Source organism: Cystobacter fuscus DSM 2262, from assembly GCF_000335475.2.
Taxonomy (GTDB): domain Bacteria; phylum Myxococcota; class Myxococcia; order Myxococcales; family Myxococcaceae; genus Cystobacter; species Cystobacter fuscus.
The window spans coordinates 115344-204353 of sequence record NZ_ANAH02000020.1; the positions used below are offsets into that span (position 1 = coordinate 115344).

General features: G+C 68.1%; 79 protein-coding genes, 4 tRNA genes and 2 pseudogenes (1 of these 85 cut by a window edge). 47 read left to right on the forward strand and 38 right to left on the reverse strand.

The genetic code is table 11. The annotated features are described in order from the left end of the window. Together D187_RS29885 and D187_RS29890 are read right to left on the reverse strand one after the other, a co-directional pair. Positions 1-1834, reverse strand: partial view of a type I polyketide synthase gene (locus D187_RS29885; protein WP_002624885.1) — the 5' portion only. It extends 4019 nt beyond the left edge of the window; only the first 1834 of its 5853 coding nucleotides appear in the window; its start codon is at positions 1832-1834; the stop codon falls past the left edge of the window. 61 nt (positions 1835-1895) lie between these two features. Next, positions 1896-2774, reverse strand: a complete 879-nt coding sequence (locus tag D187_RS29890; protein WP_002624884.1) for a TauD/TfdA dioxygenase family protein — start codon at positions 2772-2774, stop codon at positions 1896-1898. Between the two features lie 617 nt (positions 2775-3391). Between D187_RS29890 and D187_RS29895 the strand changes: the two genes are divergently transcribed. From D187_RS29895 to D187_RS29905, 3 genes are all read left to right on the forward strand, one after another. Next, positions 3392-3769: a VOC family protein gene (locus D187_RS29895; protein WP_043432046.1), complete on the forward strand. Its 378-nt coding sequence runs from the start codon at positions 3392-3394 to the stop codon at positions 3767-3769. A 294-nt stretch (positions 3770-4063) separates the two neighbouring features. Next, positions 4064-4137, forward strand: a tRNA-His gene (locus D187_RS29900). Between the two features lie 20 nt (positions 4138-4157). Next, positions 4158-4231, forward strand: a tRNA-Arg gene (locus D187_RS29905). A 57-nt stretch (positions 4232-4288) separates the two neighbouring features. Here the strand turns inward: D187_RS29905 and bet are convergent. Continuing rightward, the gene (bet, locus tag D187_RS29910) at positions 4289-5377 is read right to left on the reverse strand and encodes a phage recombination protein Bet (RefSeq protein WP_002624880.1); all 1089 of its coding nucleotides are present in this window, start codon (positions 5375-5377) and stop codon (positions 4289-4291) included. 290 nt (positions 5378-5667) lie between these two features. Here bet and D187_RS29915 point away from each other — a divergent pair. The 15 genes from D187_RS29915 to D187_RS29985 all read left to right on the forward strand — a co-directional run bounded on the left by D187_RS29915 (position 5668) and on the right by D187_RS29985 (position 20887). Beyond that, positions 5668-5740 (forward strand) — tRNA-Lys (locus D187_RS29915). 116 nt (positions 5741-5856) lie between these two features. Continuing rightward, a tRNA-Leu gene (locus tag D187_RS29920) sits at positions 5857-5938 on the forward strand. Positions 5939-6054: 116 nt separating this feature from the next. Beyond that, complete coding sequence (tig, locus tag D187_RS29925) at positions 6055-7335, forward strand: trigger factor (RefSeq protein WP_002624877.1); 1281 nt, start codon at positions 6055-6057, stop codon at positions 7333-7335. A gap of 38 nt (positions 7336-7373) precedes the next feature. Further along, positions 7374-7991 carry an ATP-dependent Clp endopeptidase proteolytic subunit ClpP gene (gene clpP / locus D187_RS29930; protein ID WP_002624875.1) on the forward strand — a complete coding sequence of 206 codons (618 nt, stop codon included), beginning with the start codon at positions 7374-7376 and terminating at the stop codon, positions 7989-7991. 208 nt (positions 7992-8199) lie between these two features. Next, positions 8200-9486, forward strand: a complete 1287-nt coding sequence (gene clpX / locus D187_RS29935) for an ATP-dependent Clp protease ATP-binding subunit ClpX (protein WP_002624871.1) — start codon at positions 8200-8202, stop codon at positions 9484-9486. A 108-nt stretch (positions 9487-9594) separates the two neighbouring features. Next, positions 9595-11637 (forward strand): prolyl oligopeptidase family serine peptidase, encoded by a 2043-nt coding sequence (locus D187_RS29940; RefSeq protein WP_002624869.1) that lies wholly within the window; start codon positions 9595-9597, stop codon positions 11635-11637. Between the two features lie 233 nt (positions 11638-11870). After that, positions 11871-14297, forward strand: a complete 2427-nt coding sequence (gene lon / locus D187_RS29945; protein WP_002624866.1) for an endopeptidase La — start codon at positions 11871-11873, stop codon at positions 14295-14297. Positions 14298-14405: 108 nt separating this feature from the next. Continuing rightward, positions 14406-16103, forward strand: a complete 1698-nt coding sequence (locus D187_RS29950) for a peptide ABC transporter substrate-binding protein (RefSeq protein WP_002624865.1) — start codon at positions 14406-14408, stop codon at positions 16101-16103. Beyond that, positions 16103-16987 (forward strand): ABC transporter permease subunit, encoded by an 885-nt coding sequence (locus D187_RS29955; protein WP_002624864.1) that lies wholly within the window; start codon positions 16103-16105, stop codon positions 16985-16987. The genes D187_RS29950 and D187_RS29955 overlap by 1 nt, the downstream gene beginning before the upstream one ends. Next, a complete protein-coding gene (locus D187_RS29960; protein WP_002624863.1) occupies positions 16984-17793 on the forward strand; it encodes an ABC transporter permease in 810 nt (269 codons plus the stop codon). Before D187_RS29955 ends, D187_RS29960 begins: the two co-directional genes overlap by 4 nt. Before the next feature lie 107 nt (positions 17794-17900). Beyond that, positions 17901-18350, forward strand: a complete 450-nt coding sequence (locus D187_RS29965; protein ID WP_002624862.1) for a response regulator — start codon at positions 17901-17903, stop codon at positions 18348-18350. Positions 18351-18426: 76 nt separating this feature from the next. Then, positions 18427-18972, forward strand: a complete 546-nt coding sequence (locus D187_RS29970; protein ID WP_002624861.1) for a YqgE/AlgH family protein — start codon at positions 18427-18429, stop codon at positions 18970-18972. Beyond that, the gene (locus D187_RS29975; protein WP_002624860.1) at positions 18972-19229 is read left to right on the forward strand and encodes a BolA family protein; all 258 of its coding nucleotides are present in this window, start codon (positions 18972-18974) and stop codon (positions 19227-19229) included. Before D187_RS29970 ends, D187_RS29975 begins: the two co-directional genes overlap by 1 nt. Positions 19230-19244: 15 nt before the next feature. Next, the gene (grxD, locus tag D187_RS29980; RefSeq protein ID WP_002624859.1) at positions 19245-19565 is read left to right on the forward strand and encodes a Grx4 family monothiol glutaredoxin; all 321 of its coding nucleotides are present in this window, start codon (positions 19245-19247) and stop codon (positions 19563-19565) included. Between the two features lie 74 nt (positions 19566-19639). Then, complete coding sequence (locus tag D187_RS29985) at positions 19640-20887, forward strand: DUF2914 domain-containing protein (RefSeq protein ID WP_002624858.1); 1248 nt, start codon at positions 19640-19642, stop codon at positions 20885-20887. Between the two features lie 3 nt (positions 20888-20890). Here the strand turns inward: D187_RS29985 and D187_RS29990 are convergent, their stop codons facing one another. The 4 genes from D187_RS29990 to D187_RS30005 all read right to left on the reverse strand — a co-directional run bounded on the left by D187_RS29990 (position 20891) and on the right by D187_RS30005 (position 22806). Beyond that, positions 20891-21640: a 16S rRNA (uracil(1498)-N(3))-methyltransferase gene (locus D187_RS29990; RefSeq protein ID WP_002624855.1), complete on the reverse strand. Its 750-nt coding sequence runs from the start codon at positions 21638-21640 to the stop codon at positions 20891-20893. Between the two features lie 62 nt (positions 21641-21702). Then, positions 21703-22011: a hypothetical protein gene (locus tag D187_RS29995; protein WP_002624853.1), complete on the reverse strand. Its 309-nt coding sequence runs from the start codon at positions 22009-22011 to the stop codon at positions 21703-21705. After that, a complete protein-coding gene (locus D187_RS30000; protein ID WP_002624851.1) occupies positions 22008-22370 on the reverse strand; it encodes a peptidoglycan recognition protein family protein in 363 nt (120 codons plus the stop codon). Before D187_RS30000 ends, D187_RS29995 begins: the two co-directional genes overlap by 4 nt. Positions 22371-22380: 10 nt before the next feature. Then, positions 22381-22806 (reverse strand): hypothetical protein, encoded by a 426-nt coding sequence (locus D187_RS30005; RefSeq protein WP_043432051.1) that lies wholly within the window; start codon positions 22804-22806, stop codon positions 22381-22383. Between the two features lie 168 nt (positions 22807-22974). Here D187_RS30005 and D187_RS30010 point away from each other — a divergent pair, with 168 nt between their 5' ends. Next, positions 22975-24183: a tRNA-uridine aminocarboxypropyltransferase gene (locus D187_RS30010; protein ID WP_043432053.1), complete on the forward strand. Its 1209-nt coding sequence runs from the start codon at positions 22975-22977 to the stop codon at positions 24181-24183. Position 24184: 1 nt separating this feature from the next. Here D187_RS30010 and D187_RS30015 read toward each other — a convergent pair whose 3' ends face one another. From D187_RS30015 to D187_RS30025, 3 genes are all read right to left on the reverse strand, one after another. Then, positions 24185-25261: a cytochrome-c peroxidase gene (locus D187_RS30015; RefSeq protein ID WP_002624845.1), complete on the reverse strand. Its 1077-nt coding sequence runs from the start codon at positions 25259-25261 to the stop codon at positions 24185-24187. Positions 25262-25406: 145 nt separating this feature from the next. Further along, on the reverse strand, positions 25407-25751 hold the full coding sequence (locus D187_RS50560) for a TRL-like family protein (RefSeq protein WP_002624843.1): 345 nt from the start codon (positions 25749-25751) through the stop codon (positions 25407-25409). 78 nt (positions 25752-25829) lie between these two features. Further along, positions 25830-26930, reverse strand: a complete 1101-nt coding sequence (locus tag D187_RS30025; RefSeq protein WP_002624841.1) for an acyltransferase family protein — start codon at positions 26928-26930, stop codon at positions 25830-25832. A gap of 95 nt (positions 26931-27025) precedes the next feature. Here D187_RS30025 and D187_RS50565 point away from each other — a divergent pair, with 95 nt between their 5' ends. The 5 genes from D187_RS50565 to D187_RS30050 all read left to right on the forward strand — a co-directional run bounded on the left by D187_RS50565 (position 27026) and on the right by D187_RS30050 (position 30481). Further along, positions 27026-27607 carry a YfiM family lipoprotein gene (locus tag D187_RS50565; protein WP_051256613.1) on the forward strand — a complete coding sequence of 194 codons (582 nt, stop codon included), beginning with the start codon at positions 27026-27028 and terminating at the stop codon, positions 27605-27607. Further along, on the forward strand, positions 27608-28732 hold the full coding sequence (locus D187_RS30035) for a cytochrome-c peroxidase (RefSeq protein ID WP_002624838.1): 1125 nt from the start codon (positions 27608-27610) through the stop codon (positions 28730-28732). 42 nt (positions 28733-28774) lie between these two features. Next, entirely contained in the window at positions 28775-29182 is a 408-nt protein-coding gene (locus D187_RS30040) for a hypothetical protein (RefSeq protein WP_002624837.1), read from the forward strand. 176 nt (positions 29183-29358) lie between these two features. Beyond that, positions 29359-29982, forward strand: coding sequence for a TIGR02265 family protein (locus D187_RS30045; RefSeq protein WP_155893682.1), 624 nt, complete (start codon positions 29359-29361; stop codon positions 29980-29982). A 19-nt stretch (positions 29983-30001) separates the two neighbouring features. Next, entirely contained in the window at positions 30002-30481 is a 480-nt protein-coding gene (locus D187_RS30050) for a hypothetical protein (RefSeq protein ID WP_002624835.1), read from the forward strand. Here the strand turns inward: D187_RS30050 and D187_RS30055 are convergent. Genes D187_RS30055 through rdgC form a run of 3 tightly spaced genes read right to left on the reverse strand, consistent with a single transcriptional unit; the run spans position 30449 to position 32746 of the window. Beyond that, the gene (locus D187_RS30055) at positions 30449-31405 is read right to left on the reverse strand and encodes a hypothetical protein (RefSeq protein ID WP_002624834.1); all 957 of its coding nucleotides are present in this window, start codon (positions 31403-31405) and stop codon (positions 30449-30451) included. The genes D187_RS30050 and D187_RS30055 overlap by 33 nt on opposite strands. A 20-nt stretch (positions 31406-31425) precedes the next feature. Next, the gene (locus tag D187_RS30060) at positions 31426-32100 is read right to left on the reverse strand and encodes a hypothetical protein (RefSeq protein WP_002624833.1); all 675 of its coding nucleotides are present in this window, start codon (positions 32098-32100) and stop codon (positions 31426-31428) included. Further along, the gene (gene rdgC, locus D187_RS30065) at positions 32087-32746 is read right to left on the reverse strand and encodes a recombination-associated protein RdgC (protein ID WP_002624832.1); all 660 of its coding nucleotides are present in this window, start codon (positions 32744-32746) and stop codon (positions 32087-32089) included. Before rdgC ends, D187_RS30060 begins: the two co-directional genes overlap by 14 nt. Before the next feature lie 101 nt (positions 32747-32847). On the opposite strand from rdgC, the gene D187_RS30070 reads away from it, so the two are divergent. Beyond that, on the forward strand, positions 32848-33315 hold the full coding sequence (locus D187_RS30070) for an MAPEG family protein (protein WP_002624831.1): 468 nt from the start codon (positions 32848-32850) through the stop codon (positions 33313-33315). A gap of 31 nt (positions 33316-33346) precedes the next feature. Beyond that, on the forward strand, positions 33347-34438 hold the full coding sequence (locus D187_RS30075) for a hypothetical protein (RefSeq protein WP_002624830.1): 1092 nt from the start codon (positions 33347-33349) through the stop codon (positions 34436-34438). Positions 34439-34441: 3 nt separating this feature from the next. Here D187_RS30075 and D187_RS30080 read toward each other — a convergent pair whose 3' ends face one another. Both D187_RS30080 and D187_RS30085 read right to left on the reverse strand, forming a co-directional pair. Further along, entirely contained in the window at positions 34442-35341 is a 900-nt protein-coding gene (locus tag D187_RS30080) for an ATP adenylyltransferase family protein (RefSeq protein WP_002624829.1), read from the reverse strand. A 67-nt stretch (positions 35342-35408) separates the two neighbouring features. Next, the gene (locus D187_RS30085; protein ID WP_002624828.1) at positions 35409-36395 is read right to left on the reverse strand and encodes a hypothetical protein; all 987 of its coding nucleotides are present in this window, start codon (positions 36393-36395) and stop codon (positions 35409-35411) included. Between the two features lie 419 nt (positions 36396-36814). Between D187_RS30085 and D187_RS30095 the strand changes: the two genes are divergently transcribed. After that, positions 36815-40123 (forward strand): PAS domain-containing protein, encoded by a 3309-nt coding sequence (locus tag D187_RS30095; protein ID WP_051256615.1) that lies wholly within the window; start codon positions 36815-36817, stop codon positions 40121-40123. A 3-nt stretch (positions 40124-40126) separates the two neighbouring features. Here the strand turns inward: D187_RS30095 and D187_RS56825 are convergent, their stop codons facing one another. Further along, complete coding sequence (locus tag D187_RS56825) at positions 40127-40264, reverse strand: hypothetical protein (RefSeq protein ID WP_169433431.1); 138 nt, start codon at positions 40262-40264, stop codon at positions 40127-40129. A gap of 161 nt (positions 40265-40425) precedes the next feature. On the opposite strand from D187_RS56825, the gene D187_RS30100 reads away from it, so the two are divergent. Continuing rightward, positions 40426-41529: an NADH:flavin oxidoreductase gene (locus D187_RS30100; protein ID WP_002624824.1), complete on the forward strand. Its 1104-nt coding sequence runs from the start codon at positions 40426-40428 to the stop codon at positions 41527-41529. A gap of 58 nt (positions 41530-41587) precedes the next feature. Here the strand turns inward: D187_RS30100 and D187_RS50570 are convergent, their stop codons facing one another. Further along, positions 41588-43312, reverse strand: coding sequence for a DUF5011 domain-containing protein (locus D187_RS50570; protein ID WP_051256616.1), 1725 nt, complete (start codon positions 43310-43312; stop codon positions 41588-41590). A 520-nt stretch (positions 43313-43832) separates the two neighbouring features. Here D187_RS50570 and D187_RS30110 point away from each other — a divergent pair. Further along, positions 43833-46028: a M4 family metallopeptidase gene (locus tag D187_RS30110; RefSeq protein ID WP_002624822.1), complete on the forward strand. Its 2196-nt coding sequence runs from the start codon at positions 43833-43835 to the stop codon at positions 46026-46028. 60 nt (positions 46029-46088) lie between these two features. On the opposite strand, the gene D187_RS30115 is transcribed toward D187_RS30110, so the two are convergent. Further along, a complete protein-coding gene (locus D187_RS30115; RefSeq protein ID WP_043432058.1) occupies positions 46089-47264 on the reverse strand; it encodes an MFS transporter in 1176 nt (391 codons plus the stop codon). A gap of 224 nt (positions 47265-47488) precedes the next feature. Further along, complete coding sequence (locus tag D187_RS30120; RefSeq protein ID WP_002624820.1) at positions 47489-48697, reverse strand: vWA domain-containing protein; 1209 nt, start codon at positions 48695-48697, stop codon at positions 47489-47491. Positions 48698-49070: 373 nt separating this feature from the next. On the opposite strand from D187_RS30120, the gene D187_RS30125 reads away from it, so the two are divergent. The 5 genes from D187_RS30125 (at position 49071) to D187_RS30145 (ending at position 53710) form a co-directional block, all read left to right on the forward strand. Then, positions 49071-50336: an NAD(P)/FAD-dependent oxidoreductase gene (locus D187_RS30125; protein ID WP_169433432.1), complete on the forward strand. Its 1266-nt coding sequence runs from the start codon at positions 49071-49073 to the stop codon at positions 50334-50336. Between the two features lie 14 nt (positions 50337-50350). After that, on the forward strand, positions 50351-51706 hold the full coding sequence (locus D187_RS30130) for a sigma-54 interaction domain-containing protein (protein ID WP_002624818.1): 1356 nt from the start codon (positions 50351-50353) through the stop codon (positions 51704-51706). Positions 51707-51805: 99 nt separating this feature from the next. Further along, the gene (locus D187_RS30135; RefSeq protein ID WP_002624817.1) at positions 51806-52492 is read left to right on the forward strand and encodes an MBL fold metallo-hydrolase; all 687 of its coding nucleotides are present in this window, start codon (positions 51806-51808) and stop codon (positions 52490-52492) included. A 13-nt stretch (positions 52493-52505) separates the two neighbouring features. Continuing rightward, a complete protein-coding gene (locus D187_RS30140) occupies positions 52506-52847 on the forward strand; it encodes a rhodanese-like domain-containing protein (protein ID WP_002624816.1) in 342 nt (113 codons plus the stop codon). Continuing rightward, the gene (locus D187_RS30145; RefSeq protein WP_002624815.1) at positions 52844-53710 is read left to right on the forward strand and encodes a sulfite exporter TauE/SafE family protein; all 867 of its coding nucleotides are present in this window, start codon (positions 52844-52846) and stop codon (positions 53708-53710) included. Before D187_RS30140 ends, D187_RS30145 begins: the two co-directional genes overlap by 4 nt. Positions 53711-53718: 8 nt before the next feature. Here the strand turns inward: D187_RS30145 and D187_RS30150 are convergent, their stop codons facing one another. Then, positions 53719-54336, reverse strand: coding sequence for a hypothetical protein (locus D187_RS30150; RefSeq protein ID WP_002624814.1), 618 nt, complete (start codon positions 54334-54336; stop codon positions 53719-53721). A 7-nt stretch (positions 54337-54343) separates the two neighbouring features. Beyond that, a complete protein-coding gene (gene sitA5, locus D187_RS50575; protein ID WP_002624813.1) occupies positions 54344-55528 on the reverse strand; it encodes a SitA5 family polymorphic toxin in 1185 nt (394 codons plus the stop codon). Positions 55529-56459: 931 nt separating this feature from the next. On the opposite strand from sitA5, the gene D187_RS30160 reads away from it, so the two are divergent. The 5 genes from D187_RS30160 to D187_RS57210 all read left to right on the forward strand — a co-directional run bounded on the left by D187_RS30160 (position 56460) and on the right by D187_RS57210 (position 62627). Then, positions 56460-57272: an alpha/beta fold hydrolase gene (locus D187_RS30160; RefSeq protein ID WP_043432112.1), complete on the forward strand. Its 813-nt coding sequence runs from the start codon at positions 56460-56462 to the stop codon at positions 57270-57272. Beyond that, a complete protein-coding gene (locus D187_RS57205; RefSeq protein ID WP_002624811.1) occupies positions 57269-59143 on the forward strand; it encodes an adenylate/guanylate cyclase domain-containing protein in 1875 nt (624 codons plus the stop codon). Before D187_RS30160 ends, D187_RS57205 begins: the two co-directional genes overlap by 4 nt. 15 nt (positions 59144-59158) lie before the next feature. Continuing rightward, positions 59159-59710, forward strand: coding sequence for a protein-tyrosine phosphatase family protein (locus tag D187_RS30175; RefSeq protein ID WP_020918377.1), 552 nt, complete (start codon positions 59159-59161; stop codon positions 59708-59710). A 22-nt stretch (positions 59711-59732) separates the two neighbouring features. Next, positions 59733-61499, forward strand: coding sequence for a hypothetical protein (locus D187_RS30180; protein WP_002624809.1), 1767 nt, complete (start codon positions 59733-59735; stop codon positions 61497-61499). Positions 61500-62486: 987 nt separating this feature from the next. Next, on the forward strand, positions 62487-62627 hold the full coding sequence (locus D187_RS57210) for a hypothetical protein (RefSeq protein ID WP_211241585.1): 141 nt from the start codon (positions 62487-62489) through the stop codon (positions 62625-62627). Positions 62628-63015: 388 nt separating this feature from the next. On the opposite strand, the gene D187_RS52780 is transcribed toward D187_RS57210, so the two are convergent. From D187_RS52780 to D187_RS30195, 3 genes are all read right to left on the reverse strand, one after another. After that, positions 63016-63936, reverse strand: a complete 921-nt coding sequence (locus D187_RS52780) for a DarT ssDNA thymidine ADP-ribosyltransferase family protein (RefSeq protein ID WP_076606252.1) — start codon at positions 63934-63936, stop codon at positions 63016-63018. Between the two features lie 21 nt (positions 63937-63957). Continuing rightward, positions 63958-65064: a macro domain-containing protein gene (locus D187_RS52785; protein WP_076606253.1), complete on the reverse strand. Its 1107-nt coding sequence runs from the start codon at positions 65062-65064 to the stop codon at positions 63958-63960. Between the two features lie 189 nt (positions 65065-65253). Then, positions 65254-65544: a hypothetical protein gene (locus tag D187_RS30195; RefSeq protein WP_002624807.1), complete on the reverse strand. Its 291-nt coding sequence runs from the start codon at positions 65542-65544 to the stop codon at positions 65254-65256. A gap of 170 nt (positions 65545-65714) precedes the next feature. On the opposite strand from D187_RS30195, the pseudogene D187_RS30200 reads away from it, so the two are divergent. The 3 genes and pseudogenes from D187_RS30200 to D187_RS30210 all read left to right on the forward strand — a co-directional run bounded on the left by D187_RS30200 (position 65715) and on the right by D187_RS30210 (position 68604). Then, positions 65715-66053, forward strand: a pseudogene (locus D187_RS30200) (DUF5953 family protein). A 204-nt stretch (positions 66054-66257) separates the two neighbouring features. Further along, positions 66258-66662 carry a DUF5335 family protein gene (locus D187_RS30205; protein ID WP_002624806.1) on the forward strand — a complete coding sequence of 135 codons (405 nt, stop codon included), beginning with the start codon at positions 66258-66260 and terminating at the stop codon, positions 66660-66662. A 121-nt stretch (positions 66663-66783) separates the two neighbouring features. Then, positions 66784-68604, forward strand: a complete 1821-nt coding sequence (locus D187_RS30210; protein ID WP_081713919.1) for a penicillin-binding transpeptidase domain-containing protein — start codon at positions 66784-66786, stop codon at positions 68602-68604. A 7-nt stretch (positions 68605-68611) separates the two neighbouring features. On the opposite strand, the gene D187_RS30215 is transcribed toward D187_RS30210, so the two are convergent. From D187_RS30215 to D187_RS30225, 3 genes are read right to left on the reverse strand one after another with little or no spacing between them, the layout of a single operon-like run. After that, on the reverse strand, positions 68612-68944 hold the full coding sequence (locus tag D187_RS30215) for a MazG nucleotide pyrophosphohydrolase domain-containing protein (RefSeq protein ID WP_002624804.1): 333 nt from the start codon (positions 68942-68944) through the stop codon (positions 68612-68614). A gap of 33 nt (positions 68945-68977) precedes the next feature. Further along, the gene (locus D187_RS30220) at positions 68978-69772 is read right to left on the reverse strand and encodes an ABC transporter ATP-binding protein (RefSeq protein WP_002624803.1); all 795 of its coding nucleotides are present in this window, start codon (positions 69770-69772) and stop codon (positions 68978-68980) included. A gap of 45 nt (positions 69773-69817) precedes the next feature. Then, entirely contained in the window at positions 69818-72505 is a 2688-nt protein-coding gene (locus tag D187_RS30225) for an MGH1-like glycoside hydrolase domain-containing protein (RefSeq protein WP_002624802.1), read from the reverse strand. Positions 72506-72542: 37 nt separating this feature from the next. On the opposite strand from D187_RS30225, the gene D187_RS30230 reads away from it, so the two are divergent. Next, the gene (locus tag D187_RS30230) at positions 72543-73160 is read left to right on the forward strand and encodes a hypothetical protein (protein ID WP_002624801.1); all 618 of its coding nucleotides are present in this window, start codon (positions 72543-72545) and stop codon (positions 73158-73160) included. Between the two features lie 5 nt (positions 73161-73165). Here the strand turns inward: D187_RS30230 and D187_RS30235 are convergent, their stop codons facing one another. Further along, positions 73166-73789, reverse strand: coding sequence for a hypothetical protein (locus tag D187_RS30235; protein WP_051256618.1), 624 nt, complete (start codon positions 73787-73789; stop codon positions 73166-73168). A 65-nt stretch (positions 73790-73854) separates the two neighbouring features. Between D187_RS30235 and D187_RS30240 the strand changes: the two genes are divergently transcribed. Next, the gene (locus D187_RS30240) at positions 73855-74559 is read left to right on the forward strand and encodes a hypothetical protein (RefSeq protein WP_002624799.1); all 705 of its coding nucleotides are present in this window, start codon (positions 73855-73857) and stop codon (positions 74557-74559) included. A 26-nt stretch (positions 74560-74585) separates the two neighbouring features. On the opposite strand, the gene D187_RS30245 is transcribed toward D187_RS30240, so the two are convergent. The 5 genes from D187_RS30245 to D187_RS30265 are packed head-to-tail and all read right to left on the reverse strand — an operon-like array spanning position 74586 to position 79203. Continuing rightward, the gene (locus D187_RS30245; protein WP_002624798.1) at positions 74586-74771 is read right to left on the reverse strand and encodes a hypothetical protein; all 186 of its coding nucleotides are present in this window, start codon (positions 74769-74771) and stop codon (positions 74586-74588) included. Next, a complete protein-coding gene (locus D187_RS30250; protein WP_002624797.1) occupies positions 74768-75625 on the reverse strand; it encodes a hypothetical protein in 858 nt (285 codons plus the stop codon). Before D187_RS30250 ends, D187_RS30245 begins: the two co-directional genes overlap by 4 nt. Before the next feature lie 50 nt (positions 75626-75675). Continuing rightward, positions 75676-76851 carry a TadE family protein gene (locus D187_RS30255; RefSeq protein WP_002624796.1) on the reverse strand — a complete coding sequence of 392 codons (1176 nt, stop codon included), beginning with the start codon at positions 76849-76851 and terminating at the stop codon, positions 75676-75678. A 14-nt stretch (positions 76852-76865) separates the two neighbouring features. After that, on the reverse strand, positions 76866-78362 hold the full coding sequence (locus D187_RS30260) for a TadE/TadG family type IV pilus assembly protein (RefSeq protein WP_002624795.1): 1497 nt from the start codon (positions 78360-78362) through the stop codon (positions 76866-76868). A gap of 13 nt (positions 78363-78375) precedes the next feature. Beyond that, positions 78376-79203, reverse strand: a complete 828-nt coding sequence (locus tag D187_RS30265) for a TadE family protein (RefSeq protein ID WP_002624794.1) — start codon at positions 79201-79203, stop codon at positions 78376-78378. Positions 79204-79357: 154 nt separating this feature from the next. Here D187_RS30265 and D187_RS30270 point away from each other — a divergent pair, with 154 nt between their 5' ends. Next, entirely contained in the window at positions 79358-80911 is a 1554-nt protein-coding gene (locus D187_RS30270) for an SDR family NAD(P)-dependent oxidoreductase (RefSeq protein WP_002624793.1), read from the forward strand. A 6-nt stretch (positions 80912-80917) separates the two neighbouring features. On the opposite strand, the gene D187_RS30275 is transcribed toward D187_RS30270, so the two are convergent. After that, entirely contained in the window at positions 80918-81835 is a 918-nt protein-coding gene (locus D187_RS30275; protein WP_002624792.1) for a glycosyl hydrolase, read from the reverse strand. Positions 81836-81998: 163 nt separating this feature from the next. Here D187_RS30275 and D187_RS30280 point away from each other — a divergent pair, with 163 nt between their 5' ends. After that, positions 81999-85046 (forward strand): DEAD/DEAH box helicase, encoded by a 3048-nt coding sequence (locus tag D187_RS30280; RefSeq protein ID WP_002624791.1) that lies wholly within the window; start codon positions 81999-82001, stop codon positions 85044-85046. A 26-nt stretch (positions 85047-85072) separates the two neighbouring features. Here the strand turns inward: D187_RS30280 and D187_RS30285 are convergent, their stop codons facing one another. From D187_RS30285 to D187_RS54210, 3 genes and pseudogenes are all read right to left on the reverse strand, one after another. Beyond that, positions 85073-85891 (reverse strand): hypothetical protein, encoded by an 819-nt coding sequence (locus tag D187_RS30285; RefSeq protein WP_002624790.1) that lies wholly within the window; start codon positions 85889-85891, stop codon positions 85073-85075. 55 nt (positions 85892-85946) lie between these two features. Next, positions 85947-86072, reverse strand: coding sequence for a hypothetical protein (locus D187_RS58890; RefSeq protein WP_002624789.1), 126 nt, complete (start codon positions 86070-86072; stop codon positions 85947-85949). A gap of 149 nt (positions 86073-86221) precedes the next feature. Beyond that, a pseudogene (locus D187_RS54210) lies at positions 86222-87042 on the reverse strand (IS3 family transposase); the annotation flags it as partial. A 219-nt stretch (positions 87043-87261) separates the two neighbouring features. Between D187_RS54210 and D187_RS52790 the strand changes: the two are divergent. After that, a complete protein-coding gene (locus D187_RS52790; RefSeq protein WP_076606254.1) occupies positions 87262-88302 on the forward strand; it encodes an AlbA family DNA-binding domain-containing protein in 1041 nt (346 codons plus the stop codon). A gap of 386 nt (positions 88303-88688) precedes the next feature. Here D187_RS52790 and D187_RS55575 read toward each other — a convergent pair whose 3' ends face one another. Next, a complete protein-coding gene (locus D187_RS55575; protein ID WP_155893686.1) occupies positions 88689-88955 on the reverse strand; it encodes a hypothetical protein in 267 nt (88 codons plus the stop codon). Between the last annotated feature and the right edge of the window lie 55 nt (positions 88956-89010).

Consider the following 89010-nt stretch of genomic DNA (forward strand, 5'->3'; position numbering starts at 1 on the left):
CGTATTCGATGACGAACAGCGCGGGCTGTGCGTTCTCCGTCTGTTTCAGCCGTTCGGCGCTGGGCCCGCGCTGTTGCTCGGAGGGATAGAGGAGTTCGCGCAGCTCGAGGCCATGGCGGGTGCGCAGGTGCTCGAAGCAGATGTCCGCATGGTGTCGGAACGTCGGCTCCGATTCGTAGAGGCCGCGTGCCATGTGGACATACTGGGTGCCCTGGCCGCTGAACAGGAACACGACGCCCCGTTCATCCTGTTCCGTGTGCCGGGTGAAGACACGCGCGGCCGGACGCGTGGTCAACGCGGCCACGGCATCATCGAGGCCATCGCTCACGAGGACTCGGCGATGCGCGAAGGCCTTGCGGCCTGTCTGGAGGGTAAAGGCCACGTCCGCCAGCTCCAGCTCCCGGTGCTGCTCGAGGTGGTGGGCCAGGTTCGTCGTCGCCTTCTCCAGTGCGTCGGGTGACCTCGCGGAGAGCACGAGCAGCTTCGCCGTCGCCGTGGTTCCCGTGCCCGGCCTGGGGGGGCTTTCCTCCAGGAGCACATGGGCGTTGGTGCCTCCGAGGCCGAAGGCGCTGACGCCGGCTCGCCGGGGCGTCTCATGGGCCTTCCACTCCGAGAGGGAGGTGTTGACGTAGAAGGGCGTGTTGGCGAAGTCTATCTGGGGGTTGGGGTTCTCGAAGTGCAGGCTCGGTGGGAGCTGCCGGTGCTGGAGCGCGAGAACGGTCTTGATGAGACCCGCGATGCCCGCGGCGGCATCCAGATGCCCGATGTTGGTCTTCACGGAGCCGAGAGCGCAGAAGGACTTCTCCCCGGTGCTCGCACGAAACGCCTGGGTCAGCGCGGCGACCTCGATGGGGTCTCCCAGGGTGGTGCCCGTCCCATGGGCTTCGACATAGGTGATGCTGCGGGCCTCGATGTCGGCCGTCGCGTGGGCCTCGAGGATGGCGCGGGCCTGGCCCTCGATGCTCGGAGCCGTGTACCCGGCCTTGAGTGCGCCGTCGTTGTTGACGGCCGCTCCCCGGATGACCGCGTAGATGCGGTCCCGGTCCGCGAGGGCATCCTCCAGCCGTTTCAGGATGACGACCCCCGCGCCGCTTCCGATGACGGTGCCCTGGGCTCGGGCATCGAACGCGCGGCAGTGCCCATCGGGGGAGAAGATGCTACCGGTCTGATGGAGGTAGCCGCCCTGCGGGACGGAGATCGACACGCCGCCGGCCAGCGCCATGTCGCACTGGTAGCTCAGCAGTGCATGGTAGCCCATGACCGTCGCGACCAACGACGTCGAGCAACCTGTTTGAATCGTGAGGCTGGGTCCCTTGAGGTTCAGCTTGTAGGAGACGCGCGTCGCCAGGTTGTCCTTGTCGTTGCCCAGGAGCGTCTGGTGCCCGACTCCGGGTTCCAGGAGCTTCGGGTGGGTCGCCAGGTTGAACAGCAGGTAGCTCGTCCATCCCGCGCCCGCGTAGACACCGATCGTGCCCGGATAGGTCTCCGGGTTGTAGCCCGCGTGCTCCAGCGCCGTCCAAGCCGTTTCCAGGAAGACCCGATGTTGGGGATCCGTGACTTCGGCTTCCCGGGGGCTGAGTCCGAAGAACGCCGCGTCGAAGAGGTCCGCGTCCTCGAGGACTCCCTTCGCCTTCACGTAGCTGGGGTTGTCCAGCAGGGCGGGCTCGATGCCCAGGGCCCTCAACTCCTCGTCCGTGAGGACGGAGATCGTTTCAGTCCCCTCGCGGAGGGCCTGCCAGAACGAGTCGATGTCGCCGCACCCCGGAAAACGACCCGCCATCCCCACGATGGCGACTCCGGACAGGTTCTTGTCGGATTCTTCAGATGAAGCCATGGCGTGAGCTCCTTCAACGACGCTGTCGGTGATACGCAGGGGGAGGTCGCGACGCCGGCTCTCAGAAATTGAGGAAGCTCAAGCTCGAGAAGATCTTCCGCCGGGGATCCGTATAGGCATTCCTGCCGTGCAGGTACCTGGAGTTGTCGATGAACGCCAGGTCGCCCGGATGCCAGGAGATGGATTCGGTGAGATCCTCCATGGCTTCTTGGATTCGCGAGACAACGGGCTCCGGAATCTGTGAGCCATCATCGAACGACATCAACTCGCCCAGGGTATTCTTGCGCTCGGAGAGCAGACTGTTCGCGAAGGCCTCCTGGTCGCCATACCGCGTCCGCACCACGGCCGGGCAGACATACTCGAGGTAGATGGATTCGTCGTCGCTGACGTAATACGAGACCCCTGGGACGCCGTCCAACGTGCGCTGGACATCGGAGAGGGTGGCCTGGGCGGTGCCCATGAACCGTTGCCATTTCTCGGCGGTATAGCGCTGAAAGAAACGAAGCTTCTTCTGGCGGAAGAGCTGCTTCAGATCCGGGCTGAGTTTCTCCCAGAGACGGACTCCGTCCCACGCGAGGGTTTCACCTCCCTCGGCGGCTGGGACACTGCAGCAGAACCAGAGCGCATCGGGCCGGAAGGGGGAGTTGGCCTGCTCGGCGTGCGGCTCCACATAGCCCATTCCCTCCGTCACCATCTGCACGAAACCGTTGCTTCCTTCCACGACGGGGCGCAACCGGTCTCGATTGAATCGCGAGCTGAACCGTCCCGCGAATTCCTTCATGACCTGTGGGCTTGTTGCGAATCCGCGAAAGATGACAAGACCCGCGGATTTGAAGAGTTCGATGACGTCTTCATATGGAAGTTTGAAGATGTCCTTGTGACCGTCGCTGTAGACGATCCTGGCGCAGCTGGTTCCGAATTGCTCGCTCTTGAGCGTCACGAGAGCCTCCAGATGGGGGATGGGAATTCAAAAGAGTCTTGCCTCGGCGGAGGCGGAGAACTGGTCCTCACCGGGGAGGCAGAAGTGCTGGTTGGAAGAAAAATCAATCCCTGTCCACTGATGGACTGAGCTTGGCTTACGGAGAGTAGTGGCTCCGCTCGTGATGGCAAGGGGGCCCCGGTGTCATCGAGACAGCCGGGGCGTGACGGTTGTGTGCCGAGGGACCGAGGGGCCGAGGGAGAAAAAAACGGAGGTTCTTCTTCTCCTTTCAATCTCCCCACCACTTTTCAGTCTCCCCCCAAGGGCAAAGGGCTGCTTCATTTGCACAGGCATCATGCCTTCCTGTCCGGGCGTATCCCGGCTCACCGCGTCGATCATCCAATCAGACGTCGCGGGAGCCGATTGTGATGGGGAGCGCTGTTCGCGCGTCTCGCTCCACGGTCCGCAGGTTGCAGTCCGGGCTGCGCAACGGCGTCACAGGGCGAAGTGTCTCATTCCGCGGATGTGGACCGGGCGATGGGTCGCAGGGGTTGTATGCGTGCCTGCTGGAGGCCGCGTGGGCATGACAAGTGTTTTGACTTGGCGCGCGAGCGAGGGGTAGGGTCCGCGCCCCGCCTATGATTGATCATATCTCGTTGGGAACTACCGACCTCGCGCGAGCGCGTGCGTTCTATGATGCGGTTCTTCTTCCTCTCGGCTGCGTGCGCCTCTGGTCGGGTGACCACGGCATCGAGTACGGGAGGGAAGGAGGAGTCGGCGTGTTCGCCATCTTCGAGGTGGGCGCTCAGGCGAGGGCTCCTGGCGCGGGGTGGCACCTCGCCCTCACGGCCTCCAGCAGGCAGGCGGTCGATACCTTTCATGCCGTGGCGCTTCGCATGGGGGCAGCCGACGAGGGGGCGCCGGGACTGCGCCCACATTACGGGGCGGGGTACTACGCGGCGTTCATCCGGGATCCGGATGGGCACAAGCTCGAGGTGGTCTGCCACGAGTCATGAGCCGCGGTCCTGAAGGGGCGCTCCGGAGTGGCGGAGGATGACGGACACACCGCTCCTGGTTGTTGGGGCCGTGGGCCGACCGGCTCCAGGGGGCGGGTCGTCAGGGGGCGGATGGGATCGCCGACGGAGGTTCGCCATCCGGCTCCCGGAAGGAGGGCCTGACGGCGTGGCTGGCGCCCTCGTTCCCACTCCGGGCGACCAGGGCCGAGCAGGCCCGCGCGACAAAGGGCTTGTGTCCGGCCGTTTTCCACGGTAGGGAAGCCCCGCGTTTCAGCACGGTTTTCGCCCGTGACGGCGGCCATAGCTCAACTGGTTAGAGCGCAGGACTGTGACTCCTGAGGTTACCGGTTCGATCCCGGTTGGCCGCCCACCTGAAACCCTCTTTCCCGCGCCTATAGCTCAACTGGATAGAGCATCGGCCTTCGAAGCCGAGGGTTGGGGGTTCAAGTCCCTCTGGGCGCACAGCAGCACCCCCTCGTCGAGGGTGCCGCCGCCGCCGGGGACTCCTTCACTTCCACTTCAGGCCTTGGCGTCGTTCGCCGCCGGAACGCGGCAGCGCAGCTCCGCCTCGATCTCCAGCGCCGCGAGGTTCTCGCGCATCGCCCGGGCCCACTTCGCCTTGGGCTGCTCCATCAGCTTCTCGTGCGCCAGATCGATGGTCTCGGCGAGCTCCTCGTCGCTGAGCTCCGAGGCCATCTTCCCCTTGTTGTTGCCGAACGCCACCACCACCGACGCGCTCTTGAGCTTCGCGGGCGGGGCCTCGTTCGTGCTCGCCTGCTCGGCGGCCGGGGCCGGGCGGGCCTTCACGGGCTCCGGCGTGGGCTCGGGCTCACGCGTGGGCTCCTTCTCCTTGGCCAGCTCCACCACCGGCGCGGGCGCTGGCTCCTTCTCCTCGCGCACCTCGCGCGCGGAGGAGGGGAAGGACGCCTTGACCGGACCGGGCCGCGTGCCGAGCACCTCGTAGTTGGCCGGTGCCGCCGGGGCGGTGGGCTCGCTCGGGGCGTCGAACTCCTCGGCCGGCATCTCCTCGCGCACGTACAGGCCGCCGAAGGCCTCGGGGTACGCCTTGCGCAGCGCCGCCACGCGCGCGCACTTCTCGATCATCGTCGTGGGAATCTTCGACCACAGGGGCGTCTGCTGCACGTAGCCCGCGAAGTCCAGCCACACCACCACGGGCAGCTTCGCGTCGCGCACCACGCGCGCCCAGGCGCCTACCAGGCTGCCCTTGCGCTTGGCCGGGTTGAAGCGGTGCACCACCTCGCCCTTGCCCTGATCCACGATGATCTCATCCTCGGCGTACACCGCGCTCGCCTGGATGCCGCGGAAGTCCGGGAAGCGCTCGGCGCGCGCCAGCATCCCCGCCTCGGAGGGCTGGAACTCGTGCCGGGCCACCCAGTTGGGCCGCTCCCGGTTCCCCACGTTCTGTCGCCGGGCCACGCAGAAGGCCTCCTTGAGCAACGGGTCCAACCCGGAGCGCTTGCACTGTTCAATGAAGAGGGCGAACTCGTCGTCCCCGATGCCTCGGGGGCAGATGGTCCGCCGGATGAGCTCCACGCGCTCGGGGTTCCACTGTCCGGCCGTCGTATCCACCTTGTTGTGCGCTTCCATTTCCGCTTCTTCTCCGCCTTCGAAAAGGGCGGACGACCACCGTCCGCCCGCGCTCGGGACTGATTCAACCCTGTAGCAAGGTCATTCTATCCGTCCGGCTGAACGGATGTTCAGACCCCCTCCGAGGGCGGCCGGAGGGCGGACAGGGGAGCGCGGGAGGCTCGGGCGGGCGTGCAGGGGAGGCGAAAACGGGTGCGAAAAAAGAGTTTGACGTGGGCGGCGTGGAAACGTACAAGCCGTCCCCGTCAACGCGCGGTGACGAACCGCTCGGCGACGCAAGCAGGAAGGTCGGGAGCGTAGCTCAATTGGTAGAGCAATGGACTCTTAATCCATAGGTTGTGGGTTCGATTCCCTCCGCTCTCAACGACACGACGGGGCTCCCTCAGAGATGAGGGAGCCCCGTTTCTTTTTCCCGCTCCCTGGATGGCCGGTGCCGGGCTCCGGGCTGTTGGCCGGAGCGGGGGCAGGGCAGCGCACCCGGGCGGGTGGCGGAACTGGTAGACGCGCCAGACTTAGGATCTGGTATCGCAAGGTGTGAGGGTTCGAGTCCCTCCTCGCCCACTCTGGCCCTTTCGCGTTGACCGGGCCTGTCCTATCTCCTAAACGCGGACCCCCACATCTCTTCACCCATCCGACACGTCGGCGCCCTCCGGGAGCCGGCGCGAGCGAGGCATCACATGAAGGTCCAGGTCGAGGAGCTCTCTCCCATCGAGAAGAAGCTCTCCATCGAGGTCGACACCGCCCGCGTGGCCGAGGAACTCACCCGCGCGTACTCCGCCCTGGGCAAGCAGGTGAAGTTGCCCGGCTTCCGGCAGGGCAAGGTGCCCCGGCGCATCCTCGAGCAGCGCTTCCGGGAGCGGGTGGAGGACGACGTCATCCAGCGCGTGGTGCAGAGCGCCTGGCTGGAGGCCGTGCGGGACCACAAGGTGGAGGCGGTGGCTCCTCCCCAGGTGACGAACAACTCGGGCCTGAAGACCAACGCCCCTTTCACCTTCGAGGCCCGTGTCGAGGTCAAGCCCCAGGTGGAGGCCAAGGACTACCAGGGCCTGCCGCTCACGCGCGTGGACTCCCAGGTGACGGACGCCGAGGTGGACGAGCGCCTGGAGCAGCTGCGCCAGAACATGGCGCGGCTCGATGCGGTCGAGGGCCGGGACGTCGCGCAGGCGGGCGACTTCGCCACCGTCGACTACGAGGCGCTCGTGGACGGCAAGGAGTTCCCCGGCAGCAAGGCCGAGGGCGTGACCGTGGAGCTGGCGCCCGGTGAGCTGGTGGAGTCCAACGTGGCGGCGCTCGAGGGCGCCAAGGTGGGTGAGACCCGGGAGCTGGACTACACCTTCCCGGCCGACTACCGCGTCGAGGACGTGAAGGGCAAGACGGCCCACTTCAAGTTCCACGTGAAGGGGCTCAAGAAGAAGATCGTCCCCGAGCTCAACGACGACTTCGCCAAGGAGGCCGGTGAGACGCAGTCGCTCGCGGAGCTGCGCGCGAAGATCCGCTCCGACCTGGAGCTCAACAAGAAGAACCGGGTGCTGGGCGAGGAGCGCGCGGCCCTCATCAAGGCGCTCGTCGAGCGCAACGCGTTCGAGGTGCCCAAGTCCATGGTGGAGCGCACCATCGATCAGATGCTCGAGCAGCGGCTGCGCGCCATGGCGCGCATGGGCATGGATCCGCGCCGGCTCAACCTGGACTTCGCCCGGCTGCGCGAGGAGCTGCGCGAGGAGGCCCTCCAGGAGGTGCGCGGGGCGCTGCTCTTCGAGTCCATCGCGCTCAAGGAGAACCTCAAGACGACCGACGAGGACGTGGAGAAGAAGATCGCCGAGCTGGCCAAGGAGGCCAACCAGTCCATCGACGTCGTCCGCAAGTACTTCAAGGGGCCCGAGGAGCGGCAGGGGTTGAGCCTGCGACTCCGCGAAGAAAAGACGATTGAATTCCTCAAGGGCCAGGCGAAGTATTCCTAGGCGTCTTTTCGTTCCACGCTCTCCTTCCCGAGGTTGCCATGCCCTTCATGCCCGTTCCCTATGTCATCGAGCAGACCCACCGCGGAGAGCGCTCGTACGACATCTACAGCCGGCTCCTGAAGGACCGGATCGTCATGCTGGGGACGGAGATCGACGATGACGTCGCCAACGTCATCGTCTCCCAGCTCTTGTTCCTCGAGTCCGAGGACCCGGACAAGGACATCAACCTCTACATCAACTCGCCCGGCGGGTCGGTGACGGCGGGTCTCGCCATCTACGACACGATGCAGTACGTGAAGCCCAACGTGTCCACCATCTGCGTGGGCCAGGCGGCCTCCATGGGCGCCGTGCTCCTGCTCGCCGGGGCGAAGGGCAAGCGCTACGCCCTGCCCAGCTCGCGCATCATGATCCACCAGCCCCTGGGCGGGGTGCGCGGCCAGGCCACGGACATCGAGATCCAGGCCAAGGAAATCCTCCGGATGCGCGCCAAGCTCAACGAGCTCATCGTCAAGCACACGGGGCAGCCCATCGAGCGTGTCGAAAAGGACACGGATCGCGACTACTTCATGGGCGCCGCCGAGGCCAAGGCCTACGGCATCCTCGACGAGGTGCAGAACCCTCGGAAGATCCCCCTGCCCACGGGCGAGCGCAAGTAGGACTCCTTCCAGGCAGTCACGAGCCGGAGCCGCGGGAATGACGTACCGCGTCTCCGGCTTTTGTTTCCGGCGCCAGCGGTTCGAGGGCGTTAAGTATCCCACAGGTGCGTGGACGCCCCCCCGGGGGACTGACTAGATTGGTCGTGGGCAGGGGGAGCGGGCTGGTCGGTGAGAGCGCACCTCCAGGCGGTTTGCAGCGAGGGCTTACATGGCGGGCAAGAACGTGGAGAAGCGAGACAACCAATCCCTCTGCTGTTCGTTCTGCGGCAAGTCGCAGAAAGAGGTGAAGAAGCTCATCGCCGGGCCGACGGTCTACATCTGCGACGAGTGCATCGGCCTGTGCAACGACATCATCGCGGAGGAGATCGACCGCGAGGAGACCAAGGACACGAAGCTGCGCATCCCGCGGCCCAGTGAGATCAAGGCCATCCTCGACGAGTACGTGGTGGGTCAGGAGCGGGCGAAGAAGGCGCTCTCCGTGGCGGTGCACAACCACTACAAGCGCATCGAGTCCAAGGTCGCCATGGACGACGTGGAGCTGCAGAAGAGCAACATCCTCCTGCTCGGCCCCACCGGTAGCGGCAAGACGCTGCTCGCCCAGACGCTCGCGCGCATCCTCAACGTGCCCTTCACCATCGCCGACGCCACGTGCCTCACCGAGGCCGGCTACGTGGGCGAGGACGTCGAGAACATCATCGTCAACCTGCTGCAGGCGGCCGACCACGACATCGAGCGCGCCCAGCGCGGCATCGTCTACATCGACGAGATCGACAAGATCGCGCGCAAGTCGGAGAACCCCTCCATCACCCGCGACGTGTCGGGCGAGGGCGTGCAGCAGGCGCTCTTGAAGATCATCGAGGGCACCATCGCCAACGTGCCGCCCAAGGGGGGCCGCAAGCACCCGCAGCAGGAGTTCCTGCAGGTGGACACGACGAACATCCTCTTCATCTGCGGCGGCGCCTTCGGCGGCCTGGAGCAGGTGATCGAGCGGCGCCTGGGCGGGCGCAGCCTCGGCTTCGGCGCGGACATCCAGTCCAAGCGCCAGCGCAACCTCACCGAGCTGCTCAAGCACGTGGAGCCGGAGGATCTGCTCAAGTTCGGCATGATTCCGGAGTTCATCGGCCGCCTGCCCATCGTCACGGCGCTCGAGGAGCTGGATGAGCCGGCGCTCGTCAACATCCTCAGCCAGCCGAAGAACGCGCTGACCAAGCAGTACAAGAAGCTCTTCGATCTGGACGGCATCTCGCTGAAGTTCACGGACGGGGCGCTCAAGGCCATCTCCTCCGAGGCCATCCGCCGCAAGGCGGGCGCCCGCGGCCTGCGCTCCATCCTGGAGACGGCCATGCTGGACGTCATGTACGAGCTGCCCTCGCGCAAGACGGCCCGCGAGGTCGTCATCTCCGAGGAGGTCATCCTCAAGAAGAGCGAGCCGGTAGTGCTCCACTCCCAGGACAACAAGGAGAAGGAGTCCGAGCCGAAGAAGGAAAGCGCCTGACGGAGTCCTCGTGACTCCCCGAACGCCCCCGCCCCTCCCACGCGCTCGCGTGGGAGAGCCGGGGGCGTTGTCTTGCCCGCGCCGTCACTGGAAGGAGACTCGCCCGGAATGAACTACCCGCCCACGAGGACCGAGGCGGTGGTGGACACCCTGCACGGCGTGCCGGTGCCCGACCCCTACCGCTGGTTGGAGGACGAGCGCTCCCCGGAGGTCCAGGCGTGGATGCGCGCCCAGGATGCCTTCACCCGCGAGCACCTCGCCCGGGCGCCCGGCCGCGACGCCCTGCGCCGGCGCTTCACCGAGCTCTTCTACGTGGAGTCCGTGTCCGCGCCCGCCGTGCGCGGCGAGCGCTACTTCTATGTCCGCACCCACAAGGACAAGGAGAAGGCCGTCCTCTACTGGCGCGAGGGCGAGAAGGGCGAGGAGCGGGTGTTGCTGGATCCCAACACCTGGAGCGCGGACGGCACGGTGTCGCTCGGCCTGTGGTCGCCCTCGTGGGATGGGCGCAAGCTGGCCTTCACCCGCAAGCCCAACGCCGCGGACGAAGCCATCCTCCATGTGCTGGACGTGGACTCGGGCACGTGGAGCGAGGTGGACGTCATCCCCGGGGCCAAGTACGCCTCGCCGAGCTGGACGCCGGACAACGCGTCCTTCTACTACGAGTGGCTGCCCACGGACCCCTCCATCCCCGTGGCCGAGCGGCCCGGCTACACCGAGCTGCGCCTGCACCGCCTGGGCACTCCTCCGGACGCGGACCCCGTGGTGCACCCGCGCACCGGCGACCCCAAGACGTTCCTCAGTGGCCACGTCAGCCGGGATGGCCAGTACCTCTTCGTCTACGTCACCCGCGGCTGGAGCGAGAACGACATCTGGTGGAAGCGGGTGGGGGAGAAGGACTTCCGCCTGCTCGTGAAGGGCGAGGGGGCGAAGTACTCGCTCGACGTCTGGCGTGACACCTTCTACGTCCTCACCGACGAGGGCGCGCCGCGCCAGCGCGTCTTCCGGGTGGAACCGGAGCGGCCCGGGCGCGCGGACTGGAGGGAGCTCGTCCCGGAGGACTCCGTGGCCTCGCTCCAGGGCCTCCACATCGTCGGGGGGCACCTGGCGCTGGAGTACCTCCAGGAGGCCACCACTCGGGTGCGCCTGCTGACGCTTACGGGCGAGCCCGTGCGCGACGTGGCCCTGCCGGGCGTGGGCGCCGCCAGCAACCTCTATGGCCTGGAGGACCGGGACGAGGCGTGGTTCGTCTTCAGCTCCTTCGTCACGCCCCCCCAGGTCTACAAGACGTCCGTGTCCACCGGACGCGTGGAGACCTGGGCCCGGGTGGACCTGCCCCTCGAGCCCGAGCGCTACACCGTCGAGCAGGCCTTCTGCCGCTCAAAGGACGGCACGCGGGTGCCCGTGTTCCTCGTGCACCGCCGGGATCTGAAGCGCGATGGCGACCGGCCCGTGCTGCTCACCGGCTATGGCGGCTTCAACATCAGCCTCTTGCCGTCCTTCCGCGCCAGCATCTTCCCGTGGCTCGACGCGGGCGGGGTGTACGCGGTGGCCAACCTGCGCGGGGGAGGGGAGTACGGCACCGCCTGGCATGAGGCCGGCCGCCTGCACCGCAAGCAGAACGTCTTCGATGACTTCCACGCGGTGGCCGAGTTCCTCGTCCGCGAGCGCTATACCCGCCCGGGCCGCCTGGCCATCTCCGGGGGCAGCAACGGAGGCCTGCTGGTGGGGGCCGCCATGACCCAGCGCCCGGAGCTGTACGGCGCGGTGGTGTGCCAGGTGCCCCTGCTGGACATGGTGCGCTACCACTTGTTCGGCAGTGGCAAGACGTGGATCCCCGAGTATGGCACCGCCGACAACCCCTCGGATTTCCAGGTGATTCACGCCTACTCGCCCTACCACCACGTGCGGTCGGGCACGGCGTACCCCTCCCTCCTGATGATGGCCGCGGATCACGATGACCGGGTGGATCCCCTGCATGCCAGGAAGTTCGTGGCCGCCGTGCAGGGGGCCGGCTCCCCGGCGCCCGCCTTGCTGCGCATCGAGGCCAACGCGGGCCATGGCGGCTCGGATCAGGTGGCCAAGGCCATCGAGTCCAGCGTGGATCTCTATGCCTTTCTCTCCAGCGCCCTGGGCGTTACATGGGCTCCTTAATCATTCGACGAAAAAAGGCCCTGGGGCCGCCAAACCAGCGACCGGACACCCGGGGCTGGCCCGGTGTTCCCTTGCTCGTAGGACAACGTTCCCCATCTTTCACCCAGGGAACGGCCGCTAGAATCGGCGTGTTATAGAAGCCGGCTTCACCCCGCCTGGACTCTGGGTGTCTGCGCGGGAAACTTTTACAGGGGCTTGCTGCCCAGGGTGGCAAGCAGGCAGGTGGCGAATACATGTTCTTCGGACGAGACGACAAGAAGGATGCCCAGAAGCGCGGCAGCACGATTCCGCTCCTCCCGCTGCGGGACATCATCGTCTTCCCGCACATGGTGGTGCCGCTGTTCGTCGGCCGCGAGAAGTCCATCGCGGCGCTGAAGGACGCGATGGCCCACAAGGGGCCCGATGACAAGGCCGTCATCCTGCTCGCCGCCCAGAAGAAGGCGAAGACGAACGACCCCACCGCTGAGGACATCTTCCACTTCGGCACCATTGGCCACGTCATCCAGCTGCTGCCCCTGCCCGATGGCACCGTGAAGGTGCTCGTGGAGGGCGTGCGCCGCGCCAAGGTCAAGCGCTTCCAGCCCAACGACGCCTTCTTCATGGTCGAGGTCGAGGACGTCGAGGAGGTCAGCGAGAAGTCCGTGGAGCTCGAGGCGCTCGTGCGCAGCGTGCACTCGGTCTTCGAGGCCTTCGTCAAGCTCAACAAGCGCATCCCGCCCGAGATGCTCATGCAGGTGGCGAGCATCGATGACCCGGCGCGCCTGGCCGACACCATCGTCGCCCACCTGTCGCTCAAGCTGAACGACAAGCAGGCGCTGCTCGAGACCGAGAGCCCCGCCAAGCGGCTCGAGAAGCTCTACGAGCTGATGCAGGGCGAGATCGAGATCCTCCAGGTCGAGAAGAAGATCCGCACGCGCGTCAAGAAGCAGATGGAGAAGACCCAGAAGGAGTACTACCTGAATGAGCAGATGCAGGCCATTCAGAAGGAGCTGGGCGAGCGCGACGAGTTCAAGAACGAGATCCAGGAGATCGAGGAGAAGCTCAAGAACAAGCGCATGAGCAAGGAGGCCACGCTCAAGGTCAAGAAGGAGCTCAAGAAGCTCCGGATGATGAGCCCGATGAGCGCCGAGGCCACTGTCGTGCGCAACTACATCGACTGGATCATCAGCCTGCCCTGGTACGAGGAGACCCAGGACCGTCTGGACGTCGTCGAGGCCGAGCGCGTGCTCAACGAGGACCACTACGGCCTCAAGCGCCCCAAGGAGCGCATCCTCGAGTACCTGGCCGTGCAGCAGCTGGTGAAGAAGCTCAAGGGCCCCGTGCTCTGCTTCGTGGGGCCTCCGGGCGTCGGCAAGACGTCGCTCGCGCGCTCCATCGCCCGCGCCACCGGCCGCAAGTTCGTGCGCCTGTCGCTCGGCGGCGTGCGCGACGAGGCGGAGATCCGCGGCCACCGGCGCACGTACATCGGCGCCATGCCCGGCAAGCTCATCCAGTCGCTCAAGAAGGCGGGCAGCAACAACCCCGTCTTCCTGCTCGATGAGATCGACAAGATGTCCACCGACTTCCGTGGCGACCCGAGCGCGGCGCTGCTGGAGGTGCTGGACCCCGAGCAGAACCACAACTTCAACGACCACTACCTGGACCTCGACTACGACCTGTCCAAGGTGATGTTCATCTGCACCGCGAACACGATGCACAACATCCCCGGTCCCCTCCAGGACCGCATGGAGGTCATCCGCATCGCCGGCTACACCGAGCCGGAGAAGCTCAACATCGCGCGGCGCTACCTCTTGCCCAAGGAGCAGGAGGCCAACGGTGTCGCGGACCTGAAGATCGAGTTCAAGGCCGAGGCCCTGCGCACCATCATCCACCGCTACACGCGCGAGTCCGGCGTGCGCTCGCTCGAGCGTGAGGTGGGTGGCGTGTACCGGAAGATCGCCCGGGACGTGCTCAAGAACGGCAAGCGCGACATCACCGTCGATCGCAAGCTGGTGATGAAGTACCTGGGCACCCCGCGCTTCCGCTACGGCATGGCCGAGCGCGAGGATCAGGTGGGCATCGTCACGGGCCTGGCCTGGACGGAGCTGGGCGGAGAGATCCTCACCACCGAGGCCACGGTGATGCCCGGCAAGGGCAAGCTCATCATCACCGGCAAGCTCGGCGAGGTGATGCAGGAGTCGGCCCAGGCCGCCATGTCCTACGTGCGCACGCGGGCGGACAAGTTCGGCATCGATCGCAAGATGTTCGAGAACTACGACATCCACGTGCACCTGCCCGAGGGCGCCATCCCCAAGGACGGCCCGTCCGCCGGTGTCACCATGTGCACCGCGCTCGTGTCCGCGCTCACCAAGGTCCAGGTGCGCCGCGACGTGGCCATGACGGGTGAAATCACCCTGCGCGGCCGTGTGCTGCCCATTGGCGGCCTCAAGGAGAAGACGCTCGCCGCGCACCGCGCCGGCATCAAGACCGTCCTCATCCCCAAGGCGAACAAGAAGGACCTCAAGGACATCCCCAAGAAGATCCGCGCCCAGCTGAGAATCGTCCCGGTGGAGTTCGTGGACGACGTGCTGCGCGAGGCCCTCGTCCTGGAGAAGCCCGAGGAGTTCGGCCGCAAGACCGAGACGCCCAAGGTCACCGTGGAGCCCTCGGCGGCGGTGTAAGGGCCCTGGCCTGAAGATTGAGTAGTCCCCACCGGGCTCCAGGACTCGTCTCCTGGGGCCCGTGGTCTTTTCCACACCCGTCCAGCGACGCGGTACAACCCTGGCTCCGTGGCTCCCCTCGCGCGCTCCCCTTCTTCCGCCCTGCTGCTCGCGCTGCTGCTCGTGGCCGCGGGCTGCGGCCGCTGTGGCTTCCAGCCCGAGCCGGGCGTCAAGGTGGTCGTCCCCGCGATGCCCACCACCCTCGACTGGAGCTACTCGGACCCCATCAACTGGGCCAACTACCCCGTCATGCTCGCCACCCAGCGCGGCCTCACCACGCTCGCGCCGGACCACTCCGTGCGGCCCGGGCTCGCCGCGCGCTGGGAGCGCTCCGTCAACGACTCGGGCCAGGAGGTCTACACCTTCCACCTGCGCGAGGACGTGCGCTGGTCCGATGGCACTACGCCCCTCACCGCCCAGGACTTCGTCTTGGGCTGGCACCGCGCCCTCCAGGGCCGCGAGCGCGGAGAGATGGCGGACCTCGCCGGTGCCGAGGAGGTGCTCGCCCTCCAGGAGCGGCGGGCCCCGGCCGAGCAGGTCCAGGCCGCGCTCGCGCGCACCGGCGTCGAGGCGATGGACGTGCACACCCTGCGCGTCACCCTGAGCCGGCCCCGGGGCTACTTCCTCTCGCGTCTGGCCAACGTCTACCTCTTCTTCCCCGTGCCCTCGGCGGTGCTCGCGGGCCGGAGCGAGGAGGGCATCCGGGACTACTTCGATCGACCCCGGGACGGACACCCGCTCGCGCTCGGCCCCTACCGCGTCGAGACGTGGGACCGTGCCGGCGAGCGCGTGCGGCTCGTGCACAACCCGCACTCGGCCTTCCCTCCACCGCTCGGCCCCGGGGAGCAGGTCGTCCCCGTGCTCACCCTGCTCAAGTCCGAGGTGGGCCCGGCCCTCTACGAGCGGGAGCGGGTGGACTTCGTCTTCGTCGACAGCGCCCTCGCGCTCCAGGGCAAGCCTCCGGCGGATCTCCAGCGCGAGCCGCTGCTCTCCACCTACTTCCTCGCCTTCAACACCGAGCGCGCGCCGCTGGACAGGCCCGAGGTGCGGCGAGCGATCTCCCAGGCGATCGACCGCGAGGCGCTCATGAAAGGCCTGTTGCCGCGGGCTCGGCCCGGAAATGAGCTGCTGCCGCCGGAGCTGCCCGGTGCCGCCACGCCCGAGGAGGCGGCGCGGCTGCCCGACTTCGCACCCGAGCGGGCCCGGGAGGTGCTGGCCGGGGTGCCCGGACTCGAGCGGCCCCTGCGGCTCGTCTACCGGGCGGGGGATTCCTTCGTGCCCGAGACGGCCATCGCCGAGCGCCTGGTCGCCCAGCTGGCCCGGGTGGGCATCCAGGTGACGCTGGATGCGCGCTCGGACTACTCCGCCGAGGTGGCCCGCCGCACGCCCGCGGGCCCGCGGGCCTATGATCTCTACCTGCGCCGTCTGGGCGCGGACTACGCGCACCCCAACACCTTCTTCACCCTCTTCGAGCGCAATGGTCTGCACCAGACGGGCTGGGAGACGCAGCGCGGAGGCGAGCCCATGGCCCGCTTCGAGTCGCTGCTGGATCAAGCCGACGCCGAGGCCGACATCGCCCGGGCGCGCGTCCTGTACTCCCAGGCCCAGACGCTCCTGCTCGACGAGATGGCGGTGATCGCGCCGCTCTACCATCCGGACCGCTACTTCCGGGTCCGCTCCTTCCTGCACGGCGTGGACGTGGACCCCTTCAACTTCCTGTCCCTGCGCGACCTGCGCCGGGCCGGGCCCTCCACGGAGGCGCGCTGATGTCTCCCGTGTTCGTCCGCCTGGGCCGGCAACTGGTGCTCGTTCCCGTGGTGGCGCTCGCGTCCTACTTCCTCATGGCCGCGCTGCCGCTCACCAGCGAGGACGAGTCCAAGCGGCAGGTGCCGCCCGAGGTGCTCGCCTCCTACCGCCGGGACCTGGGCCTGGGCGAGCCGCTCGGCTTCCTGCGGCCGTGGCAGAAGCTCGTGCGCGGCGAGCGCCTGGGGACGAGCGCCCAGGGCGTCACCGGGGATGAGCTGGCGTGGAAGCTGTCGGGCAGCGTGGGCGTGGGGCTGGTGGCGCTCGTGCTCGCGCTCGGGTGGGCCCTGGCGTACGCGCTGCTCCGGGCGAGGTGGCGCCGGGGCCGGCTCGCCGTGCTCTCCGACGTGCTGCCCGCCATCGCCTTCGGCACGCCTGTCTTCATCCCCGCGCTGCTGCTCGCCCCCGAGGTGGTGGAGCGCGGCCACCTGCTACCCGAGCTCTGTGCCGCGCTCGTCATCTCCGTGTGGCCGGGCGTCTTCCTGGGCACCCTGGTGGCGGACGCGCTCGACACGGAAATGGCGCGCGACTACGTGCGCACCGCGCTCGGCAAGGGCCTGTCCCCCCGCGCCGTGCTCTGGCGCCACGTGCTGCCCAACGTGCTGCCCGCCCTGTTGGACGCCGTGGGCCCCGTGGCCACCGCGCTGCTCGCCGGCTCCTTCGCCGCCGAGCGCGTCTTCGGCCTGCCCTACTTCGGCCAGCTCTACGTCCTCGCCGTGCTGCAGAAGCAGGTGGCCGTCGTGGTCGTGTCCACCACCGTGTTCGCCTCGCTGCTCGTCGTCGTCGGCCTGGCGGTGGAAGTCGTGCGCTTGCTCGTGGACCCGCGCGCCCGGGAGGCCTCCTCATGAGCCGCGTCCCCCCGAGGGCCTGGGTCGGGCTCGTGCTGCTCGTGGGCCTGGGGCTCGCGAGCTGGCTGGCCGGCCGGATGTTTCCCGAGGCCCTGTCCCACACCTGCCCCCTGGGCATGGACCCCTCCCACCCCGACCGGAGCGTGTGCGAGCTGGCGTTCGGGGGCTTGTGGGTCTCCCTGGTGGTGGGGCTGACGGCCGGGGCGGTGTCCACGGCGGTGGGGCTCGGGGTGGCGATGGGCGCCCGGGCGGCCGGGGGCTGGCTGGAGCATCAGATCCTGCGCGGGGTGGATGCCTTCTTCGCCCTGCCGGACGTGCTGGTGGTGATGGTGCTGCAACTGGCCGGTCAATCCCTCCTGGATGCCGGGCAGGCGGGCGGGCTCGGCCCCTTCGGCTTGATGGTGATGTCGCTGGCACTGGTGGGGTGGGCGGGGCCGGCGCGCATGTTCCGCAACCGGCTCGCCACCCTGGAGGCCCAGGAATTCGTCGCCGCCTCCCGGGCACTCGGCGCGGGAAGGGGGCACCTGCTGCGCGTCCACCTCTGGCCGGCCCTGCGCCCCTTCGTGCTCGCCGTCTTCCTCAGCCGCCTGCCCACGGCGATCCTCACCGAATCCACCATCAGCTTCTTCGGCATCGCCCGGATGGAGCCCATGTCGCTCGGCCGCTACCTCGGCACGAGCTATGCCGCGCTCATCTACGAAGGAGGCGCACGCGTGGTGTTACCCGCTTGGATACTCCTGGTGCTGGTGGTGCTTGGCGCCTCTCTTGCTTCCCAGGGACTTGGGTCGGGAACGCGCCGCGTCTAGCCCCGGGGGGGGAGGCGGTTCCAAAGGGCAGTGCCTAATGTGGAATCCCAGGCCCGGATGCATCCGTTGCCTATCAACTGAACTCTTTCACTTCAGCGAAGGTTGCCATGTCCACCGTCAACGAGGAGCTTCCCATCGCCACGGGTCACGCCCGGACCCGGGATGACGACAACCTCAAGCTGGAACAGGTCAAGGGCTCGGTCCTGATCGTCGAGGACGATCCGGCGCACCGCGAGCTGCTGGTGGAGCTGGTGAGCCAGTGGGGTTACGAGGCCCTTCCCGTGGGGAGCGCCGAGGAGGCCGAGTTCGCCGTGCGCAACAAGCGCATGGACGCGGCCATCGTGGACGTCTTCCTGCCCGGCCGCAGCGGCACCAACCTCATGGCCCGGCTCCGGGAGAAGTTCCCCCAGTCGGTGCTCATCGGGGTGAGCGCCATGAGCGACGCGTCCATGGCCCGCAAGTGCAAGGGCCTGGGGGCGGATCTGTTCATCGGCAAGCCCCTCAACCCGGAGAAGCTCGCCCAGGCGCTCCAGTCCCAGCACAAGAGCTGGCACTAGGCCCGCGCGGGCCCGGGCATTGGTCTCGGGGACGAATGGGTTGCGCCGAGAGGGGGAAGGGCGGAAACTTCCCTCTGTGCAGACACTCGTTCCTGGCCTCCTCGTGGCGATGCCACAACTGACGGACTCGAACTTCCGGCGCTCGGTGGTCCTCATGCTCGAGCATGGGGAGGCGGGCTCCATGGGCCTGGTCATCAACCGGGGTGCCTCCCTGACGTTGGGGGACCTGGCCAAGAACCAGTCCCTGGCGATCGCCCCCGAGCGCTCCCGGCAGCCCGTCTTCATGGGCGGCCCGGTGGAGAACCATCGCGGCTTCGTCCTGCACAACAACGAGCAGGTGACGGAGAAGCACGAGGTGGTGCCCGGGCTCTACCTGAGCCTCACCCTGGACACGCTCGGCCCCCTGCTCAAGGACCCGTCGGCCCACCTGCGCTTCTGCCTGGGGTATGCCAACTGGGGTCCCCACCAGTTGGAGAGCGAGCTGGCCTCGGGTGCCTGGCTCTTCGCCGAGGCGTCCGCTCGTCCGGTGCTCGAAGGCGACCCGGGTCTGCTATGGGACAGCACCCTGAAGAGCATGGGGGTGGATCCCGCCATGCTGCTCAAGGGGAAGGGACTGAACTGATGCTTGATCCGAATTTCATCCGCGAGCGGATTCTCGGCGCGCTGCCCGGCTCGGAGGTGGACGTGAACGACACCACCGGCACGGGAGACCACTTCGAGGCGCGCGTGGTGAGCCCGTCCTTCGCCGGCAAGTCCATGGTGGAGCAGCACCAGCTGGTGTACGCGCCGCTGCAGCAGTGGTTGAAGTCCGGCGAGCTGCACGCGCTGGCGCTCAAGACCTATTCGCCCGAGCAGTGGAAGAAGCTCGGGTCCCGATAACCAGGAGTGAGAGAGATGACCCCCGAGCTCAAGGCCCGTTTCGACGCTGAAGTGAAGAACCACAAGATCGTGCTGTTCATGAAGGGCAACGCGCTCTTCCCCCAGTGCGGCTTCTCCGCGCGCGCGCTGCAGATTTTGCAGCAGCACGGCGAGGTGCACACGGTGGACGTGCTGGCCGACCCCGCGGTGCGCCAGGGCATCAAGGACTACTCCAACTGGCCCACCATTCCGCAGGTGTTCATCCACGGGAAGTTCGTGGGCGGCTCGGACATCCTCATGGAGCTGGAGGAGCGTGGCGAGCTGGCGGACCTGGTGGCGGGCAAGAGCCCGGCCTGAGTCTCCCCGAGGCCCTCTCGTGCTGACGCGAGAGGGCCCGAGCACCCCCGCGACGCGCGGGTTCTGGACCCGACGTGGCCTCGACCGCCCCCCGACTGAGTGAAGAGAACGCCGAGGCGCTCGAGCCGGAAGGCTCCGGGCCCTCGCCCGTGGGACCCCTGGGGCTCGTCTCCTCGCCGGAAGCGCGCGAGACGCGCTCGTGGAAGGATCGGCTCCGGGCCTTCCGGGCGCGCCATGCGAAGGCGGAGCTGGCGCTCTTGTTCTTCGCGAGCTTCGCGTACGACATCCTCACGCTGCCGCGCATCGACAACCGCTTCACGCTCACCAAGCAGGGGCTGTTCCTCGCCGTGCTGGGGTGGCTGTTGTGGCTGGAGCTGCGCTGGCGCGAGGGGGCCGCGCCCCCGAAGGGGCTGTCCCGGGTGTGGCGCTTTCGCGAGGACGCGCTGCACTTGCTGCTCGGCGGCCTGCTGAGTCCCTACACGCTCTTCTATTTCAAGAGCGCCTCCGGGCTGACGTCGTTCCTGTTCCTCGCGAGCGTCTTCGGGGTGCTGGTGGCCAACGAGCTGCCGCGCTTCCGGGCGCGGGGGCCGGTGGTGCGCGTGGGGCTCTACGCGTTCTGCCTCACCTCGTACTTCGCGTACCTGCTGCCGGTGGTGCGCGGCTACTACAGCGGGATGTTGTTCCTGTGGGCCGCGGGCCTGTCCGCCGCGGTGATGGGCGTGCTGGCGGTGGTGGTCCATGGCCGCGGGAGCGAGGGCCGGCACCCGTGGTGGCACATCCTCGTGCCGGGGTGGGGCGTGCAGGCGGTGCTGCTCGGCCTGTACGCGCTCAAGGCGATTCCTCCGGTGCCCCTGTCCCTGCTCGAGAGCGGCATCTACCACGACGTGCAGGTGGTGAAGGGGCCTCGGGGCCGCGACTACCGGCTGTTGCACGAGGGCGGTGGGTGGAGGCCCTGGGAGCGAGGGGATCAGCACTTCCGGGCGCGCCCGGGCGATCGCGTCTACTTCTTCGCCAGCATCTTCGCGCCCACGAGCTTCAAGCCCCAGTACCCGGGGGACAAGGGCACGCGGCTGCTGTTGCGCTGGGAGTACGACGATCCGAAGAAGGGCTGGACGGAGTTCCACACCTACGGGGGCCTGTACCTGGGGAAGGGTGGGCGGGATGGGGGCTTCCGCACGTTCGCGTACCTGACGGCGCCCCGGCCCGGCGACTGGCGCGTCTCGCTGGAGACCGAGGATGGGCGGGAGGTGGGCCGGCTGTCCTTCACCGTCACGCCCGATACCTCCACGCAGGAGCGCGAGTTCAAGGTGACGGCGGGCTGAGGCTCAGGCCGGGTGGGGCGCCTCCGCCCTCAACAGGGCGAGCTGCCCCAGGAGCACGGGGACGGCGGTCTCCACCCGGAGGATGCGCGGCCCGAGCGAGAAGGGGCGGAAGCCGTGTTGCGCGAGGAGCTCGGCCTCGAAGGGCACCCAGCCGCCATCGGGTCCCACGGCGAGCACCACGCGCGGCGCGGCCTGGACGCCCACCCGGGAGAGGGGCTCGGGAGCGGGCGGGTGGGGCAGGAGGCGGAGCGCCTCGGTGCCGAAGAGGGTGTCGAGTTCGTCCTCGACGAAGGGGCGGAAGCGCTCGCGCACGAGCACCTCGGGCAGCCGGGTGTCTCGGGCCTGCTCGAGTCCCTGGAGGAGCAGCTCCGCGACGAAGTCCCCGGCGAGCACCTTGGAGTCGAAGTAGCTCTTCTCCACGCGGGCGGCGTTGACGAGCACGACGCGGTCCACGCCGAGCTGGGCCACGGCGGGCAGCACGCGCTTGAGGGCCTTGGGGCGGGGAATGGCGAGCACCAGGTCCACGCCCGCTCGGGGAGGGGGCGGCTCGGTGAGGGAGACGCGCAGGCGGAGCAGGCCGGGGGTGTTTTCCAGCACCTCGCCGGTGCCCACGAGCCCTCCGAGTCTGCCCACCCGGAGCGTCTCGCCGGGCTCGGCGCGGAGGACCTCGCGGGCGTGCTGGGCGCGGCGGCCCGTCATCTGGACGGTGCCGTCGGGGAGGAAATCCGAGTCGTGGAGGAGGAGCAGGTTCACGGTTCCTTGTCCTAAGCGGAAACCGCCCGCACGGGGCGGAGTTTCCGCAGGGACTCGGGGCTTCAGCGAGCGCCGCGTCGCCGGGTGGCCACCAGCACCCCGCCCGTGAGCACCGCCAGCCCGAGCCATCCTCCCGAGACGATGAAGCGGTATGCGCCACCGCCGGGAAAGTCGTTCTCGTCCGAGACGAGGATGACATCTCCCCCGAGGTCGTCGTCGCTTTGGAATTGCCGACGGTTGTCCAGTCCAGGCTGCGCGCGCAGCGCGACCCCGCAGGTGGGATCGTCGGCGAAGAAATACTCGTACGTGAAGAGCTTGAGCAGCACGGCCAGCAGGCTCACGACCACGAGTCCCAGGCTCAAGGCCTTCACGGTCCACCCAGCTTCAGCGCGCTGCGGAAGGCCTTCAGATGCTTGTACATGACCTCACCGGGACACTCCGTGGTCTTCTTGTAATCGCGGTGCCCACCCAAGAGCCGGAGGGTGGGGAACTCGGTCTTCAAGGTGAGGATGAGCTTCGAGGCGGCATCGAGCTGGGTCTTCGAGAGATCATCATCGTCGAAGTCCCACCAGTTATGGTCGAAGTCTCCCATCATCAGGATGCCCACCTTGGACGTGTTGGCCCCCTCGACGTGGGAGCCTTTGTACCTCAGGTCGCGCCCTTCGTAGATGGTTCCCTTGGGATGGACGAGGTAGTGGTACCCGACGTCATCCCAACCTCTGTCCTCCATGTGCTTCGTTTCAATCTGCTTTGGGATCCGTCCCCCCTCCGTTTCCGGAGTGATGGATGACGACCGTCGTGTAGTCCCAGTCCCGGTCCATGGTGCCGTAGTTGGGGGACCGGGCTCCCCATTTCCCGCGCCGGACGATGGAGTGCTTCGCGGCGATGCGATCGATCACCTGAAGTCGTGGATCCTGACCCGGAACGGAGGCAGGGCGCACCGCACCCACCACGGTGTTCCCTCGGACCCGCGGCGAGGCGGTGGACCCCCCGCCCGCCTTGGCGGAGATGGCTTTCGGCTGACTCGCGACCTGTCCCTGGGGTTGAACCTTCTGGCTCGACTGTCTGCATGCCACGCAGGTGAGTGGCGCACCATGCTCGCATCGAAGCGAGATCTTGCAGGTGATGCACTGGTTGGACGGCATGCCGTGGATGCAGAGGTTCATCACAAGGCGCCCCCTTCTCGCTTGCCCAGGTTTGTTCACGGAGTCCGGCGACCGGGGCTTGGCGGAATCTACCATGCCGGGAAGGGAGCCAGGCACTTCCCTGGACGGTGCTGGCACGAGCCGAGAGGGGCTCTTGCCGCCTGCCCCGGGGGCCGATAAAGCGCGGGGGTGCGTTCTCTCTGTCTGCGGTGCCTTCGTCCCCAGGCCACGTGCTACTGCGCGCGCGTGCCCCGGGTGGACTCGCGCACCCACGTCGTCTTCCTCCAGCACCCCCGCGAGCGGCGGGTGGCCATCGGCACCGCCCGCATGGCGCACCTGTCCCTGCCCAACTCCGAGTTGCACGTGGGCGTGGACTTCACCGGCCACGCCCGCCTCGCCGAACTCGCCGCCCGTCCCGAGCGCGTCGCCGTCCTCTTCCCCGGCGAGGAAGCCATGTCCCTCGAGGAGGCGAGGGCGAACCCCCCCGAGACGCTCATCGTGGTGGATGGCACCTGGCCGCTCGCGCGCAAGCTGGTGAAGACCAACCCGCTGCTCGCGGGTCTGCCGCGCATCGGCTTCGTCCCGCGCCGCCCGAGCAACTACCGCATCCGCGCCGAGCCGGCCGACCACTGTGTCTCCACCATCGAGGCCGTGGTGGAGGTGCTGGGCCTGCTCGAGGGCGGCCAGGAGCGCTTCGACACGCTGCTCGGCGCCTTCGACTTCATGGTGGACACGCAGCTCGAGCGCCAGTCGACGCGCGAGGGCCCGGGGCGCAAGCGTCTCTACAAGGCTCCCTGGCGGCCGCCCCTGGAGCTGCGCTCGATCGCCGAGGACTTCGAGCACCTGGTGCTCCTCTACGCCGAGGCCAACGCGCACCCCCAGGAGGAGAACCTCCCCTCGGAGCTCGCGCACCTCGTGGCGGTGCGGCCCTCCACCGGCGAGCGTCTGGAGGCGGTGCTCGCGCCGCGCCAGCCGCTCGCGCGCAGCACGTCCCTGCACGTGGAGCTGTCCGAGGCGGAGCTGCTCGCGGGCGAGTCCGTGGAGTCGGGCCTCGCGCGCTTCCAGGCCTTCCTGCGCCCGGGGGACAAGCTCGCGGTGTGGACGATGTTCGCGTTGGATCTGCTGCGGCGCGACGGCTTCCCCGTGCCCGAGGCGGTCAACGTGCGGCTCGCGAGCGCGCGGGCGCTCAAGCAGAAGACGGGCGGGGTGGAACAGGCGGCGGAGCTGCTGGGGGGGCCTCGGCTCGAGCCCTGGGCTCGGGGGCGCGCCGGCCGGCGCATCGCGGCCCTGGAGGCGGTGGTCCGTGCCCTGGCGGAGCGGGGCCGGGCCACCGAGCCCCCCGCCCGGCGGTCCATGGCCCAGGGCCACGTCCCTCCGGAACGGGGTGGGGGCCACTAGCTCACGTGGGGTCCGGCCGCGGCGTCTTGGGGCCGCTGGCGGGCAGCGACGGCTTGGCGATGTAGCTGGCGGGCAGCTCGCCGGTGAGCGCGTCGAGGAAGACGACGATGTTCCGGGTCTCGGTCTCGGAGAGCTGCTTGCCGAGCTGGTGCTGGGCCATGAGCTTCACGGCCGTCTGCAACTCGGAGATGGAGCCGTCGTGGAAGTAGGGCGCCGTGCGCGACACGTTGCGCAGGGTGGGCACGCGGAAGACCATGCGGTCCGTCTCGCGCTTCGTCACGTCGTAGCGGCCCTGATCCTTGGTGGGGTAGGGCACGATGACGCCGAGCTTCACCAGCGAGCCGCCCAGGGCGGGGCCGTAGTGGCACTGCTGGCAGCCCTGATCCATGAACGTCTTGAGGCCGGCCTTCTCCGCGTGGGTGAGCGCCTGCTCGTCCCCGGCGAGGTACTTGTCGAAGCGCGAGGGCGTGACGAGCTGCCGCTCGAAGGCGCCAATGGCCTTGGCCAGGTTGTCGTACGTCACCGGATCGGCCTGTCCGGGGAAGGTCTTCTGGAAGGCGGTGACGTAGCCGGGAATGGACTTGAGCGTCTCGACGACGTGCTCGGCGCTGGGCATCGCCATTTCCACGGGGTTGAGGATGGGGCCCTTGGCCTGATCCTCCAGGGTGGCGGCGCGGCCGTCCCAGAACTGGGTGAGGTGGGCACCGGAGTTGTACACCGTGGGCGAGTTGCGTCCGCCCAGCTGGCCCTTGTGGCCGGTGGAGAAGGACTTGCCGTCCACGCCGAAGCGGTTCAGGTCGTGGCAGCTGTTGCAGGAGAGCTGCTGGTTCTTCGACAGGCGGGTGTCGAAGTACAGCATCCGGCCCAGCTCCACCTTCTCCGCGGTGATGGGGTTCTTCGCGTCCTCGAACCGGCCGGGCAGCGCCTTGAACGCGGTGAGCTGCGCGCGGTTGATGATGACGTTCTGGGCGGCGGAGGTCAGCGCCTCCACGGTGGGCTGCGCCGGCTGCGCGAAGGCGGAGGCCCCGGCGGTGGCGGTGACGACGAGGAGAGGACGAACGAGGGTCTTGAAGGTCATGGAGTCTGCTCTCACTGAGCTTCGCGGCCGGGAACTCCTGTCGGAGCGAGGTGGGGGACGCCGGAAGCGAGCGTGAAACTAGCAGTCTCCTGGGCGGCGAGGGAACCCATGGGGGGGCTCGCACTCCAGCCAGCCGGGCAGGCGGCTAGTCGCCGAACACCGTCACGCAGTACTTCGCGTAGAGGCCGAGGATGTTCTCGAACTTGTGGTCCACGTGGGTGATGCGGGTGATGTTGGCCTTGCGGGCCGCGTCCGAGGCGGTGGCGTCTCCGGTGGTGACGATGCCCAGGATGGACGTCACACAGCCCTCGGCGCTCTTGCTGCCCAGCCGCGTCTGCTCGTTGATGAACTCGCGCGCCGACGTGGACGCGTAGAGCGACGTGGTCCCGATGACGGGGCGGCCCACGAACGCCACGCCCGCGCAGCCCGGCAGCATCGTGGCTCCCAGGCTCAGCAGGGCCAGGGCGGACAGCTTGTTCATCAGGTGCATGGGTCCTCGCTCGGTTCAGAGGCGACCGCGGTCGCTGCATCTAACCCGTGCGTGACGCGGAGGCAAATTCCAGGTGCCTCAGGAACGTGCCCCGCCCTCGACGGGCAGGGGACGCGCGCGCCACGCCGAGGAATCCGGGGTTTTGCGACCGGAGCGGCCCAGGCGTTGGCCCAACCACGCAATTCCGTAACACACCGCGAGCAGGGTGACGCCCACGAGCAACGCGGCCGGCAGACCCAGCGTGGGGCCCACGCGGCCGGCGAGTCCCGCCGTGCCTGCCCAGCCGTACACCACGGGCAGGTGCAGCACGTAGAGCCACAGGGAGGCGCGGCCCAGCGGCGCCAGGGGCCGGGTGAGCAACTGGGGCAGCAGGTTGATGGCGCCGAGCACCAGCAGGCCCTCGCCCACGCGGAAGGCCACGAGCCACGCGCTGGTGGGGCTCCAGTCCGCGGTCAGGCGCGAGGTCAGCGCCAACAGTCCCGCGCCCAGCGCGCCCAGCGCCAGGCCCTGGGGCCACCCCGGCCGCAGCGCTCGCGACAGGTGGGCGGTGAGCGCTCCGGCGAAGAAGAAGCCCGCCCAGGGAAAGAGCGGGAAGCGCGAGCCCGGCATGCCCACCGCCTGCCGCAGCTCGATGGGGCCCGGCGCGGCGGCGCCCCAGGCCCAGGTGCTCGCCAGCGGAATGCCCACCGCCAGCACGGCCAGGGCGAGGGCCCGGGTCCAGGTGCCGCGCGCGAGGGCGAGCACCAGGGCGCCCACCCCCAGGCTCACGCCGATGCACTGCAGGGCATCGAAGGAGAAGAGGAGCGTGCGCAGCTCCTCGCCCCAGCCCAGCCAGTGCACGGTGCCCCAGCCCGGCCAGTGCAGGAAGTAGCCGAGGAAGAGCAGCAGCAGCGCCCGTCGCAGCCGGCGGCCCATCGTCTGGCCCGCGCGCTCCCGGGAGGTGCCGAGCGCCGCCACCACCGCGAAGCCCGCCACCAACAGGAACAGGGGCGCGGTGACGCCCCGCAGCGTCCAGTACTGTTGCACCCACGGGTGGGTGCGCATCTCGGGGGAGAGCAGGGCGTCCAGCGTGTGCCCGAGCACCATGGCCACCACGGCCAGGCCGCGGGCCGCGTCGAGCCCGGGATGACGGGGCGAGGGCGTACGCAGATCGAAGAGCGAGGTGCCAGGTCGGGTCACGGCGCCCGATCATAGAGGCAAGTTCCCCGCTCGTCTCGAAAACCGCGGCCCTTCCTCCCTCCCCAGGCTGGCGTGGGCTCCTGCGCGATGGTGTCATGGCGCGAATGCGCCCGCTCGTGAGTCGACTCGCCGTGCTGCCCCTGTTGCTGTCCGTGTCGTTGTTCGCGCCCCTTCCCGCCTGGAGCCAGGTGGGGGAGAGCCCCAAGCCGGACCCCTGGTTCTCCTCGGACAAGGCGGCGCACTTCGCGCTGAGCGCGGGGCTGGCGGGCGCGGGCTACGCGGGGGGCGCGCTCCTCTTCGATGCGCCCGAGGCCCGCTGGCTCACGGGCGCGGGGCTGACGCTCGGCGTGGGGGTGGCCAAGGAGTTCTTCGACGCGGGGCGGGGGAGCATCTTCTCCTGGAAGGATCTCACCTGGGACGTGCTGGGGATGGCCACCGGGTTGTCGCTGTCGTGGGCCGTGGAGCGGCTCTTCTTCCCGCGCGGGGCGGGGGAGCGGGGCGTGGCCATGGGGCCTGTCCGGGAGCCTGCCCTCCGGGTGGACGGGGCAGGGCTCCCGGCAAGGATGCGCTTCACCCTGGCCCTGTCGTCCGGTGGGCGGGGCCATCCCCAAGGAGGGTCGGGTAATGGTAGGAGTAGGACAGTTCCCGTGGTGCTGTTCTTGATGGGAGGTTGGTAGATGAAGCGCAATCGGCTCTGGCTGGGCGTGGGACTCTTGTCCCTGGGTGCCCTCTCCACTTCTTGCAGCAAGGAGGCCCCCGCGCCCCAGGCCGCGCCGGCCCCCACCGCCGCGCCCCCGGCCGCGCCGGCCCCCACCGCCGTGGCGCCGGAGCCCCCACCGCGGATGGCCTACGCGAAGCTCGTCTCCTTCTTCCGCCCCTCGGCCTCCCAGGCCGCCGTGGCGAAGAAGGACACCCCGGAGCGCATCGCCCTGGGGCGCATGCTCTTCTTCGAGCCGCGCCTGTCGAAGAACCACGACATCTCCTGCAACACCTGCCACGACCTGGCCTCCTTCGGCGTGGACGGCAAGGCCACGTCCCCGGGACACAAGGGGCAGATGGGCAACCGCAACTCGCCCACCGTCTTCCACGCCGCCGGCCACATCGCCCAGTTCTGGGACGGCCGCGCCGCCACCCTGGAGGAGCAGGCCGCGGGGCCCATGCTCAACCCGGCGGAGATGGCCATGCCCAGCGAGAAGCACGTGCTGGCCACGCTCAACTCCATTCCCCAGTACGTGAAGGCCTTCAAGACGGCCTTCCCGGGGGACAAGAAGCCCGTGAGCGTCACCAACGTCGCGCGCTCCCTGGCCGCCTTCGAGCGCGAGCTGCTCACCACCGCTCGCTTCGACAAGTACCTCGCCGGCGACGAGCAGGCCCTGAGCGAGCAGGAGCGGCGCGGGCTCAACCTCTTCGCCGGCTCCGGCTGCACCACGTGCCACAACGGCCCCTCCGTGGGCGGCACCTCCTTCCAGAAGCTCGGCCTCATCGAGGACTACCCCACCGAGGACAAGGGCCGCTTCGACGTGACGAACGACGAGGAGGACATGCACAAGTTCCGCGTGCCCACCCTGCGCAACGTGGAGAAGACCGGCCCCTGGTTCCATGACGGCTCGGTCAAGGACCTGGCCACCGCGGTGCGCCTCATGGGCAAGCACCAGCTCGGCATGACCCTGAGCGACTCCGAGGTGGACGACATCGTCGCCTTCCTCAAGAGCCTCACCGGCGAGCTGCCCGGGCCCGATCTGCTCGCGCCCCCGGAGCTGCCGCCCAGCACCGCCAGCACCCCCAAGCCGGATCCCACCTAAAGACTCGCCTCTTGGGCCAGGGAGCATTAGGAAGGCGGCGCCATGCTCACTCTGCTCTTCAAGGCCCACTCCGGCCTGCGCTACCTGGTCCTCCTCATGGGGCTCGTCGCCCTCGCCTACTTCGTCTACGGGTTCGCCACGAAGCGCCCCGTGGACAAGAAGGTGCGCATCCTCGGCTCCAGCTTCGCCGGCCTGCTCGACACGCAGATCCTCCTGGGCCTCGTGCTGCTGGGCGCCGGCTGGCCCTTCCAGCCCATGCTCTGGGGCCACCTGACGCTCATGCTGCTGGCGGCCGTGCTGGCCCACGTCCTGCTCGTCATCAACCGCAAGCGCCCCCAGCCCGGCTTCCTCCTGCCGCTCATCGCCGTGGGCGGCGCCCTGCTGCTCGTCGTCGGGGGCATCCTCGCCATCGGCCGCGGCGTGTTCGCCTCCACCTCCCTCGGTGGGTGACACGATTCTTCCCTGTCGAAGGATGTCACCTCCCGTGCGGGGCTGTGCACCCGGGGGCCATTGCCTTCCATGCTGGCTCCGGATGAGTTGATACTTGCCGCGGGTGGCCAGGAGTACTTTCGGGAAGAGCTCCGCGCGGAGAGTGGACCCGCCTGTTGGACGAAGGGGTGTTCCCCATGGGTAGCGAAGCCGATACTGGAGTCTCGATGATGCTCGGCTCGGAAGAGGAGTTGCAGGCGCGTCTGGCCCTCACGGGACCGGGGGACGTGGCGCGTGGCATCTTCATGAACAGCCTGTTGGACCTGCTGCGCCAGTTCGGCGACGAGGAACTGCTGCACCAGTGCCTCGCGCTGGGCGGCGAGCAGCGCTTCCTGGAGTTCTTCAACTACCCGCTGAGCACCTGGCTGAAGATGGCCTACCCCGCGGCGCGGCGCATGAGCGAGAAGTACGGGGACTTCTCGGCGGCCATGTGGGAGATGGGCTACCAGGCCTCCAAGGCCTTCTACGCCTCGAGCGCCGGAAAGGTGCTGGTGCTGCTGGCGCGCAATGATCCCCTTCGGCTGCTCAACAACATGCCCTCCACCACGCACGCGGTGCTGGGGGACAACACGGGCATCGATCAGATGAAGCGCACGGGCCAGTCGCACGGCATCCTCTCCTACAAGCGCGACCTGGTGCCCCGCCCGTTCAACGAGGGCGCGCTGCACGCGTCGCTCGAGGCCGTGGGCGCCAAGGAAGTGTCGGTGCATGCGCGCGCGCTGGGACCCTACGATACGGACTACGAGCTGTCCTGGTCGTGACCAGGGGCAGGCACACCGCATGGCCGACAAGCGCCGCTTCGATCTCTTCGCCCAGTTCCTCGTCGAGCGCTTCACCGCCCCGCGCATCTTCGACATCGCCGGAGGACAGGGCCGTCTGAACGAGGCCCTGTCGCGGCTGGGCCGCACCGTCACCACGTTCGACTCGCGGCACAAGCACCTGCCCGTGCGCTACGAGCAGCGGATGTTCACGCTCGACGAGCCGTGTGAGTGCGACCTGCTCGTGGGCATGCACCCGGATGGGGCCACGCGCATCATCATCGAGTACGCGGCGAAGCACCGGCTGCCCTTCGCCGTGGTGCCGTGCTGCTCGGACAACGGCATGCCCTACAACCCCTGGCGGCGCTTTCTGGCGGACCTGGCGCGCGAGCAGGGCTTTCCCTCGGTGGAGGAGCACGCGCTGCCCATGGACGGCCGCGCCCGGATCGTCCTCGGCGACTTCGGCCCCTCAGCCCGGCAACCACGCGCTGGCCCTCAGTAGCCCGCCCGCCACCCGGCGCGCCGTGGCCACGCGCCGCTGGAGCGCCGGCCTCCCCCGCGCCTCCACCGTCCAGTCGAAGTCCCGCAGCCGGGCGAGGAAGTCCTGGCGCACGCAGCCCTCGAGGCTGAAGACGTGTACGTCCTCCGTCCACCGCCGCGCCAGGCGCAAGTCCCGCGCGAGCTCCTCCCAGTCCAGCGCGGGCACCTCGATGAGGCCCGGCACGTCCACGCCGCCTCCGGTGACGCCCACGCCCACGGCGTGCGCCTGGGGGCCATAGCTCTCCAGCAACTCCGGGCCATAGGGGCGCACGAAGCTCGTGTAGAGCATCAACACCTCGCGGTCGGAGGGCACGTCGAGCACTCCGGTGAGCCGCTGCAGCAGCGTGGAGCGCGCCTGGCGCTCGTCCACGATGAAGGGCAACTGGTAGCTGTCCACCCGGTAGCCGTCGCCCCGGATGCGCTCCACCAGGGCGCGGTAGCTCGCCCGGGCCTCGCGCAACCTGCCTCCTCGCGCGAGCCGGGGTAGCAGCGCTGGCAACAGACGCCAGCGGTTGTCCAGAGCGCGCTGCATGTCGCGGATGTCCGGCTCGATGTCCAGGCCCACGCCGTCCCAGACGAGGCCCTCGGTGACGGTCCAGGCGCGCCAGTCCGCGTAGCGCCCGGCGGCCTGGGCCGCGTTGCCCTGGTGGAACCAGTAGCCCTGGTCCTTGGGCAGGAGTTGCCAGGCGATGACGGGCACGCCCGCCGCGTTCAACCGCCGCACCACCCCGGCGCGCTCGGGGCCCAGGTCGAGCACCCCGAGGCTCACGCTGGCGCGCAGGGCCTGGAGGTGCTCGAGGACGGACGGGGAGGCGAAGAGCGCCGTGAGCGGCCCGGCCTCCAGCTCGCAGAAGAAGGTGAGGCGGGCGGGGCCGGGCGTCGTCACGGGAGGGGCTCCCCGGGGTCTCAGCCGCGCGCGGCGCGGGCCAGTTGGACCTTGGTGGCCTTGGGCGCCTCGGACTCGCCCTTCATCCAGCTCTTCATCTCCGGGACGACCTTCTTGCTCCAGTTGCGGCTGGCGCGCACCTGGAGGAAGGCCACCACCAGCGCGTCCACCATGCCGGAGAGCTGCTCGGTGAGGTAGAGCCGCTCGAGGAGCTGATCATCCTCCTCCTCCGTCATGAGCTCCGGCAGCTTCGCCGCGCGGATGTCGAGGAACTCCGCGTCCAGCGTCACCTCGTACACCTTCTCGCCGTGGGTGAAGCGCAGCCGGGCCTGGTGCACGAGCAGCCCGCGGTCCAGCGAGTGGCGCACGTTCTCGGAGTAGGGCGCGAGCGTGCCCTTGGCCATCATCTCCGTCACGTCCCCGTTGACGCCGCGCAGCGTGCAGCGGCCCGTGTAGAGCACCTCCAGCCCCGTGCCCTCGAAGTCCACGAGCGCGCCGCCCGACTCCGAGCGCCACAAGAGCCAGGTGAGGAACTCGCGGCCGAGATAGGCCCGGCCCCGCAGGAGCTGTTCCCGGGCCTTGTCGCGCTCGACCTGGGCCTCGTCCCGCGTCTCCTCCTCGGTGGCTCCGCCGTCGACGCCCGTGTCACCCCTCATGAACGCCGCTTCGATTCGTGCCTGCTCACGCGTCGCCATGGCTCACCTCGCTGCTCTCGATCTCACTCTGGGAAATCTCCATGCCGATGAGCTCCGGGGTGGGGACCAGGTTCTCGTCGGAGATGCCGGCCTCGGCCGCGAGCGACACGGGCACCAGCGGCTGGAGCTTCACGTCGAAGGCCTCCTCGATGGCCAGGAGGATCTCCTCCACCGTCTTGCGGGAGGAGGCCCAGAGCTGCACCTGGTTCGTCTTCAGGTTCCAGCTCACGTCGTGCACCTTGGTGAAGGGCACGGCGCGCTGGCGCAGCATGTGCTTGATGGAGGCGCGGTTCTCGCTCTTCTCGCCGCGGGTGGGCGCCCGGCCGTTCTCCTTCTCGAAGGCCTTCTCCCACTTGCTCAGCTCCGCCTTGAGCACCGGCGCGGGCACCTTCACGGTGTCCACGCGGTAGCCGAACAGCGCGTACTCTCCATAGAGCACGCTGCCCGTGGAGAAGTCCGTGCCATCGGAGTTCTCCAACTCCACGAAGCCCGCGGCGCGCTCGTCCTCGGTCTTCTTCAAGTCGATGGGCTCGAAGTGCCCGGACTTCAGGCCCTTGGACAGCCAGCGTTTCGTGTCGGATGGGGCGTCTCCGGCCGGTGCGGACCGGAAGCGCGAGAAGGTGACTGCTCCACTCAGGACAGGCATGAGGGGGGGCAACTTGGACAAGCCGGGGTCCGCCGTCAAGCCACGCGGCGTATGGCCCTCCCGGCTGTCCAAACGCGGACGTGGCTGGTAGAGGAAGCCTGATGAACGACCTGCCCTTCGACGTCTCGCCCACCTTGTTGATCGCCCTGCCGGGGTTGCGGCTCTACGCGTTGTGTGCCGTGCTGCTCGTCATCAAGATGATCGCCGTGGGCATCTACACCGGAGTGGTGCGCTCGCGGCTCAAGGTGGCCACCAATCCCGAGGACGCGGCCCGCTTTGGCGCCCAGCTCGCCGACACGGAGCCCCCCGAGGTGGCTCGCGTGCTCCGGGCCCACCGTAACGATCTGGAGAACATCCCCGCCTTCCTCATCCTCGGCCTCGTGGCGGTGTTGCTGGGCGCTCCGTCGCTCGCCCTGAAGGTGGCCCTCATCGTCTTCACCGCCGCGCGCGTGGGACACTCCATCGCCTACCTCCGCTCCATGCAGCCCTGGCGCTCGATCAGCTTCGGCTTCGGCATGCTGTCCATGCTCACGGTGATGGTGCTCATCCTCATTCGCGTCTTCGCCTGAGCCCCCCAGCCCCCCCGAGGAGTTGCCCTTCATGCGCCCCATGCTCGACAGCCTGCCGGTCCTCTACCGGGATCTGCTTCCGGACTTCTTCCAGAAGGGAGTCCCCGTGGAGACCAAGGCCACGTGTGACTCGTGCGCCATGTGTCCCTCCTCGGCCTCGGGCACGGTGGAGTCCGTGGACGGAGTGAGCCGCCTGTTCCGGCCGGACACCAAGTGCTGCACCTACTACCCCCGCCTGCCCAACTTCCTCGTCGGGGCGCTGCTCTCGGACGGACGCGCCGAGCTGGCCGAGGGCCGGCGGCGCATGGAGGAGAAGATGGGCACCCGCCTGGGCGTGACGCCCCAGTGGGTGAAGGCCTCCGCGCGCTACAACCTGCTCTACCGCAACTCGCGCCAGTTCTTCGGCCGCGCCGCCTCCATGCGCTGCCCCTACTACGAGGAGCAGCAGGGCGGCTGCACCATCTGGCCCTACCGCGAGGCCGTCTGCTCCACGTTCTTCTGCAAGTACGTGGCGGGCGCGGACGGGCGCAAGTTCTGGATGACGCTCAAGACGTACCTGACGCTCGCGGAGATCCAACTGTCGCGCTACGCCGTGCTCCAGTTGCTGCCCGAGTACATCCTCGCGGGCCGCGACAAGCCGGAGCTGACGGACTCGCCGAGCGTGGAGGATCTGGACGAGCGGCCCGTGCCCGCCAAGGACTACACCGCGCTGTGGGGCAAGTGGGAGGGCCGCGAGGCGGACTTCTACCGGGCCTGTTACGACCTGGTGCGCGTGCTCACGCCCGAGCAGGTGGACAAGCTGCTCGGGCTCGATGGCGTCATCGAGCTCAAGGTGCTGGAGAAGAGCCACCGCGACGCCGTCACGCCCGAGCTGCCCAAGGTGCTCAAGCTCAACCCCGAGGCCACGGTGAAGTGGCTCGCGGACGGCAGCGTCGCGCTCGGGGCCTACAGCGAGTACGACGCCGTGGCGCTGCCCGGCATGGCCTACCAGCTCCTCGTGGAGTTCACCGGCCGCGAGCCCGTCGAGACGGTGCGCGAGCGGCTGCGCCAGGAGAAGCAGGCGGACCTGCACGAGGACATCCTGCTGGAGCTCTACCGCCACCGCATCCTGACGACGGCCTGAGCCTCACCCGAGAACGACGGGCCGGGTCACCTGGCGCAGCAGTTCCATGGGGCCCTGCTCCTCGAGCTGCTGGCGCTGCTGCGCCGTCTTGACGAGCAGCGAGCCGCCAAAGCCCATGGCGTTGACGTTGATGCCCTGGGACTCGGCGCACGCGCGGGGCACGAGCAACATCCAGTCGCGCGTGGCCAGCAGGTTGTAGGGCGGCAGCGGCGTGGTGCCCATGCCGGCCGCGGCCATGAGGGCCAGGTAGGCCTCGAGCATGCGCGCCCCATCCCGCGCGGGCACGTCCTCCCAGGGCCCGAGCCCCGTCGCCACATGGCCGAAGCCTAGATCGGGCACCGTCTTCACCACGCCGCGCGCCAGGGGCGCGGACAGCCACGTCTCCATGGGGACGCGCAGGCCGTCGGGCCCCAGCGGGGGGATGAGCTGCAGGTGCTTGTGCCGTTGGCTCGCGCCCGCCGCCTCGCCGGAGTTGTAGAAGGCCAGCCCGTCCAGCCCGCTCATGCACAGCGCGAGCGCCTCGAAGTCCGCGGCCGTCAGCCACGACTCCTGCTCCTCGAAGACGCGCGTCACGATGAGCAGGTGGTGCTCGACGACGTTGAACTTGTTGAGCAGACACACGTGGGTGGGGGTCAGCCCGCCCACCACGAGGTCCGGATCCGGGTGCTCGAAGGGGTTGAAGGGCGTGGCGCGGGGCGGCTCGCGTTTGGCGCGCTCGTCCTTGAGGTGCGCCCGTCCGAGCATGCGCACCTGGAAGGGCACACCCCGGTGGTTGAGGGTGCGGCACTCGGTGGCGATGGGCTGCAGGGCTCCGGTGGCCAGTCCATGCCGGGTCGTTTCGAGCATCCGGGACCAGAGGTCCTCGGGCCGCAGGAGGGACGGGGGAGCGGTGCGCGTGTTCATCACGGCGTACCTTACCGCCTCCTCCGGGGCTTGCGGCGAACCGTTCGCAACCGGTCCGGCTCCTGACTCAGGGCTCACGCATCACCTCTTCCAGCCACCGGGCGAAGGGCGTCGAGCCCACGATGGGCCCCAACCGTCCGCGCACCGACTCCCGGCCCATCGTCTGGAAGGTGTCGAGCAGGCCGAACGCGCCCAGCACCTCGCGCACCGGCCGCTGGCCGTCACGCTCCATCGCCCGGGTGATGAACGACTCGAGCTCCGGCAGGGCCCGCCCCGAGGCGAGCCACTGGGCAATGCCCTTGCGCGCCACGGCCGTGCCGCCGGGCACGTCCACCTGGCCCAGCTCGCGTCCCAGCCGCGACAGGTGCAGGCCGAGCACCCCATCGAGCAGCGCCACGCGCAGCTCGGCGTGTTCCGCGTGGCGGGTGGGGTTGCTCAGCGCGTCGGCCACCTGCTGGAAGATGCCCGAGAGGGCCGAGTCGACGAAGTCGCGGGCCCGCTTCTCCACCTGCCGCTCGATTTCGTCCGACAACGCCCCGGCGATGCCGCCCAGGGCTCCGCTGTTGCGTGCCTGATCGGCCGCGAGGCGTGCCAGGCCGGAGAAGCCCTTGGCGATGCGGTTCTCCGTCACGGGCGCGCTCACCTTGCGGCTGAACTCGATGAGCACGTTGAGCAGCAGCGCCCCCACCAGCGTGCGGACCGGCGGGCGATCCAACAGCGCGAGCACCAGCGCCCGGTCCGGGGAGTAGCGGCGCGAGGCCAGCTCCACCGCCGCCTTGGTCAGCTCGGGCGGCAGGGCCTCGCGCACGGTGCGCTTGTCCTGGGTGAGCTGCTCCTGGAGGTGCTGGAGGGCCGAGGCCAGCTCGCGCTCCGCGGTGGGCGAGGCCAGGGCGCCCTCGAGGGCCTGGGTGACGGCTCGGGCCAGCAGGGAGGGCGGAAGGAGGGCGGTGAGCGGCTGGGACAGCTCGTGCTCCACCACGAGCGCGGCGAGGCGATCCAGGGGCCCGTCGGGCGAGGTGTCCTGGAGCCGCGAGAGGAGTTGCTGGGCGTTCATGTCGGCACCATAGCCTTCATGAAGGGCAGGCGGTCACTCGGGCAGGCGGGCAACCAGGGGCCAGGTGTCTTCCGCCGGGAACGTCCGCATTGTTGAGGTACCCACCTGTAGGAGGTACAGCCATGAGCAAGAAAGACGTCCTGCATATTCCCATGACTCCTACACCCCCCTCCCGAGACGCGGGGGCGGAGGAGGAAGAGCACCCCCATCATGCCCCTCCGGTGATGCAGCCGGACGAGGGTCCGGGGGCGACCCCCTCGCTCGGTGGCAATCCGCACGTCATCAAGCCTGTGAATACGCCGGGCCGGTATCCTGGCGTGAGCGTGACCTGACGCGTGGGGGGCCGCTCTCAAGGGGAGTGTCGCGGACCGGCCCCGGACGAGGGGGCCGGTCTTCCCGCGTCGCGACAGGAGAAGGCGTTGGAGAGCCGTCTCGCCGAGCTGCTGGATTCCCGGCGCGAGGAGATCATGTGCCGCTGGATCGGACATGTCGCGCGCTTCCATGCCACGGAGCCCCACAGCCGCTCCGAGCTGGAAGACCACATGCCCCAGTTCCTCTCGGCCCTCAGCCGCAATCTGCGCGAGGGACGCCGGGAGCGGGCGCGCGACTACGACTCGTCCACTCCGGTGACGAACCAGGGGGCCCAGCACGGCCTGCAGCGGCTGCGGAGCGGCTTCGATCTCGAGGCGGTGGTCCGGGAGTATGGCGAGCTGCGGGAGATCCTCGATGATCTCTTCGAGCAGGCCGACCTGGTGCCCTCGCTGGACGAGGAGCGCGTCCTCAACCAGAGCCTGAGTCAGGCGGTGGCCGAGGCCGTGTCCAGCTATACGGCCAGCCAGCGGCTGCGCCTTCACGAGGGGCGGCTGACGCTCGACGCGGTGGAGAACGGGGACGCCTTCTTCATCCTGGACGCCGAGTGGCGGATGATCCGCGTCAACCGCACCCAGGAGCGCTTGGGCCAGATGCCGCGCGAGCAGTCCCTGGGACGTGTCTTCTGGGATGTCTTCCCGGCCACCCGGGATCCCTCCCTCCAGTATTGGACCCAGTACCACCGGGTGATGCGCGAGCGCGTGCCGGTGGCGTTCGAGGAGTACTACGCGCCCCTGGATCTCTGGACCGAGGTGACGGCCTATCCCGAGGAGGAGGGCGGCATCATCGTCTTCTTCCGGAACGTGACCGAGAAGAAGCGCCTGGAAGCGGCCCTGAAGCGCTCCGAGGAGCGCTACGAGCTCGCCTCGCGGGCCACCCAGGAGGCCATCTGGGATTGGGACCTGGTGACCGACTCGGTGGGCTGGAACGAGGGCGTGCGGGCCCTGTTCGGCTACGCGCCCGGGGAGGTGGGCGCGAGTGGCGCGTGGTGGCTCGAGCACATCCATCCGGAGGACCGCGAGCGCGTGGATCACGACATCCATGCCTTCATCGCCTCGGCGAGCGCCGAGCGCTGGCTGTGCGAGTACCGTTTCCGGCGCGCCGACGGCAGCCATGCGGAGATCGTGGATCGCGGCTATGTGGCCCGGGATGAACAGGGCAGGGTGCTGCGCATGGTGGGGGCCATGCAGGACATGTCCGCCCAGCGCGCGGCCGAGGCCGAGAGCGCGCGAGCCCGCGGATTCGAGCAGCGCCGGGCGCGGCAGATCCTCGGCCTGGCGGAGGCCGCCGCGGCCATCCACGGCGCCTCGTCGCGCGAGGGGATGCTGCGCGCCCTCACCCTGCATGCCCGGGCGCTCGTCGAGTCGCACCAGGCGGTGGTGTCCCTCACGGAGGAGCAGAACTGGACCCAGGCCATCACCGAGCTCTTCCTCTCGGAGAAGTACGCGTCCTGGCGGGAGTACGCCGCGAAGCCAGACGGCAGCGGCATCTACGCCTGGGTGTGCCAGCGCGGCCAGCCGGTGCGCATGACCCAGGCGGAGCTGGAGGCCCATCCCCGCTGGCGTGGCTTTGGCGCCCATCATCGCGAACATCCGCCCATGCGGGGCTGGCTCGCCGTGCCCCTGGTGGGACGTGAGGGGCGGAGCCTGGGCCTCATCCAGCTCTCGGACAAGCTGGACGGCGGCGACTTCTCGGCCGATGACGAGGCCCTGATCGTGCAACTGGCGCAGTACGCCAGCAGCGCCCTGGAGAACGAGCGTCTGGCCCTGGAGACCCAGAAGGCCCAGGAGCGCGCGCGCATCGCGGTCGAGGCCACGCGGTTGGGCACCTGGGACCTGGACCCCCGCGCGGGGACGCTCGTCTGGGATGCCCGCTGCAAGCAGCTCTTCGGCCTGCCGCCCGACGCACCGGTGGATTATCCGTCCTTCCTCTCCCTGCTTCATCCGGAGGACCGGGAGCGCGTGGACCAGGTCGTCCAGCGCTCCATGGACTTCCAGAGCGGAGGGGCGTTCCACACCGAGTACCGCACCGTGCGCGCGAGCGATGGGGCCGAGCGCTGGCTGGACGCGCGGGGCCGGACGTTCTTCGACGACCTGCGGCGGCCCGTGCGCTTCACGGGCACGGTGCTGGACATCACCGAGCGCAAGCAGTTGGAGGCCGAGCGCGTGGCCCTGCTGGAGCGCGAACAGGCCGCGCGTACCGAGGCCGAGCACGCCAACCGGCTCAAGGACGACTTCATCGCCACGGTGTCCCACGAGCTGCGCACGCCGCTCACCGCCATCCTGGGCTGGGTGCAGCTCCTCCGCTCGGGTCAGCTCCCCGAGGAGCGGCGCATGCGCGCGCTGGAGACGGTGGAGCGCAACGCCCACGCCCAGTCCCAGCTCGTGGAGGATCTGCTGGACATCAGCCGCATCATGTCCGGCAAGCTCGCCCTGGAGGTCGAGTCCGTCGATTTCAGCGCGGTGGTGGAAGCCGCGCTCGAGTCCATCCGCCCGGCCGCGGCGGCCAAGGGCATCCTCTTGCAACCCGTGCTCGACTCCGTGGCGACCGTCATGGGGGATCCCACTCGGTTGCAGCAGGTGGTGTGGAACCTGCTGTCCAACGCGGTGAAGTTCACGCCCAAGGGGGGCCGCGTCCAGGTGCTGGTGGAGCGGCGCGACTCCTCGGTGGAGATCGTCGTCGCGGACTCCGGCAAGGGCATTCCGGTGGACTTCCTGCCGCACGTCTTCGAGCGCTTCCGCCAGGCGGAAGGCAGTGTCGCGCGCAAGTACGGGGGCCTGGGCCTGGGCCTGTCCATCGTCAAGCACCTGGTGGAAGCCCACGGCGGTACGATCGACGCGTTCAGCGAGGGCGAGGGCCGGGGCGCCACCTTCACGGTGCGGCTGCCCACGGCCGTGGTGCGGCGCAAGGAACCGGGTGCCTCCTCCACGGGCTCGCGGGAAGAGCCCGATCTGACGTGCCCGCCCCAGCTCGAGGGCCTGCGGGTGCTGCTCGTGGACGACGAGGCGGACACGCGCGAGTTGCTGCGCACGCTGCTCGAGGGGTGCCGCGCTCGGGTGGAGACCGCGGGTTCGGCCGCCGAGGGCCTGCGCGCGCTCCTCCAGACGCGGCCCCACCTGCTCATCTCCGACATCGGCATGCCGGGCGAGGATGGTCATTCCTTCATCCGCAAGGTGCGCGCCCTGCCCGCGTCCGAGGGCGGCCGCATCCCCGCCGTGGCGCTCACCGCCTACGCCCGCGCCGAGGATCGCACCCGGGCCCTGCTCGCCGGCTTCAAGGCCCACGTGCCCAAGCCCATCGAGCGCTCCGAGCTGCTCGCCGTCATCCTCTCGCTCATTCCTCCCCTCGAGGAGCGCTGAGCGTCACGCGGGCCAGACCATCACCCACACCCACACCGGCGACCAGACGCCCATCGTGGGCAGGGGACGCACGGCGGCGGGCTTGCTCTCACGGCGCTTGCGAAACTCTTCCAGGTTGATGACGGCGGAGGCGTGGCTCATGGCGGACACCGGTTCGGAAAGGAAATCCTTCCCTATTGTCGGAAGGTGCCGTCCGCCGGTTGCGCGGATTTTCGTCCGCCAAAGCGGAGAGGGCGCGGCGGGGGGTGGGGGCGGCCGTTATAAGGCCCGCCCGACTACCGCTGAACCGGAGGTCCGTTCCCGTGGCCGCAGATGCTCTGTTCCGACCCTTCTCCTACAAGTCTCTTCATCTCAAGAACCGCATCGTCATGGCGCCCATGACCCGGTCCTTCTCGCCCCATGGCGTGCCGCCGCCCGAGGTCGCCACCTACTACCGCCGCCGCGCCGAGGGCGAGGTGGGCCTCATCCTGTCCGAGGGCACCGCGGTGGCCCGGCCCTCGGCCAAGAACGATCCCAACGTGCCGGACTTCCACGGGGAGCAGGCGCTGGCCGGCTGGAAGCGCGTCATCGACGAGGTGCATGCCGCCGGTGGACGCATGGGCCCGCAGCTCTGGCACGTGGGCTCGGCGAGCAACCCCCTGACGAAGTGGGTCGCCCCGCCTCCGATCGATAGCCCCTCGGGCCTGTCCTCGCCCGGCGAGCGCTTCACCGAGCCGATGACGGACTCGGCCATCGCGGACTCCATCGCCGCCTTTGGCAAGGCCGCCGCGGACGCCAGGCGGCTGGGCTTCGACGTGGCGGAGATCCACGGCGCCCACGGCTACCTCATCGATCAATTCTTCTGGGCGGGCACCAACGAGCGCACCGACGTCTATGGCGGTGCCACCCTCGGCGAGCGCACCCGCTTCGCCGCCGACGTGGTGAAGGCCATGCGCGCCGCGGCGGGCGAGGACTTCGTCATCATCCTGCGCCTGTCCCAGTGGAAGCAGCAGGACTACAGCGTGAAGCTCGCCCAGACGCCCAAGGAGCTGGAGGCGTGGCTCACGCCACTCGTCGACGCGGGAGTGGACATCTTCCACTGCTCCCAGCGCCGGTTCTGGGAGCCGGAGTTCGAGGGCTCGGACCTCAACTTCGCCGGGTGGGCGAAGAAGCTCACCGGCAGGCCCACCATCACCGTGGGCTCGGTGGGGCTGTCGGGCGAGTTCCTCTCGACCCTCATGAAGGGCGAGGGCTCCAAGCCCGCGTCGCTCGACAACCTGCTGCGGCGCCTGGAGCGGGAGGAGTTCGATCTGGTGGCGGTGGGCCGCGCGCTCATCACGGACGCGCAGTGGGCGCGCAAGGTGCGCGAGGGCCGTGAGGCGGAGCTGGCCGACTTCGACCGGGAAGCGCTCTCCACGCTCGTGTGAGCCCGCGGCGGCGAGCGTGGGCTTCCGCGCTCGCCGCCGCCCTCGTGGGGTGGCCCTGCTACGGCGCGAGGACCGTCACGGTGCGGGTGGCGGTGCTCGAGTTGCCGGCGAGGTCCGTGAGGCGATAGGTGAGGGTATAGGTGCCCGGCACCTGCGGGTTGACCGTGCCGGAAACCCGAATCCGGTTCGGCCAGTACAAGGTGTCCTGGTAGGGACCATCACAGCTGTCGCCCCCCGTGGCGCCCGGCTCCTGGAAGGGCGTGCCGTAGGGCAGGGTGAGGCTCTGGGAGCCGTTGACACTCAAGTGGGGCGGGCGTGTATCGACGACCTTCCACACCGTGTCACAGCTCGCCATGTTGCCGCCGATGTCGACGGCGATGACCGAAGAAGTCCAGGTGCCCGATCGATCCCTGCGCTGCGGTGGGTTGCTCACGTACTGGAGTCCGCAGTTGTCGCCGACGTCCATGTCCACGGCGAGCTGGTCGCCGTAGGCGCACTCCACCTGGAGCGTGGCGGGACAGGTCACGAGCGGCGGTGACACATCGTTGGAGCAGTCATTCGGGCCGACGAGCCGGAAGCGGGTGCGGTTGCTCTCCACCGACGGGTCATACTGCGCATAGGTCACCAGGAAGTGGGCGGGGCTCTGCGCGGCGATGCCCACCCAGTCCCCGGCCGAGCCCGCATGGAACGCGGCGAGCCCATCCTCCGCGCCCGCTTCGACCGTCCCCGAGGGGGACACCCGCGTGGTGCGCAGCTGGCGACCTCCGCCGCGGGATGCCTGCCAGAGCACCCGGTAGTCCTGTCCATCGAAGGTCGCGCTGAAGGACGCGTCGTTCCAGCCGGTGTCCGTGGGGAACTCGGCCCCGGAGCCCACGAGGATGTCCGAGGAGTCGAGCAGCGCCCCATCCGAGGCGCGCACGCGCCGGGCCTTCAAGGATGTGCCCTCGTTGAAGATCACGAGGAACTCGCCCGCCCGCGCGGCGACCCGGACCTGGGTCGCGGAGGCCGGGGAGAGGTTCAGGGCAGGGGTGTCGAGCACCTGTCCCGCCGCGTCGACGCGAGCCGCCTTCACCCCGCCGTCGGCCCACGCCACCAGGCTCGTGCCCCCCTGCGAGGCGGCATGGAAGGCGGGCTCATTCACGGCGACGTGGAAGGAGGTGGACTCGATGCGCGTGCCGTCCGAGGGACGGATCCGGATGCCCTGGAGCCTGTGGTCCGCGATGCCCTCGCCGAGCCAGGCGAAGCCATGCCAGAACACCAGGTAGTTCGTCCCGTCGAACGTCACGGTCGGTGAGTACTGGGGCAGGTAATCCGGTGGACTGATGCGCAGGGGCGTCGGATCGAGCAGCGCGCCATCCGAGGCCCTCACGCGTGCTCCCACGATGGCCGGGCTCGAGGTGAGGTCCGTCCAGGTCACCAGGAAGTTGGCTCCGTCGAAGGCCACCGAGGGCAGGTAGGAGACCTGGCTGCCCGTGGCGATGTGAAGGGGCGAGGCGTCCAACAGCGCGCCGTCCGAGGCGCGCACCCGCACGGCGAGGATGTCTGGAGTGTCGTGGCCCTCCATCTCCCAGACGACGAGATAGATGCCATTGCCCGCGGCCACCGTGGGTTGGGCGTCCACGGACCAGGGGGGCGTCGTGGTGCTCACGGCTGTTTCGGCCGAGGCCTGGAGCGTGGACTCGAGCGCCCGGGCCGTCTGGCCAATGCCTTGCTCCTCTCGGGGGGCGGCGGGGTCCGTCGGACCACACGCGGCGAGCGCGCCCAGGAGCGGGGCGCAGCGCATCAGGGAATGCCAGGAAAGACGCGCGCGAGTGCCTCGCGAGGAACTCGTGCACGGACGGGTGTCGGGAATCACCAAGGGAAAGGACCTCCTGTTGATGGCCTTGTGGGGGTGGGGTGGATAAACCCTAACATACACCTCCCACTCCGCGTGCGGTGCTGGACTCCGCCTTCAATGACAGCCAGGCGCGTCATCAGGCCCCCCGCCGGACGGCTTCCTTTTCCACGGAAGATTTCACGCGCGGCGCCCGGCTCAAGCCATACACAGACACCGCGAGGGGCCTTCCTTCCGCCCTCGCCGATGGGCCCGGCGCCTAGCAAAAGATGTGCTTCGAGTCAAAGGGGGCTCCCTCGGATTTCACGAGCTCCGTTGCTCCCTGACCGAACGGTCAAGATTCTCTATTCTCGATAAATGATAATGAACGATGGTGTCATAATAAGTTCCCTATTTTGTAAAAAGCAGTTATACACAGCTCACTGGAAATGCGCGTTCCCCAATTGTTCCAGTGACCGGAGGCAGTTCAGTGAGTCATCGAATTCGCGGAGTCGTTGGCGTTACCGCCCTGTCGTTGTTGATGAGCGCGTGCACCGAAGGGAGCGGCCTGGAGGGGTCCAAGGCCGAGGGTGTCAAGACTTTGGCGTCGGCGCTTGGCAACAACGTCGTGGACAAGGACGAGGCGGGCGTAGCGCGTTTCATCGTGGGCGACCTGGGCGCTGCCCCGGCCTCCTCGCTCGCCGCGGATCTCGCTCCGGCCCTGGCCACCATCGCGCCCCAGTTCCGCATCAGCGCGGACGACCTGCGGCTCAAGCGCTCCTACAAGGATGCGCAGGGTGACGAGCACTACCGCTACCAGGTCAGCCACAACGGGCGGGCCATCTACGGGGGCGAGCTGCGCCTGCACGCGCGCGCCGGGAAGATCATCGCCGCCAACACCAACGTGCGCGGCGACCTGACGGGCCCGGACAAGGCGGTGGTTGCGCCCGAGGCCGCCGCCATCGCGGCCGCCGAGGACCGTGACGCCCCGCTGTCCGCGCGCACCGCCGCCGGCGAGCCGGAGCTCTTCTACTACCGTGCGGGCGACAAGCTCCTGCTCGTCTATGAGGTCCGCCAGACGGGGACGCAGGCGGACGGCACGCCGGTGGACGACTCGGTGCTCGTCAACTCGCTGGATGGCTCCATCGTCCAGCGCATCCCGCACGTGCACACGGCGCTGGACCGCAAGATGTACGACGGCCTGACCAAGAGCACCCTGCCCGGCACCCTGGCGCGCATCGAGGGCGCGGCGCCCGTGGCCGACGCGGTCGTCAACACCAACTACGATCACCTCGGCACGGTCTACAAGTGCTACAGCGAGCTGTTCAACCGCGACTCCATCAACAACGCGGGCGCCACGCTCATCAGCACCGTGCACCACCAGGTGAAGTACGTGAACGCCTTCTGGAACGGCACCCAGATGGTCTACGGCGATGGTGACGGCGTCAACGCCTCCAACCTGGCCAACTCGCTGGACGTCACCGCGCACGAGCTCACCCACGCCGTGACCGAGTACGAGTCGGATCTCATCTACTCGGGCGAGTCCGGTGGTCTCAACGAGTCCTGGTCCGACATCTTCGGCGCCGTGTGCGAGTGGTACCGGGATGGCAAGGTCGTCAGCGCGGCCACCTGGATCGTCGGTGACGACGTGTGGACGCCGTCCATCCCCGGCGACGGCCTGCGCTACATGGCCAACCCCACCCAGGATGGCGACTCGCTGGACTACTACCCGGACTACTCCTCCGGCGTGGACGTGCACTACAGCTCGGGCATCTCCAACCTGGCCTTCTACCTGCTGAGCCAGGGTGGCAAGCACCCCGCGGGCAAGACGACCACGGAAGTGACGGGCATCGGCATCGAGAAGGCCGCGAAGATCTTCTACAAGGCCAACGCCGACATCATGACGGCGAGCACCAGCTTCGAGCAGGCCAAGGTCGCCACCGAGCAGGCCGCGCAGCAGCTCGGCTACGACGCGGCGACCATCGCCTCCGTCACCAACGCCTGGAAGGCCGTGGGTGTGGGCGTGCCCGTGCCTCCTCCGCCCACGTCTCCCATCGAGAAGAACGTGCCGGCCAGCGTCGAGGGCGCCAAGGGCTCCAAGAAGTACTTCGACTTCGACGTGCCCGAAGGCGCGTATGACCTCCAGGTCACCCTGGCCGGTGGCACGGGCGACGCGGACCTGTACCTGCGCTTCGCCAACGCGCCCACCACCAGCCTGTATGACTGCCGTCCCTACAAGTCCGGCAACAACGAGTCGTGCACCATCGCCGCGCCGAGCAACGGCAAGTGGTACGTGCTGCTCAACGGCTACAGCGCCTACTCCGGCGCCACGCTGACGGTGACCTGGAAGGGTGGCTACACCAACATCGAGAACCGCCAGAAGGTGGAGGGCCTCTCCGGCACGCCGGGCTCCGAGCGCATCTTCAAGATCGCGGTGCCGGCTCGCAAGAACGGTGGCAACAACCACGTGCAGATCCGCCTGCACGGCGGCACGGGCAACGTGGACCTGTACGCGCAGCACGGCTCGGCGCCCAACACCTTCGAGTACGACTGCCGCGGCGTGCACGACCACAACAACGAGACGTGCAACCTCAACGACGTGCGCCCGGGCAACTACTACATCCTGGTGTACGGCGCGAAGGGTGGCTTCGAGAACGTGACGCTCGAGGTCCTCCACCAGGAGTAGTCTGAAGCACTCGAGGTAGTTCCGGAGGGGGTGGGTCTCGCGACCCGCCCCCTTCTCGTTTCAGGCCCCGTCCGGGAACACGCGGTGCGCCCCCGCGGCGATGAGGCCCAGCAACACCACGAGCAGCCCCAGGGCCACGGGCAGGCGCGTCCAGTCCGCGAGCAGTCCGACGAGTGGAGGGCCCACGAGGAAGCCGCCGTAGCCCGTCGTGGACACCGCCGCGATGCCCACCGCGGCGGGGATGGAGGACACCCGGCCCGCCGCGCTGAACAACACGGGCACGAGGTTGGACAGGCCGAGCCCCACGCACCCGAACCCCACGATGGCCGCCACCGGGTGGTGCAGGAGCAACGCGGCCCCGAGTCCCCCGGCGGCGAGCAGGGCTCCGGTGAGCAGCAGCACCCTCGGGCCCAGGCCGCTGACGAGCCGATCCCCCGTCAGCCGCCCGATCGCCATGGCCAGCGAGAAGCCCGCGTAGCCCGCGCCCGCGAGTCCGGCCTCGGCCGCCAGGGATTGGCGCAGGTAGACGGCGCTCCAGTCCGCCATGGCCCCCTCCACCATCATCACCACGAAGGCCGCCGCGCCGAACACCAGCAGCGGCCCTCGCGGCAGCGCGAAGGCATGCGCGGCCCCGGTCCCATCCGCCGAGGCGGGCAAGAGGAAGCGCGCGCAGGCGAGCACCGCCGTGCCCCCGAACGCCGCCACTCCCAGCATGTGTGTCTCGGGCGTCATGCCCCGGGAGAGCAGCAGCACGGAGCCCCCCGCGCCGGCCAGGCCGCCCAGGCTGAACAGGCCATGGAACGAGGACATGATGGTTTTTCCCACCCGACGCTCGACGGCGACGGCATGGGCGTTCATCGCCACGTCCATGGAGCCGTTGGCGGCCCCGAGCGCCACCAACGCCAGCACCAGGGACGGGAAGTCGAGCGCGCGCACGGGCAACACCCCCAGGGCGCACAGCATCAGCGCGCTCACGAGCGTGACGAAGCGGCTGCCCCAGCGCGACACCAGCGCGCCCGTCACGGGCATGGCCACCAGCGCGCCCGCCGCCACCCCCAACAGCGCCAGTCCCAGCAGGCTCGTGCTCAACCCCAGCCGGCTCTGCACCGTGGGGATGTGCGGCACCCAGCTCGCGAAGACGAAGCCATTGATGAAGAAGATGGTGGACACCGCGGCACGGGCCTCACCCGGGGTGGGCTCGGCGCGCGCCGGGACTTCGAACGGAGAGACCCTCATGGGCGCACCTCCCCGGGGAGCCGTGGCTCCGAAACCAGCATGAAGCCGCATGAACCCGCCAACCGGGTCCGGGGGTTCATCGCGCGCTGCTTCCAGGGGAATTCCCGCCATCCTCCTCGGCGGGAAGGGGAGTGGCCCTTGCTTGTCGTTCGCATGTGTCTCCGCGTTCGTGCGTTGTTGTGCACGATAATGCGTGAACATGCTGATTCGTGCAAGGAGAGGGCTCAGTAGCTCAGTCCGTGCGCGGCGGCTTTCGCCTTCACGCTCTTCATGACGTTGGCGTCGAAGGCGTCCTGCTTCTCGGCCACGTTCTTCGCGCGCCAGGTGTCCCGCTCCGCCGCCAGCTTCGCGGCCTTCTCCTCCAGGGCCTTGCGCTCGTCGGCGAGCTGTTTGACCTTCGCCGCGCGGCCCGCGGTGTCCAGCGCGCGCAGCTCCCCGGGCAGCTCGTCGTCCGCCACGCCGGCGAGGGCCTCGGGCTGCGCCGTCAGGTCCACCGCGCCCTGCACCGGCGCGGGCGCGCTGCTCACCGCGGCGGCGGCGGCCCCCTTGCCCCGGCCCCGGGTCGTCTTCATGAACTGGATGCGCTCGGCCGCGGCTTCCGCGGGCAGCTCCGCCATCTGTCCGGCGCGGGCCTGGTTGGCCTCGCGCGCTTCCTTCTTCCCCGCGTACATCGTCTTGCGCGCCAGCTCCGCGTTCACCCGGGCCAGCTCCGCGTCATAGGGCGTCGCCACCGCCGCCATGCCACCCGACTGCTCCAGCGATTCGTACAACCCGTCCGTCGTCTTCGCCGCGTACTTCCATTGCGTCTGGGTCTCGGGGTCGCTTCCACAGCGCACCGTGTTCACCACGATGTGCTGCTCCGCCGCCCGCTTCACCCAGTGCTGGAAGTTCCATTGCTTCTCGCGCTGCGCGGGCGGCGCGTCTCCCACCAGGAAGATGAGCTTCATCGTCTCGCGGCCCGGGTCCCACGACAGCTTCGACACCGCCTCGCCCAGGCCGCGTCCCACGTGCTCGGGCGTGTCACCGCCGCCATCCGCCCGGAGCTGGCGCAGGTGCGTGAAGACGCCATCCAGGTCGTCCGTGAGATCCGTCCATCGGGTGACGTACTCGTCGCCCACGTCCCGGTAGGCCACCATCCCCACCCGCACTCGAGGCGTGGGCTTGCCCTGGGCGATCCGCGATGCGATGGAGAAGATCTTCTGCTTGGCGCCCTCGATGAGCCCGCTCATGGAGCCCGTGGTGTCCAGGACGAAGACCACGTCGATTTTGGGCTGGGTCTCTTGCCGCGGGGGAGCGGGAGGCAGGGGCGTTTGCTTCTGGGGTTGTTCCTGGGCGGGCGGGGGCGGGCCACCGGCGAGGACCTGGGGCGCGGCGAGCATGGAGAGGGCGAGCGCGGCCCCCAGGGCGGGGCGCGAGAGGGTCTTCAGGGTCATGGCGAGGAGTCCGGGGAGGGAAGGAAGTGGAGCGGAAAGTCGAGCGCGCGCGGAGGCTGTAACGGACGAGCCGCTGTTTGGATCTCCACGCGCCACGCGGAAATGTCCCGCGGGGGATTCATTCGTCCTCCCGTGGCGCGATGGCGCGAGGCACGCACAGCCGCTAGAGGCCAGTGAGTGCTTGTCTCGAGGGGCGGGAGGGTGAACGGTGGCGTGAAACACCCTGAAACACATCTTGAAACAACCGGGGGGTCGGTGTGCTCGTGTGCTCTCGGCGGAGAGGGGTGGCACGCGTGCTGCAATGTGTACGGGGTCAGGGTCCTTCCATCCACCCAGGATGGTTCCACAGCGGGGGAGTGACATGAGCGAAGCGATGAGCGAACACGTCCGCGCAGGGCAGGAGGGCGCGCGGCTGGCCCGGATTCCCCGCGCCTCGAGGCATCGGATTCTCATCATCGGTGGGGGAACCGCGGGCATCAGCGTGGCCGCGCGGCTGGCCCGAGCCGGGCAGAAGGACGTGGCGATCATCGAGCCCAGCGCCCAGCACTACTACCAACCGCTCTGGACGCTGGTGGGGGCCGGCGAGGCGCGCGTGGAGGACACCGTGCGCGACGAGGCCCACCTCATTCCCAAGGGGGTGAAGTGGATCCAGGACTGGGCACGGGACGTGGACCCGGTGGCCCGCAGGGTGAGCACCCGGGGCGGTCTGGAGATTGGCTACGACTTCCTCGTGGTGGCGCCGGGCATCCAGCTCGACTGGGACAAGGTGCGCGGGCTGCGCGAGGCGCTGGAGACGCGGCCCAACGTCTCCAGCAACTACGAGGCGCGCTATGCCCCCAAGACGTGGGACATGCTCCGCGCCTTCCAGGGGGGCACCGCCCTCTTCACCCACCCCGCCACGCCAGTGAAGTGCGCGGGCGCGCCGCAGAAGATCATGTACCTGGCCGCGGACCATTTCCGGAAGAGGGGCCTCGACAAGGCCGCGCACGTCGTCTTCGCCTCCGCGGGCAAGACCATCTTCGGGGTGAAGGAGTACGCGGCGGTGCTGGATCAGGTGGTGGAGCGCTATGGCATCGACACGCGCTTCCAGCACGACCTGGTGGAGGTGCGCGGAGCGCGCAACGAGGCCGTCTTCCGGCACACCCGGGCGGATGGAGGCGCCGAGCAGATCGTCCTCTCCTACGAGCTGCTCCACGTGTGCCCGCCCCAGAGCGCGCCGGACTTCATCAAGGCGAGCCCCCTGGCCTGGCAGGACGGGCCCAACCGGGGCTGGGTGAAGGCGGACAAGTACACGCTGCGCCACCCGGACTACCCGGAGGTGTTCGCGCTGGGAGACGCCTCGGACCTTCCCACCTCGCGCACCGGCGCGGCCATCCGCAAGGAGGCGCCCGTGCTGGTGGAGAACCTGCTCTCCGTCATGGCGGGGCGCGAGCCCACCGCGAAGTACGATGGCTACGCGTCCTGCCCGCTCACCACCGCCTACGGCAAGCTGCTGCTCGCGGAGTTCGGCTACGAGGGCAAGCCCACGCCCACCTTCCCGTTCATCGATTCCATCAAGGAACGGCATGACATGTGGCTGCTCAAGAAGTACGGCTTGCCGCAGCTCTACTGGAAGTTGATGCTGCGCGGACGGGCCTAGCGCCCCATTCCCCCATGTCCTCCTCCAGGCCCTCCCTCAGCACGCCCCTGGTGCGCTCCGCCCTGGAGGCCCTGGCCGGTGACGTGCTGCTCGTGGATGAGCGGCTGCGCGTGGCCGACGCCACCCCCCGGGCGCGGGTCCGGCTCGGCCTCGGCGAGCTGCTCCCGGGGCGGCCCCTCGCCGAGGTGCTCCGCCTCCCCGAGGGACATGGTGGGCTCGAGGCGCTGCTGTCCCACGGGCGGCCCCTGGAGGTCACTTCCCGCGGGGACGACGGGGCGGGGTGCTCCTTCCAGGTGCGCGCCCTGGCGCTCGACGAGGGCGCCAGGCGGCTCGGGTGGTTGGTGTTGCTCTCGCCGGGGGCGGAGGCCTCGCCGCGGGGGGACGTCGAGGAGACCTTCCACGGGCTGTGGACGCGCGATCCGGGGATGAAGCGCCTGTTTCGCATCGTGGAAAAGGTGGCTCGCACCGAGTCGAGCGTGCTGGTGCGGGGCGAGTCCGGTACGGGCAAGGAGCTGGTGGCCAATGCCCTGCACGCCATCTCCGCGCGGCGCAAGGGTCCCTTCCGGGCCATCAACTGCGCGGCCCTTCCCCCCAGCCTGTTGGAGAGCGAGCTGTTCGGCCACGTGCGCGGCGCCTTCACCGGCGCGGTGCGCGACAGCCCGGGCCACTTCCGGCTCGCGGACAGGGGGACGCTCTTCCTCGACGAAGTGGGGGAGATTCCCCTGGAGCTCCAGGGCAAGCTGCTGCGGGTGCTCGAGACGCGCACCGTCATTCCCGTGGGCGGGCGCGCGTCGGTGCCGGTCAACGTGCGCATCGTCGCCGCCACCCACCGCGCGCTGCGCCGCGAGGTGGAGGAGGGCCGCTTCCGCGCGGACCTGATGTACCGGCTGCGCGTGGTGCCGCTCTTCCTGCCTTCGCTGCGTGAGCGGCGCGGGGACATCCTGCCCCTGGCCCGGCGCTTCCTCGATGAGCTGGAGCGCCAGGGCTCGCGCCACGTGGAGCGCATCTCCCCCGGAGCCCAGCAGCTGCTGGAGCGCCACGGCTGGCCGGGCAACGTGCGCGAGCTGCGCAACGTGATGGAGTACGCCTTCGTCATCGGAGAAGGCCCCCTGCTGCACGAGGCGGATCTGCCGCCCGAGTTCTCCGAGCCCCGTCCGTCCGCCGAGCCCCGCGCGCCCTCCGCGTCTCTTCGTCCGGCGCGCCCGGCCAGCGCCCTGGTCCGTCCGGTGGATGACCGTGATCCGGCCACCCTGCGCGCCGCGCTGGAGGAGGCGGGCGGCAATCACACCCAGGCCGCCCTCCTGCTGGGCATCAGCCGCGTCACCCTGTGGCGCCGGTTGCGCGCGCTCGGGGACAAGGTTTCGCGGTAACGCGTTTCCCGGTGTTTCACGCGACGTTTCAACCCGGGGCGTCCGGGCGTTCCTCCAGGAGGGGCGGCCCTGGCACGGTGATGGCAATGAGCGCGGGACATGATCTTCCGTCAGCTCTTCGACGCCGAGTCCTCGACCTATACCTACCTCCTGGGCGATCCGTCCTCGGGGCAGGCCGCGCTCATCGATCCGGTGCTCGAGCAGGTGGAGAGGGATCTCACGCTGGTGCGCGAGCTCGGGCTGCGCCTCACCCATGTGCTGGAGACGCACGTGCACGCGGACCACATCACCTCCGCGGGGCGGCTGCGCGAGCGCACCGGGTGCACGGTGGTGGCCAGCGAGCGGGGGGCGTCGTGCGCCGACCTGCATGTGCGGCATGGGGACGAGGTGCGCGTCGGGGCCCTGGTGGTGCGCGTGCTCGCCACGCCGGGACATACCGATGACGGCGTGAGCTACTGCCTGGGGGAGCGGGTGTTCACGGGGGACACGCTGCTCATCCGCGGCACCGGGCGGACGGACTTCCAGAATGGGGACGCGGGCCAGCTCCACGACTCCATCACCCGGGTGCTCTTCGCCCTGCCGGACGACACGCTCGTCTACCCCGGGCACGACTACCAGGGCCGGACGGTGACGACCCTTGGCGAGGAGAAGCGGCACAACCCGCGCCTCGTGGGACGCGGCCGCGAGGAGTTCATCCACCTCATGGCCAATCTCCACCTGCCCATGCCCCGGAAGCTGGACGTGGCCGTGCCCGCCAACCGCTCCTGTGGGCGCCTGGACTCGTAAGGAACGCGCGACCATGACCTCTCCTCTCTTCCTGGATCTGCTTCCCGAGCACCTTGACACCCTGGGGCCCGAGGTGCGGCGCATCGACGTGCGCGAGCCCGACGAGTTCGAGGGACCCCTGGGCCATCTGTCCCGGGCCGAGCTCGTTCCCCTGGGCACGCTCGAGGCCGCGTGCGCCACCTGGTCCCGCGCGACGCCGCTGCTGCTCATCTGCCGCTCGGGCCGGCGGTCCGTGACGGCCGCCGAGATCCTGGCCCGGCGCGGCTTTGGCCGTCTCTACAACCTCAAGGGCGGCATGCTGGCGGTCCGCGAGGGCGCCTCCGCGCCGCGCGGCTCGGGAGTTCCGCCCACGTGATTCCGGGCCTTCACGAGGCGTTCGCGCTGCTCGTCCCTCCGGCCATGCCCCTGGTGGGCTTCGCGCTCGCGGCGCTCATCGGCGTGTCCCTGGGCCTGCTCGGGGGAGGGGGCTCCATCCTCACGGTGCCGATCCTCGTCTACGTGCTGGGCTTCGAGCCCAAGGAGTCCATCGCCATGGGGCTGGCGATCGTGGGCACCACGAGCCTCTTCGGCGCCATCGGGCACTGGCGCGCGGGCAACCTCCAGTTCCGGGCCGCGCTCGTCTTCGGGGCGATGGCGATGGGGGGCACCTTCCTCGGCGCGCGCCTGTCGGTCTTGCTTCCGGGCTCTGTGCAACTGGTGCTCTTCGCCACGGTGATGTTGGTGGCGGCGGTCTTCATGGAGCGCAACGCCCGGCGCGAGCTCACCACCCCGGCCACGGGCCGCGAGCCGCGCGCGGCCTCCTTTCCCCTCGTCGCCGCGTCCGCGCTCGGGGTGGGCGCGCTCACGGGGCTGGTGGGAGTCGGCGGGGGGTTCCTCATCGTGCCGGTGCTCGTCCTGCGGGTCGGTCTGCCCATGAAGCAGGCGGTGGGCACCAGCCTGCTCGTCATCGCCTTCAACTCCTTCGTCGGGTTCGCGGGCTACCTCGGTCACGTGAACGTGGCGTGGGGGGCCCTCACGCTCTTCACGGGCCTGGCCATCGCGGGCACCTTCGGGGGGACCTGGCTCTCGCGTTTCATCTCCCAGGCCACCCTCAAGCGGGCCTTCGCGGGCCTGCTCGTGGTGATGGGCGTCCTCATCCTCTACGAGAACCGGCGGACGCTCCCCTCGTTGGGACGGGCCGCCGCCATGGAGTCTCCGCGCCCGGCGCGCCCGGGCTGACCCCGCCCTCAGCGCGCGATGAAGTCGAACCGCTCCACGGCGGCCTTGAACTCCTCCAGCGTCGCCCTCGAGCGCTTCGCCTCCGCTGGCGCGTAGAACGTCAGAGCGACCGTGGAGGGCTGTTCCTTGAGCGGTCCCTCGAGGATGACCGGAGTAAAGTCCCCAGGCCACGGCATGCTCAGCAACTCCGGCCCATACTTGAGAGGATCCAAGATGGTGAAGCATGGCCACTTCGGCAGGCGAACCGTACTCATGTCGCAGCCGTGAAATCGGCACAGATCCAGCCGGGCCTCGGAGAAGTCACAGTTCTCCACGCCCCCGAACTGCCAGTTGTCCAGGTGCCCACGGCGGTGCCCGAACTCGTTTCCGCTGAACCGGCCCTTGAAACGACAGCCCTTCAACCCCATCGTTGTCCAGCGTGAGTCCACGAGTTCGCGCTTCGCCTGGATGGTGCAGTCGATCAGTTGTCCCGACACGAGGCTGAGCCACCGTCCCGGAACACCGAGGACGACTGTGCAACGGCGCAGCGTGAGGTTCGGCCCGAGCCAGTAGATGGCGGTGTTATCCGTCAGCTCCAGCCGCTCCCCATCTACCTCTCGGTTCTCATAGTGGATGTTCGGAGTCACGGGCCCCTCAGAAGAAGATCATACGAAAGAAGGTGCTCGCCATCCGCCGCCCATGAATCTCGAAGTTCGACTCGGTGCCCGAGAGAATCTCGTAGTGGTACTTCTGGCCCGAGGGGCCGGTGACGTCAACGCCACTTCTATTCCACTTCAAATGGGGGAAGCGTAGCCGCAATTGCTCCTCCACCCAGCGTCCTCGCGCCTGGCGCTCAAGAAGCTCCGCACGATGTACAAGGCCTCTCTTGAGCATCCGCTGGATCGCCGCTGTCACCTTCGGCCCGTAAGTCTCCTGGCTCCAGCTGGCCGCTGCCTCCTTCGCCGCCGCCTGGAGCTGGTCACCCAGTGGGTCCGAGGCGGGAAGGTCGTTGACGGACACTCCCCGCGGTAGGTGCCAGCGCTCGCCATTCCTCTCTACTTGCCTGTTGCCACCGTGGTGCCGGTACACCTCGGTGGCAGGGGACCCGCCCGAGCTGGCGCTCGCCGCGCTGTTCCGGCTCATCATCATCGCGCTGGCGAGGGCAACCTCGGGCCCCACAGTGACCGCCAGGGCACCCTCCGTCGAGGCAGCCACCGCCTGCACCTGCTTCACCCGCACGAACATCCAAGCCGGCCCGCCTTGCCCCGCGAGCTGTACTTGCGCGAGCCGGAAGCTCGGCAGCGAGCGCAACGCCGGGCCCACCTCCCTCAGCGTCCGTCCCGAGAGGGCCGTAACCGCCAGAATTATTGCCCGGGCCGCGTCGGTCCCCAGCACCTTGGCGAAACCAGCCCCGGCCTCGCGCAGTTCGTCGAAGGTGGTAGCCACCCGCGCCTTCATGACGAGTTCCGCCCAGCCGTCCATGAGGCCCCACATCGTGTCGATGCCCAGCCAGGCCACCAGCGCCACGGTGAGCACGGCCGCTGCCCCCTTCGTCACCGGCTCCGGCAGCAGCCACAGGCCCATGTAGATTCCGACCGTCCACACGACCGAGGCAATGAGTGCCTTGGGGTTCAGCTCTCGTCCGAGCGCCGCGTACGTCTCGTCCAGGACTGAGCCGAAGGCCAGCGCCAGGGCCAGGGTGCTGCGGTCATCCGAGCGCAGGTAGGGGCCGTCCTCGAATAGCCCCAGGCAGTCGCCGCCCCCGCGGGTGGTGCAGAAACGCTCGTACCTCGCCCGAAGCTCCTCCTCGGCTTGCGGCTCGAGCCGGACCGGCCCCACTGCTCTTCGGGCAGCAGGGCGTTCACGCGACCCCGTCCGCCATCGGCCCACGGCTCCCACTCTCCGGTAAATCTCCCGGCCCCTTCCACGTCGGAGACCATCCTCGCCTCCCGGGCCTGGTGCACCAGCTCCTGGACCTTCAGTACTTCCGCCGCAACCTCCTGGGGGCTCCCCTGGAACTGGCGGCCACGTGCCAATCGTTCCACGTGCTCCCGAAACTCCGCCTTGGTGATGGGAACGGGCCGTGTCCTCACTCGCCCGGGCTCGAGTACCACCACGTCGAGTACTGGAACTCCCTCGAGTCCTGGCTCCGTCGCCGGGCTCGCCCGGAGCGTGTCGTCCTCGGGTGCCTCCCTCCAGGTGAGGCTCCGCGACCCGCTTGTTCCCTCCACCAGTGCGTGCCTCCCGCACGCCGCCTGGAGCAGCAGGACGACCAGCCAGAAGCCCCAGGTCCCGCGAAGCGGCCGCGTTCGTCTTCCCTGTCTCTTGGTGTCGATGCGGCGGTGCGGTTTCTCCAAGTCAGATCCCCCCGGATTGGAATAGACCCTGAAAGATAGGACGGAAATCTCCCAACCATACAGGGGGGTACCCAGCCAGCGGGTCACACAGGCTAACTGGGGCTACGCCCATCTGCAGGAGCGCGTCGACTCGTCTACTCCTCGATGAACTCCGAGCGCCGCCTACATAATAGAGTGCGGGAGCGCCACGTAACCGGGACAAGCCCATCCGCCGTTGCCTCGCCTTCGCTCAACTCAAACTGATCCCAGCATGAGCACCGGCGGGCGGCGGAGTGTTGGCTGGCGGATGGATGAAACCCCGGTACTCACGGGTTTGAGCGGAATTCTTGCTTCCACTGTCCTCACGGACAAGCCGAAGAGGTGGGCCCGGACAATATAGAGAGTGGCCCACAGCGGTCGCGAGGGGTGTGTTCATGGGTCAAGCGATCTGGAAACGCAACAACGTGCGGGTGTTGGGCGAGGGCCGAGACACTCTGATCTTCGCCCACGGCTTCGGTTCCGAGCAGGGGGCATGGCGGCATCAGGTGGCGGCGTTCCAGGATCGCTACCGCATCGTGCTCTTCGATCACGTGGGGTGCGGCCAGTCGGACTTCAACGCCTACAGCCCACATCGCTACCGGAGCATGCACGGCTACGCGGAGGATCTGCTGGAGCTGTGCGAGGAGCTGGACATCCGTCAGAGCCTCTTCGTGGGCCACTCGCTCAGTGGGATGGTGGGGATGCTGGCGGCGCTGGTGGAACCCGAGCGCTTCCGGCGGCTCGTCTTCGTCAAGTCGACGCCCCGGATGCGCAACGACGCCGAGTCTGGCTACGTGGGCGGCTTCGAGCAGGCGGAGATCGACGGGATGCTCGACGCCATGGCCTCCAACTTCTACGCGTGGGCGGGCGGCTTCGCGCCGGTGGCCATGGGCAATCCGGAGCGGCCCGACCTGAGCCAGGAGTTCACCCGCACGCTGAGCGCCATGCGGCCGGACATCGCCCTGGCCATCGCCCGCATCGTCTTCAACTACGATCACCGCGCGGACCTGCCCCGGCTCAAGGTGCCCACGCTCATCCTCCACGCGGGGGAGGATGTCGCCGTGCCCGACACCGTGGGCGAGCACATGGTCCGGCACATTCCCCGCGCGACCCTGTCCACCATCAGCGCGAGCGGACACCTGCCCCACTTGAGCGCGCCCGAGCAGGTGAACCGCGCCCTCGGCTCCTTTCTGTCCGCCACGGCATGAAGCGCTGGCGGCCCGTCGCGCGCGTGCTCCGTCACCCGGATCTCCTGCCCACCTTCCGGGGAATGTTGCTGGGGCTCGCGGCGCTGATCCTCGTGTCCGAACTCGCGCTGGGCGAGGGCCTGACCGTCCGGTGTCTGGCCCCCGTTCTCTTCGTGTTCAGCACCCTGTTGCCCGTGCACTCCTCCTGGTGGTGGGGTGGGGGGACGGTGGGGGTGCTGCTGTTGCCCGTGCTGGTCGGTCCCCAGGGCGAGGGCAGTCTGGTGCTGCTCGTGCTGGGCTTCGCGCTGCTGGGCGGGGTGGGCACGCGCCGCGTCCTGCTCTCCGCGGAGTGGTCGTTGGCCTCGCGCGAGGTGCTCGGCACCCTGCTGTCGTCGGACCGCCACGCGCGTCCCGAGCAGGTGCTGCGCGAGACGCTGGACCTGATACGCGAGGTCACCGGGGCACGCTCCATCGCCGCCCTGCGCCAGCTCGACGAGGTGTCGGCCGAGACGCTCGTGGCCCTGCCCGAGCCGGTGCTCTCCCATGCGCTGAACTCGCCCCGGCTCTTCGCCGATGCCCTCTCGGGGGATCGCTGCCTCTACCATCATGACTACGCCCGGGTGTCCGGCGCCTCGCGCTTCCTGCTGGCCGAGGGGGTGCGCTCGCTCGTGGTGCTGCCGCTGCGCTGGAGCCTCCAGGGCGGCGCGGAGTCCTCCCAGGGCGCCATCCTGCTCACGTGGCACCGCCGCGCGCACCTCCATGCCCACCTGCGCCGCTTCGTGGAAGTGCTCGGGGACGGGCTGCGCACGCTGTTGCGGTTCACGGAAGACAGGTTGCGCTACGAGCGGCTCCAGGCCCGCTACGGCGCCATCCTGGAGACGGTGCCCCAGGGGGTGGTGTTCGTGGAGGCCAGTGGCGAGCAGGGCTGGGTCAACCAGGTGGCGGGCGAGCTGCTCGGCCTGGCTCCGGGGCCCGTGGAGCCGGTGCGGCTGGCCCAGGCCATGGCGGAGCTGCGCGCGCGCACGAGCAACCCCGAGGAGATCGCCGCCAAGGGCGCGCGCCTGTTCACCCAGCCCCAGGCGGACATCCGCGACTGGATCTGGACCTTCCAGGAGCCTCGGGAGCTGGTGCTCCGCGTCTCCAGCACGCCCACCCACGTGCGCGACGTGCCGGGCCGGCTCTGGCTCCTGGATGACATCACCATCGCCTGGCGGGCACGACAGGCGCGGCGCGAGGCCGAGGCGGCGCTGCTCGAGGAGAAGGAGAAGGCGGATCAGCTCCTGCTCAACATCCTCCCCCAGGCGGTCGCCCGGAAGCTCAAGCAGGAGACGCGCACCATCGCCGATGGCTTCGCCGACGCCAGCATCCTCTTCGCGGACCTCGTGGGCTTCACCCACCTGGCCGAGCGCGTCTCGCCCAAGGGGCTCGTCTATCTGCTCAACGAACTCTTCTCCGCGTTCGATCAGCTCACCGAGAAGCACGGGCTGGAGAAGATCAAGACCATTGGGGATGCGTACATGGTGGCCGGAGGGCTGCCCCTTCCCCGGGCGGATCATGTCGGGTCCATCGCGGAGATGGCGTTGGACATGATGGCGTTCCTCGAGGACTTCAACGCCAGGCGCGAGGAGCCGCTGCGCTTGCGGATCGGCATCGACACCGGGCCCGTGGTGGCGGGCGTCATCGGCACCAAGAAGTTCAGCTACGACCTGTGGGGCGACACCGTCAACACGGCCAGCCGCATGGAGTCCCACGGGCTGCCAGGGCGGATCCACGTCACCCACGCCACCTACGAGCGCCTGTGTGACAAGTACCTCTTCACCGAGCGTGGCCGCATCCCCATCAAGGGCAAGGGCGAGATGACCACCTACCTGCTCGAGGGCCGGAAGAACTGAACAGGAGCGCCACGCATGAGGCAGGAACCGATGGAGATGAACCTCGACTGGGTGACGCCCGAGCTCGTGGTGGGAGGCCGCTTCCCGATGGAAGCCGCGGCCCATCTCTCCCAGCGGCTCGGCATCCGTTACGTCGTCGACGTCCGGGTGGAGTGCTGTGATGACGAGCGCGTGCTGCGCGAGCACGGCATCACCCTGCTGCACCTGCCCACGGTGGACATGTGTGCCATCAGCCTGCCGATGATTCGCGACGGGGTGGACTGGGTCCGCGAGCGCCTGGAGCGGGGGGAGAAGGTCTTCATCCACTGCGAGTACGGCATCGGCCGTAGCGCGCTGCTGGCGCTGTGCGTGCTCGTGTCGCGAGGGTACGGCCCGTTGGAGGCGCTCGCGCTGGCCAAGCGACGGCGGCCCAAGGTGTCTCCGAGTCCGGAGCAGCTCGAGGCCTTCATGGCCTTCTCGGAGGAGTGGAGGCGGGCCCATGGCGCCTCCTGGACCGTGCCCGTCTTCGATGCGCTGGCGGCCATCGCCTACAGCCACCCGCGACCCTCCTCGCCGTCACCTGGGTAGGGCTCTCCCGGGAGTCACGCGCATGCTCGTCTATGGAGATCGGCCCCGCTCGCGGGCGCCTGGAGAGGTGCTCGCCGACCTGCGCCGTCAGATGGCCGAGGCCGAGGCCCTGCCCGCTGGCATTCTCTGGCACACGGCGCTGGCCCGGTTGTTGATCGACGCGGGCATGCTCGCCCAGGGGCTCCTGGATGCCAGGTATGAGCAGGAGGGCCACGACGAGCAGGGCCCCGAGCAGGCGCGAGCCCTGGCCCTGCCGCTGGCGGTGGCGCGGGCGCTCTGGGCGTCGCACCGCGGTGGCCATCGCGTCCGGAGCGCGCTGCCCTGGGACGCACTCGAGGCGCTCGAGCGTGCCTCGCTGCCGGACTCGGTCACGCTCAAGACGCCCGAGGGGTATGCCTATTACGCCCTCTATCCCGAGGCGTACATGGAAGCGGCCCGCGGCCTTCCTGGTGGACGCGAGGCGCGCGTCATCGGCATTCGCAGCATCGGCACCAGCCTGGCCTGCGCGGTGGCCGCCGGAGCAGGTGTGAGCCTCGCGCCGATGACCGTGCGGCCCGGCGGACATCCCTTCCAACGCGAGCTGCGCCTGGGCCCCGGCATCGAAGCGGCCCTGCTGCGCTCGGAACGTGGCACCCCCTTCGCCATCGTGGACGAGGGGCCCGGCCTCTCCGGAAGTTCCTTCGGCGCGGTGGCGGATACCCTCGAGCGCTCGGGCGTGCCGGTGGAGCAGCTGCACTTCTTTCCCAGCCACCGGGGCGAGCCCGGCCCCATGGCGAGCGAAGCGCACCGCGTGCGCTGGCGCCGCGCGCACAAACACACGGTCGACTTCGAGCACCTGTTCCTGTCTCCCAGCGAGCCTCGGCACGCGTTGGCCTCGTGGGTGGAGGACCTGTGCGGTGTGCCGCTCGCCCCTCTGGAGGACCTGGGGGGTGGTGGCTGGCGGCGCGAACATTTCTCCCGGGAGGAGGACTGGCCCGCCGTCCATGTCCAACAGGAGCGGCGCAAGTACCTCCTGCGGACCGGGCGGGGCCTCTTCCTGCTCAAGTTCGCGGGATTGGGCAGCCGCGGAGCGCATGGCCTCGAGCGCTCGCGGACGCTCGCCGAGGCGGGGTGGGGGCCCGGGGTGCTGGGGTTGCGGCACGGCTTCCTCGTCCACCGCTGGGAGGCGGAGTCCACGCCGCTCGAGCCCACGGGCTTCGATCGCCGGGAGCTGCTCGAGCGGACCGGTGCCTATCTGGCCTTCCGGGTCCGTCACTTCGCCCGCTCGGGAGGGGGCCACGGCGCGAACCCCGAGCGGCTGCTCGAGATGGGGCGTCACAACACGCGCGAGGCGCTCGGCGAGGAGTGGGCCCGGTCCTGGTCCCGCTGGGAGGAGCAACTCGCGCGCCTGTCGGCTGGGATGAACGTGGTGGAGACGGATGGCCGCATGCATCCCTGGGAATGGCTCGTGCGGCCGGACGGAGTCCTCCTGAAGACGGACGCGGTGGATCATCACGACGCGCACGACCTCATCGGCTGCCAGGACGTGGCATGGGACATCGTGGGCGCCAGTGTCGAGCTGGGCCTCGAGCAGGGCGAGCTGGCCGAGCAGGTGTCACGGCGGGGGCCCCGAGCGGTGAGTGGCGCGCTGCTGCGCTTCTACCTCCCCTGCTACCTGGCCTTCCAATGGGGCCACCATCAGCTCGCCTTCCAGTCCCTGGCCTCGCAGGTGCCCGCGGAGGCCGAGCGCCTTCGCACCGCCGCTCGGCGCTATGCGCGGGCCCTGGAGCGGGAGCTGGCCGCCGGGTGAGCGGGGGAGGGAGGGCACGAATACTCATGTAAAGGACTTTGGGACCCCTGATACAAAAAACCGACGCCCACAGACCCCCGGAAACGTCCTCTCTTTGTCCCCTTGGCGGATGCACTCCAGGCTCTCTAGGGATAGGCGGCGGGACTTGGTGGAGGGTCGCCAGAGGGCCGAGAGGGCACTTCATGATGCCCAGAGGGGACTTGATGGGGCCGAGCGGTCCCCGATGCGCTACCTAGCTGCGCAGGTGGATTACGCGGAGGCGGAGCAGGATGCCGTGGGTGTGCTCCTGTGCGATGCGGAGCCTGATTTTCGGCTTCGGACAGGTGCCCGGAGGCATCTAGTGCACCCTGTAGGTGCCCATAGGTGCCCCGATGGACCTCTGTTCCCTGCTGTCATGATCTCTTGCCGGCGGGCTACGCTACGCCCGTCCGTAGGAGAAACGCGCATGCTTCGTAGTGCTTTCGTAGGCACAATTGCTGGCTCCGTCCTAATTTCCGTCTTCGCCTTCGCCCAATCAAATCATCCCCCTAAGACAGTAGCCTCCTCGCTGTCTTCTGGTCGCTGGCAGGTGGTCAACCCGACTCCGGACATGACCCGGAACACCATGCTGCTCGATACTGCCACCGGCGATAGCTGGGTGCTCTGCATCGTAGATGGCGGCTCAAAGGGCTGGTGCCCACTCCCCAAGGGTAGCTTTCCCGCCATGAGCGAGGAGAAGTCTCAGTAAGAAACGTGGATCTACCTTCACTGAGCCCTCTATTGGGGTCCCCTGGTGAGTCTCTACTGGGCCCCTCTGGTGCACCCCATGTTGTCTTCAGGGCTTCCCCTGGAGGAAAGAAAACCAGCACTCACCAGGAGTCCACCCACAAGGGGCTTTGAACCGGTGGGGCTGGTTTATGGCCAGCTCTGGACGGTCCCCGGCATCGACGAGGTCTGGGGGGGTGGGGATGCGGCCGGCCATTATGGGCCGCTTACACCCAGGCCGTGTTGCCGGATGGTCGAAAGTACCTGGTATTCATCGTGCTGGGGGACCGGGACGGGCGTATCGCGGTGGAGGATGGCTTCCAAGCCGGGGCCTTCATCCTCAACTGGAACGTGCCGGTGCGCGCCGTCTGGCGGTGGCCCTGAGCGCCGAGAAGCAGTCAGCTACATGCTGACAAATTCGCAGTCCTTTACCAAGACGTTCATCGTCAGGCTGTCGACTCGCCTATGGGTGGTGGCGCGCGCCCCCCTGGCGCGAGGGTCCGCTTTCTTCGAGTGCCCCTCGTCGAAGAAGCACTGCACCTGGGGAATTGCCAACTGGCAGCTAGTGCCCACTGCCACGTAGATGCTGCCCATGATGCCTCGCTTAAAATCATTTCTAGTAGGAGGCTATTCGGGTGTTTTGCCCGAGGGTCAGCTTGCTAGGAATGAGCACTACCGAAACTGCTCTGAACTCGGGAGGCACCCGTCAATGCCGCTACCTCTCTGCACCAGCCCTCCACCCGCAGCTGAGCCCCTACTCGATTTTATAAGTTCACGACTCGGCTGCTCGTACACCTAGTCGATAGCCGTTGAGGAAATAATAGGAGTATCCCGGTAGCGGAATAGCTAGTCCAGCAGCCCCCAGGTCTATCGCCTTCCAGTCGTCGAACTTCTGGCCGTCGTAGGTGCACTTAGCGGCTGCTACCACTCCTTTGGAGTAATGTTTTACGGCACTTAGCACATCCCCGGCCTGAACGTTCTGTGTTTGGATCTTGCCGGAGGCAATCTGGGTGATATGAGGGATCGATTTCTTTGCCGTGTCGAACCAGTCGGGTTGGACCTCCGCCTTTACCCACGCAGGAAACGAGCCACACTCGTAAAGAGCAAGGTCAAGTTCTGCTTGGCAGCGGAAGATCAACTTTCTAAGCCAATTCAGATGAAGCCCGTTCGGAACAAGTACCTCGGCACAACGACGACGGGGCTTTTCGTGGTCGCCCTGTGTGTGGGCCCCTCTGCTATATATGTCGGCAAAGGGAAGCCCATTGAACCAGTTGTCGTCGGCCAACTGCGCATCTGTGTAATGAGAGCCCATGTTGCCGTTACTCACCCGGACATTGGGTAGCGTCAGCACATCAGGTGGAAACACCAAGTACACAGGACGGGGTATTTCGGGGTATGAGTTTTGGAACCTCTTTGGCCCCTCCGTCGAGTAAGCATATGGGGTGGCGGGCGCAAAGTAGAGGCGAGCGCAGTCATGCACCCATTCTGGGGCCCGGCCGTTAACCTGTGCCGACGCGCAATCGCGCTTGATGATACTCTGCCGCTCCGCTTCATTGCGGGAGTAAAGCATACCTGTGCTCAGGATTGAGCCAAGGTTGTCGGCGTCCGTGAAAAAGCAAAAGTTCCCGGCATGGCGGAATTGCTGACGCAGTTCTGCGAACTTCGTGTCCAGGAATGACTTGCTAACTGGCATTTATGACAAACTCCGCAGGTATCAGTGCCTCAACCATCCCTCGGTGCGAAGCCAGCTAAGGCATTTTCTGACTTGGTCCGCACTGTATGGCTTGGACCTACGCCGTTTCCACTCAAGCACGTCCGCGATGATTTCGTCCTCGCTCGTTTTCTCGCGTGCGACCATTAGGGTTGTAGCGGCGAGCTCCGCTTGGTCATTCGTGAACTTGGAAAAAACCAGGGCCAGCTTTTCAATAACAGCCTGATACTTCTCCAGGGTTGGACTTAGACGTTCAGCATAGGCGACAAGGGCAGGACCAGGTGCATATGCGAATGCGCCCTGCGAGCCGACCTGTCTTTCCGAAAGTAGTCCGTTGTTCACCATGTGACGAATCAGTCGAGTCCATTCGTCAGAGTAGGGTCCGTATGTAGCTCTAACGTACTTCACAGGCACTGGGATCCCAGCAATCTGCGCAAAATAGGCCATCTTTTGCAGGAGGATTCGGCCAATCCGTACCTGCGGATTTTTTTGGAGGATGCTTTTTAGTGCAACAACGATAGCAACAGCTTCAGGGGCAGATGTCTGCGCCGCGCGGTGAAGATCGGCCTGTTCTACTCCCTTTCTCAAAATGGCTGCTTGTAAGTCGTCCGCAGAAACTCCACTCGGAACATACAAATCAACGGGCACGCCCAATTTCTCAAAGTTGTCGTAGAGAATGGGACCGATTACAGCCCATTCCAGGCCGCCAGCCCCACATCCAAGTGGAGGCGCTGCCAGCGACTCAATCCCCCACACGCCTACATGGCGGGTGAGATAGTCCAATCCAGCCCGAATGTCCGCGAGATTAGAAACCGAGCGCCAATGCCCCTTTGTTGGGAACAAGACGAAGGACGGGGGAACAAGGCGGCGCACGTACATAGGTCGGCCAAGGCGCATTTCACCGGCCTTGCAGAGACGAGCGTACTCCTCGTACATGTCGGGGTAGCGCTTCTTGGCTTCTAGCGCGATACCCTTTCCCATCACCCCAACGCAGTTTACGGTGATGACAAGGGCCTGAGCGTTCGAGGTAAAAAGATCCCCGGACTTTAGGATGACCGCTCGCCCCCTCGGCTCAGTAGCCTTGTGATGTTCGTGTGTTTCGGTCTCCACGTTCAAGGTTCCTAGCATATCCGTTCGGAAAACGCGCAAAAGTTGCCCAAATTGAGCGCACCGAATATTCAATAACCGTGCCAGTGGCCACATCACGGCGTGCGTATCATCTATCCGGTGAGCACGTAGACGCAAAAACCGGTTCTGGTTTGAGCCTGCTTGCTCCTGACTGGCTACCCCTTGACGGCCCTATGGTCCTCCGTCCATCGTGGCCCGAAGAAGGTGTCCGATGCCCTCAAGGAGGCGATAGTAGAGGTACATTGGCACCGGGCCGAATGCCTTGAAGTCAGCGACTTCCGCTCCACCTGCTTGTTCGGCCCCTGCACAAGTAGCGCGAGGAACCCATACGAGAGGTAGACGAGTCGAACCATCCGCTTCAGCCTCGTCCACGTTGAGGGTGCGCACGTCCTCCAAGTCGAAGCCCTGCTTCAGGAAGCGGTTGCTCTCCTCCACGCTCCAACGCTCCAGGTAGATGAGCATTACCCCCGTGATGATCTCCGGTATGGGATCTCGGAAAGGTCCGGGCCGGGCGGTCAGCCATAGTTCGAGGTCCATGCGGACCTGCCGCTAGACGCAACTGGCATCGCGGCGGCAGCGGAGCAGAGGGCGCACGCGCATTCTGGGGGCACGCGACGCCGTTCAACGCGACTGTGGAGATTTCGCGGCAGACGCGTCATCTGGTGCGCAAGCCGGGAGTTTCGCCACGGGGGCTGCCAGCGCTCAAACTCCGTGAGGACATTCGCTCGCCTGAGATTTCGCATCGGCTGGGGTCGCTGAACTATTGGTCGGACGCTGCCGCACGGGCCATCGGCTTCCTGAACCGCGTCCGAGACGCGGACCTGCTCTCGCGCTCACGGCGCACCGCGATGGGCGGGTGAGTGGTCCGGCTCATGGAGGTATCACTCGATCCCGACAATCCCGCGCACCTGGACGCGCTCCTGCGGGTCTACAAGCGCTTCCCGGAGATTGGCGGCCGCTCCTCCCCTTGAGGTTGAGGCCAGCACGGCTCGCCTTCCATTCCCGGTTTCGCGGGTCCGCTTGGAGGGCGAGCACCTTCGCGCCGCCGCTCAGCGCTATGCGCGGGTCCTGGAGCGGGAGTTGGCCGCCGGGTGAGCGGGGGAGAGAGGGCGGACGCCGAGGCCCGCCTCCCCCGGGTGCGCGGACCTACCTTTCCTGGAGGAAGGAGGCCGCTTATGGATCGCACGACGGAGATTCCCCCTCAAGGGTGGTTCAACTACTTCGCGGGCTTGAGCAGGCGGGCGCTGAGCCACCCGGTCCGGGTGGAAGTGGAGAGCATGGAGATGGGCGCTCAGGAACTGGTTCACGCGCTGCCCCTGTTAGGCATCGACGTGGAGCCCAGGGGCTCGGAGCTGGGGTCCATCGAGTTCACCCTGGGAGATGAACACCAGGACTTCCTGCACCGCATCGCCCGGCCCGTGCAGGTCTACCTCAAGATCGATGACAACGGAGACCTCGACTGCCTCGCCATCGAGGACCGCAGTGGAACCAGGACCCTGCTCTTCTTCGAGGAGGGGGGCGTCTCCGCCTGGGTCCATCCGAGCATCCAGGAAGCGGAGCCGCCCGTGTTGGGCCTGTAAGCGCTCCTCCTCACCGTCTGCGCATGTGCCGGGCCAGGTTCTTGACTCGCCGGAGAGCGCCCGCACAGTGCGGCGCGTGTTCTGGCGAGGGTGGAGGGTAGTCAGTGTCGCGGCGGCCTTGATGTTGGCCTCGTGTGTGTCCGTACGCGGTCGGCCGGCGCCGGTGGAGGTGGGCCCGCTCGACGTGGCCCAGGACTACCTGCGGGCCTGGGGCGAGGGAGACCTCGCCGCCATGCGGCGCGCGGTGGTCGAGCCGCCGGCCGATCTCGAGGCGCAACACCAGCGCTTCCGGGACGATCTGCGCATCATCACGTCCCGCTTCGAGCTCGGCCGTGTCGAGCGCGAGGAGGACAGCGCCCGGGTCACCTTCCGTGCCCTGCACGTCCTGCGCGGGCTGGGCGAGTGGGAGGTGGACGGCGTGCTGCACTTCGTGCGCCGGGAGGGTCGCTGGTGGGTGCGCTGGTCTCCGGCGGTGCTGCACCCCGAGGCACGCGAGGGGGACCGTTTCTCGCGCACGAGGACGCGTCCCGCGCGGGCCCGTCTGCTCGATGGGCGGGGGCATCCCCTCACCGGCGAGGGCGAGGTCATCACCATTGGCGTCGAGCCCCGGCGCATCCAGAGCCGCGCGGCCGTCGCCTCGGCGCTCCAGGTGCTGCTGGGCGTGGATCCGGCGCGGTTGGACAAGACGCTGAACGCGCCGGGCGTGTCCCCCGAGCACTTCGTGCCCATCATCGACGTGCGGCCCGCGCTCTACCAGCAGGTGCGTCCGGCGCTGGCGCCCGTGCCGGGCATCTTCTTCCGCCGCAAGAGCGCCTGGCTCACCCCGGAGGAGGGCTTCGCGGCGCACACGCTGGGCCGGGTGGGGGAGGTGACGGCCGAGCTGCTCGAACGGTTGGGGCCGGTCTACCAGCCGGGAGACACCGTGGGCCTGTCGGGACTGGAGCTGGCCCATGAGCCGCGGCTCGCGGGGCTGCCGTCCGGAGAGGTGCGCCTCACCCGTCCGTCCGGAGAGGTGCGCGTCCTCGGCCGCTTCGCGGGAGCGCCCGGTACGCCGGTGCGGACCACGCTCTTGCCCGAGGTGCAGTCCGCCGCGGAGGCCGCGCTCGACGGAGTGGCCCAACCCGCGGCGCTCGTCGCGGTGGACACGCGCACGGGCGCCATCCTGGCCCTCGTCAGCCGGCCGCTCGAGCAGCCGTTGAATCGCGCGCTCACCGGCCGCTATCCGCCCGGCTCGACGTTCAAGGTCGTCACGTCGGAAGCGCTGCTCGCCCGGGGCCTGGGCGTGGACGCCGCGGTGCCGTGCCCGCCCACGGCGAGCGTGGGGGGCAAGGCGTTTCGCAACTTCGAGGGCGAGGCGTTCGGCAACTCCCGCCTGCGTCAGGTCTTCGCCCACTCCTGCAACACGGCCTTCGTGACACTGGCCGCGGGGCTCGGCACGGGCGCGCTCGAGGACGCGGCGCACCGCTTCGGCTTCGACGTGGCGTACAACGTGGGGCTGCCCTCTCCCGGTGCGTCGTTCCCCATGCCCCGGGATGATGCCGAGCGGGCGGCGGCCGCCATCGGCCAGGGCCGCGTCCTGGCCACGCCGCTGCACATGGCCTCGGTGGCCGCGGCGGCCGAGTCGGGCAGGTGGCGCTCGCCCTATCTCCTCACCGAGCTGTCGGGAGGCCCCAGTGCTCCGCTCGCACCGGGAACCCGCGCGCCCTTGCAGGCGCTGATGCGGGCCGTGGTCACCGAGGGCTCGGGCCGGTCGGCCGTGGGTGTGACGGGGCTCGCCGGCAAGACGGGCACCGCCGAGTTCGGCACCGGCACGCCCCTGCCCACGCACGCGTGGTTCATCGGCTTTCGCCAGGGCATTGCCTTCGCCGTGCTGGTGGAGGGGGGCGGCGTGGGGGGCCGGGTCGCCGTGCCCATCGCCGCGAGGTTCGCCGCGGCGTTGTGAGCGCCGCTCAGCTCCAGGTGCGCTGCTGGTTGCGCGCGTTCTTCTCGCGGAACGCCTGCTCCAGGTCCACGCCCGTCCGGTTGGCGATGGCCACCAGGTAGTTGAAGACGTCCACCAGCTCCTCGGCGAGGTGGGCCTTGGCCTCCTCGGCCGGGGTGCTCTTCCCCTCGTCGTAGTACTTGTTGTAGCGGCGCACCGCCTTGAACAGCTCGCCCACTTCCTCGCCCATGAGGAAGCAGTTGTGCACCAGGTCCACCTTCAGCCATCCATGCAGCGTCTCGAGCTCGTGGATGTAGCGCTGGTAGTCCTTCATCGTCGCGCCTTCGGGGAGTGAGATCATGCCGTCCTTCCTCGCTGGCGGCCCCGCGGGCTGTCAACCCTGGGGCGTGCGGTTCTTCGAGCGGCGTGTCAGCCAGTTGCGCAGGAAGGCCTTCACCGCCGGGTGTGGGGACTCGCGCACCACGTCTGGTGGGCCCGACGCGACGACGAGTCCCTCGTGCATGATGGCGAGGCTGTCGGCCATGCCGAAGGCGGACGCCACGTCCGGGGTGATGACGAGCGAGGTCGCCCCGAGCTGCTGCTTGCCGGTGACGATGATCTCGTTGACGGCGGCGGTGGTGAGCGGATCCAGACCGGCCGTGGGATCGTCGTACAGGAGGATCTTCGGCTGGAGGATGGTGGCGCGCGCGAAGCCCACGCGCTTCTGCATGCCGCCGGACAGCTCGCCGGGGAAGCGCTGGGCCGCGTGGGACAGGCCCACCTTGGCCAGCGTCTCGTTCACCGTCTTGAGGATCTCCTCCTCGGGCATGCGGGTGCGCTCGCGCAGCGGGAAGGCCACGTTGTCGAAGACGTTGAGCGAGTCGAAGAGGGCATTGGCCTGGAAGAGGATGCCCTGCTTGCGGCGCATCTGCTCGAGCGTGGCCTCGTCCATCTTCGCCACCTCCTGGCCCTCCACGAGCACCATGCCCCGGTCTGGCCGCAACAGGCCCATGATGTGCTTCATCAGCACCGACTTGCCCGAGCCGGACATCCCCATCAGCACGCAGGTGGTGCCCTCGGGGACCACGAGGTCCACGCCTCGCAGGGCCTGATGGTCGCCGAAGGACTTGTGGAGCTCCCTCACCTCGATGGCCAGCTTGCGTACTGGCCCGCCGCTCGTGTCACTCATCTCCCGCGAGCATAGCGCACGGACGCCGGGGGGTCCCCGTCCGCGCTACTCGGAGGCTTTGTGGAGCTCCTCGAGGCATTGCACCACCAGGGCCGTCCAGCCCGTCTGGTGCGTGGCGCCCAATCCCCGGCCGGTGTCTCCGTGGAAGTACTCGTGGAAGAGCACCAGGTCGCGCCAGTCGGGGTTGTCGGTGAAGCGCTTGTCGTCTCCGTGGCAGGGGCGGCGGCCCGAGGCGTCCGGGAGGAAGAGCCGGCTGAGCCGCGCGGACAGCTCTCGCGCCACCTGCGCCAGCGTCATCATCCGCCCCGAGCCCGTGGGGCACTCCACCTGGAAGCTCTCGCCATAGAAGTGGTGGTAGCGCTCGAGCGCCTCGATGAGCAGGTAGTTGAGGGGGAACCACACCGGGCCGCGCCAGTTGGAGTTGCCGCCGAACATCCCGCTGTCGGACTCGCCGGGCACGTAGGCCACCCGGTACTCCTCGCCCCGCACGTCGAACACGAGCGGCTCGGTGGCGTGCACGCGCGAGAGCGAGCGGATGCCGTACTCCGAGAGGAACTCCTCGGGATCCAGCACCCGCCGCAGCACCCGCAGGAGCCGCTCGCGCGAGGGAATGGCCAGCAGCCGGTGCCCGTGCAGACACCCCTTGCCGTCCGGCTTGGAGAGGTAGGAGGTATTGCGGGACAGGTCCGCGCGGTTCTCCAGGAACCAGCGCAGGCGCTTGGAGAAGCCGGGCAGCCGCTCGAGGCGCCGGTCCTCGAGGATCTCCGCGGCGAACAGCGGCACCAGTCCCACCATGGAGCGCACCCGCAGGGGCGTGGCATGGCCCTCCAGGAGCAGCTCGTCGTAATAGAAGCCGTCCTGCTCGTCCCACAGGCCCGTGCCGCCCAGGTTGTTCATCGCGTCCACGATGGCCACGAAGTGCTCGAAGAACTTGGAGGCGATGTCCTCGTAGGCGGGATCGTCCTGCGCCAGCTCCAGCGCCATGGCCAGCAGGGTGGTGCAGAAGAAGGCCATCCACGCCGTGCCGTCCGCCTGATCCAGCCGTCCGCCGGTGGGCAGGGGTTTGGAGCGGTCGAACACCCCGATGTTGTCCAGCCCGAGGAAGCCACCCGCGAAGAGGTTCTTCCCGTCGGCGTCCTTGCGGTTCACCCACCAGGTGAAGTTGAGCAGCAGCTTGTGGAAGGTGCGCTTGAGGAAGGCCGTGTCTTTCTTCCCGTGAGACGCCGTCATCTTGTACACGCTCCAGCAGGCCCAGGCGTGCACGGGCGGGTTCACGTCGGACAGCTCGAACTCGTACGCGGGGAGCTGACCGTTGGGGTGCATGAACCACTCGCGCAGGAAGAGCACGAGCTGCTCCTTGGCGAAGGTGGGGTCCACGCGCGCGAAGGGAATCATGTGGAAGGCGAGATCCCACGCCGCGTACCAGGGGTACTCCCACTTGTCCGGCACCGAGATGATGTCCCGGTTGTACAGGTGCCCCCAGTCCCGGTTGCGCCCCTGGAGGCGCGAGGGGGGCGGCGTCGGCTGGGCGGGGTCCCCCTCCATCCAGGGCTTCACCGCGTAGTGGTAGAACTGCTTGGTCCACATGAGGCCCGCGTAGGCCTGCCGGGCCACGCGCCGCTCCTCCGGGGCGAGCGTGCGCGGCAGCCGGGAGTCATAGAACTCGTCCGCCTCGGCGATGCGCTGGGCGAACAAGGTGTCAAAGGACTCGCCGAAGAGCTGGGCGGGGGCGTCCGCTTCGGAGAAGAGCCGCAGCCGGAGCACGACCCGGCCTCCCGGGGGCAGCTCCAGCACGTGGTGGAAGGCGGCCTTGGTGCCCGTGCCGGCCGTGTTGACGGCCTCGCGGCGTCCCTGGACCACGGCGTCGTGGAACGCGTCCTTCACATGGGGCACCGTGTTGGGCACGCCGAAGAGCCGCTCGCGGTTCGTCTCGTTCTGGGTGAAGAGCAGCGGCGGGGCGGGGTGGCCCTCGGCCTTCTCGGCGTGCCATTGGAAGCGTCCCAGGGAGGCGTGCTCGGCGACGAGCGCGTGGGTGCTCAGCGCGGTCATGTGGGGCCGGGGCCAGTAGCCCTCGCCGTCGCGGCCCCAGTCCCACGTGTTGCGGAACCAGAGCGTGGGCAGCACGTGCAGGCGCGCCGTCTCGGGCCCCGCGTTGGTGAGGGTGAGCCGGATGAGCAGATCGTCCGGGCCCGCCTTGGCGTACTCGGCGCGCACGTCGAAGTAGCGGCGCTCCTCGAAGACGCCCGTGTCGGCCAGCTCGAACTCGGGGGCACCGCGGCCCCGGCGCTGGTTCTCCTCGATGAGCCGCTCATAGGGGAAGGCGGCCTGGGGGTACTTGTAGAGCGCCTCGAGGTACGAGTGGGTGGGGGTGGAGTCGAGGTAGAAGTACTCCTCCTTCACGTCCTCGCCGTGGTTGCCCTGGGGGCCGGTGAGGCCGAAGAGGCGCTCCTTGAGGAGGGCGTCCTTCTCGTTCCACAGCGCCACGGCGAAGCACAGCCGACACTCGCGGTCCGTGATGCCGAGCAGGCCGTCCTCGCCCCAGCGGTAGGCGCGGCTGCGCGCGTGCGCGTGGGGGAAGTCCGTCCAGCTCGTGCCCCCGGGTGAATAGTCCTCGCGCACGGTGCCCCACTGGCGCTCGGCGAGGTAGGGCCCCCACCGCTTCCAGTTGTGATCCCTCCGCTCGTCTTCCGCCAACCGGCGCGCCTCGGCACCGAGTCCCCGGCTCTGTGACATGACCGCTCCTCCCGTCCCCGGGATATCTTCTCCGCTCATGCGTGTCCCGTCGTTTCCCACTCGCGCGGTCGCCTTCCATGCCCTGGCGCTGGTGGCCTTTCTCGGGGGAGCGGTCTGGCTCGTGCGCGAGTCCCGCGCGCTCGCCGGCCGACAGGCGGCGCTGGAGCTGGCCGTGGCCGTGGCGGCCGGGGGCGTGGCGCTCCTGTCCCTGGTGGCCCTGGTGTCCCTGCTGCGCGCCCGCGCGGTCGTGGTGCTCGCGTCCCGGGCCTCCTCCGAGACCTATCTCCAGGTGATGGGGGTGATGGCGGTGCTGGTGCTCATCGGGGTGCAGGTGCTGGCCACCGGGACGCGGCCCGCGCTGGGCGCCTTCTGCCTGATGCTGAGCGCGTGGCTGATGGGGGTGGGCCTTCACCTGGTGCCCGCGCTGCTGCTGTCCTCCGAGGGTTTCGTGGACCAGTTGGGCAAGCGCACCCGCTTCTCCGAGCTGGAGTGGTTCGAGCTGCGGCGCACCCAGGACGAGCCGCCGCGCACGTTGCTGCGGGCGGGGCGGGGCGATCAGCTCCACATCCACACTCGCCTGGTGGACCTGGACTCCGAGGCGCTGCGCAAGGTGCTCGTGCGCGCCGGGCTGTCCGCGAAGGCCCCTCGGGGCTGAAGGCCCTACTTCTTGTCCTTCTCCTTGCCCTTCTCGGGTTCAGGCCACTGGGGACGCCCGGAGCCCGAGTTCTTCCATGGATCTCCTCCCACGCCGAACGCCACGAGCCGCAGTGGGTTGTCTCCGTTGAGGTAGGTCATCCCGAGCCCGGGGACGGAGGGAGACCAGCCCGCCTTGAGCTTGTCGCCGATGAGATACTCCGTCACCTCGAGTTGCCGCCCGGCCACCGTCTCGGGGTGCTTGCGCAGGACCTTGATCGGGGGGGACTCGCCCTCGGTGTCCTTGGGGGGCTCTTGCTCCTGGGGCTCCCGGCCCGGGATGTACGAGCGCACCAGGAGCAGGTTCTCGGGTGAGAACTTCTCCCCGGCCACCAGGAAGTGGAGGGCGATGCGCCCCATGCCCGGTGCGTCCATCTCGAGGATGTACCACTGTCCTCTCCTGCCATTGTGCGTGCCGAACGCGCCCACCTTGAAGACGAGCTCCGTGGCCCCGTCGGAGGACTGGGCGGTGTAGCGTGCCCACCCATTCCTCTGGGGCACGAGGGGCAGCCCGAACATTTCCCCCTGCGCGGACGCGGTGGGCATGGCGGCGAACCACAGTGTCAGGATGACTGCCCAGATCCGGCTCATGCTTCCTCCTGTTTCGATGTCGGGCGGCTTGTCGCCGTCCATGATGGGGCCGGATAGTACCCGGCATGCTCCCTGCCCTGTCCGCCTCCGTCCTCGCCCTCACGCTTCAGCTTGGCCCCGGAGCACCCACGGGCCCGCTCCCGGATGCCGGCACGCCCCTCGACGCGGGCACGCCCACCGTCGCTGCCTCGCGCCTGGAGGAGGCGCGCACGCTGGTGCCCTTGCCGCTGCTCTACGGGAAGTTCCGCCCAGAGGTGGGCTCCTTCGTCGAGTACGACGTCACCACGAAGGAGGGCAAGGTGCGGGTGCGGGCCGCGGTGGTGGGCCGGACCGAGCACAAGGACGGGCCCATGTTCCAGGTCGAGTTCGAGTACCTGGCCGTGAAGCCACGCTCGCTGGTGGTGCTGTGGCTCATCGGTGATACGCATCCGCTGGTGGATCGGCTGGCGCTCTCGCTGGAGCCCCATGCGCCCATCTCCATCCCCGTGGATCTCTCCGTGGACAGCCCGGAGCTGCGCGGGCGGCCGGGTCCGGAGACGGAGGCGCCGGTGAAGTCGGGCCCCTTCGCGGGCAAGGCGGTGCGGCGCACCTGGCGGTTGGAGGACGGCCGCACCGCGGAGGCGGTGCTGTCGGACAAGGTGCCGCTCTTCGGCGTGGAGTCCGTGCGTGGCGCCGATGGCGCCACCTGGGTGGCGCGCAAGTCGGGCACGGGGGCTCGCCCGGAGCTCAAGTCGGTGCCCGTCGCCATTCCCCGCCTGCCCGAGGAGTGAGCCGGGGGCTCGCGCGAGCCCGGGCATCAGCCGAGCGGAAAGCCGAGGATGACGTAGAAGCCGCGGATGTAGATGGTGATGACGTCGAGCATGTCGGGAGCGAAGTGCATGAGCCCGCCCCCCATCACCAGCAGCGCGGCGGACAGCAACGTGAACTCCGTGAGCTGCTGGCCACGGTCGCGCCGGGCCCGACGGGTCGTCAGCCTTTTCATGGTCTGACCTCCTTCTGTTTCGTCTCCATCACCACGGCGATGATGGTCTCGGGGGAGCCTTCCTTCGTGTTCATGGCGGAGAGGGTCACGGATACCCGTTCTCCCCGCCGCTCGAAGTCGAGCACCTCCACATCCTTGTCGCTGCGTCCCCCCACGGCGGAGTAGCCGCGCACGGCCATCTCCTTGCGGTAGAAGCCGGCGAGTTCCCGGGGCGAGCCCCGGGCGATCTGCGTGAGCGTGGAGCTGTCCTTCGCCGGGCCCGGGTTCTGATCATCCACGCGCAGCACCGTCACCAGGCCAGTGGGCTGGGGCAGCATCTCGGGGGGCTCGGCCTTGAGGTGGATGCCCTCGGGGGCCTCGACGATGGCCGGGAAGACCCGCGCGCTCGGGGACACCTGCGTGCCTCCGGCCATCACGTTGACGGTGACGAGCGCTCCCAGCTTCTCGTCGTAGTAGTTGACCGCTCCGCCTCCGGAGCCATCCGGCTGTTCGACGACCCGACGGCCTCGTTGCTCGAACTGCTGGATGTAGAAGTCCATTACCTCGCGGGCGGAGGCCTTCACCTCGAAGAAGCCCATCTCCATCGGGTTGCCATTGGCCTGCAACTGGCCCATGGGGATCAGCTGGGCTCCGGGGAAGACCGGAACGAGCCGGCGCAGGCGCTGCACGGTGCCCGAGGGGATTGGAGGCGGTGGCTCGGGCATCTCCTGCCGCGGGGCGGGGGAGGGCTCTGGTGCCTCGGCTTCGGGCTCGGGGGGCGCCTCGGGCATCCACATCACCGTGGCGATGAGCGCGAGCACGCCCACCAGCCCGAGGGCCCTCGGCACCTTGCCTGTCTTGTCCGACAACCTCATCGCCTCGTTCCCCGCATGCCGTGCCGTCCTGGTCCACCCTCACCCGTGCTTCAGTGATTGCTCGCGTTCGGATCCTCGGCGCATGCGTTTCCGTCGTAGCGGAAGTAGCTCTGGGACAGGCTCAAGTTACCGACCTGCGAGTACACCGACTCCGGCTCGTCCGACTTGGAAGCGCCCTGGAAGAAATTACCCCGGCATTGATAGGCGCGCATCGGCCAGTTGTCGTCACGGCCCCCGCCGTTCTTGACGCCCCGCTTGTTCTTGATCTCGTCTGGCTCGCAGCTGTTGAAGCAGGCCTGGTCGTCCGACTCCCAATACGCCGCCTGGAGTATGTCTCCTGGCACGGTACGCGTGGGCCGATTGCCCGCCGGCGACGGCGCGGGGAAGTAGCCGTTATCGGACACCTTCCGGACGAGGACCGCCTTGTTGATGAAATCGTTGTTGAAGGGATACTCGAGCTTGAACAGGCTGAGCACCGTGCCGATGGCGCTCAGTGCCGAGCCCGCGGCACTGCCGAGCAAGCCCATATAGGCCACCTTCTGCACCCGTTCGCGCACCCGGCTCTCCACGACGCCCTGGTTGTTCTTCGGGTTGTCTCCTGGCTGCCAGGCGCGCCAGGTGTCGTGGTACACGTAGAAGGACTCGGTGAAGCCCACGTCCAGCTTGTTGTCGGAGAAGCCGGTGATGTACTGGCCGATCCGCTCCGGGATGATCCTGTTCTCCATCCGGGCCGTCACCGTGCTCTGGACCGCGCCCTTCGACGGGTCGAAGCCCATCTGGCCGACGATGCTCTCCACGGAGCTGCCCACCAGGGAGGTGATCATGCCGAGCATTCCGCCCACCCCCGCGCTCGAGCCGACGCCCGACATCGAGCCGGCGACCGGCGCGGGTTTGTCGCTGGCGGAGAAGGAGAGGGTGAGCTTGTTGCGGAAGCCCGAGCCGAGCGCCACGCCCGAGTCCGAGCCATTGAGATCCTGATAGCGGCTCTGGGCCTCGGAGGTGATCTGCCCCAGGTCCTTGCGCGCCGTGCGCTCGAAGGCGATGAAGCGCGCCGCCTCGGCGACCTTGATGCGCACCCGGAGGACTTCCCAGAAGTAGTTGGACCACAGCACGAGCACCACGAGCAGTGGCGCCATGATGGCGAACTCGACCGTCGAGCTGCCCCGGCGGGCCGGGCGGCGGCGCGTCCGGAGGTTCGCGCGGGGGTGGGCAAGGGAATGGTTCATGGCCCGGGTCTCCATCAGTAGTTGAGCGACGAGCGCTGGATGGTGTCCCAGTCGTCCATGACTCCCACCATCGCGTCCACGAGCTGCTTTTCCCAGTGCGTGCTGATTGGCGCGAGGCGGGCCGTCCACAGGGGATTGTAGAAGTTGGGCTCTTCCTTCCAGTCGCCAGGGCGATGATAGATGGCGCGTCCCACCGACATGGCGAGCATGCCCCCCGTCATGTCGGCGAAGATCTGATCACCCGTCTCCTTCTGGGTCATGTCGAGTTTCCCCTCCATGAATTTGGTCTTGAGCTGGAAGACCTTGCGCGCCTCGATCACGTTCTTGCTGGCGAACACCACGTTGCACGGGTAGCCGAAGTGGTAGGTCCACGGAGAATAGTAGCTCGGATCGGCGAGGATGAAGGGCGTGATGCCCTGCCACGTATGATGATCGTCTGACTTCGAGCCGTTCGCCTCATGGAAGCCCCCGTCCTTGTTCGCCGCGACGCGGACCTTGTAATCGAATTTGAAGATCGTCTTGGTAATGCCGAAGCAGGGGGCCTTCACCCGGATCCTGATGTCGTCCGAGGCGAAGAGCTCGTCCCTGCGCTCCTCCGCGACGAAGCTCTTGATCTGCGAGTCCGCCACCTTGTTGATGCTGATCCCTATCCCGAGGCAGATGTTGATGTTCCATCGGCGGCCGATCAACATGGGCCCCTCGCCCTCGGCGGTCCACTTCTTGCGCACGCCGTTGGCGATGTTGCCCATGAGCAGGCGGTACTTCGCCATGTTGGGATCGCTCAACGTGTTGCTGTTGTTCAGCAGCTTCTTGCGCTCTTTCAGCCCGGTGTCCCCAATGCTGGAAGGGGCGTTCGAGCTCGGGCCGTCATCCAACACGTGCAGGAAGTTGGTCGCGTTGGTCTCCTTCATGATGTCGAAGAGATCTTGTCCGAGCTGGCCGCCCTGGCCCGACGTGAAGAAGCCGTATTTGGCCTTGGGATCCGTCCCCGTGAATGGCTCGCTTGCTTGCGCGTTGTAGATGTTCATGTACGTGGACATCAGCAGCGCCTCCTGGGCCAGCCATAACCCTATGTTGATGAAGGTGATGACGGGAATGATCGCCCGGGTCAGGATGTCCACGATCTTGACCCAGGCATCGATGGCTTGCTCGACGGCCGCGAAGATGGCGCCGATCGCGGGGATGTACTTGAGGTACTTCGCGGCGGTGCCCACCGTCTTCTGCAGGTAGAGGGCATGGCTCACGTAGGACATCAGCGTGAGCATGGCCGAGTAGTGCACCACCATCGCGCGGTTGGTGTAGGCCAGGAAGTTATAGGTCCGCGCCTGCGTGACGGCGATGGAGTAGGACTGGGCGTCCGCGGCGTCCTGCGCCTTGATCTTCGAGTAGACACCGTGACCGATGCTCACCGAGGTCATCACCATGACGGCCAGGATGAGCATGGCGATCGCGCCGATGATCATGGCCTGTCCGCGCTCGTCGCGGCGCATCTTGCGAATCAGACGGAACATTAGAGGCTCCTCGTCATTCGTCCACCGCGCAGGGGCTGACGTGTTTCTGCATCATGTTGGACTGCATGCGCATGGAATAGTTCGCGCTCAGGGGGATGATGTACTTGCGCTTGTCCAGGGCGAGGCCGGAGATGAGCTTGTAGTCACCCTTCTGGCGGCTCGTCTTGCCCTTGTTCGCGCCCAGCTTCTCCAGGGCCCGGTGGGAGGCTTCGCCCCCCAGACGCTGGTTCTCGAACTGGAGGCCCCTGAGCTTGTCCAGGGACTCGAAGCCCATGAACCAGCCGTGGATGAGCCAGTTGGCGAAGGGGATGCGCATCTCGTAGAAATAGGTGATGCGCACCGTCAGCAGGTTGGCGCGGACGATGGTGTCGTCGCGTACGTCGTCGTAGTCGATCTCCTGCGACATCATGGCGTCGCCATAGGAGGAGAAGAGCCCCGAGATCTGGCTCCGCTTGGGGTTGAGCACCTCCACGCGCACCTTCTCGAGCTTGGTGCCGCTGTGGAAGAGCACCGGGTCGGTCGTTCCCTTGACGGCGTACTCCTTGTAGGCCGCGATCGCTCTTTCCAGATCGTCGACCCGGCCCGACTCTCCCGAGGGCCTGGGCCCCAGCGTGGGCAGCACGGCGAAGTACGCCGCGTTGCGCATCAACTCACAGTGCCCGTGGTTGACGATTCCCGCCCGCGCGGAGCGGTAGGCCGCGTACTCCGTCATCAGCCGCGCCTGATACATCATTCCCAGCTGGATGATGCCCAGCACCATGAACACCATCATGGGGAGGATGAGCGCCGCCTCGACGGCCGCTTGACCCGATTCCCGGGAAGATGTGGGGGTCATCTTCATAGTGGGCGCCAATTTCCCTTGGAGGGGACGATGTAGGGCATCCGTCAACTGGCCGAGCACATCGTTTCAGGGCCCGCCTGTCCACTTCCTGCCCGTCGGGGCGACTTCCTCCGTCCTTTCCGGACCCCGCCGCGAGAGGGTATGGACTCGGGGCATGAAGGATGCAGAAGTCCAGACCCCCCCCGCCGAAGTGCCCCCCCCGCCCTCCCTCGACGAGGTGCGCCGGTGCACGCAACTGCTCGAGAGCCTGGTCGGGGATCGCCGCCTGCTCATGGCCATCCCCGAGGAGGAACGGATCGCGCTGCTGACCGCCGCGGGCCACGTGGTGCACCCGGATCGGGAAACGAAGGTGCGGCTCGTCAAGGCGCTCCGGCGCGAGCGCAAGGAGGCGAAGCGCGAGCACGACCGGGGGCTGCGCGCGGGGACGGAGATCCGCTCGCTGCGCCGGAGCGCCGTCTTCACGGTGCCGCTGCTTCCGCCGCCGCCCTCGGAGGGGCCGGAGCGGCTGCTCGAGGTCGCGCGCAGGTGCTACGTGTGCAAGGCGGAGTTCCGCAAGCTGCACTTCTTCTACGACTCCATGTGCGGGGCGTGCGCGGACTTCAACTACGCCAAGCGAACCCAGCGGGCGCCCCTGTCCGGACAGGTGGCGCTCATCACCGGGGCGCGCGTGAAGATTGGCTATCAGGCGTCGCTGATGCTGCTTCGCTCGGGGGCGCGGGTGATCGCCACCACGCGGTTTCCCAAGGACGCGGCGCGGCGCTACCTGCGCGAGCCCGACTTCGCGGAGTGGTCACACCGGCTGCACGTGCACGGGTTGGATCTGCGCCACGCCCCCAGTGTCGAGCTGTTCGCGCGGCACGTCGAGCAGACGCACCACCGGTTGGACATCCTCATCAACAACGCGGCGCAGACCGTGCGCCGTCCCCCCGGCTTCTACGCGCACCTGCTCCAGGGGGAGCTGCTCCCCGTCGACGAACTCCCGGTGGAGGCGCGCCCGCTGCTCGCCGGACATGAGACGTGCGTCGCCGGGCTGCGTCCCCTCCTGGGGGAGGGGACCCAGGCGCTCGAGCCCACGTGGCGCAGCGCCGATCCCGCGCTCGGCATCCACTCGTCCGCCGCGCTGTCGCTGCTGCCGTACGCCCTCGAGCAGGAGGGGGACACGCGCGCCCTCTTCCCCGAGGGCCGGCTGGACGCGGACCTTCAGCAGGTGGACTTGCGGCAGATGAATTCCTGGCGGATGCGGCTCGCGGACGTGTCCACGGCGGAGATGCTCGAGGTGCACCTGGTGAACGCGGTGGCGCCCTTCATCCTCTGCGGGAAGCTCAAGCCGCTGATGATGCGCGAGCGCTCCAAGCCCGGCCACATCGTGAACGTCTCCGCCATGGAGGGCAGCTTCTCGCGCGGGACGAAGACGGACAAACACCCGCACACCAACATGGCCAAGGCCGCGCTGAACATGATGACGCTGACCTCGGCGCCCGACTACGCCAAGGACGGCATCTTCATGAACGCGGTGGATACCGGCTGGATCACCGACGAGGACCCGGCGGTCTTCGCCGAGCGCAAGCAGCGGGAGACGGATTTCCAGCCGCCGCTGGACATCGTCGACGGAGCGGCGCGCGTGGTGGATCCGGTCATCTCCTCGGTGAACAGTGGCCAGTACGTGTGGGGCAACTTCTTCAAGGACTACCGCCACACGCAGTGGTGAGGCGCGTCAGCGGTGGGGCAGCGAGAGGTAGTGGGCGCCCAGCTCCGTCAGGGTGCCCGGCGCGCCCAGCAGGCTCGCGAAGCACGGGTCATTCGTCCACCGGCCGGTGAACCAGGCGTAGCGGAACACGTCGTCGCGGCTCTCGCAGACGGCGACCATGTCCGCCATCTGGGCCTTCTGCTTGGCCACCGAGTCGATCTGCGCGCCATCCTTCTGGCTGTGGCAGTTGGCGAACTCCGTGACCCAGAAGGGCTTGCCGTACTTCTTGAGCCGATCGAGCTGGCCCGCGAGCCCGTAGTCGTACCAGTGGAAGGCGAGGTAATCGATGCGTGGCGCGCGGTTGCCGTTCGCCCCGCGGTAGGCCGCGTAGAAGGCATCCAGCCAGACCACCGGATCCGAGTAGCCCTCGAGGGTGCCCCAGTTCATCGCGGGGCCCACCAGCTTCACCCCCGTGTTCGCGGCGACGCTCTCGTAGCGGGGCCATAGCTTCGCCGCGTCCTGGGGCGACATCCTGGCCTGATCATTGAGGTTGGGCTCGTTGAGCAGCAGCAGGTACTGGATCTCCGGATGGGCCTTGAGGAAGGACTCGGTGCTCGCGGCGTCGAAGTTGCCGTTCCACAGCATGGGGATGAAGTCCATGCCGTAGCGGGCGCGGTAGTCCGAGGGGATGTTCGCGTGGGGCCGGGTGCTCCAGTTGTACCACCAGCTCACCCCGGGAGCGACGGCGGCCAGATCCGCGGGCGCCGCGAAGTCGAAGGCGATTCCGCGCTTGGCGCTCTTGGTCACCACCGGCTGGGTTCCCCCGTCTCCCCCGGTGGGGGGAGTGCCCGTGTCATCCGGGGGCGTGCCCGTGTTGGAAGGACTCGCACCACAGCCCAACAGCAGGAATGCCGTGATGCACGCCGACGCGACCAGGGATTTCATATGTCTTCACCTTCGACCGGGAGGAAGCGCGCATCATCCCCACCTCCGGATGCCGCGACAAGCGTGTTGGAATTCCAGCGATGGCCACACCCGGGGAGCGGATCCGCTCGGGGCCCGAGGCCTTTTTTTGCGTGGGGCCCGGCGCGGGGATAGCAGTCCTCGTATGTCAGTGACCGCGGAGTTGCTCGAAGCCGTCCGGGAGGAAGCGCGCCCGGACACCTGGTCCGCGGGTATGGGCCTGGCCCGCGCGGGTGCCGTCTCGGTGCAGTCCGTCGGAGAGGAAGAGGCCGTCCTGCGGGTGCGCGCCGCGGGCAGGCCGGCGCCCCTGACCACCGTGCTCTACCCGGAGGACGAGATCTGGGAGTGTGACTGCCGCGGCCGGGTGGATCCCTGCGAGCACGTGGTGGCGGCGGCCATCGTCCTCCACCAATCGCGGACCCAGGCCGCCGCCGCGCCGCGTCCCGCCGCTCGGCCCATGCCCGCTCCCAACCGGCTCGCTCCGAACCGGCCCGCTCCCGCCCAGGCCCCCGCGGCCCAGGCCGCTGCGCGCCCAGGCACCGCGCCGAAGCCGGAGCGCATGGTGTACCGCTTCAAGCGCGTGGACGGAGGACTGCAACTCGAGCGCCTGCTGGTGCGTCCGGACAACACCGCGCGGTTGCTCGCGCGCAGTCTGGCGTCGCTGATGGCCAACCCCGTGGAGGCGGCGCGGATCCACGTGGAGCCGTGCGATCTGCTCGCGGACAAGCTGCTGGCGCGGCCCACGAAGGGCGCGCTTCCTCCCGAGCGGCTCGGCGCGCTGCTGCGCGTGCTGGAGCCCGCGCGCACGGTGATCTTCGACGGCGCGCTGGTGTCCGTGTCGAGCGAGCCCCTCCTGCCGCGCGTCACCGTGGAGGACCGTGGAGAGCAGACGGTGCTGAAGATCGAGAAGGATCCGCGCATCACCGAGGTGGTGAGTGCCGGGGTGGCGGTGTGCGGGGGCGCGCTCTGTCCGCTCGGCGAGCAGGGCCTCACCGGCGCGTGGCTGGAGAGCCTGCCGCAGGAGAAGGTCTTCTCGCCCGCGCAGATGGGGGATTTCACCGGCAAGGTGCTGCCGGACCTCGCGCGGCGCATGCCGGTGGACGTGAAGAGCCAGCGGCTGCCGCCCATCGATCGCACGCTCGAGCCGCGCATCTCCGTGGAGCTGAATCAGCTCGACTCCGGGCTGTCGGTGCTGCCCACCCTGGTGTACGGCGCGCCGCCCTCGGTGCGCATCGACAACGGGCGCATGGTGTATCTCAAGGGCGCGGTGCCCGTGCGCGACGAGGCCGCCGAGCAGAAGCTCATCCACCAGTTGCGCGACGAGCTGAACATGGTGCCCGGCCGGCGCGTGACGGTGCAGGGCAAGGAGGCGGTGCAGCTCGCCGACAAGCTGCGGCGTTGGCGGGGCGACCTCACCGGCGACGCGGCGCGCGTGGTGAGTCCCGACGTGCAGCTGCGCCCCGTGCTGTCGGTGGACGCGGGCGCCACGCGGGATGGGGTGCCCCAGGTGGGCTTCTCGTTCGACTTCCAGGTGGAGGGCGCGGGGGATGGCGCGCCCCGCTCGGTGGACGCGGGCGCGGTGATGCGCGCGTGGGAGGAGGGGCTCGGTCTGGTGCCGCTGGAGGGTGGCGGATGGGCCCCCCTGCCCACCGAGTGGCTGAAGACGCACGGCCAGCGCGTGGCGGAACTGCTGTCCGCGCGGGGGAAGGATGGGCGGCTCGCCAACCACGCCATTCCTCAGCTCACCGGGCTGTGCGAGGCGCTGGAGCACCCCCCTCCGCCGGGGCTCGAGCGGCTGGCGCCCCTGGTCCAGGGCTTCGAGAAGCTGCCGGACGCGCGGCTGCCCGAGGATCTCACCGCCACGTTGCGCCCCTACCAGCTCCAGGGCCTGAGCTGGCTCACCTTCCTGCGGCAGGCGGGACTGGGCGGCGTGCTCGCGGACGACATGGGTCTGGGCAAGACGTTGCAGACGATCTGCACGCTGGGGCCGGGCTCGTTGGTGGTGGCGCCCACGAGCGTGCTGCCCAACTGGGAGGCGGAGGTGAAGCGCTTCCGTCCCTCGTTGAAGGTGTCCGTCTATCACGGCCCCGGCCGCGTCCTGGACGAGACGGCCGACGTGACGCTCACCACCTACGCGCTGCTGCGCCTGGACGCGGAGGTGCTGGGCGCGAAGGAGTGGGACACGGTGGTGCTGGACGAGGCCCAGGCCATCAAGAACCCGGACAGCCAGGTGGCGCGCGCGGCGTACGGGCTACAGGCCGCCTTCCGGGTGGCCTTGAGCGGCACGCCCATCGAGAACCGGCTCGAGGAGCTCTGGAGCCTGATGCACTTCACCAACCAGGGGCTGCTCGGCGGGCGCAAGGAGTTCGAGGAGCGGTGGTCGCGGCCCGTGTCGGACAACCAGAAGGGCGCGGCCGAGCGGTTGCGCGCGCGCATCCGTCCCTTCGTCCTGCGCAGGCTCAAGCGGGACGTGGCGCCCGAGCTGCCGCCGCGCACCGAGTCCGTGCGGCACGTGACCCTGAGCGAGCGGGAGCGCGCCGTCTATGACGCGGTGTACGCCGCCACGCGCGAGGAGGTGGTGTCCCAGCTCGAGGAGGGGGGCAGCGTGCTCAAGGCGCTGGAGGCGCTGCTGCGGCTGCGCCAGGCGGCGTGCCACCCCGCGCTCGTGCCGGGACAGCAGGCGAAGACGTCCTCCAAGGTGGAGGCGCTCATCGAGGCCCTCGGCACCGCGGTGGCGGATGGGCACAAGGCGCTCGTCTTCTCGCAGTGGACGTCCATGTTGGATCTCATCGAGCCGGCGCTGCGGGAGGCGGGCATCGGCTTCATCCGGCTGGATGGGAGCACGGCCAATCGCGGTGGCGTGGCCGAGCGGTTCCAGGATCCGGAGGGCCCACCGGTGATGTTGATTTCGCTCAAGGCGGGCGCCACGGGACTCAACCTCACGGCGGCGGACCACGTCTTCCTGGTGGACCCGTGGTGGAACCCGTCGGTGGAGGCGCAGGCGGCGGACCGCGCGCACCGCATCGGCCAGCAGCGGCCGGTGATGGTGTACCGGCTGGTGTCCCGGGGCACGGTGGAGGAGAAGATCCTCACCCTGCAGGAGAAGAAGCGGGCGCTCTTCGAGTCCGCGCTCGGCGGAGCCTCGGGGGGAGCGGCCATCACCCGGGCGGACCTCATGCAACTGCTCGACTGAAGAGTGATCAGGCGATGTTGGCGACTTTATTTATTTCCAGCGCCTTGACGTCCCAACTCCCTGTCCCAAGCGGATAACTGCGCGGACACCGTGTATTTTTCAGCGCCGGAGAGCGAGACGAACTTCTCCGGGGGAAGCGCGGAGAGGCGCTCGCGCAGGAAGCCCGGATCGCGGAGCACCTCGGGGTGCTTCAAGTCGTTGTCCCCTTCCACGATGAGGGGAATCACCCGGAGCACTGCCTCCAGGCATTCCTCGCGGGTCGCGTGAGCCACGCGCTCCACCGTCAGCGCCAGGTGCTCGCGGAGCGGGGCGGGGCCCCCGGGGCACCATGCCTCCAGGGTCTTGCGCCAGACGTCATCCATGAGCGCTTCCAGCGTGTAGTCGTCATCGAACGACCAGAACGCATAGCGAGGGCCCTGGAGCACGTCCCAGAAGCGGAGCACGGAAGCGAGCCGGTCCGCTATGCGCCTGGCGCTTCGCGGTGGCGGCGGAGACACGGCATGGTAGAGCGCCCCCCAAGGCGTGTTCAGGCAGAAGGTCTCGAAGGCGGCCCTCGCGTGCAGGCGCTCCTCTTCTTGTACGCCTTCATTCAAGTCCAGGAAAATGCCGACGAACATGTGCATCCGCCAGCAGTCCCGAGGCGCACCAAATTCGGCCCCCGAGTGCATCACCAGCACCTCACCGGGCTGCATCTGGCGCAGCTGCCGGGGCTGGGGGAAGGCACCGGTCTTGATGTACTCCCGAGCCCACCACTTGCCTTCGGCTCTCACTTTACGGCGGATGGTGGCAATGGTGCCGTAGAGCCACGCTGGAAACTCAAGTACCGTGGACGGGTTCGTCGTCATGGCCTCTCGCCCTACCATCGCGGCCAGGAATTCCTCAAGCGCCTGACCCGCCCGTTCAACGGCAGTCGCCAGGCAGGTAGACCTGGCCCTGGAAGCCCTTGGGGCGTTCACCCCCTTCATAGGCAACCCGGATGGCCTGCTCGGCCAGCTCTCCGTGCTGTTCTATTTCTTCCCTGGGCAAGGGCTCTTCCTTTTGGGCCGCCCGCTCCTGACAATTGCCAGAGCGCTCCCCCGTTCTCGAAGTCGATGAAGAGGGAGCCCTCGAAACCGGTGCCTCCCACGAGCTTCTTGTCAGGGTCGACGGCCTTGTTGAGGGCCGCCAGATAGCGCCCAGCGCGTTGAGCACCAGGTGCCGGTCCATGGTCTCGCTCATGGACCAACCCACAACCTTGCGCGAGAACAGGTCGAGCACCACCGCCAGGTACAGCTACCCCTCGCGCGTGCCCACGTAGGTGATGTCCGTCGCCCAGGTGGTGTTGGGTTGCGCGGGAGAGAAATCCCTCGCGAGCACATTGGGCGCTATGGGCTGACGGTGACGCGAGTCCGTCGTGCACACGTAGCGTCGTCGTCTGCGCGCGGCCAGGCCCTGCTCACGCATGAGTCGCACCACGCGCTTGCGGCTCACCCGCTGGCCGCGGGCGCGCAACTCCGCATGCACTCGCGGGCTGCCGTACGTGCGGCGACTGTCCTGGTGCACCCGAGTGACTTCCTCGGCCAGCACCCGGTCCGACGCGTGCCGCGCTGACTCCGGGCGCTCTTGCCAAGCGTAATAACCCGAGCGCGACACGCCCAGCTGCCGGCACATGAACTTCACGGGAACGTGGGCCTTCTGCGCGTCTATCAGCTCGAACTTCACGTCGAGCCCTCCTTCGCGAAGAAGGCCGCCGCTTTTTTTAAGAAGTCGCGCTCCATCGTCAGCTGACGCACCTCCTTGCGCAGTCGCGCGAACTCCTCCCGCTCAGCCGTGGTGAGCACTCCCGCCGGGCCCTTGCCCTCGTCCACCTCCGCCTGCTTCACCCAGTTGCGCAGAGCCGAGTCCGTCAGGTCCAAGTCCTTGGCCACTGGGGGACGCTCTTGCCTCCCTCGCGCACCAGCCGGACCGCCTCGGCCTTGAACTCCGCGTTGAAGCTCCGTCTTTTTCTTCGCTCCATGGACACTACCTCCCGTGTAGCCGACTTACGAGGTATGTCCACAAAAGCGGATCAGTCCCATGAGGCGAGGTTCCGAGGTTCGTGGACCCTCCGGAACGGGGACTTGGCTTCGCTGACTGAGCCAGTGGGGTTTAGTTCCAAGGTGGGCCTACACTAGAAGATCAGGGGGTACAAAGCTGACAACCGGGATATGCTGCGCTCGAACTGAAGGAGGCTGTAATGACCAGCAAGCCTTGGGAATGGCAGGAATCGGATCTCCAGAACCTCGTGGGACAGCAGGAGTCTTCACGTCTTGAATTTAAATCGAAGAAGCTTCTGGATGAGCATCATAAGAACGCCAAGAAGCTAGCTGACATCTTGACACCCGAGGTGTCGGCCTTCGCCAATTCAGAAGGCGGCACAATCGTCATAGGCATTGAGGAGGAAAAGAAAGGGAAAGGCGGGAGGTACGCTGTTGCCCTGGAGGGAGTCGGCACAGAACTGATTTCCCCAGAATGGCTTCAACAAGTAATCGAGAGCAACCTCAGACCCTATTTGCCCGGCCTCAGGCTCAAGAGAGTTGTAATGGCAGAAGGGACTCAGGTTGCATATGTCATTAGTGTTCCGCGTGGTTCCACTGCCTACCAAGCCTCAGATTTCCTGTATTATGGTCGGTCGGAGTTCGAGGCCAAGCCCTTGCCGGACCACGAGATTCGCCTGCGGATGATGCAGGGACGCGTTCCACGAGCCCGTATTGTTGTTTGTAACGTAAGTCAGACAGCTTCCGCCGAAGAGAAGGATCAGAAGGCGCGGGCTCTGGTTGCGGGCATTGAAGATCCTGTGGAAAAGGGAATCCGGCTGATAGAGTCTGGGTGGGATGGTCCGGCCTTATATGACGAGTACAAAGTAGACCTCGCACTCATGAACGAGGGTGAGCTTACAATCCGAGACTTTCTGGCGCGGGTTCATCTGTCGTGCTCCCCGGAATTCGATATTCATGATGACAGTGGACGCAAGGTGAATGAAATAATTCTTCGCCTTCAAAGCGACCTAAATGTACTCAACGTCGGCACGGCCACATACCACCCAGGAGAGAAAAAGGTTTTTCCTGGTAGTGCTCATCAAATTGGCGCGTGCATGTTGGTGGTCCCTAAAGGGAAGGCGATCGCGGCAGGCAATTTCAAAGCGAACTGGCGAGTGTATATGGACGATACGCAACCGATCTTTGACGAGATGGAACTTGGGCTGGAATGCGAGCATTGGCTTGCGCGTGGGAAATAGGCTATTCCTCTTGGGAATGGGGGAGCCCTAAACGTGATGATGCAAGCATCGGGAAAAGAGCGACTGAATTCCTTCGGAGTAATCGATAATCAGAAAGCTACCGCCACATACAAAAGCCACAGGGATGGATTTCCCAAGCCCCGGCCCTTTGACACCGCGTCGCGCGCAAGAGTGGCCGAGCACGGGCGGCGCAACCTGGAGGTGAGCCGCACGAGCCAGCAAAGCTCATGGAGGCGTGGCTGCTGCTGGGGATGTTACGGTAGCCGAGGTCCGAGAGGCGCCGTGAAACGACTGGGAAGGTGCCTCCAAAGCCACCCCTTCAGCTTTCAGCAGGACTCCGTGTTGAGCATGGGACTACAGTCGAGAGCACGCTTGGTTCGATCGCTTCAGTCAGTGCCGCTTGGGGACATGAAGGGGTCATTCACGTCGAGCGGGGCAGGAAGACAGCTTGCGAAGTTGCCCCCGAACTCGGTTGTCCGCCAGTCGTCCGTAGTCTCATCAACGGTACAGCCGACGGTCTTCAGTTTCTCGAAAAGAAGCTTTCGATGCTCATGCTTGTCAGAAAGACGAACAATGTGAATGCCACTAATATCTGAGGGCATTTCCGCATTGCCGAGCGCCACGAAGATGGTGCCAGCACGATTCTTTGCCATCGCAAGACCCGCCTCATAAATGACGGTAACCGTTCACCGACTCAGGCCGCGTTGG

Coding starts and splice junctions, on each gene's coding strand:
- D187_RS29895 (WP_043432046.1), top strand. CDS start 3,392: ATGATTGATCATATCTCGTTGGGAACTACCGACCTCGCGCGAGCGCGT.
- bet (WP_002624880.1), bottom strand. CDS start 5,377: ATGGAAGCGCACAACAAGGTGGATACGACGGCCGGACAGTGGAACCCC.
- tig (WP_002624877.1), top strand. CDS start 6,055: ATGAAGGTCCAGGTCGAGGAGCTCTCTCCCATCGAGAAGAAGCTCTCC.
- clpP (WP_002624875.1), top strand. CDS start 7,374: ATGCCCTTCATGCCCGTTCCCTATGTCATCGAGCAGACCCACCGCGGA.
- clpX (WP_002624871.1), top strand. CDS start 8,200: ATGGCGGGCAAGAACGTGGAGAAGCGAGACAACCAATCCCTCTGCTGT.
- D187_RS29940 (WP_002624869.1), top strand. CDS start 9,595: ATGAACTACCCGCCCACGAGGACCGAGGCGGTGGTGGACACCCTGCAC.
- lon (WP_002624866.1), top strand. CDS start 11,871: ATGTTCTTCGGACGAGACGACAAGAAGGATGCCCAGAAGCGCGGCAGC.
- D187_RS29955 (WP_002624864.1), top strand. CDS start 16,103: ATGTCTCCCGTGTTCGTCCGCCTGGGCCGGCAACTGGTGCTCGTTCCC.
- D187_RS29960 (WP_002624863.1), top strand. CDS start 16,984: ATGAGCCGCGTCCCCCCGAGGGCCTGGGTCGGGCTCGTGCTGCTCGTG.
- D187_RS29965 (WP_002624862.1), top strand. CDS start 17,901: ATGTCCACCGTCAACGAGGAGCTTCCCATCGCCACGGGTCACGCCCGG.
- D187_RS29975 (WP_002624860.1), top strand. CDS start 18,972: ATGCTTGATCCGAATTTCATCCGCGAGCGGATTCTCGGCGCGCTGCCC.
- grxD (WP_002624859.1), top strand. CDS start 19,245: ATGACCCCCGAGCTCAAGGCCCGTTTCGACGCTGAAGTGAAGAACCAC.
- D187_RS30000 (WP_002624851.1), bottom strand. CDS start 22,370: ATGGAGGACAGAGGTTGGGATGACGTCGGGTACCACTACCTCGTCCAT.
- D187_RS30005 (WP_043432051.1), bottom strand. CDS start 22,806: ATGAACCTCTGCATCCACGGCATGCCGTCCAACCAGTGCATCACCTGC.
- D187_RS30015 (WP_002624845.1), bottom strand. CDS start 25,261: ATGACCTTCAAGACCCTCGTTCGTCCTCTCCTCGTCGTCACCGCCACC.
- D187_RS50560 (WP_002624843.1), bottom strand. CDS start 25,751: ATGCACCTGATGAACAAGCTGTCCGCCCTGGCCCTGCTGAGCCTGGGA.
- D187_RS50565 (WP_051256613.1), top strand. CDS start 27,026: ATGGCGCGAATGCGCCCGCTCGTGAGTCGACTCGCCGTGCTGCCCCTG.
- D187_RS30035 (WP_002624838.1), top strand. CDS start 27,608: ATGAAGCGCAATCGGCTCTGGCTGGGCGTGGGACTCTTGTCCCTGGGT.
- D187_RS30040 (WP_002624837.1), top strand. CDS start 28,775: ATGCTCACTCTGCTCTTCAAGGCCCACTCCGGCCTGCGCTACCTGGTC.
- D187_RS30045 (WP_155893682.1), top strand. CDS start 29,359: ATGGGTAGCGAAGCCGATACTGGAGTCTCGATGATGCTCGGCTCGGAA.
- D187_RS30050 (WP_002624835.1), top strand. CDS start 30,002: ATGGCCGACAAGCGCCGCTTCGATCTCTTCGCCCAGTTCCTCGTCGAG.
- D187_RS30060 (WP_002624833.1), bottom strand. CDS start 32,100: ATGGCGACGCGTGAGCAGGCACGAATCGAAGCGGCGTTCATGAGGGGT.
- rdgC (WP_002624832.1), bottom strand. CDS start 32,746: ATGCCTGTCCTGAGTGGAGCAGTCACCTTCTCGCGCTTCCGGTCCGCA.
- D187_RS30070 (WP_002624831.1), top strand. CDS start 32,848: ATGAACGACCTGCCCTTCGACGTCTCGCCCACCTTGTTGATCGCCCTG.
- D187_RS30075 (WP_002624830.1), top strand. CDS start 33,347: ATGCGCCCCATGCTCGACAGCCTGCCGGTCCTCTACCGGGATCTGCTT.
- D187_RS30080 (WP_002624829.1), bottom strand. CDS start 35,341: ATGAACACGCGCACCGCTCCCCCGTCCCTCCTGCGGCCCGAGGACCTC.
- D187_RS30085 (WP_002624828.1), bottom strand. CDS start 36,395: ATGAACGCCCAGCAACTCCTCTCGCGGCTCCAGGACACCTCGCCCGAC.
- D187_RS56825 (WP_169433431.1), bottom strand. CDS start 40,264: ATGAGCCACGCCTCCGCCGTCATCAACCTGGAAGAGTTTCGCAAGCGC.
- D187_RS50570 (WP_051256616.1), bottom strand. CDS start 43,312: ATGCGCTGCGCCCCGCTCCTGGGCGCGCTCGCCGCGTGTGGTCCGACG.
- D187_RS30115 (WP_043432058.1), bottom strand. CDS start 47,264: ATGAGGGTCTCTCCGTTCGAAGTCCCGGCGCGCGCCGAGCCCACCCCG.
- D187_RS30120 (WP_002624820.1), bottom strand. CDS start 48,697: ATGACCCTGAAGACCCTCTCGCGCCCCGCCCTGGGGGCCGCGCTCGCC.
- D187_RS30125 (WP_169433432.1), top strand. CDS start 49,071: ATGAGCGAACACGTCCGCGCAGGGCAGGAGGGCGCGCGGCTGGCCCGG.
- D187_RS30130 (WP_002624818.1), top strand. CDS start 50,351: ATGTCCTCCTCCAGGCCCTCCCTCAGCACGCCCCTGGTGCGCTCCGCC.
- D187_RS30135 (WP_002624817.1), top strand. CDS start 51,806: ATGATCTTCCGTCAGCTCTTCGACGCCGAGTCCTCGACCTATACCTAC.
- D187_RS30140 (WP_002624816.1), top strand. CDS start 52,506: ATGACCTCTCCTCTCTTCCTGGATCTGCTTCCCGAGCACCTTGACACC.
- D187_RS30160 (WP_043432112.1), top strand. CDS start 56,460: ATGGGTCAAGCGATCTGGAAACGCAACAACGTGCGGGTGTTGGGCGAG.
- D187_RS57205 (WP_002624811.1), top strand. CDS start 57,269: ATGAAGCGCTGGCGGCCCGTCGCGCGCGTGCTCCGTCACCCGGATCTC.
- D187_RS30175 (WP_020918377.1), top strand. CDS start 59,159: ATGAGGCAGGAACCGATGGAGATGAACCTCGACTGGGTGACGCCCGAG.
- D187_RS30180 (WP_002624809.1), top strand. CDS start 59,733: ATGCTCGTCTATGGAGATCGGCCCCGCTCGCGGGCGCCTGGAGAGGTG.
- D187_RS52780 (WP_076606252.1), bottom strand. CDS start 63,936: ATGCCAGTTAGCAAGTCATTCCTGGACACGAAGTTCGCAGAACTGCGT.
- D187_RS30195 (WP_002624807.1), bottom strand. CDS start 65,544: ATGCTCATCTACCTGGAGCGTTGGAGCGTGGAGGAGAGCAACCGCTTC.
- D187_RS30205 (WP_002624806.1), top strand. CDS start 66,258: ATGGATCGCACGACGGAGATTCCCCCTCAAGGGTGGTTCAACTACTTC.
- D187_RS30210 (WP_081713919.1), top strand. CDS start 66,784: ATGTTGGCCTCGTGTGTGTCCGTACGCGGTCGGCCGGCGCCGGTGGAG.
- D187_RS30215 (WP_002624804.1), bottom strand. CDS start 68,944: ATGATCTCACTCCCCGAAGGCGCGACGATGAAGGACTACCAGCGCTAC.
- D187_RS30220 (WP_002624803.1), bottom strand. CDS start 69,772: ATGAGTGACACGAGCGGCGGGCCAGTACGCAAGCTGGCCATCGAGGTG.
- D187_RS30225 (WP_002624802.1), bottom strand. CDS start 72,505: ATGTCACAGAGCCGGGGACTCGGTGCCGAGGCGCGCCGGTTGGCGGAA.
- D187_RS30230 (WP_002624801.1), top strand. CDS start 72,543: ATGCGTGTCCCGTCGTTTCCCACTCGCGCGGTCGCCTTCCATGCCCTG.
- D187_RS30235 (WP_051256618.1), bottom strand. CDS start 73,789: ATGAGCCGGATCTGGGCAGTCATCCTGACACTGTGGTTCGCCGCCATG.
- D187_RS30240 (WP_002624799.1), top strand. CDS start 73,855: ATGCTCCCTGCCCTGTCCGCCTCCGTCCTCGCCCTCACGCTTCAGCTT.
- D187_RS30245 (WP_002624798.1), bottom strand. CDS start 74,771: ATGAAAAGGCTGACGACCCGTCGGGCCCGGCGCGACCGTGGCCAGCAG.
- D187_RS30250 (WP_002624797.1), bottom strand. CDS start 75,625: ATGAGGTTGTCGGACAAGACAGGCAAGGTGCCGAGGGCCCTCGGGCTG.
- D187_RS30255 (WP_002624796.1), bottom strand. CDS start 76,851: ATGAACCATTCCCTTGCCCACCCCCGCGCGAACCTCCGGACGCGCCGC.
- D187_RS30260 (WP_002624795.1), bottom strand. CDS start 78,362: ATGTTCCGTCTGATTCGCAAGATGCGCCGCGACGAGCGCGGACAGGCC.
- D187_RS30265 (WP_002624794.1), bottom strand. CDS start 79,203: ATGAAGATGACCCCCACATCTTCCCGGGAATCGGGTCAAGCGGCCGTC.
- D187_RS30270 (WP_002624793.1), top strand. CDS start 79,358: ATGAAGGATGCAGAAGTCCAGACCCCCCCCGCCGAAGTGCCCCCCCCG.
- D187_RS30275 (WP_002624792.1), bottom strand. CDS start 81,835: ATGAAATCCCTGGTCGCGTCGGCGTGCATCACGGCATTCCTGCTGTTG.
- D187_RS30280 (WP_002624791.1), top strand. CDS start 81,999: ATGTCAGTGACCGCGGAGTTGCTCGAAGCCGTCCGGGAGGAAGCGCGC.
- D187_RS30285 (WP_002624790.1), bottom strand. CDS start 85,891: ATGACGACGAACCCGTCCACGGTACTTGAGTTTCCAGCGTGGCTCTAC.
- D187_RS52790 (WP_076606254.1), top strand. CDS start 87,262: ATGACCAGCAAGCCTTGGGAATGGCAGGAATCGGATCTCCAGAACCTC.
- D187_RS55575 (WP_155893686.1), bottom strand. CDS start 88,955: ATGGCAAAGAATCGTGCTGGCACCATCTTCGTGGCGCTCGGCAATGCG.